The organism is Parageobacillus sp. VR-IP, assembly GCF_013357975.1.
Lineage (GTDB): Bacteria > Bacillota > Bacilli > Bacillales > Anoxybacillaceae > Saccharococcus > Saccharococcus caldoxylosilyticus.
Map to the genome: position 1 here is coordinate 1 of NZ_JABVYQ010000009.1, position 93730 is coordinate 93730.

General features: G+C 45.5%; 81 protein-coding genes, 1 rRNA gene, 4 pseudogenes and 2 riboswitches. Of the genes and pseudogenes, 11 read left to right on the top strand and 75 right to left on the bottom strand.

Features of this window, described 5'->3' with window-relative positions:
• A partial coding sequence (locus HT574_RS17160) for an amino acid permease (protein ID WP_175245540.1) occupies positions 1-542 on the top strand: 542 nt, incomplete at its 5' end.
• Between the two features lie 326 nt (positions 543-868).
• Here the strand turns inward: HT574_RS17160 and thiC are convergent.
• The 17 genes from thiC to HT574_RS17245 form a co-directional block, all read right to left on the bottom strand.
• On the bottom strand, positions 869-2590 hold the full coding sequence (gene thiC, locus HT574_RS17165; protein WP_175245541.1) for a phosphomethylpyrimidine synthase ThiC: 1722 nt from the start codon (positions 2588-2590) through the stop codon (positions 869-871).
• Between the two features lie 151 nt (positions 2591-2741).
• A riboswitch (TPP riboswitch) is annotated at positions 2742-2856 on the bottom strand.
• Between the two features lie 59 nt (positions 2857-2915).
• A complete protein-coding gene (locus HT574_RS17170; RefSeq protein ID WP_175245542.1) occupies positions 2916-4169 on the bottom strand; it encodes a methyl-accepting chemotaxis protein in 1254 nt (417 codons plus the stop codon).
• Positions 4170-4455: 286 nt separating this feature from the next.
• Entirely contained in the window at positions 4456-4881 is a 426-nt protein-coding gene (locus HT574_RS17175) for a DUF2935 domain-containing protein (protein WP_175245543.1), read from the bottom strand.
• A gap of 101 nt (positions 4882-4982) precedes the next feature.
• Positions 4983-6404, bottom strand: coding sequence for an amino acid permease (locus HT574_RS17180; protein ID WP_175245544.1), 1422 nt, complete (start codon positions 6402-6404; stop codon positions 4983-4985).
• A gap of 572 nt (positions 6405-6976) precedes the next feature.
• Positions 6977-7384 (bottom strand): RDD family protein, encoded by a 408-nt coding sequence (locus HT574_RS17185; RefSeq protein WP_017434346.1) that lies wholly within the window; start codon positions 7382-7384, stop codon positions 6977-6979.
• A gap of 123 nt (positions 7385-7507) precedes the next feature.
• Positions 7508-9034, bottom strand: coding sequence for a SpoIIE family protein phosphatase (locus tag HT574_RS17190; RefSeq protein ID WP_175245545.1), 1527 nt, complete (start codon positions 9032-9034; stop codon positions 7508-7510).
• A complete protein-coding gene (locus HT574_RS17195; RefSeq protein WP_175245595.1) occupies positions 9031-9372 on the bottom strand; it encodes an STAS domain-containing protein in 342 nt (113 codons plus the stop codon). The genes HT574_RS17190 and HT574_RS17195 overlap by 4 nt, the downstream gene beginning before the upstream one ends.
• A 4-nt stretch (positions 9373-9376) precedes the next feature.
• Complete coding sequence (locus HT574_RS17200; RefSeq protein WP_175245546.1) at positions 9377-9796, bottom strand: ATP-binding protein; 420 nt, start codon at positions 9794-9796, stop codon at positions 9377-9379.
• A 225-nt stretch (positions 9797-10021) separates the two neighbouring features.
• Entirely contained in the window at positions 10022-11719 is a 1698-nt protein-coding gene (locus HT574_RS20295) for a LuxR C-terminal-related transcriptional regulator (RefSeq protein ID WP_309138310.1), read from the bottom strand.
• 529 nt (positions 11720-12248) lie between these two features.
• Positions 12249-13775, bottom strand: a complete 1527-nt coding sequence (locus HT574_RS17210; RefSeq protein WP_175245547.1) for an NCS1 family nucleobase:cation symporter-1 — start codon at positions 13773-13775, stop codon at positions 12249-12251.
• Between the two features lie 844 nt (positions 13776-14619).
• Positions 14620-14979 (bottom strand): hypothetical protein, encoded by a 360-nt coding sequence (locus tag HT574_RS17215; RefSeq protein ID WP_175245548.1) that lies wholly within the window; start codon positions 14977-14979, stop codon positions 14620-14622.
• A gap of 535 nt (positions 14980-15514) precedes the next feature.
• Entirely contained in the window at positions 15515-15883 is a 369-nt protein-coding gene (locus tag HT574_RS17220) for a DUF3147 family protein (protein WP_175245549.1), read from the bottom strand.
• A gap of 18 nt (positions 15884-15901) precedes the next feature.
• The gene (locus tag HT574_RS17225) at positions 15902-16264 is read right to left on the bottom strand and encodes a DUF3147 family protein (protein ID WP_042408813.1); all 363 of its coding nucleotides are present in this window, start codon (positions 16262-16264) and stop codon (positions 15902-15904) included.
• A 433-nt stretch (positions 16265-16697) separates the two neighbouring features.
• Complete coding sequence (locus HT574_RS17230; protein ID WP_175245550.1) at positions 16698-18122, bottom strand: phosphomannomutase/phosphoglucomutase; 1425 nt, start codon at positions 18120-18122, stop codon at positions 16698-16700.
• The gene (locus HT574_RS17235; RefSeq protein WP_175245551.1) at positions 18073-19209 is read right to left on the bottom strand and encodes a glycoside hydrolase family protein; all 1137 of its coding nucleotides are present in this window, start codon (positions 19207-19209) and stop codon (positions 18073-18075) included. The genes HT574_RS17230 and HT574_RS17235 overlap by 50 nt, the downstream gene beginning before the upstream one ends.
• Positions 19190-20407: a glycosyltransferase family 4 protein gene (locus tag HT574_RS17240; RefSeq protein ID WP_175245552.1), complete on the bottom strand. Its 1218-nt coding sequence runs from the start codon at positions 20405-20407 to the stop codon at positions 19190-19192. The genes HT574_RS17235 and HT574_RS17240 overlap by 20 nt, the downstream gene beginning before the upstream one ends.
• Positions 20404-21447, bottom strand: a complete 1044-nt coding sequence (locus tag HT574_RS17245) for a nucleotidyltransferase family protein (protein WP_175245553.1) — start codon at positions 21445-21447, stop codon at positions 20404-20406. The genes HT574_RS17240 and HT574_RS17245 overlap by 4 nt, the downstream gene beginning before the upstream one ends.
• Before the next feature lie 421 nt (positions 21448-21868).
• On the opposite strand from HT574_RS17245, the gene HT574_RS17250 reads away from it, so the two are divergent.
• Positions 21869-23158 (top strand): Gfo/Idh/MocA family protein, encoded by a 1290-nt coding sequence (locus tag HT574_RS17250; protein WP_175245554.1) that lies wholly within the window; start codon positions 21869-21871, stop codon positions 23156-23158.
• A gap of 492 nt (positions 23159-23650) precedes the next feature.
• On the opposite strand, the gene HT574_RS17255 is transcribed toward HT574_RS17250, so the two are convergent.
• The 11 genes from HT574_RS17255 to HT574_RS17305 form a co-directional block, all read right to left on the bottom strand.
• Positions 23651-25231, bottom strand: coding sequence for a SagB family peptide dehydrogenase (locus tag HT574_RS17255; protein ID WP_175245555.1), 1581 nt, complete (start codon positions 25229-25231; stop codon positions 23651-23653).
• A gap of 11 nt (positions 25232-25242) precedes the next feature.
• Positions 25243-27186, bottom strand: coding sequence for a TOMM precursor leader peptide-binding protein (locus HT574_RS17260; protein WP_175245556.1), 1944 nt, complete (start codon positions 27184-27186; stop codon positions 25243-25245).
• Positions 27186-29150, bottom strand: coding sequence for a putative thiazole-containing bacteriocin maturation protein (locus HT574_RS17265; RefSeq protein WP_175245557.1), 1965 nt, complete (start codon positions 29148-29150; stop codon positions 27186-27188). Before HT574_RS17265 ends, HT574_RS17260 begins: the two co-directional genes overlap by 1 nt.
• Before the next feature lie 158 nt (positions 29151-29308).
• Positions 29309-29590, bottom strand: a complete 282-nt coding sequence (locus HT574_RS17270; protein ID WP_175245558.1) for a heterocycloanthracin/sonorensin family bacteriocin — start codon at positions 29588-29590, stop codon at positions 29309-29311.
• A gap of 322 nt (positions 29591-29912) precedes the next feature.
• Positions 29913-30062, bottom strand: coding sequence for a hypothetical protein (locus tag HT574_RS17275; RefSeq protein WP_175245559.1), 150 nt, complete (start codon positions 30060-30062; stop codon positions 29913-29915).
• A 143-nt stretch (positions 30063-30205) separates the two neighbouring features.
• Positions 30206-31588 (bottom strand): 23S rRNA (uracil(1939)-C(5))-methyltransferase RlmD, encoded by a 1383-nt coding sequence (gene rlmD, locus HT574_RS17280; RefSeq protein WP_175245597.1) that lies wholly within the window; start codon positions 31586-31588, stop codon positions 30206-30208.
• 76 nt (positions 31589-31664) lie between these two features.
• A complete protein-coding gene (locus HT574_RS17285; protein WP_017434367.1) occupies positions 31665-32585 on the bottom strand; it encodes a diacylglycerol kinase in 921 nt (306 codons plus the stop codon).
• Positions 32586-32707: 122 nt separating this feature from the next.
• Positions 32708-34231, bottom strand: coding sequence for a flotillin lipid rafts scaffold protein FloT (locus HT574_RS17290; RefSeq protein WP_175245560.1), 1524 nt, complete (start codon positions 34229-34231; stop codon positions 32708-32710).
• Entirely contained in the window at positions 34228-34788 is a 561-nt protein-coding gene (locus HT574_RS17295) for an NfeD family protein (protein ID WP_175245561.1), read from the bottom strand. Before HT574_RS17295 ends, HT574_RS17290 begins: the two co-directional genes overlap by 4 nt.
• A 588-nt stretch (positions 34789-35376) precedes the next feature.
• Positions 35377-36591 carry a S1C family serine protease gene (locus HT574_RS17300; RefSeq protein WP_175245598.1) on the bottom strand — a complete coding sequence of 405 codons (1215 nt, stop codon included), beginning with the start codon at positions 36589-36591 and terminating at the stop codon, positions 35377-35379.
• 36 nt (positions 36592-36627) lie between these two features.
• Positions 36628-36969, bottom strand: coding sequence for a PepSY-associated TM helix domain-containing protein (locus HT574_RS17305; RefSeq protein ID WP_375154131.1), 342 nt, complete (start codon positions 36967-36969; stop codon positions 36628-36630).
• Between the two features lie 212 nt (positions 36970-37181).
• Here HT574_RS17305 and HT574_RS17310 point away from each other — a divergent pair, with 212 nt between their 5' ends.
• From HT574_RS17310 to HT574_RS17325, 4 genes are all read left to right on the top strand, one after another.
• Positions 37182-37844: a response regulator transcription factor gene (locus tag HT574_RS17310; protein ID WP_175245600.1), complete on the top strand. Its 663-nt coding sequence runs from the start codon at positions 37182-37184 to the stop codon at positions 37842-37844.
• Entirely contained in the window at positions 37834-39210 is a 1377-nt protein-coding gene (locus HT574_RS17315; RefSeq protein WP_175245562.1) for a sensor histidine kinase, read from the top strand. The genes HT574_RS17310 and HT574_RS17315 overlap by 11 nt, the downstream gene beginning before the upstream one ends.
• A gap of 230 nt (positions 39211-39440) precedes the next feature.
• Positions 39441-39932 carry a hypothetical protein gene (locus tag HT574_RS17320; RefSeq protein WP_175245563.1) on the top strand — a complete coding sequence of 164 codons (492 nt, stop codon included), beginning with the start codon at positions 39441-39443 and terminating at the stop codon, positions 39930-39932.
• A 1-nt stretch (position 39933) separates the two neighbouring features.
• A complete protein-coding gene (locus HT574_RS17325) occupies positions 39934-40590 on the top strand; it encodes a PspA/IM30 family protein (RefSeq protein WP_175245564.1) in 657 nt (218 codons plus the stop codon).
• Positions 40591-40739: 149 nt separating this feature from the next.
• On the opposite strand, the gene HT574_RS17330 is transcribed toward HT574_RS17325, so the two are convergent.
• The 25 genes and pseudogenes from HT574_RS17330 to gatC form a co-directional block, all read right to left on the bottom strand.
• Positions 40740-41246 carry a PTS sugar transporter subunit IIA gene (locus tag HT574_RS17330; protein WP_175245565.1) on the bottom strand — a complete coding sequence of 169 codons (507 nt, stop codon included), beginning with the start codon at positions 41244-41246 and terminating at the stop codon, positions 40740-40742.
• A 25-nt stretch (positions 41247-41271) separates the two neighbouring features.
• Positions 41272-41787 (bottom strand): hypothetical protein, encoded by a 516-nt coding sequence (locus tag HT574_RS17335; protein WP_175245566.1) that lies wholly within the window; start codon positions 41785-41787, stop codon positions 41272-41274.
• Positions 41784-42566, bottom strand: a complete 783-nt coding sequence (locus tag HT574_RS17340; RefSeq protein WP_175245567.1) for a MurR/RpiR family transcriptional regulator — start codon at positions 42564-42566, stop codon at positions 41784-41786. The genes HT574_RS17335 and HT574_RS17340 overlap by 4 nt, the downstream gene beginning before the upstream one ends.
• Positions 42567-42679: 113 nt before the next feature.
• Positions 42680-44008: a 6-phospho-alpha-glucosidase gene (locus HT574_RS17345; protein ID WP_175245568.1), complete on the bottom strand. Its 1329-nt coding sequence runs from the start codon at positions 44006-44008 to the stop codon at positions 42680-42682.
• Positions 44009-44166: 158 nt separating this feature from the next.
• Positions 44167-45768, bottom strand: a complete 1602-nt coding sequence (locus HT574_RS17350; RefSeq protein ID WP_175245569.1) for an alpha-glucoside-specific PTS transporter subunit IIBC — start codon at positions 45766-45768, stop codon at positions 44167-44169.
• A gap of 272 nt (positions 45769-46040) precedes the next feature.
• Complete coding sequence (locus tag HT574_RS17355; protein WP_175245570.1) at positions 46041-47114, bottom strand: ABC transporter substrate-binding protein; 1074 nt, start codon at positions 47112-47114, stop codon at positions 46041-46043.
• Positions 47111-47914 (bottom strand): ABC transporter permease, encoded by an 804-nt coding sequence (locus HT574_RS17360; RefSeq protein WP_175245571.1) that lies wholly within the window; start codon positions 47912-47914, stop codon positions 47111-47113. Before HT574_RS17360 ends, HT574_RS17355 begins: the two co-directional genes overlap by 4 nt.
• 4 nt (positions 47915-47918) lie before the next feature.
• Positions 47919-48716, bottom strand: coding sequence for an ABC transporter permease (locus HT574_RS17365; protein ID WP_175245572.1), 798 nt, complete (start codon positions 48714-48716; stop codon positions 47919-47921).
• On the bottom strand, positions 48706-49779 hold the full coding sequence (locus HT574_RS17370) for an ABC transporter ATP-binding protein (protein WP_042408869.1): 1074 nt from the start codon (positions 49777-49779) through the stop codon (positions 48706-48708). The genes HT574_RS17365 and HT574_RS17370 overlap by 11 nt, the downstream gene beginning before the upstream one ends.
• Positions 49780-50075: 296 nt before the next feature.
• Positions 50076-50204: a hypothetical protein gene (locus tag HT574_RS20280; RefSeq protein WP_256411344.1), complete on the bottom strand. Its 129-nt coding sequence runs from the start codon at positions 50202-50204 to the stop codon at positions 50076-50078.
• A 222-nt stretch (positions 50205-50426) separates the two neighbouring features.
• Positions 50427-51176, bottom strand: coding sequence for a CRISPR-associated endoribonuclease Cas6 (gene cas6, locus HT574_RS17375; RefSeq protein ID WP_175245573.1), 750 nt, complete (start codon positions 51174-51176; stop codon positions 50427-50429).
• A gap of 14 nt (positions 51177-51190) precedes the next feature.
• Positions 51191-51391: pseudogene (locus HT574_RS20590) on the bottom strand (CRISPR-associated endonuclease Cas2); the annotation flags it as partial.
• A gap of 172 nt (positions 51392-51563) precedes the next feature.
• On the bottom strand, positions 51564-52301 hold the full coding sequence (gene cas5b / locus HT574_RS17385) for a type I-B CRISPR-associated protein Cas5b (RefSeq protein WP_175245574.1): 738 nt from the start codon (positions 52299-52301) through the stop codon (positions 51564-51566).
• 15 nt (positions 52302-52316) lie between these two features.
• A complete protein-coding gene (gene cas7b, locus HT574_RS17390) occupies positions 52317-53273 on the bottom strand; it encodes a type I-B CRISPR-associated protein Cas7/Csh2 (RefSeq protein WP_175245575.1) in 957 nt (318 codons plus the stop codon).
• 1 nt (position 53274) lies between these two features.
• Positions 53275-54990 (bottom strand): TIGR02556 family CRISPR-associated protein, encoded by a 1716-nt coding sequence (locus tag HT574_RS17395; RefSeq protein ID WP_175245576.1) that lies wholly within the window; start codon positions 54988-54990, stop codon positions 53275-53277.
• A gap of 929 nt (positions 54991-55919) precedes the next feature.
• On the bottom strand, positions 55920-56555 hold the full coding sequence (locus tag HT574_RS17400) for an ABC transporter permease (RefSeq protein WP_175245577.1): 636 nt from the start codon (positions 56553-56555) through the stop codon (positions 55920-55922).
• A gap of 14 nt (positions 56556-56569) precedes the next feature.
• Positions 56570-57697, bottom strand: a complete 1128-nt coding sequence (locus HT574_RS17405) for an ABC transporter ATP-binding protein (RefSeq protein ID WP_042408873.1) — start codon at positions 57695-57697, stop codon at positions 56570-56572.
• 30 nt (positions 57698-57727) lie between these two features.
• Positions 57728-58594: a glycine betaine ABC transporter substrate-binding protein gene (locus HT574_RS17410; protein ID WP_175245601.1), complete on the bottom strand. Its 867-nt coding sequence runs from the start codon at positions 58592-58594 to the stop codon at positions 57728-57730.
• 489 nt (positions 58595-59083) lie between these two features.
• A complete protein-coding gene (locus tag HT574_RS17415) occupies positions 59084-59569 on the bottom strand; it encodes a DUF6803 family protein (RefSeq protein ID WP_175245578.1) in 486 nt (161 codons plus the stop codon).
• Positions 59570-60154: 585 nt separating this feature from the next.
• A pseudogene (locus HT574_RS17420) lies at positions 60155-60349 on the bottom strand (pre-toxin TG domain-containing protein); the annotation flags it as partial.
• Positions 60346-60651 (bottom strand): annotated as a pseudogene (locus tag HT574_RS20095) (DUF5082 domain-containing protein). The pseudogenes HT574_RS17420 and HT574_RS20095, both read right to left, overlap by 4 nt.
• 28 nt (positions 60652-60679) lie before the next feature.
• Positions 60680-61039 (bottom strand): hypothetical protein, encoded by a 360-nt coding sequence (locus HT574_RS17425; protein ID WP_175245579.1) that lies wholly within the window; start codon positions 61037-61039, stop codon positions 60680-60682.
• 81 nt (positions 61040-61120) lie between these two features.
• Positions 61121-62551 carry an Asp-tRNA(Asn)/Glu-tRNA(Gln) amidotransferase subunit GatB gene (gene gatB, locus HT574_RS17430; protein ID WP_175245602.1) on the bottom strand — a complete coding sequence of 477 codons (1431 nt, stop codon included), beginning with the start codon at positions 62549-62551 and terminating at the stop codon, positions 61121-61123.
• Between the two features lie 13 nt (positions 62552-62564).
• Positions 62565-64025 (bottom strand): Asp-tRNA(Asn)/Glu-tRNA(Gln) amidotransferase subunit GatA, encoded by a 1461-nt coding sequence (gene gatA / locus HT574_RS17435; protein ID WP_042408885.1) that lies wholly within the window; start codon positions 64023-64025, stop codon positions 62565-62567.
• A 13-nt stretch (positions 64026-64038) separates the two neighbouring features.
• Positions 64039-64329, bottom strand: a complete 291-nt coding sequence (gatC, locus tag HT574_RS17440) for an Asp-tRNA(Asn)/Glu-tRNA(Gln) amidotransferase subunit GatC (RefSeq protein WP_003253258.1) — start codon at positions 64327-64329, stop codon at positions 64039-64041.
• 214 nt (positions 64330-64543) lie between these two features.
• Between gatC and HT574_RS17445 the strand changes: the two genes are divergently transcribed.
• A complete protein-coding gene (locus HT574_RS17445; protein ID WP_175245580.1) occupies positions 64544-65089 on the top strand; it encodes a hypothetical protein in 546 nt (181 codons plus the stop codon).
• Between the two features lie 76 nt (positions 65090-65165).
• The gene (locus HT574_RS17450) at positions 65166-65963 is read left to right on the top strand and encodes a VOC family protein (RefSeq protein ID WP_175245581.1); all 798 of its coding nucleotides are present in this window, start codon (positions 65166-65168) and stop codon (positions 65961-65963) included.
• A 225-nt stretch (positions 65964-66188) separates the two neighbouring features.
• On the opposite strand, the pseudogene HT574_RS17455 reads toward HT574_RS17450, so the two are convergent.
• The 9 genes and pseudogenes from HT574_RS17455 to HT574_RS17495 form a co-directional block, all read right to left on the bottom strand.
• Positions 66189-67940: pseudogene (locus HT574_RS17455) on the bottom strand (ABC transporter ATP-binding protein).
• Positions 67941-68275: 335 nt separating this feature from the next.
• On the bottom strand, positions 68276-69823 hold the full coding sequence (gene pruA / locus HT574_RS17460) for an L-glutamate gamma-semialdehyde dehydrogenase (RefSeq protein WP_175245582.1): 1548 nt from the start codon (positions 69821-69823) through the stop codon (positions 68276-68278).
• Between the two features lie 106 nt (positions 69824-69929).
• Complete coding sequence (locus HT574_RS17465; protein ID WP_175245583.1) at positions 69930-71093, bottom strand: CamS family sex pheromone protein; 1164 nt, start codon at positions 71091-71093, stop codon at positions 69930-69932.
• Positions 71094-71102: 9 nt separating this feature from the next.
• Positions 71103-73115 carry an NAD-dependent DNA ligase LigA gene (ligA, locus tag HT574_RS17470; protein ID WP_175245584.1) on the bottom strand — a complete coding sequence of 671 codons (2013 nt, stop codon included), beginning with the start codon at positions 73113-73115 and terminating at the stop codon, positions 71103-71105.
• A gap of 16 nt (positions 73116-73131) precedes the next feature.
• Positions 73132-75330 carry a DNA helicase PcrA gene (gene pcrA / locus HT574_RS17475; RefSeq protein WP_175245585.1) on the bottom strand — a complete coding sequence of 733 codons (2199 nt, stop codon included), beginning with the start codon at positions 75328-75330 and terminating at the stop codon, positions 73132-73134.
• A gap of 60 nt (positions 75331-75390) precedes the next feature.
• Positions 75391-76077: a heptaprenylglyceryl phosphate synthase gene (pcrB, locus tag HT574_RS17480; protein WP_175245586.1), complete on the bottom strand. Its 687-nt coding sequence runs from the start codon at positions 76075-76077 to the stop codon at positions 75391-75393.
• A gap of 99 nt (positions 76078-76176) precedes the next feature.
• Positions 76177-76503 (bottom strand): YerC/YecD family TrpR-related protein, encoded by a 327-nt coding sequence (locus HT574_RS17485; RefSeq protein ID WP_017434408.1) that lies wholly within the window; start codon positions 76501-76503, stop codon positions 76177-76179.
• A gap of 16 nt (positions 76504-76519) precedes the next feature.
• A complete protein-coding gene (locus tag HT574_RS17490; protein ID WP_483874552.1) occupies positions 76520-77485 on the bottom strand; it encodes a DUF3048 domain-containing protein in 966 nt (321 codons plus the stop codon).
• A 73-nt stretch (positions 77486-77558) separates the two neighbouring features.
• Positions 77559-79304 carry an adenine deaminase C-terminal domain-containing protein gene (locus tag HT574_RS17495; RefSeq protein WP_175245587.1) on the bottom strand — a complete coding sequence of 582 codons (1746 nt, stop codon included), beginning with the start codon at positions 79302-79304 and terminating at the stop codon, positions 77559-77561.
• Between the two features lie 93 nt (positions 79305-79397).
• On the opposite strand from HT574_RS17495, the gene HT574_RS17500 reads away from it, so the two are divergent.
• Positions 79398-79643 (top strand): YgaP family membrane protein, encoded by a 246-nt coding sequence (locus tag HT574_RS17500; protein WP_026078391.1) that lies wholly within the window; start codon positions 79398-79400, stop codon positions 79641-79643.
• A gap of 51 nt (positions 79644-79694) precedes the next feature.
• Positions 79695-79799 (top strand): EYxxD motif small membrane protein, encoded by a 105-nt coding sequence (locus HT574_RS20595; protein ID WP_375154132.1) that lies wholly within the window; start codon positions 79695-79697, stop codon positions 79797-79799.
• Here HT574_RS20595 and purD read toward each other — a convergent pair.
• The 12 genes from purD to purE all read right to left on the bottom strand — a co-directional run bounded on the left by purD (position 79753) and on the right by purE (position 92485).
• Positions 79753-81045 carry a phosphoribosylamine--glycine ligase gene (purD, locus tag HT574_RS17505; RefSeq protein WP_175245588.1) on the bottom strand — a complete coding sequence of 431 codons (1293 nt, stop codon included), beginning with the start codon at positions 81043-81045 and terminating at the stop codon, positions 79753-79755. The two genes, HT574_RS20595 and purD, sit on opposite strands and share 47 nt — an antisense overlap.
• Before the next feature lie 15 nt (positions 81046-81060).
• Positions 81061-82599, bottom strand: coding sequence for a bifunctional phosphoribosylaminoimidazolecarboxamide formyltransferase/IMP cyclohydrolase (gene purH / locus HT574_RS17510; protein ID WP_175245589.1), 1539 nt, complete (start codon positions 82597-82599; stop codon positions 81061-81063).
• Between the two features lie 15 nt (positions 82600-82614).
• Positions 82615-83184, bottom strand: a complete 570-nt coding sequence (gene purN, locus HT574_RS17515) for a phosphoribosylglycinamide formyltransferase (RefSeq protein WP_175245590.1) — start codon at positions 83182-83184, stop codon at positions 82615-82617.
• Positions 83181-84221, bottom strand: coding sequence for a phosphoribosylformylglycinamidine cyclo-ligase (purM, locus tag HT574_RS17520; RefSeq protein ID WP_175245591.1), 1041 nt, complete (start codon positions 84219-84221; stop codon positions 83181-83183). The genes purN and purM overlap by 4 nt, the downstream gene beginning before the upstream one ends.
• A 15-nt stretch (positions 84222-84236) precedes the next feature.
• Positions 84237-85649 carry an amidophosphoribosyltransferase gene (gene purF / locus HT574_RS17525; RefSeq protein WP_175245592.1) on the bottom strand — a complete coding sequence of 471 codons (1413 nt, stop codon included), beginning with the start codon at positions 85647-85649 and terminating at the stop codon, positions 84237-84239.
• Positions 85625-87853 carry a phosphoribosylformylglycinamidine synthase subunit PurL gene (gene purL, locus HT574_RS17530; protein WP_175245593.1) on the bottom strand — a complete coding sequence of 743 codons (2229 nt, stop codon included), beginning with the start codon at positions 87851-87853 and terminating at the stop codon, positions 85625-85627. The genes purF and purL overlap by 25 nt, the downstream gene beginning before the upstream one ends.
• Positions 87837-88523 (bottom strand): phosphoribosylformylglycinamidine synthase subunit PurQ, encoded by a 687-nt coding sequence (gene purQ, locus HT574_RS17535; protein ID WP_017434418.1) that lies wholly within the window; start codon positions 88521-88523, stop codon positions 87837-87839. The genes purL and purQ overlap by 17 nt, the downstream gene beginning before the upstream one ends.
• Entirely contained in the window at positions 88520-88774 is a 255-nt protein-coding gene (gene purS / locus HT574_RS17540) for a phosphoribosylformylglycinamidine synthase subunit PurS (protein ID WP_017434419.1), read from the bottom strand. The genes purQ and purS overlap by 4 nt, the downstream gene beginning before the upstream one ends.
• Complete coding sequence (purC, locus tag HT574_RS17545) at positions 88762-89490, bottom strand: phosphoribosylaminoimidazolesuccinocarboxamide synthase (protein ID WP_217499597.1); 729 nt, start codon at positions 89488-89490, stop codon at positions 88762-88764. Before purC ends, purS begins: the two co-directional genes overlap by 13 nt.
• A 76-nt stretch (positions 89491-89566) precedes the next feature.
• Positions 89567-90862, bottom strand: a complete 1296-nt coding sequence (gene purB / locus HT574_RS17550; RefSeq protein ID WP_081160962.1) for an adenylosuccinate lyase — start codon at positions 90860-90862, stop codon at positions 89567-89569.
• Positions 90859-92013: a 5-(carboxyamino)imidazole ribonucleotide synthase gene (gene purK / locus HT574_RS17555; protein WP_017434422.1), complete on the bottom strand. Its 1155-nt coding sequence runs from the start codon at positions 92011-92013 to the stop codon at positions 90859-90861. The genes purB and purK overlap by 4 nt, the downstream gene beginning before the upstream one ends.
• Complete coding sequence (gene purE / locus HT574_RS17560; protein ID WP_175245594.1) at positions 91997-92485, bottom strand: 5-(carboxyamino)imidazole ribonucleotide mutase; 489 nt, start codon at positions 92483-92485, stop codon at positions 91997-91999. The genes purK and purE overlap by 17 nt, the downstream gene beginning before the upstream one ends.
• Before the next feature lie 111 nt (positions 92486-92596).
• Positions 92597-92698: riboswitch (purine riboswitch) on the bottom strand.
• A 140-nt stretch (positions 92699-92838) separates the two neighbouring features.
• On the opposite strand from purE, the gene HT574_RS17565 reads away from it, so the two are divergent.
• Positions 92839-93279 (top strand): Hsp20/alpha crystallin family protein, encoded by a 441-nt coding sequence (locus tag HT574_RS17565; protein WP_100225059.1) that lies wholly within the window; start codon positions 92839-92841, stop codon positions 93277-93279.
• Between the two features lie 207 nt (positions 93280-93486).
• Here HT574_RS17565 and rrf read toward each other — a convergent pair.
• A 5S ribosomal RNA gene (gene rrf, locus HT574_RS17570) occupies positions 93487-93603 on the bottom strand.
• Positions 93604-93730: the final 127 nt, after the last annotated feature.

Here is a 93730-nt window from a genome sequence, read left to right on the forward strand (position 1 = left end):
CCGTATTATCCGCAGGCAACTCCGGCATGTACGCATCGACCCGCATGCTTTGGGACTTGGCCCGCGAAGGAAAGGCGCCGAGATTTTTAGCGAAATTGGATAAGCGCGGCGTGCCCGTCAATGCACTCATCGTTACTTCTTCTTTAGGAACGCTTGCATTTTTAGCTTCATTCTTTGGCGACGGGGTTGTGTATACGTGGCTGCTTAATGCCTCGGGAATGGGGGGATTTATCGCCTGGCTTGGCATCGCCATCAGCCATTACCGCTTCCGCAAAGCGTATGTGGCACAAGGAAAAAGTCTTGATGATTTACCGTATAAAGCGAAATGGTTTCCGTTTGGTCCGATCTTTGCCTTTGTTCTTTGCTCCATCGTCATTTTAGGGCAAAACTACCCAGCGTTCATAGGCGGGACGATCGACTGGTATGGAGCGCTTGTTTCTTATATCGGCTTGCCTCTTTTCATCATCGTCTGGCTCGGCTATAAGTTCGTGAAAAAAACAAAAGTTATTTCATTACAAGAATGCAATTTAGAGATGAAATAGAAGAAGTGGCATTATGTTAAGAAAACAGAAACCTCCGTATGTAATTTTACTTCTAATCGATTGTATGAAAATAACCAAGTTTGGTTAATGGCCATTTTTGTTAAACACGTTTTGCTTTCTGACCTTGTCAGAGAATGGAAGTGTTAGCACCTTTCATTCCCTGACAAGGAAACAGATGATCATTTACACCGTTTTCACACATTACTCTAAAACGACTTAATTTCAAAACATTTTCTAAATCCTTTTATCAAAACACGGTAATCCGTTGAACCAGAGCCAAAGTTTTCTCTTTCAACTCGGAAATGTTCTTTTGCAACACCTATCCCTTATTGGTAAAGGGAGGAACCATGTTCGACAAACTCCTTCGCTTTTTGTTTCATCCCTTCTTCTTTTACCGCTCGTTGCAAATCATGCGAAATTTTCATCGAGCAAAATTTCGGTCCGCACATGGAACAAAAGTGGGCGATTTTCGCTCCTTCCGCCGGCAATGTTTCATCATGATATTCTCGAGCGCGATCTGGATCAAGCGAAAGGTTGAACTGGTCATTCCAGCGAAACTCAAAACGCGCCTTGGATAGCGCATCATCCCGCTGCTGCGCGCCTGGATGTCCTTTTGCCAAATCAGCGGCATGGGCAGCGATTTTATAAGCGATGACTCCTTCGCGCACATCTTCTTTATTTGGCAGGCCTAAATGTTCTTTCGGCGTGACATAACAAAGCATGGCCGTTCCATACGCGCCGATGATCGCCGCGCCAATCGCCGATGTAATATGGTCATATCCCGGAGCGATGTCGGTCGTGAGTGGGCCTAGCGTATAAAACGGCGCTCCTTTGCAAATTTCCACTTGCTTGTCAACGTTTTCCTTAATTTTATGCATCGGCACATGCCCCGGACCTTCAATCATCACTTGCACATCATGCTTCCACGCGATTTCCGTCAATTCTCCAAGCGTTTCTAATTCGGCAAACTGCGCTTCGTCATTGGCATCGGCAATCGAGCCTGGCCGCAGCCCGTCCCCAAGCGATACAGCGATATCATACGTTTTTAAAATCTCGCATATTTCTTCAAAATGCGTGTATAAGAAGTTTTCTTCATGATGGGCTAAACACCATTGCGCCATAATCGAGCCGCCGCGTGAAACAATGCCGGTTGTCCGGTTGACCGTCATCGGTATGTAACGAAGCAGCACCCCCGCGTGAATCGTAAAATAGTCTACCCCTTGTTCCGCCTGCTCGATCAACGTATCACGGTAAATTTCCCACGTTAAGTCTTCGACGACGCCATTCACTTTTTCGAGCGCTTGATAAATCGGAACCGTCCCAACAGGCACTGGGGAGTTGCGAATAATATATTCTCGCGTCGCATGAATATGTTTTCCCGTCGATAAGTCCATAATCGTGTCTGCTCCCCAGCGCACCGCCCAAAGCATTTTTTCTACTTCTTCTTCAATGGATGATGTTACTGCGGAGTTGCCGATATTCGCGTTAATTTTTACATGAAAACGACTCCCGATAATCATCGGCTCACTTTCCGGATGGTTAATATTCGAAGGAATGATCGCTCTGCCTGCGGCAACTTCTTGGCGCACGATTTCCGGATCTATATTTTCGCGAATCGCAACAAATTCCATCTCCGGCGTAATAATCCCTCGTTTTGCGTAATGCATTTGCGTAACGGTTTTTCCTTTTTTTGCGCGCAGCGGTTTTCTCTCGAAAGGCAGAATAATCTCTGATTGTTTCCCATTACGGAATCCGTTATCTTCCGGTTTTACTGGACGACCCTCGTATTCTTCAACGTCCCCCCTTTCTAAAATCCAGCGTTTTCTTAGCGGCGGCAATCCTTTTTGAATGTCCGGCTGAAAATCAGGATCGGTGTAAGGACCAGTTGTGTCATAAACACGAATGGGTTCATTTTCGATGATTCCTGTTTCTGTCTTCGTCGGACTTAACGTAATTTCCCTCATTGGAACACGAATATCTGGACGTGAACCTTCGACATACACCTTTTTACTAGCGGGAAACTGCATAAAAGACGGAATGTTTTGCATGTAACTTTTCTCCTCCTTCAAAATAGTGGTGAGGACCTGAAGTTACACCAAAACGCAGGGCGAGGTAGGAGACCTATACGGAAATAAAAATCGGGTTCTCTAAGAGAACCCGATGGAATGCAAATAGCGAAACGTACGCAACAAACACATACACTTCCGCTATCTACTTCCCTACGCTGGCATAACCCAGATCAGGTTCAAAGGGTCAAAGAACTTAAGCGCGTTCTTTTCTCAGTCCAAGCTATTGGACTCCCCTAGTAGATAAGCGACAAAGCCATTTAATTTTTCTTAATATTAACACGTTTATCAAGTAATGTAAATAGTTTTATACCGTAAACCGCTTTAACATCGTTTGCATATCTTCCGCCATTTTGCTTAACGATGAGGCGGAGGCAGCAATTTCTTCCATAGATGCCATTTGTTCTTGTGTCGCCGCCGAAATATTCGCTGCTCCGTAAGAAGATTGTTCCACAATCTCTGTCATGTCCTCAATGGATGTGGCTACCCGTTGCGCGTTTTCCGTCATTTGCTCGATCGCTGTGGATACTTGTTCGATTTGGGCATTGACTTCGCTGATGGATTGGCGGATTTGTTCAAACGATTGTCCAGCCGTTTGCGCAACATCGAGCCCTTGTGATACTTCGCTAACTACTGTTCCCATCGATTCGATCGCTTTTTCTGTTTCTTCTTGGATATAGCCGATCAGCTGCGAAATTTGCTGTGCGGACTGAGCAGACTGTTCCGCCAATTTGCGGACTTCATCCGCCACAACGGCGAACCCTTTTCCTTGCTCCCCGGCTCTTGCCGCCTCAATCGCCGCATTTAAAGCAAGTAAATTCGTTTGCGAAGCGATGCCTGTAATCACTTGCGTAATTTGACCGATTTCATTCGAACGCTCTCCAAGACCTTTGATAACTTGTCCAAGCGATTGGACATGCTCATAAATAAACTGCATTTGCTCTTGCATTTGCGAAATCGACTGTTTTCCGGATTGCGCTTTTGCCGATGTTTCATTTACGTTCGTTGATACGTGCTTCGTATTCGCCGCCACTTGCATAAGCGTATCGGAGATATCGTTCATCGCTAACGACGTTTCTTGCACCGTCTTCACCTGCTGTTCTGAATTTAAGGAAATAGTTTCCATTGTTGACGCAATTTGCTCCGTTGCTTTCGTCGTCTGATCTACGATGGCTGTTAACTGTCCGGAAAATTGCGCCATCTCGTCGGAATGGCGCTGAATGATGGTGATGACTTCCTGCCACGCTTTGGCCATGTTATTAAGCGAGAGCGCAATCGGCTTTAATTGTCTTACTTCATTCATAGGAACACGTGTGGACAAATCTCCATTTGTCATTTTGTCTAAATGATAATTGATAATAGCAATGGGGGCGATAAATCGCCGATAATTCAACATAGCGGAAATGACCCCAACAATGGCTCCAAGTAATACCGTAATCGAAAATGTCCGCCAAAACGCCGCGCCATGGAGGCCATTTCCTAAACATACACCAATGATTATTAAAGCGGTACCAGGAATGACAATGAACATCGTGCGTAAAATATAACTATGTAACGACAACCCTCTCCCCCCTTTTTTTTCTGTATATAAACAAATTTCCTATTAATTATATCATTTCCTTTTATTCTATTGAAATAAATTTTATGAAGAATTTCCCAATAATAAAACTCATATAAAAGGCATATTCACTTCTTTTTTTGTTTTTTAGTATAATAATCACAAGCCATAAAATATTAACCTTTATGTCCGGGAATTATTTTTTCATTGCTGCTCTCGCCTTGAGCACTTATTTTCTCTACTCGTTTCCAAACACGCAAAATGCCTATCCGAAGCGAATAGGCATTCCTTATTTTCCGTATAATAACAATTGCGCAATGCCAATAAAATATTCTGACTCACGAATAATATGGTTCAGCACCACTTTTGCCGTTGGATTTTTGCTTACAACTTTGCTTTCTGTTTTTATTTGTTGACATAGCTTAATAAAATCAAGGCTTTGCCGCAAACAATGAGATACTAACTGCAGCACTTGTTGGTAAAGCTGATAAGGAACGTAATATCCCGTGCGAATGACCGACTCAATGTACCTTACTACTTGTTGATGTGTCGCAGAAAGCGCTTCTTCCCATTTTTTCAGCGCCTCGACATAAGATGGCTCTAAGCCGCTAACAAGCTCGCGAATAACAACCGTATGCTCCTCCTCTTGATGCTTCCAAAATTCCGCTTCGTCTAAAATACGCAGCGGCATTTGCTGACCATAATAAAATTGCATATCTTCCCCCTCCCCCATTTTCATCTTTTTCGTTTTATGTGTATGGGAAAAAGAGGAAAGATATGCTTATCCTCCGCTAGTATACTTCGTTTACCTTTGTGTCATGCTCTTACGCCTTCTCTAGCGTTTATTGTTTGATCCCTATGTATTTCCTTCATTCGTCTTTTTGCCACAAGATGATAATAAACATAGCAAGCAACGATAAATGGGATGCCGCAATATAGAGCCATGCGCTGGTTTGGAATAAACGCAAGACTGATAATAATGACTAGATTGGATGCAAAAGCAAGAAGCGGAACAAATGGATAAAGCGGTGTTTTATACTTTAGTTCACGAACGTCTCCACCTTGGCGAAGAAATGCTTTTCTTCCTAAATAATTGGATAAAGCGATCGACGCCCACACCGCCACAGCGCCAAATCCTGCAATCGACGTTAACCAAACATACACCGTATCTTCCGCGTAAATGCTGCATAATAAGGAAAGACATCCAATTACCATACTTGCGATAAGCGCGTTAATCGGAACACCGTTTTTCGATAGTTTGCTAAAAAACGGGCTAACCATCCCTTGGCGTGACATCGACCATAATACACGCGATGTGGCATATAGGCCAGAATTGGCAACCGATAACACTGCCGTAATAATAACAAAATTGATAATGTCCGCCGCATACGGGATTCCGATACTATCAAACACAACAACGAACGGGCTTTCAACTAAACCTGCCTTTTCCCACGGGAACAGCCCGGCAAGCACAAAAATAGCTAGAACAAAGAAAAGCAAAATGCGCCATACCGTGTTGCGAATCGCTTTTGGCACCGTTTTTTCCGGCTCTTTGCTTTCTCCCGCCGCAACACCAACCAATTCCGTTCCTTGGAACGAAAAATTAACAACGATCATTGTCACAAGAATAGCACCAAGCCCCTTTGGAAATAGCCCACCATGGTCCGTAAAATTGGAAAGCATTGGCGCTGGTTGGCCGTTTTTCATGCTAATAATGCCAAACATCGCAGCTAATCCCAAAATAATAAACAATATCACTGTTACTACTTTAATACTTGAAAACCAAAATTCAACTTCCGCAAAACTGCGTGTCGATAAGGCGTTAATCAAAAACAACAGCACCGCAAAAATAACGCACCAAACCCAAGATGGAACGTCTGGAAACCAACGTTTCATCAAAATACTTACCGTGAGCAACTCAATCCCTACCGTAACCGACCAGTTTAGCCAAGACAGCCAACCGATGCAATATCCTGTTGCTGGCGAAATAAACTTTGTCGCGTACGTTTGATAAGACCCCGCGTCCGGCAATGCCACGGCTAATTCCCCGAGACATAGCATCGTTAAATACATAACAAGCCCGCCGAATAAATAGGCGACAATTGCTCCTCCTGGTCCTGCTTCATGTATCGTGTAACCCGAACCTAAAAATAACCCTGTACCAATCACTCCCCCAAGCGCAATCATAAATAAATGCCTGCTTTTTAATTCTCTCCGTAATTCTTGTGGTTGCTGCATAGCCAATCTCCCCTTGTCGTCCATCTATTTGTAAGCGCTTCACAAAAATTAGAAAGAATATTTATATTTATTTTAATATTAACATCAAAAAAAGAAGAAATGCAAAAACTTTTTTGTTAGAATATTAAAAATATAAACTAAATATTTATTCTATCGCTCATAAAAGTATATTTACAATATTTATTAACTTATGTATATAATTTTCAAAACATAAAAATAGACATAAGCAACTTATTTGAAAAACTTGTTGCCTATGTCTGATTCGATCATGCTCATTGACCTTCCTTAATTATTTGCGCAAGCAATTGGTGGAATTTTCCCCAGCGCTCTCGGAAAAAGGACGATATCGCTCATCTCTCGATAAATATAACCACCCTTCAATCTGGGATAAGATTTGCTGTTTGACATCCTCTGTAAGCTAACTAACCAAGAATCGATCGATCAGATCTGTCAATTTTTTCTCCGCTGTTATGAAAAATAACCAGTCATTTTTTTACAATTATATCCTGTGTAATAAAAAATGAGTGTCTATTGTCTTAGACACCCTTTTTTATGTTCATTACAATATCCAATTATGCCGGCTTCTCCGTTGTCACATACGTTCCAGCAATAAAGTCATGGATCGAGCGTTTGTCTTCGCGCGCCGCCACCATAATTGCGCTAATAATCACCCCGATGCCAAGTGTGATGACATAAACGAGCCCACCGACAACGGACCGTAAAAACATCGTTCCGATTCCGACTTTTCCACCATTGACTTTGGCGATGCGAATGCCTAACAGCCTTTTTCCTACCGTATATCCAGACCAAACCGCTGGCACTACTAAAGCATAAACAATGTTCGCCAATGAAGTAAACCAGTTTTCCTCCCAACTGTTCGTAATCAAATATCCGATCAACGAAATAGGAATACCGACAATGATGCCATCTAATAAATTAGCCGCTAACCGCTTCCAAAATCCCGCCGGGTTTTTCACCATTAATATGCCATCCCCCTATCTTTTCCTTCATTACTAATAATGTATTCACTCCTAATGGATCCGATTCATGGAAGTGAGATTTTCTTCAGGATACTTGATCACCTTCTCATTGGCAACAGTAATTTACCATAATTTTGCCACCACCACCGAAAGATCATCCGGAAACTCCCTTTTTTCTTCAAACTGGTTATGAATAAATTTTATCATGGTTTTGCTGTCTAAATGAATATGCGGCTTTAATTGTTCACGAAACCTTTCGATATTTGTGCAAACTGAACGGCTGGCTCCTTCGATCGCACCGTCCGAATACAACACCAGTGTTGCTCCCGGCTCGTAATGCAGCTTACCGGTTTCTACGTAAAGATGCGGCAGTAACCCAATCGGCGCACACCCCTGATCCAGCTCCTCCACCAAACCGTTTCTCTGGAATAAAAATCCAGGAGGGTGCCCTGCCGAAGCGTACTCAATAAATCTTTCCTTCGTATTTACCAGCACATAAATAGCTGTAAAATAATACATCATTCGTCCATTTTCATGATACAGCTGCCGCATATGTTTATTTAACTCTCCAAATACTTCTTGCGGATCAATACCTTTGCGAATCACTCCGTTGAGTAAAGAGCGGACCGACATACAAATGAGCGATGCGGCCGTTCCTTGTCCCATGACATCCATCAAAAAAATTCCATATCGTTCTTCATCGATTCGGTACCAGGCATACATATCGCCCCCTAATTCCCGTGAAGGAATATACATTCCGTAAATATTAATACGGTTGGCCGTCAACGGTTTGCTTAGCACACGTTTTTGCACTTCCCTCGCCAGCTTTAAATCTGCCTTTACAGTGACTGCCGCTTTTTTGTTTTGCCGCATGTCGGCAAGCAAAAAAAGATAAAAAATAATCTTCCCCTCGCGGTTGTGAATGGCCGTAACGGTCGTTTGCTGAACATAGGCTTTCCCGTTTTTCCGCCGCCACCGCATCTTTCCGGCCCATTTTCCTTTTTCGATCGTCGTTTTCTTCACAGTGCTGTAAAACCGCTCATCATAATAGCCGGCACACAACACATGAAACGACTTACCGATGATATCCGCTCCATATCCTGTTATGTTCGTAAAAGCGGGATTAACCAATTGAATCACTAACTGTGCATCAGTAATCAATAGCGCCTGCTGCGTATGTTCATATACTTTTTCTGCCATCAGCAACTGCTCATCCATTTTTTTTATTTTAGTAATATCGGTAATAATTCCACTTATCATCGCTACATTCCCGGCTTCACCGAAAACAGGAAACGCTTGCTCCAGAACCCAGCGGACCATCCCGTTTTGCTGATGGACAATGCGGTATTCCTGCTCAACACTCTCCCCATTCCAAAGAACGGACCTCGTTTTTTCCAGCTTTTCCTTATCTTCCAAGTAAACGACTTTTTTCCATAGCTCTGCATCTTGATAGAAAGCTTCAGGCGGCAGCCCGTACATCTTTTCACAGGATGCGGAAATAAAAATAAACCGCCTCTCCGCCAAAGTTGCGATCCAATACACTTGATCCGCTTTATTGCAGAGCACGTTTCGCTCTTCGAAAAGCTGCAGTAATTCCTTTAATGTAAAACCTTTTTCTTTCTCTATTTTTTCTAAAAACTTGCCAATCATATGTTGTCATTCTCCACGAAATAATGTATTGCCTCTTTTTCTGTTTTAAACAGTTTAATAAAAGAAGAAAACTTAACGATACGAAAAATTTCCTGAAGGGAACCTTGAACACCGGCAACGACCAGCTCTTTTTGCTGTTTTCTCGCCGTCATCACTCCATCGGCAATAATGCCGAGGCCCGCGCTATTAATGTATTTCACTTGCTCCATATTTAATATAAGATGGTCGGCTGGCTCTTCAATCAGCTTTGCCATCGCTTTGCGAAACTGTTCCGTATTGTTTAATGTAATGTCTTCGTTCCAAGTGAAAACATGAATAGCTCCATGTTTCGTTCTCATCATTCTATTCCCCCAACCATCGCTCATTTTTCTTGCATTTGCACATATAAAACAAAACATAATTTCCTCTTTGTTTGACATAAACGTGGTCAACAATATGAGCAATTAGCTGCAATCCTCTGCCGCGCGAGCCTCTATTGACCCCATCCTCTCTTTTGATGGCAAATTTCTTTCCGCGTTGTTTCACGACAATAATTAAATGTTGCCTTTCCCCTTTCCAAAATACTTTAAAAGGCAGTTGATTGGTTTTTTGGCAATATTCATACGCGTTTGTGCATGCTTCCTCCGTCGCCAATCGGAGAAACAGGCAATCACGCGATGAAAACCCCATGCCACTTGCTATCCGTTCCGTAATCTCCATGGCTTTCACAATGTCCGCATCTTTCGTGACCGAAATGTTTTTGATCATTGTTCCATTTTTCATCTGTATTCCTCTTATTTCCATGTGTTACATGACACCTTTGCCTGCAAAAGTGACAACCTCCAAACATATAGCTCGTTTCCTTCGCAAGGAAAAACATCTTGAAATATTATTTCATCGTATTATTGACGCCTTATATGACTAAAGATATAGTTCTTATTTACTATAAATATTATAATATAAACTTTATTCAATTCCAATTCCTGTATAAAAAATAAAAAAGGAACATCATTTCATCGATCTTGTACCGAATGATGTTCCCAATTGATTTTCTTTCCGATGGTTTAGCTGATAAACAAGAGCAATAAGCTGTGAGCGGTCGTTCACCCCAATTTTTTGGAAAATATTTGTGATATGATTTTTCACGGTATGAATGCTAATAAACAGCTGATCCGCGATTTCACGGTTGCTGCATCCTTGAACCAATAAATGGAGTACATCCATCTCCCGGGCGGTTAGATGTTCCGCAAGCATGTCGATATTCAATTCCTGCTTTGGCATATAATCATAGTTTTGTTTCATCATCATCGTACCGACGCCTATAAGGGCGGTTACATACGCTTCTGCCTCTTTCGTATCTTCTAAATGTTTCATATGTACAGACATTACTCCATGCAGCTGTTCGTGAACAAAAAACGGAATTTCCATTATTGTTCCCAGCTTTGTTGCCTGCAATGTCGGTATATTGTTGGACCACTTACCCTCTGCCTCGAAATAACGATGACAAACATCTTCGTAATATTCTGCAAATTCCCTTTCAGGAGCCGCACCGCCATACACTTTAATGTTTCTGTTCCGGTCCTTTAGCACTGTAAATACAAAATTACCATAGGCCAACTCTGCCACAAAATCAGTCATCATCCGCAAAATTTTCTCATTGTTTTTCACTACGTTCATCGCCCGGCCTATTTCGATGAGCATCGATAGCCTCATGAAATGGCGGTCCATTTTGACGTAAGCAGACTCGCATTTTGTATATAAACTCCAATACTTGATCATAATGGAACCAATCGGAGCTGCGGCTTTTGGCAACGAACTGGTTGTTTCGCTGCCCATCACAATCCATCCTTCTATTGCCTCACCCCGTAAAATCGGGTAGGCCAAAACAACTTTAGGTCTAATTCCGTGTGTGACAAAAAACGAAAAGCGCGGATCTAATGCCGCATTTTCAAAACAAGAGACACTAGGTGGATATGGGGAGTCTGACAGCGGAGGAAAAGCGGTTTTGAACGGTTTTCCACACATCCGTTCTGCTTTCTCGCCAACAGCGTTGGCAACCATCCACTCGCGGTCCCGTTGCTGTATGTACAGCAAAAAGTCAATATGATCATCTATTCTTTGCAATAGATGTAGAAAATCATCTACGTTTAGCGAAATCTGCTGCACGCGGTCAGCTGCCGAATCCAGCAAACGAAAATAACGTTCGTATTGTTGTTTTTGTCTGTCGCTGTGAATTAGCTCGCTACATACTAATGACATTTTTTCAATATCATGAAGCTTTTGTTCCACCGCCGATATCGGTTGCTCTATTGCTTGTTCAATTGCCGGAATCCATGCTTCAGAATTAGGAACATGGGCACATTGCTCTCCGATGACCAGCTTCGTCTTCTCCTCAATAAACGCTCCCGCCCAGATCCAATACTCTACTCTCTGTTCCACAAACACCGGAGCAACAATCGCTTTAACTCCCCAATATCCTGTCTGAACAATCATTGGCCGCCGCCACTGCGTACCGTTCTCCGAAATGCAGATGGAAGGACACAGTTTTTCCACTCCATCCGGGGAAAACAACACAAGCTCTGCCAACTCTGTAACATTGGAAACTTTCGTGACTGGCTGATGCTGCAAATCAAACATAATAATGCTTAACCCTGTCAATGCCGCGTATGCATCTTGAACGCATTGCAAAAGACTGTTTATGTTCAATTCCCCCTCAACTCGCTTACGTTTTTATCTTTATGTCCCTATTTATTATTGACAAACGAGTATAAATAAGTCAAGTTTAGGAAATAGAAGAGAAGTTTTACATACGACGGATCCAAAAAACGGAAAGATCAAATTTTAGAAACCCTTCCCCTTCGCTCATTGGAACAAGAAAGCAAACTGCGTGTGCTTAAGCGGATTAAGTAGCACATTGATACAGCTCTCTAAAGGCTACCATGAAATAAGGAAGCAGGCACCACACAAGGTGCCTGCTTCCTCTTTTTGCACGAGCTTTGCTACACACTCGCACTCAGCATGCGTAGACCGCTGACTATATAAAAAACCATCTTTAAAAGGATGCAGCCTTGTTCATCCTCATTGTTTTATGCTGTAACGGCAGATCGAATAACTCAAACAGAAGACAGGCAAAAAACCGGCAACGTTCTTGCTACCATTTTTTATTTTTTATGACATTTGTAAATTGATTTTTTCGTCTTGCTCAATTAACGCATCCGTTCGTATTATGCTTCTGCTATTTTGTAAGTTCTGTTTCTATCAGATTTCTTTTTACATCATAAGTAGTATTTTCTATAATCGTAATTTTCTCGTATTCACCTTCTCTTAGAACGCTTTTGTCCCCTTTCATTAAATAGGTATAGACACCAATAGCAATAAATAATCCGAACGTCCAAGCATTATCCCAGAGAAAGCGAAGGCCTGGAATTAGTAAGCCTAGTACAGGGATGACTACGCCGATCACAAGAGCATAAATTCCGTTTTTATTAAAACCGGTAGCGTAATTGTAACGACCATTAGGTTCATATAACTCTTTAAGATCCAATTGTTTCCGGCGAACAAGCCAGTAGTCTGCAATAGCAATGCCATCAATCGGACCAAGTAAAGCAGCATATGTTCCGAGCCAACCAAATATATAGTTTCCAAAGTTTGACATGATATACCATGGCTGCAACAAAATAGCAAACAGCCCGGTAATAAGAACACCTATTCCAAACGTAATTCGTTTCGGGTATAAATTCTCAACAGCGCGGGCGGGAGCTACAATGTTAGCCCCAATGTTAATGGTTAGGGAAGAAATAACAATCACAATGGCTCCCAAAAGAATAACAAATGGCGGGAACTTAGCAAGCAGTTGTACAGGATCCCAAATCGCTTGGCCGAAAATGACGACAGTTGCTGATGTAACTGCTATTCCAATGAAAGAAAAGACAGTCATCGTAATTGGAAGAGAGAAACTTTGAGCAACCATTTGTGATTTCTGACTTTTAGCGTAACGACAAAAGTCAGGAATATTCAAAGCAAGTGTAGCCCAGAAACCAATAACGCCTGTTAGGGCTGGAAAAAATACTTTTAAAAACTCCCCAGTGGTTTTGAATTTCGATGGCTGCTCTAAAATAGGTCCCCAACCTCCCGAATGAGTGAACGCCCAGACGAGGAGAATGATTGAAGAGATGCCCACGACAGGAGCAGCTATGGAACTTAGTCTTTTAATGGCCTCGGGGCCTTTATAAGCAACCCCTACATTCAGAGCCCAAAAGAAAACAAATACGATAGCCGTATGACCAGGTAAGTTTCTCCAAGCAGAAAATGAGGCTGCTAACAATGTATCAATCGCACCTGTTCCAATCCACGTATTAATCCCGAACCATCCAGCGGCTACAATCGCGCGGGCCAAGGCTGGAATGTGTGCTCCTTTATCTCCGAACCAAAGCCGTGCAAAAACAGGATACGGAATTCCAAATTTTGTTCCGGCATGTGAATTTAATAAAATGGGGATGAGGACAATCACATTGCCGAGAAAAATAGTTCCAACTGCCTGCCACCAGTTCATGCCTAGAGCAATCATACCACTGGCCATAGTATAGGAAGGAATGCATAAACACATACCGATCCACAAAGTAGCAAAGTTTAGGCCTCTCCATGAATGTTCCTTCAGTGTTGTCGGTCGCAAATCATCATTCCACAACTCACTTCCACTCAATCTTTTAGCCACTTCTTCTGTTAGGGTTACAATACCATTTTGTTCAATCTGCGTTTTCATCAAAACCCCCCTTTTTTTAAATCATTTGAAGTCTCATGTATGTTTCGGGATGACGATCTCGATTAAGTTCCGTGCATCGCATACTTCTTGAATGACTTGCTGATTGATTGCTTCAATGGTAACTTCGTCTTGATCACGGCTCTTAATAGCCATGATGTTACCACGTAGGTCTGTTAAACAGGATTGTCCGTAAAACTTCGCCATGTTTCAAGAAGCTTCTACTCCAACTCGATTCGTAAAAACAATATTAACATCCGTTTGCTTTTTCATGATTGCGAGGCTTGTTCCGCGCAGAAATAAGGGCCAAAAATATTTCTTGCAAACGCACAACTTAGACACCTGATTTTTTTACTTTACGTCAATCCTTTGACTTTATGCACCTCAATCGCTTCATCCCCGCGAACATCGTATGATGAATGAACTTAGTTTTCACTTTGTCGCCCATATTCATTTCACCCCTATTACTTGATTTTTTAAGATCAAGAATATTTCTGGCTTCTTCCATATCCTTCTTGCCCTACAAATGTCTTATTCTGAATAATACAGGTTCCACGCGAAAGGACAGTGATGACTTCTCTCCGTACTTTCATTCCCTCAACTGGATTGTAATCTACACCCATATAAGTGGGGCTCTTACAGAAATCGTTCTTTTTATTGATGGATTAAAAAGAACTAGGACAGCATCTGTGCCAACAGTAGTTTCATTTTTAGTTAGAATATTCTGAATAATTAAGTTGCCTTTGTAGTTATGATATCAACGGGCTGATTTAGGCTCAACCTTCCAGCAACAACCGCTTCCGGAGTATATAAAGTAGGATGGCGATTTTCAATCAATGGCTACCGTTTAGAATTTTAGCAAAATCCCACTCCCAATTTCTTTCTGATCCCTGAAGTGGAAGGAATACATATCTGAACTGCCAGTTTGTAAATTCCCGTTTTTCATACGGTTCCACAGTACATCTTTGTGCCATTCCCTCAAAGCATTGATGGCCATACATACTTTGGCATCTTCAAAAACAGATTTTGCTAATGCGCCCCGATCGGGCATGAGGTATTGGCGGCACATCGCTTCCTTGTTTCCGAGCTTCAGCAATCGGACTTGACAGATACGTGAGAACAATATAGGGAGGGGTGCCCTGCCCGCCAGAGCAGTTAATGCAATGACTCTGCCTGCCGGTTTTTTGGAGAAAGTGCTGGGCGACAAACACTATTCTCACTATTTAAACCAATACAGGCCAATTGCTCGATTCATTCCTGGAACCTCTTTCACTTCATCGATGCCTCAGTTTAGCCATTTTGGTACATTTCCTTTATTAGATCGATTCTTTGGTGTTATGAATACTAAAACTTATATATTATTGTATATAATCAAATAACCCCATTCATTGGACAAAATGTAAAATTATTTATATCGTTTGTTATATGTTTTGTATATTTGCTGGAGAACCGACATGGCATCTCAAATGACAGATCTAGGATGCATTCCGTACAATCAATCAATGAATTTCGGCTTTGATATCTGCACAACTTCTAATGGATACTAAAAATCAGGATGTATACTGAATATATCCTGATTTCTGAATACGACAGTTTTGGAGGAACCCTTATCATTCGATTTTTTGAAAAGAACGTTTTTTGGAAGGCGTTAATTTTTCATGACACAAAAAAAGCCCAGCATGTTCGTATCATGCCAGGCTTCTATCTTCGCTGCTCATGATTTTTGTTCTGCCGCCTCTTTATCATTGTTCCGATTTTGATATATTTTTATGATCTCGCATGTATACAAGGAATGACGAACTTGCAAGCCATGCAATTAGACCAAAAATAAAACTTACCCACCAATTGTGTGTAAGTTGTAAGGAAAATAATACCATTAATACACAAATCAAACAACCGATCATTCCGTAAACAGATCCTTGCGCTGTTTTTGCCGCTTCTTTAGATCCATACTTCATGCCAACCATCATCACGGCAACGACCATAACAGCTGGGAATGCCGCAAAAATTCCTCCAATTACTTCCCATGGCAACAGTTTTGCCGTTACATAACTTAGTACAACTGCAGAGCCACCAAATAAAAAGCGGAAAAATAAATCACGTCCATCCATAACGATCACCTTAATAACTTAGAAATATGTTGAAATAAAAGCATAAACAATAGAAACAAGAAACCATCCAGCTAGCGATTGTGTAAGCCCGCGTTTCCAACCTTTTCTCGTACAAAGATAAACGACCGCTATTGCACACATAATATTTATGAACATCCCAACAATAGCCCCTTGGGATAAAACAATCGACTTTTCCACTAACTCGCTGCCTTTTGCATCTAACCGAAGTGTCAATAACGCCGCGAAAAATACAGCGGGAAATGCCGCGAAAATTCCTCCCATTTTTGATCCTAATTTTCTTGAAACGATGGTAGAAGCAACGACCGCTCCTCCACCTAATAAAAATCGAATAATGATTCCACTAACCGATAATATCCCCAAGATGGATCCTTCCTTTCTGTGATGTACAATCCAACATGATGAATATTATTTTTATATATTTATTCGTGATGATTTTCACGTATATATTGTAAACGATGCTAGCCTAAAAACTTATGAACTTTTATTTAATTTTTTGATTGTAACGCTTACACTTCCAAATCTATGACAAATATTTGAACAAAACTTAATGGTTTCAAAGTCTTTTCTTACTTTCAACCATGACGCTCATTATTTTTATTTTTATATAATTTACAGTAAACCTATTTAGCCATCTTCTGAACAACAAAAGTATAGCAACTTATGATGGAAACATTTTTGGTTTGCCTCCTCAATTATAACTACCAAGAAAACAAAACAGCGCTGACCCGAACAGCATGGACCGTTCAGGTCGGCGCCGATACGAATTGCGATCCGACTTCAATCGCGATCTGCATCACCACGGGATGGTCAAGTTAAGCGGCGGCTCGCCGAGTACGTCAGCCAGCTGCTGCTTGATATCGGCTAATGCCTCCGGTGACGTGGCTTCGGCTCGCAGAACAAGGATAGGCTGCGTATTCGACGGACGCACCAACCCCCAACCGTCTCTGAACTGGATGCGGGCACCGTCCACGTCTACGACCTTGTTAATGCTCGCAAACCGCTGTTTGACCGCGGCGATGGCTTCCGCCTTCTGCTCTTCCGGACAAGGCACACGCGTCTCCGGAGTGGCGTGATATCGAGGCACGTCGGCAAACAACTGCGACAGCTTGCGGTCATCGTTGGAGAGAATGCGCAACAGCCGCCCCGCCGCGTACAGGGCATCATCATAGCCGTAGAACTCGTCATTAAAGAACAGATGTCCGGACATTTCTCCTGCAAACGGAATCTCTGGCCGGCTGCGCAGCGTCGCCTTGATGTGTGAATGGCCAGTGCGATGGAAGAACGGTTTGCCACCAAGCCGTTTGATTTCTTCAACCAACGCCTGAGAACACTTGACCTCAACCGGCGCTTCAGCTCCCGGATAGCGGCGAAGAATCTCGCGCCAGAATAAAATCATCAGTTGGTCGCCCCAAAGAATGTTTCCTTCCTCATCGACAACACCCAGCCGGTCACCGTCGCCATCAAATGCCACACCGAGATCCGCCTTTTCCCGTCGCACCACGTCAATTAAATCCTTCAGATTTTCCGGCACCACCGGATCCGGATGGTGATTAGGGAATGTCGGGTCGGATTCGCAATACAAAGGTATGACCTCGCACCCCCATGCCTCCAAGGCTTTCGGTGCAATCGTCGAAGCGGTCCCATTGCCGCAATCAACCACTACCTTGAGCTTGCGCGCACCCAACTGGATCTTGTCTTGCAGCATTTGCAGATAGGCCGGCTCGATGTCAAGCGCCTCCACATATCCTTCCTTCCACGAGTCGCTGCGGTTGATCCCTTGTGAGCGGAGAATCCGTTCCATCGTCCGCCGCAGTTCCTGGATGCGCTCGCCATAAATAGTAGTTTTATTCATCGCAATCTTAAAACCGTTTTCATCGCCCGGATTATGGCTGGCAGTGACGATGATGCCGCACGGCACATTGGTGTACTCAAGGCTGTAGTAGAACATCGGAGTCGTCACCTGACCGATGTCGATCACCCGGCATGACGCCTGGCTAAGCCCTGCAATCAGTGCACGGTGTAATGCCGGCGAAGAGATGCGGTTGTCATGGCCAACCACCACCTTCTGCTCACCGGCTTGCCGGACCATTTCTGCAAACGCCGCTCCTAACAAGTAGGCAAAATTCTCGTCCAGTTCCTCTCCTGCGCGCCCGCGAATGTCATACTCCTTAAACACGTGCGGCGGCAGAACGGATTGTTTTGCCATCGAAAAGCTCATCGAGAACCACCTCCAATTGCAAGGATTGTGCCATGGCTTCCGTCAATAGATAGGAAAGTGTCGACTCAGCGCCCCGGTTCAGATTCGGCCCGTCCGGGGTAAGGCCGTCACAGCAACTCCCGTCGCTCGGATCGGCGAGGGGGATGCCGAGGTCGTTGTCCCCGTAAAACCAATCGCGACAGCGGCGAACGACTTCTCGGTACGCGTCGTCTTCCAACACCCGATAGGCCTCGCGCGCAGCCAAAGCCAATTTCATCACGTCAATGGGCTGTTGGTCCCAGTCCGCACGCCGATGGCCGTCACACCAACCGTGATTGCCGATGGGACGGATGACACCGTCGCGGCCGCTCATCTTATCCACTAGGAAGTCGAGGCTCTCTTTGGCTACTTTTAGCGTCTTTGCTCGTTCGTGGTACCGATAGGCCACAAACAGCGCCCACGGCAATAGCCCATTGGCGTAGGTGATTTGCGGCTCAAACCACCGCCAGTCATCAGTCCTGTGCATGCGGTAAGCATCGAGCAAGCTCTGCTCGAACACGTCCGCTAGATTTATAAGGTCGGCCTCGGCCACACCGGAAGGCAAATCCGATCCGTCTCTGTGCTTAGACAACAGCAGGCAGCAAGTTGCGAGACCCCAGGCCTGGCCGCGCAAAAACTGCAACTCGCCGCTGGCCGAAAGCGCCCGGCGCAGGATCTCGGCGACCACGCGACGCCGGGCAGCGTCTTCGAGATTCAAGTACGCCGCTGCCGCCGCCCATAGGGAGCGGCCCAGACAGTCATCCGAGCGCGACTCCGATTCCGGCATCCGGTTAAAATAAAAGTTGTTCTGAAACCAGCCGTCCTCCCTTTGCGCCCAAAGCAAGAAGGCCAAGTACCGATCCAGCAGCTGGTATAGTCTTCGTCGTTCCACGGACTCATCGTCTCTAAGCAGATCCAACCACTCCATGCACGCCCAGATGGCGCGCGCGTTGTCATCGGTCGAGTAACCTTCTTGCCTGCGCGGGATGCGCCCGAGGCAATGCTCGAGCAACCCCGTGTCGTCAGTCATGCGTTCCAGATGATCGAACTTAACGACTGACGGGGACAATAGGCTTCACCTCTCCTTCACTCCGCTCTGCAGCCTTTGCATCATCGTCCGTTTCGCTGCAGAGCTTCGCAAACAGTTTCAGGTATTGTTCGCCAACGTGTGGCCAGTGCGTCGCTGCACCGATCTGTCTGACCTTCTCCTCCCATTGCCGCATAGTTGCTTCATCCGCTAACAGCCGCCGCAGTTGCCGTTCCCAAGCGGCAGTGTCGCCATACGGCAACAACAGTTCCTCACATCCGCGCAGCAGGTCACGGGCATGTTCATATGGCGTCGAGAGAACCGGACGACCCACGCCAACCGCATAGGCCAAGGTGCCGCTGGTAATTTGCTGCATTCCCGGATATGGGGTGACGTAAAGATCACACGCTGTCAAGTAGTCGATCAGTTCCTCCTCGCTGAAATAGCGATCAATCATCCGTACGTTCGCCTCCAGCCCAAGGCGACGGATCATCTCCTTTAACTCCTCGCGGTAGGCTTCCCCTTCGCGCTTTTTCACTTCAGGGTGTGTCTGTCCTGCAATGACGTATAGAGTCTCTGGCACTTCGCGGACCACTCCCGGCAAGGCAGTGATCACCGACTCGATGCCTTTGCCGCGACTGAGCAATCCAAAGGTGAACATGACCTTGCGCCCCTCGAATCCCAGGCGGCGGCGGAGGAGATCCCGATCCTCGCCACTCGGCTCCGGTGCACCATGCGGAATGTAGAAGATTTTACGCTCCGGCAAGTTAAACGCTCTGGTCAGATACGAAATCGCCTGACGATTCATAACCACGATAGCGTCGCTCGCATCAGCGATTTGTTGCTGAATACGGCGATAAGGCGGTTGAGGATCGGCAAAGATGGTGTGAAACGTCGTGACGAGCGGCTTCTTCAGGGCATGGACGAAGTCGAGTATGTATTCACCCGCTTCGCCTCCGAAAATGCCAAACTCGTGCTGCAGGACCACCACCGAGACATCGCTGCGGTTGACCTGTTCCGCCATCTGCGTGTAAGCCGCACGGTCCTGCGCCGGTAAAGGCCAGAACTTCGGATCGTTTCGATAGGCCGAATCGCCATCGGTTTCGTTATAGAGTACAATCACCGGATCAACATCGCGCCGTTCGCCCGCGATGCGCACGCTGTTGAGAAGATGCTCGGTGAATGTGGCGATGCCGCAACGACGCGGTGGAAATGTACTGACGTATGCGATCCGCTTCATGCCTGCATCACCTCTTTCGGTTGGTTGATAATGGAATTATTGAATACCTCGCCGGCAGGCGCCACGGTCCGATACCCGAAAATGCTGTTGCTGAGACGGCTGCCCTCACGCACGACTGAACGATCCCAAAGGATAGAGTGCGAACAATGCACTCGAGCACCGATGCGGCAGTTATCACCAATCACCGCGTATGGACCAATCACCGCCTGGTCTCCTATCTTCACATTGTTCCCAATCAACACTGGCGGCACCAAGAGGGAACCGGAACCGAATTCGACGTTTTCCCCTGTCCAAACACCAGGCTGAACCTGACGCCCTTGCATGGAAAGAGGAAAACGTCGGTCGAGCACATCCCAATGAACCTGGCGGTAACGGGCCGGAGTCCCCATGTCGCGCCAATAGCCTTGGCTTACCATACCATATACGCCGGCGCTTTCCTGAATCAGACGCGGGAACGTTTCACGCTCAATAGAGACCTCACGTTGCGCCGGGATATAACGCATGACTTCCGGTTCTAGTATGTACAAACCGGCGTTGATCCGATTTGACGGCGCCTCCTCAGGGCGAGGCTTCTCAATAAAACGCAAGATCCGTCCGGCATCATCCTGTTCGACTACTCCGTATGAAGAAGGGTCTTCTACTTCTGTCAGCGCAATAGAGGCGATTCCACCATGCTGGCGGTGAAACTCAAGAAGAGGAATCAACTGCGGCAAGTGGACAATGTCAGCGTTGACGACCAGGAACCGCTCATCGAGCAATCGCTCCGCATTCTTGATAGCTCCTGCCGTCCCCATCGGAAACGGTTCGAGAGCGTACTCAATCTTCACTCCCCAGCGCCGTCCGTCTCCGAAGTAACGGCGAATCACATCCGAACAGTGGTGCGCGGCTATAACAAACTGATCGACGCCTTGTTCATGTAGATAGGTGATGAGGTGTTCCAACCATGGGCGATTCGCAATGGGTGCCATTGGTTTCGGCAGATTTTCAGTTAATGGACGTAGACGTGTACCTAAACCTCCAGCTAACAACAATGCTTTCATTTTGTCATCCCTCCCATTAGTTTCAAGCTTCATAGGGTTTACTTAATATTATGAAGGCCGAAACAGATGGATGATGAAAAAAATGAAAGAAATGAAAAAATAGATGAGAGATAAGTTGTTAGCACTCAATATATCTGGTTGCTAATAATAGTATACATAATATTCCATCATGATGGCAAGTAAAATGCTTTTTAGTATAATCGCCGCGGCATCGATGTCGTTTGGGTGGATCACACCGAGTTTGCTTAGTAATGCTACTGCAGTTGCGGAACAATTCTACCGTTTCGCGACTTTAAGTGCCGCCCATGCTGAAACGGACGCAAAATGAAGAGCGTCAGAGGCCATCTTTGCGGTATAATACAATTGTCAACATAATATAGATTAATAGGGATTCATTCGTGATAAAGGAGGAGAAGACGCCATGCCTTATCCGCTCCCACCATACCGCGTGGGTATTGCCGGCGCAGGCGCTTTTGCCGCGTTCTTGGCCGGCGCGCTCGCGCCGTTGCCTGAATTTCAATTGATAGCCGTCGCTGGCCGTACTGACGAAAAGCGCCAGCGCGTGCTGGCCTCCTATCGCCACCGTCGATCCAATGTGGCTGCCCCGCGCGAATATCGGGAAGCGGCCGAACTCATCCGTGATCCGGACATCGACGTGGTGATCTTGACGACACCGCCCCATCTCCACGAACCACTCGGCGAACTGGCATTGATGCAAGGTAAGCACCTATTGCTGGAGAAACCTGGGGCACTGACTTCAACGGCGCTGAAAGACAATGTCCGGCTCGCCGCGAAACAACAGCGCGCGCTCGCCGTCAACCTAGTCTTGCGCTACAACCCGTTGGTGGAAGTGGTCGAATGGATGCTCCGTCACCATTTGTTAGGTCGTGTACATCACGCCAGTCTCCACAACGCCGCACACCGTGTCGCAGCCGGGCATTGGTTCTGGAACCGCGAACAGAGCGGAGGCATCTTCATCGAACATGGGGTTCACTTCTTCGAAGTCGGCCGGCACTGGTTTGGCGAACCTGAAGATGCGCGCGGTTTTGCTGTAACCGAAGCGAACGGCGAGCAGTCACGCGTGTGGGCGAGCGTGATTCACCGCAGCTGCACGCGTCAGGACCATGTACAGGAAGCGCAAGCGCCGACCAAAAGGGCAGGCGCCGAACTCCTGCACGAGTACGTACCGGTTCAGTACTACCATGGATTTACAATGGAAGCGGACGCTCCCGAGTCGACGCGGTGGGAAGTCCACTGTGCTCAAGGGCGGATTGTGCTTGAAGGCTGGATTCCTCAACGGCTGTACGTCGAAGGCATGCTCACGGCAGAACAGGCGGAACAGATCGACGCCCTGCTTGACACCGTGCCTACGCAACCAGCGGCGGACGCTGGCGAACGGGTACGGGCATGGGCCGCATCGCGGTTGTCTCCTAGTGCGTCGGTGTCCGATCGTGCATCCTCATCTTTCGTTTCCCGCCTGCCGTATCAGCGGACATTGTCATTGGTTGATCGGCAAGGATGGTATGAGGCGATGGCTCAGGCCCGCTTCCTGGACTTATGTCGGATGATCCAAGATCCGAACTGGAGCGGACTGGTGACGCCCGACGACGCCGTATCCGACCTAGCTCTGGCCGAAGCCTGCATGGCTTCCGAAGTCTGGCAGGAGGACGGAGTGCGGAGCTCTTCATCCAATCAGACGAGACTGCTTTAGCTAGATTCGCATTCGCACCCGACCATCTTCCTCTCCGAACATCACGACTGTTGGGCGTACAAAAAACAGCCAACCAGGGAAACGCCTGGTTGGCTGTTTCGGTTTTTTATGGTTCTGGCATTGGAAATCAAAACCACGCTATCATCAATGAACATCTCCCACCTACATTTCATTGAGAGGCGGAAACTTCTCACCATCTCCATCGAAGAAGCTTCTGCGTAAAAGCCGTTCTTCTTCTAACGCAACATCGGCCCTGCACCGATGGGGCGGTCCAGCCTTTCTACTACTTCTTGCTTATGCAACCCTTATGTTCTTTTTTTGTAAATCAAAAACTTCCCGATTCATACCTCCTTCTTTCTCCGTTTCGAGGCGAGAGATTTCGCGGGACAACGTTAAAAGCAAAGACTGGAGACCTCTCTTATGTTAATAATAGGAAACAACTATAAAACTACCATATGTCTACTTTGCAACAAAACCAAAGTCTTGTTTCTCCTAACTGCGCAAACTCCCTTTTAACCAAGCGCGAGGACGATAAGGTCCGATTGGAATTTGGATTAAGCTTGTTTTTCCTCGCGAATCGATCTTGTAAAGTTGATCGCATAAGTTCACATCAAATCCGAGAAGTGGGTGACCGCCCATCCCTATGGCAGACGCCACCAAGAGCAGTCGTTGCACGAGCATCCCCGCCTCCATTTGTTGAATGCGATATCCTCTATATCCTAATTCCATTTGGAGGTGATCCCTGTCTCCTACCACATGTAGACAGAGCGGTACTTGGAACAGATTAACATTGTCCATTGACATTCCGTATTGCAGGTAGTGCCGATAATCTCCAGAACGTATCCGTCCTAACGCATGAACAGTACTGTCATAGAAGTAAGCACCATTTGGAACATCTTCAACGTTATAAAAACAGCCATACAGGGAGACACGGGACGATGGATTCTCATGTTCTCCATCTAAATCATTTCGATACACGAAAGAAAGCGTCGCCTCTTGCAACAAAATGGCCAATTGTTCTTGACTCACCTTTCCTAAAACAAAATCCATGCCTGGTGAATATCGCTTCTGGCAGACGGATGCCAGATCATACGATAACCGTTTCACACAAGGCAGAACTACCGCTTGCATCCCACAAGTACCTTTCTTTTCTCCTTTAATCTGCCGAAATGATCGCGGTGATTCCAACATCGATGCTTCATTCATTTTCCTCAGCATCGGATAGTCCATGATCCTCCGCGACCGAATATAGTAATGATGCTGAACTGCTGGCAATTCTCGGCATAATTCAGTGGCAGAAACACTTTCTTCTAAGTTATTATTGTTATCAGACCAAGTGATGGAAGACTCCACAGTTAATGCAATAACCGCATATACACTCTCTTCCTGTCCGGATAGCCCAATCAGATGGTTGATCGCCCTATCAAGAAATTGAAAATACACTGCCGATGCGAAGCCAAACTGTTTCGCCACTTCCAACAGCTGCCCGATTAGCACGCCGGCATCCAGCCCTTGCAGCCGATAAGCAAAATTATTGTATTTAAAGAAATTCTTCCAAAACATTGTCGATACAAAAACAATACCGAAACAAGCCGACACGTCACAACGATTGCCCAGAGCCCTAGTTATATAGGAATCAAAATTACCTTCCCGCAACAATACTAAACGATGGTGTGCCACATCGTAATGGTACACTCCATCTGGAACATCCTTTATCTTCAAATACAAGTATAATTCATTTGGATACAACGCCCCTCCCGAAGGAACAAACCGCCGGTGCAATTGCATTAGGTTTGCCGCTTGTTCCGTGAAATCCAAGGCAAAGTCTGCTTGGCAAAATTGAGTAAGGCCGAAAACGTACCAGAGAAAATGCCCTATTTCTTCTAGATTGAGCTTTCCAGATGCTTCTCTTCCCTCAAGCGTTAACGGTACCTCCGGAGAGAGCGGAACCACTGGCAAGTTGCGGTACAGCTTATAGGCAAGCGGCGCATCTCCCCAATCGACCTCCCAATCTGGCGGTACAATCTTTTCGACATCAAAATGAAGATTGTATAAAAATGTATCCAGATTCATCCTCCCACCTCCTATGGAAACGGATGAGGATGTGGATTAAGCTGTTCAAGCGTGAGCGGTTGTTTTGTATACCCAAGTTCCATAGGTACCCGGAGTACCCTCTCCAGACCGGTCACGCGGGTGAGGTGATGCCCAAATGTCATCGGTAACATTCCCGGAATCAGTACTTTCACACAATATAATCCGTTTCGTTTAATTACGGGTGTTGTCTGGTCCACCACAATTACCTCGAGGTTCAATTGTCGAAACTTCTGAAGAATACCCCGCAGGTCATCAGTCAAGTCCGTACTCTTCGTTTGCCGCTCGAATTCCTCTTCAAACGTTCGCAACGGACGATTGTCATCCAACAAAAATTGCAGGCGCTCCTCCGCTTCCGGTAAACCGTACAGCATGCCATGGTCCTCCATCTGCTGCACTAATAACGGATCGTGTAACATTTTCTCATATTTCTTTCGGTTTGCCTCCAATTTCTCGTCAAGCACAAGCATCATGCCAGCTAACTCGTGAATCGCGCTTTTCACCGCCCGTATGGGGTCCGGATGAGCTCCAGCGGCACAAATAAGATTCAACCCCTTTTGTTTTCTGTTTTTCGCCACTGCCCAGACGCTTGGAATCCCGTGCTCCATCGTCGAGTTGAAAAAATACAGATCATATCCCGCCACTGCACGCACACGTTCGACCATCAACTGTAATTCTTTATCGTTAGCGGAATTAGGGTCAAGACGAGGAAGAGGCAGCTGCGCATACCAAGTCATCAAGAATGAATCACGCTCCACCACCTCCAAAATGGCATGGAAAATCGCTTCCTCTAAACTTCCGCCTAATGCACATCCGTTGGAAGTTTCATAGACAAAGCCATCCCCGCCGCCCAAACTGTAATATGCGAGCAGCTCTGGAACCAAAATCGGACGCTCTTGTAAAAACGAATAACCCCATACCCAATTCATTGGACGATCAGGATGAAACGGTTTGAACGGAAAATCGGGCTGCGCATACTGTTCCTTCGCATGCACTCCTACCTTTAATGGGTTGAGTGCTTGATCTGCTAGGTTTCGGTAACTGTCATAAACCACCGTCCGTTTGCCACGAGGTTCGATACCACAATATCTCTCCAACCCCTCCAAAATGGCGGTTAACTCGCTAACCTCATAGGAATGAGTCCGACCTGCTACTCCCTCGTCACCTATAAACAACGGCATATTGACAACGACATCCGCAAACGGCAGCACGAAATGATGCATTTTACCATTCAATAATCCAGTTCGGTAATCTAGATAGTCTTTGACCAGAACTTCTTTTAACTCCTCGATCGGACGACAGCGGTAATTGTCAGCGCTGATCTTCGGACTTGGCTGCAGCGATATGCGGGCTGCTGCCGGTGAATCGTCGGGTAATTGACCGCATACCGTACATAACGGTTCGGGCAGAAAGAAATGGCATGAGTTCTTTAATGTTTTTAGGTTGATTAGGAACAACCTTTCTTCTAAACGGGCACGACTTCCTTCCAACACACTCTGCGTCTCCGTGACGATCAGGTGAGCCATCTGCAAAAGTCCTGTTCGTGATGCCCATGCATCACGCTGTATTCCTCCTTGCATCGCCATCCTCCGTTGCAGCTCCCACATCTCCTTGCGGTCGTACCCCGCTATAAGGCGTCGCATATCCGCGCACTGGGAGCATCCCGGAGTATTAGGACGAACTAGCGGACCGATCACTCCCTCACCAAATGAAACGAAACCCCGAAGCCATGGAATGCCTAATGGCCGTAATACCTCTTCCGCCTTGTGGTGAACCGAGGGATGCCAAGCATCGTGCAACACCAGAGCCAAACCCGTTTCTTCCGGAATTCCTTCCTCGAAGTCGATTTGCCGAACTACCTGATATTGAGCGGACAATTTTTCATACACAAAATCTGCCAATACCCCTTCTCCAACCATCAATACGCAAGTCCCCATCAGAAATCCCCCTTTCTTAACAGCACGCCAAACACCCCTGCCAGCTCTTCTTTCAAAAAAGGTTCTATCGCTAAATCAAAGACGAAGAGCTGCATCCTGTTCTGTTCCAAGACCTGCATGGCGGACTGCAAGAGCTCCAATTGTGCCGTTCCTTCACAAGCAGGGATCTCAAGTCTTAATGGCTCTTCTTCGTTTAGAAGAACGGATGAATCCTCTAGCGCTTGTATTCGAAGTGAAGCCGCTTGATTTTGTGCATCCATAAGCGCCTGCTCTAGCGCTTTCCGCAACGCCATTGTGATATTCAAACCAGCGCTTCCATACCAGCGGCCGCCCGTGCCAACCCATACCACTGGAAAGCCTGACACTTTCTCTCCCAAACCAATCATCGGTGGTCCATGCATCGTCGTCAGTGCCTGCAAATAAAACCTGCAATGTTCGTCTTCTACCGTACCCAACTGGACCTGAAAAATAGGTTCCCTTCGATTAACCTGCCGTTTGCTCAGCTCCTCGTCCAAGCACTTTTGCAATCCTCGGCAAATGCCTTCCGCAATCGTTTCCCCTGCTCCGACACCGATAAATTCCTGTGGTGTGATCACACCAACTTCTTTTTCGCGGTTTAAAGATGACGTAACAAGTAAATCTATCATTGGCGATACATACGATTCAATCCCAGTCAACCCCGCTTCCCGCCGTGCCTCCTCATGTGTGAGACCTGCACAGACAACTTCCGGAAGCAGCTCAGCCGGTCCCTCCGATAGCGGGTTCATAGCTTGAACGCGGCACTGGGCCAACGGAAGCTGCTTCAAGCCGCCTTCCTCCCATATATGGAAAATTCCTGATTCTGCGGATGTCAATTGATTGAAATAATGAAACAATCTACTCGGATCATTGCGGCTCGAATTCTGTTTAAGCCTCCAATCCAGATCTTGAACCAATCCAGCCTCCACACGTCCAATCGTCACCAGTGGATGCTTTATGAACGAATGCCAGCCACCTTCCAATGTCTCCAGATCGAGAAGGAAAAACTGATTTCTCTGTTCCGATTTCGTCACTCCTGTAACTTTTTTGAATAATTCAAATACTATCACATTTGCCAACATCGCTCCCGCTGTGGTAGAAAAAGTTTGTAACGGCCGGTCTTCGCGAAGCGCGGATCGGTGTATGCGTCGCCATGCGGACTCCCAGCATCCCTCAGAGTCCGGATGCACTAATGGACCCGCTAGCCCCACTTGCTGCAAAGATATGGCGGGGAGAAACCCCTTTTTCTCCTCCCTACAAACGGCATGAAGAGCCCGCAGCTCCTCTACATTGCCCTCCTGCGAGACATACAAAATCCACTCAAATGGCTGCACAACTTCTCTCCAGGAACTCCCCTCCGCTCCTTTCTGCAAGGCTATCTCCTCTATTTTTACTTCGGAGTCCGTTTTGCGGGCATTCTCCACCAGTTCCTTCAACCGCACCCGATTAGTAGGCATCGAATTTGTAATCAGAACATGGAACTTAGGCAATCCTGATTCGATCAACGCAGAAACCAATGAGACCAAAAATGGGCCAGAGCCGATTGCCAATATTTTAGATTGACGATATACTTGAAAACGGAACGCACCGGAATCGACGAAACTTTCTATAAATTCGATTTGTGAAGCATACTTTTTGAGGATCTTGCTGTCCAATTGATGCGGACGGTCTTGGCTCACATCCCGAACAAAGCCGTTTTTGTACAGAATTTCTGCAATTTCATACACCCTGTTCCGATATGAGGTCGATAATCCCTTCGTCAATTCTCCCAATGTGTGCTCTCCGTTAAACATGGGCATCAGTTTTTCAATCCACTGATAGATTGTTTTGCCTTTCATACGAAAAGAACTTGAGTTATTCCTAAAATATACGCCACCGTTTGGATCAGGGATAAAAAATGTGTCTTTTTTCACCTTCAGACGCGAGGAAGCGTTTAGATTTTTCATTCTACCCCTCCGTATCCGTGAGTTGTTCCTAAATGCGTAGTATCATTTTATGTACATCTATTTGTCCTTTATGTTCATTTCATAAAGCGGGGCCCCTGCAGAGAATTACGCAGGGGCAGTCCATTCTTCTTAGGTAATCACCTTTTTGTGCTAGGGGACTAGAAAGTTCCGCCAAAACCTCCTCCCCAGCAATGGAAGCAGCTAAAGCAGTTGAAACAACGGCCAAAACACTGGCCAAAACAACGGCCAAAACACTGTCCAAAACAACGGCCAAAACAATGGCCAAAACAACGGCCTCCGCAACGTCCTCCACAGCGTCCACCGAATTGACGAGCATCATCAACCAAATAGGTCTGGGTTTGAGGATCCCAAACCATCACCTCACCCGCTGCGAAATCATCCAACCCTAACATTTGAAGTTCATCTTGGAAATTATACATTTCACACCATCCTTATTAAATTTTTTTGTAGTTTCTGGCGACTTAACCAGAGACAGGGATGAGAGTAGAACGAAAGTAATCAGAAAGATATCTGCAAATTCAGATAAATCCACCGACTACTTCGAGTACTCTCATCAACAAGCTATGTACTCTGTTGGGTAGTTGTTACTGATTGAAGTGCCTATTTTACTGATTGAAGCGCCTATTTCATTGAGGCTTCGTAAAACCGTATGAACCTCTCTCACCCTTATTCCATGAAGAGGTGAGAGTTTCTTGCCATTTCCATCGAAGAAGCTTCTGCGTAGAAGAAGGCGGTCCCCTTTCATCCGATGCCTGCATTGAAAGCTTCCCCGATGGATTCCATAAGCAGCATCGGCATCACACCGATGGGGCGGTTCAGTCCTTCTACTACTTCTTGCTTACGCAATCCGTAGATATGTTCGTTTTTCGGAATCAAAACACTCCTGATCATCTCCCCCTTCACTTCGTTTAGAGAAAGGGGGACTTCTTGGGAAAAATATCAAAAACAAAGGTTTGAGGGAGAAGAGCTTTTCTTTCTCCCTCAAACCTTTATCCTTGTCAAACACACAACTTTATTTCGATTTTAGCACGAGTTTATTTATGCTTTACCATTTCAAGTTTAGCGACACACTCCACATGCGCAGTATGCGGGAACATATCCACCGGCTGCACTTCGATCGTTTGATAGCCGCCGTCTTCGAGGATTCGTAAATCTCTTGCCAATGTCGCCGGATTGCAGGAAACGTACACAACGCGCTTCGGCTTCATGACGATAATCGTTTGCAAAAGCGTTTCGTCACAGCCTTTGCGCGGCGGATCGACAACGATGCAATCGGCGCGGATGCCTTGTTCGTACCATTGCGGAATGACCGCTTCCGCCTCTCCTACGGCAAACTCGACGTTGGTGATGCCGTTTAATTGCGCGTTGCGCTTGGCATCTTCAATCGCCTCCGGCACGACTTCCACCCCGTACACTTTTTTCGCGTTTTTCGCTAAAAACAAGGAAATCGTACCGATGCCGCAGTAAGCGTCGATCACCGTTTCCTTTCCCGTTAATTCCGCATACTCGAGCGCTTTTTCATATAGCACTTTTGTTTGTTCCGGGTTAACTTGATAGAAAGATCGAGCCGAGATCGCGAATTTAATATCACCGATGTAATCGTAAATGCATTCGGCTCCCCACAGTACTTTCGTCTCGTCACCCATAATCACATTCGTCTTTTTTGGGTTAATGTTTTGGATAACCGATTTTACATTTGGCACGGAATCAATAATTTCTTGCACAATTTTCTTTTTATGCGGCAACTCTTCCGTGCGGGTAATGAGAACGACCATGACTTCTTTCGTCGCCGCCCCATAGCGCACCATGATATGGCGGAGCACCCCTTTATGCGATACTTCGTTATAGGCAGGGATGCGGTATTTTTCGCAAATTTTTTTCACCGTCTGTACGACGACATCGTTCATTTCCTGCTGGATGAGACAGGCATCCATATCGATAATTTCATGGCTGCGCTCTTGGTAAAATCCCGCGACCAGCCCGCCTTCGCGCTCGCCGACAGGCACTTGCGCTTTGTTGCGGTAGCGCCATGGGTCTTTCATGCCGATGACAGGATGAACGATGACATTTTCCAATTTGCCGATACGCGCCATTACTTCTTTCACATGTTTCTGTTTTGCTTTGAGCTGTCCTTCGTAGCTTAAGTGCTGCAGCTGGCAGCCGCCGCACTGCTTGTAAATCGGGCACAGGGGCGCGACGCGGTCCGGGCTTTGCTCATGCAGCTCGATAAGGCGTCCGTAGCCATATCCTTTTTTCACTTTGATGACTTTGATTTTCGCCTTCTCGCCCGGCAGCCCGTTTTTGACAAAAACGGGAAATCCGTCAATTTTAGCGACTCCTAAACCGTCATGTGTCAAATCTTCAAATGTCACATCATAATATTCATTTTTAGCTACTGGAGCTTCGACTTTGGTCATCATCCTTCACCTTTCGCGAAAATTGCTGTCATGATTGTAGCACACAATTATGTGCAGCACAAAAAGAGAACAGGGATTAGTACCCTGTCCTCATTTGCTCTGCTTTTTCTTTAGATACCAATACTTCCAAATGCCGGTACAAATTGACGAATTCCCCTGGAAGCATGCCGCCGAACTCTCCGTCTAAATTTAACTGCATCGGCGACATCACTTTAATGCGGTTTGCTTTCGTGTAAATGAGATTTGGGTCGTTAATATGTTCGCCGCGCGCCGCGAGCGTTACAAGCCGGATAAACTCAGCCAAATTCGTTTTCTTTAAAATAATTAAATCAAACATGCCGTCATTCAAAGACGAATCCGGCGCCAGCTTTTCAAAGCCGCCGACCGAGTTCGTCAGCGACACTAAAAAGAGCATAATTTCGCCTTCAAATATTTTGCCGTCATATTCAATGCGCGCTTCTGTCGCCTTGATCGACGGAAGCATCTCGATTCCTTTTAAATAGTAGGCAAGCTGGCCAAGCATGGTTTTTAATTTGCTTGGCACTTCATAGGTTAATTCGGTTAAACGGCCGCCGCCGGCAATATTAATAAAATAGCGGGTTTTCCCTTCATTCATGACGCAGCCGATATCGATCGGAACAGCTTCCCCGTTGGCGATAATGTCGCATGCCCTTTCGATCGAACGCGGCACGCCGATCGCGCGGGCGAAATCATTCGTCGTCCCGACTGGAATAATGCCAAGCTTGGGGCGATAATCTTGATCGGCAATCCCGTTAACGACTTCGTTGATCGTTCCGTCCCCGCCGGCAGCCACCACTAAGTCAAATTCGCGCTCCACTGCTTTGCGGGCCGCTTCCGTCGCATCGCCCGCCCCGGTTGTCGCATGGCATGATGTTTCATATCCCGCTTTTTCCAATTGTACTAATACTTCCGGCAAATGCCGTTTAAATATTTCCCGGCCTGATGTTGGATTGTAAATGATCCTTGCACGCTTCATCGTTTCATCATCCTATTTTATTAATGTCAATTCCACTATTTAACATAATAGCGGAATCGCCCAGCGGTTGCAACGATGACATCTCTCCATCAAGAAAGGGCTGCTCTTCTCAGCCCCTTTGATTATTGCCCTGCTGTTTTCCGTTGTTCCGCCGCTTCTTCATTCACTTGGGCGCCTGACGGTTCCACATTTCCTTTCGCCGCAAAGTTTTCTAACAATTGTTTCACATCGATCCCCGCGGAAGCTTTCAATGTTTCCTGCAGGCTGGCCATTAAGTTGGTCGCATAGCCGGTGATGCGGTTCGCACCGCCGTTTGTGCTATTAGAACCCGTATCGACAATCGTAATTTTATCAATATTGGCAAGCGGGCTCGCCACTTGTTTTGCGTATTCTGGAAGCATTTTGATGATCATGTCGAGAATCGCCGCTTGACCATAACGCTCGAACGCTTCGGCGATTTTTTGTTTTGCTTCCGCTTCCGCCAAACCTTTCAGACGGATAATTTCTGCCTCGGCTTCCCCTTTTGCTTTTTCTGCTTCCGCTTTTGCCAATCCATCGAGGCGGATGCGCTCCGCTTCGGCTTTCGCCATTGCTTCGATCCGGTATTTTTGCGCGTCCGCTTCAGCTATTAGCTTCGCTTTTTCCGCCGCCGCGGCTTGCTCAATCGCATAGCGTTCGGCGTCCGCTTTTTTCTTCACTTCCGAATCATATTGCCGTTCGCGGCGCAAAATTTCTTTTTCTTCCAATTCGATTTGCTTTTGCCGCTCAATAATTTTAATTTGCATTTGCTGCTCGGTGACTTCCTGTTTCGCTTTAGCTTCTTCCAAATGATACGCCTGATCGGCGCGCGCTTTGGCGATATCTTGTTCCCGGCGGAATTCGGCAAGCTTCAATTGATTGATTTTTTCCGCTTCCGCGATTTCCGTCAGGCGCTCGAGCTCCGCTTTGCGCGCTTCTTTATCCGCTTCTGCGCGTTTAATGCGTGTTTCTTTTTCCGCTTCCGCCGTCGCGATATCGGCGTCGCGCTTCACTTGGGCGATGCGCGGTTTTCCAAGCGCGTCTAAATAGCCGTTTTTATCGCGTACATCTTTAATCGTAAACGAAACGATGACAAGCCCCATTTTTGCCAGGTCTTGCGAGGCGACGCGCTGCACTTCTTGCGAAAATTTATCGCGGTTTTTGTAAATTTCCTCCACCGTCATCGAACCGAGAATGGAACGAAGATGGCCCTCTAGCACTTCCTTCGCTTCATTTTCCATATCCTGGCGTGTTTTTCCTAAAAATTGTTCCGCTGCTGTGGCAATCTCGCCGATCGAACTGCCGACTTTAATGATGGCAACGCCGTCCGCCATGACGGGAACGCCTTGTTCCGTATACACTTCCGGCGTTTGCACGTCTAATTTAATAGAAAGCAAGCTGAGCGGTTCGGCCTGCTGGAAAATCGGCAGGACAAACGTGCCGCCGCCGCGGACAATTTTAATTTTATTGCCGGATTCATCGACATGCACATTTTTGCTTCCTAAATAACTGCCTGTCACAATGAGCGCCTCATCTGGGCCGACCGTACGGTAACGGGTGATAAAAATGGCGATTAATCCGACAAGAAGCAGCACAACCACTCCAATGACTACTAACAATGGCGTCATTCCATATATCCCCCTTTATGTAATGATGAAATATCATATGGATCGTGCTTCGCCACCACGGCGACGCCGTTTTCCATTTTCACAACGATCACTTCCGTTCCGGAGGCAATTTCTTCGTTGTTTATGCTTTTGGCCGCTTTCGAAACCGCGCCGCTTTTGCGCGTCAATAAAATTTCGCCAAATCCATCACACGGAACGGTGACGATCACTTTAGCAAGCGAGCCTTCCAAGTCCGTATCGAAATAATTTAATGATGTTTCTGCCGACCGAAGCGGAATAAAGACGAAAAAATGCAAAAGCAATACAATAATGAGTGCAATTCCCCCGCTCATCGCCGCAATCAACCAGGAAGGCAGCTCCGTATATCTTTCTAACAAAAAACCGGATGCGCTGCCAACTGTGAAAAATGATAAAACGAGTTGCGGGCTAAATAACGGATGATCGGGCAGCTCGAAAACGCCATCCACCACATCGCTAAAGAAAATATATAAGAGTGTCAAGCTCCCGCTTACAATCAGGACAGCAAGATACACCGTTTCCAATGGATAGCCGAACACCCCCGTTTCCCCCTTCCCTCGTCATTTACCTTATCATACGAAAGACATCTTGCTTTAGTTTCATCCATTACATTTTTTCGACAACTTTCCTCATATTTCCTCTATCTTTTTCAAAAAATACCGTTTGCACGGTACAAACAAGGTCCGTTTACCACACACATCGAATGTCGCTACATACTAATCGTTGTTTGCTTTAACATGGATAGGCAATTGCAGCGCGCTCTTTGGATGTTGCTTTTTCTTTCTCCATGCGGCAAATAAAGCCATTCCATAAAACGCCATGTAGGCGAAAAAGCGCGGGCGACCCCTATGCCCGCGCTTTCCTAGAGGCGATGCATTTCTTCCTACACAGTGATGACAACCACCAGCGCTTTTTCATTTTCATTTCTATGTCAAAACTTCTTATAATAATCCATTTTTTAATCACTCAAAAAACGGGAAATTAAGCTATTTGCCCTATATTTACATAATATTCGAAAAGTTTAATTATCATTCCTGCAAGCCAAAAGTAGTATGATGCACGGTATAAACGGTTGTTTCAAAAAAAATAGCCTGTCCGTCCATGCGAACAGGCATCAGTGGATATTATTATGATTCGCTGTCTCCTCTCGCCCGCAATGTAATGGAAGTTGTTTTCTTTTCTCCATTGCGATAAAAGACAACCCTCACTTTCTCACCAATTTTCGTTTTCGTATATAAATATCTTCGCAACGCACTGACGCTGTCTACCTTTTGCCCATTCATTTCGACGATGACATCTTTCGATTGAAGTCCCGCATCCGCAGCTGGAGAGAACGGTTCTACCGCTGCCACCGCCGCTCCTGCCGTTACGCTGCCTGGCAATTGCAGCTGTTCTTGTCGCACCTCATCGGAAAGATCGGCGACATCCACAAGCTGCACGCCAAGATACGGACGCTTTATTTTCCCATATTGCATCAGCTGTTCCACAATCGGCTTGACATCTTCGCTTGGAATGGCAAATCCTAATCCTTCCACTCCCGTTTCAGAAATTTTTAAACTGTTAATTCCTATCACTTGCCCCGCACTATTAATAAGCGCGCCGCCGCTGTTACCCGGGTTAATCGCAGCGTCGGTTTGAATCACGTTTAACTCCCATTCGCCAGCAGAAGTAGAAACGGGCATGGTTCGCTTTCCGCTCACAATTCCTTCCGTCACCGTCCTCGATAAATCAAGGCCAAGCGGATTGCCGATCGCCGCAACTGGCTCCCCGATCCGCAACTTGGACGAGTCACCAAAACTTGCTACTTTGGTGACGCGGCTGCCATCAATTTTTAATACCGCTAAATCCGTTAGCGGATCGGCTCCTACAATCTCTGCTTTCACCTTTTTGCCATCAGCCAGCGATACTTCTACTTTGTTCGCCCCTTCAATTACATGGTTGTTCGTGACAATATACGCGGTATTTCCATCTTTTTTAAAAATGACTCCCGAACCGGTTCCCGCTTCCTGGTCTTCTGTGCGATCAGAAAAGAAATCTTCCTGCTTTTGAATGTTCACGACACCGACAACGGCATCCGTGACGTTTTCAATTGCGGTTATCATATTATTGGATACGCTTCTCGTCGGCTGCAGCGGGAGAGCCTCTGTAGATGTAGAAGTGCCGGTCTGTTTCGTTTCTCCTGCAGATGACGAAGGTGACGAAATGCCAACCTTCGGCGCAGCGTATAACGTAATCGCACTGCCAAGCACCGCCCCAGCAAGCGAAGCGGCAAGCCAAGAAAAGAAACGGCCTTTTTTCGGCGGTCGAACGGTTTGTGACTCATATGGTGGCATCATATTCATATCCATCGTTCCTTTCTCCTTTCTTCATCTGTTGTTTTATTCCGTGGCGACAGGCAATGGCCGTTTTCTTTTGCGATGGCGCTGTGCCACAAGCAATCGAAGCGACACATAAATTCCTGATAGCGTTAATAAAATAATTGCCACAGCGGCGATATCAATCGCCCATTTAACATTGAAGGAACCAAGTCTCCCCTCATGCAGTCCGCGAATGATGCCAGCAAGCGATTGTACAGACCCGCCCGCTTCCCGTACCTGTCTGCCCTCTTGGACATTGTTGAAATGCTCTGGTGTCGATGAATTCGGGGAAAGGAATTCGCGATGTTCTTCCCTTTTTTGCTGACCAATCAGCCACGGCTCTGCCAGCAAAAGCCCTGTCACTGCCTCCGTTAACAAGAAAATAGAAGTAATTAATCCTTTTCACTATACGATTCCTCCTTTAATCTCGTCGGAAAACAGTATAAGCAAAAAAAGTGAAAATATGGTGAAAAATTGATTTTTGTCAACCCGTTTCGCGTTTTCATCGATTTTTCACGAACATCTGTTATGATTATTCATAAGGAGAAACGGAAATGAGAAAGGAAGAAAAGACGATGAAAATCTTGCTTGCTGAAGATGACTTGTACCTAGGGGAATTAATCGTTCACCTGCTAAAGAAAAAAGGTGTTGACCATATCGATTGGGTGCAGGAAGGAGAAGAGGCATACGATTACGCGCTTGCCTCATTTTACGATGTATTGGTGCTGGATTGGATGCTGCCAAACGGGGACGGTGTGGAGATTTGCAGACGGCTTCGGGAAAACGGCTACACGGGCGCCATTCTGATACTAACGGCAAAAGATGCGGTACAAGACCGCGTAGAAGGGCTGGAGGCGGGCGCCGATGATTATCTCGTCAAACCTTTTGAAATTGATGAATTAATGGCTCGCCTTAAAGCGCTGGCGCGGCGCACATTCCTGCCGCTTCAGGAAGACATCGTGCATTTCCATGGCTTCGTGTTAAACCGAACGAGCCATACCCTTCACCGCGGCAACGAAGAAATATTATTGACTCCGCGCGAATTTCAAGTATTAGACCTTCTTTTACAAAACCGCGGACACGTCGTACCGCGTGAAACAATCCTTGACCGCGTATGGGGATGGGATGCCGATGTGTCGATGAAAACGATTGACGCCACCATTAAACTATTACGGAAAAAGCTAAAAGGAGAGATCATTCAAACAGTGCGCGGGGTGGGATATAAAATTGATAAATAAATGGAATGATTGGCTGCAGAAAATCAAAAACAGCGACCTGTTTCACCGCACGCAATGGCGCCTGACCGCATTATATAGCGGTATTTTGATGGTGTTTCTCACTTTATTTATCGCAATTGCTGCTTTTCTTTTTTATTTGGTTGCCACCAACGACCAAGAACGGCGGATCATTAACCTGGTCAATCAAGAACAAAAAGCGGTCGAACAGTTTCTGTTGAAACAAAGCGATTTTGATTTTTTTGACGAGGAAAGCGTCGTATTATTAAACGAGGATCAATTCTTTTTTTACGTCGTAGGCACGGATGGACAACTGATTGCGGGAGATGAGGTCAACAAATATATGAGGCCGTTTTTATTAAAAGCCTTGCAAGAATCAAGGATAAATGAACATGTGCCTACTTATGTAACAGTCGATATTCCTAAACAGCTGGCTGCATTTACCCGCCTTCATTCCCATGAATTGCGGCTTTTGACCGCTGCACGTCCCGTTGTTCTGCATGGAAATGTCATTGGCATCTTGTATGTCGGCGTGGATGTCACATCCTTTTTTAACATCTTTCGCTGGCTATTAGTCGTTTTGATCGGTCTAGCTATTTTATTTATCGGCGTTGCCGTTGTATTAAGTTATTTTATGTCCAAACGGGCGCTTATCCCGATTCAAGAAGCGTATGACCGCCAGCGGCAGTTTGTCGCTGATGCATCCCACGAGCTGCGGACGCCGCTTAGCGTCATTTTTTCCTCTGTCGAAGCACTCGCAATGGAAGAAGAAGTAACGAAAAACGAATTTGCGCACAAGCTGTTAACGCGGCTTCGGGAAGAACTCAAACGGATGACAAAGCTTATCAATGACTTATTGACGTTAGCGCGCGCAGATGCAAAACATGCCTCCTTGCAGTTGGTCAAAGAAACATTTGATTTCCGCCCGTACGCTGAACGCACGCTCCAGTTATTATCCGAATTAGCGGCAAAAAAACAAATTCAAATGCATCTTCACGCTCCCGAGTCAATCATCATTACCGCCGATGCGGACAAGCTGACACAGCTTTTATATATATTGCTTGACAACGCGATCAAATATACTCCCGATCACGGCGAAGTCTCTTTATCTCTTCGCCTGGAGCCTTGGAAACAGCAGAAACGGCTGACGATCTCGGTAAAAGACACGGGAATCGGCATTCCTCCTGAAGCAATCCACCGCATTTTTGACCGCTTCTACCGTGTCGACAAAGCGCGCTCGCGCCAACAAGGCGGTCACGGGCTCGGCTTGTCGATCGCCAAATGGATCGTTGATGCGCACGGCGGTACGATTGACGTGCAAAGCGAAGTCGGCAAAGGAAGCGAGTTTATCGTCAAAATCCCGTGCTAAGCGTCTTCCGATCATGGAAGGCGCTTTTTTTATAAAAAATTTTTTGCTTTCGTTTTTTCACCTAATTTTCTCTTTTCTTTTTTACAATGCAAACTGCACGAGGGAAAAACCAAAAAACATTCCCCTTTACGTCCATGTCCGCGATCTTTTTGAAGCGATGGCTTTATTCGCGGACAAGCGAAGCACCGCAACACCGTCCACACCATATGGAAAAGGAGGTGACAGCGTGCATGGAAAAAAGAACAACTGTCCTGCTTGCCGTTTTGTTTCTTGTGGGATACGGGGTGATGCATATGATTCCGTTTTGGTTTGGAAGCCGCTTGATCATTTTCGATATGGACATGCCTCATTACGGCGGACCGTTTGCCGGGCATCGCCATTTTGCCTTCTATCAAGGGCCAGCGGGCATGATGACTCCCCATGTCTGGATGATGTTTGGAATCCTTGTCTTTCTTTTTCACCTATCGTTGCTTGTCATCGGCTGGGTATGGTGGAAAACGGCAGGATCTTTTAAATGGCTGGGATTGGCGTTGATGGCGTGGGGGCTCATTGGCTTGCTGCCGAAATGGGCATTGATCGCGTTGGCGTTTGTCGCTGCTTATCTTCTGAAAAAACGCCAACAGCAACAGACAAACTCCATCGGATCATGGCCAACGCCGTCCATTCAAGCGGCACATATTTTAGATGAATGGGAAAAAAACATAAAAAAGGAGGATTCGTAACATGGGATTATTCCACCGTGTCAAAACGATGATACTTGCTGATTTGCATAAACTGGTCGATCAATGGGAAGACCCGATCGCCATGACAAAACAATACTTACGCGAACTCGAGGAACATATTCAACAAGGCCATCAAGCCCTCACCCAGCAAATACTCGCCGAACAGCGTTATGAAACGTTGATCGCGCAAACGAAAGCGATCATCGAAAAGCGAGCTCGCCAAGCAACATTGGCACTCGAACGGAACGAAGAAGCGATAGCGAAGCTCGCGCTGCGGGAAAAACTATTGTATGAAAAAAAATTATCCGCCTATGAGCAACAATACAAAACGGTGAAAGAAAAAACCGCATACGTGACAGAACAATTAAAACAGCTACAGGAAAAATATGACGAGCTTTCAGCAAAACAATTAGAATTGATCGCACGTGCCAACGCCGCCAAAGCGCTGAAACAGATGGATGCCTCCCTCGCTTCCTTCCATCCCGATCACGCGCTGCGCGGATTCGCGCGCATGGAAGAACGTATCCTTGCTTTAGAAGCGGAAACCACCGCCGCCCGCCACTTCTTGGCGTCTAAACATTATCGCCCTTCCTCTCTGGAAGAAGAGGTAGAAAACGAACTGGCCAAATGGAAAGAAGCGCAAGCAAAAACAAACTAATCAATCCCCCCTTTTTATATAGATGGGTGGCTGATCCCCAAAACTTTCGGGATCAGCCACCTCTTTATTTCTATTCTTATTGCTGGCAACACAACCGGCTCGTACCCTTGTCTGTAGGCCAGCTTGATAAAACAGATCGATGTAGCTGTTCAATTCACTTTTACACTGCATTTCATTATTACATCCCCTCTTGTTACTACGCTATTCTCTGCGATATATTCTAAATCTCCCGCTTTATCAAGCAGATTGGTAATAACAATCGGGGTTACGATTTCTTTATGTTTTTGCTCTAAACAATCGAGGTCTACATTCAGTAAAGGGTCTCCCACTTTCACTGTTTCGCCGGCGCTTACCGCGACTTCAAATCCTTCCCCATTTAGCTCTACAGTCTCTAATCCAATATGAATAAGTATTTCTAATCCTTCCTCTGAAACGAGGCCGACTGCATGCTTCGTAGGGAAAATTTGCACAACCTTTCCGTTAATAGGGGAAACTACTTTTCCGTTTTTCGGAATAATCGCCAAACCGTCTCCCATCATTTTCTGGGCAAATACAGGGTCAGGAACTTCTTCTAGCGGTATTGCTTCCCCATCAAGCGGGGAATGTATTTCCACTACTCTCGTCTCTATTTTTTTACTAAATAATTTTTTCAGCATATCTCAACCCACTTTCTATCCGTTTTTAAAATGTAATTTTAATGAATAAAAATAAACAAACGATAGAGAGAAAAAATACTAATGTACTACCGAAAAGTCTCACACATGCTCCTTTATGTTTGAGCTCTATCTTTCCTTCTTTTAATAACGTTGGTTGTTCTTTTCTTTGTTGATGCAAGCCGAATAAGAGAATGATGCTGATAAAGAGATTGCCAATAAGCAATTGAGATGCGGCTACCATCCACAATATCACATATGATAACTGGACATATTTTTTGTTTTCTAAATCATTTACCGCTACTTTGGTTAATACAGCAAAAAAAGGATTTAGCATCGCTATAACAAACATAATGGTGATGATCGGCTCGCGGATTACCGGAGTGAAAAAGGTTTGGTTCGTATGAAGCGTCACTAAGTACAGGTAAGTGACAAAAATCAATGGTACTGTGTAAAAAAAGCAAATAGCTGCTTTAAAAAATACAGTGCTTTTGGACATGATGGCCTGAGAATTCCAAGCTAAAAAATTTTTCGATTTTCTCATGACGATTCACCAGTTTTTTCATTGATTTGCAGTTGCTTGAGATAATCGACATAGTGACTAAAAAGCATTTCTCCTATAATAAAAAAAGAAGCAAACGTGTTAAGTTTAGTGCCATCGCTTAATTCGCTGCTCGAGCTATTGGCATACAAGTTAAAAGGAGCCATCCTTGCCAACCGATTATTTTTTAAGTTTGTTACTGAAATAAATGGTATTCCTTTCGCGACCAATGACTGTACTGCGGGAAAAATCGTCGGAGTATCTCCAGAAAAAGAAATAATAATGACTAAATCATCTAGCGTCAGGTCTTTAATTACCATTTCAAATTCCGTTTGCGCCTGAATGACATGCAAATATTTTTGTACGGCCAGAAACATTCGTTGTAATTCAAAGGCACAATCTAATTGCGCCGTACCGGTTCCATAAATAAATATTCTTTGCGCGCGATGGATTAATTTGCACATTTCAGAAAAATCTTTTGTCTTGATATATTTTAATGTTTCGAGAATATCGTTGCTTAAAATTTCGACTTGGCTTTTATCGCTATTGTTCCCTTCTTGTTCCTGCCATTTCAGAAACACACGAAACTCACTATATCCGCTAAACCCAAGCTTTTGGGCCAATCTTAAGATGGATGAGCGCGAAACATTGCACTTCTCTGCTAAACTGTTGATTCCTAATTTGTGGCATTCGCTTTTATGATTTAAAATATACTTTAAAATATGGAAATCGGTCTCATTTAGCCGATTATAATGTTTATTAATCAATTCTTCGATTTTCATTGTTTGGCCCTCCTTCCTTTAAAAAAGTTTACTAAATAACTATTTCTTTTTAAAGGAAGGAGGAGGAATGAAACAAAAAGACGAAGTGCTATACTTTTTGTTTCGTATTCTTTTTAATGCAATTCTGGCCAATATCCTTTATTTGCTTCGATTAAATCATCTAATATTTGTTTTGCTACTTTCGCGCTTGGTACTGTTTTAGATAGTGTTATAGCTTGCCATAATTTTTGGTAAGATCTTGTTATCCATGCTTCTACCACTAACTTTTCCACAGATACTTGTTGTTCCATTAATCCTTTCTGAAATTGCGGGATTTCCCCGATCGATAGCGGTTCAGGCCCGTTGCTGCCGACAATGCATGGAATTTCCACCATTGCAGTCGGGTCAAAATTAGAAATAGCCCCTTTGTTCTCTACAATAAGCAACATTCTTTCATGAGTGTTATAGGCAATGGCGCGCGCTAAATCAACAATGTATGAAGCGTGTTCGTCAATATGAAGAGCGCAGCCTTCTGTTGATTGGTTTTCAATGACTTTTTTGCATTCCGTAAATACAAATTTTTCGCGTCCATCCATTACTTCATTTGCTCTTGTATAATTCGGGTTAGAATTTTCCACTACTTCATCTGGGAATAAATAGTATTTTAAATATGTGTTCGGCAACGTATCCGGATCTAATGCATATACGTCTCTCGCTTTCAAGAATGTATCTTGCCAGCTAGCATCAACATGCTGATTGTCCCCGCCGTCGTTTACAAGGTATCCGTACTTTGCAACATGCTCCTTTAACTTAGGCATTAAATCATTTCCTTCTTTGTCGCGAATATCTGTCCACCATCCAAAATGGTTCAATCCATAATATCTTACCGTCATTTCTTTGCGGGATTTTAATCCTAAAATCCGCGCCATACGTTCTTCAATCGAAACAGGCATATCACAAATGTTAAGTATTTTCGAATGAGGACGGAGACGGCGCATTGCTTCAGCTACAATCGCTGCTGGATTGGAATAATTGAGCATCCATGCGTTAGGCGAATATTTTTCCATATAATCAACTAATTCTAATACTCCTCCAATTGAACGCATGCCATATGCAATTCCCCCAGGCCCACATGTTTCTTGGCCTACCACGCCATATTTCAACGGAATTTTTTCATCTAATTCACGCATAGCGTATTTCCCAACCCGAATGTGGGCCATGACGAAGTCAACGTCGGTAAACGCTTCTTCCGGATCAGTAGTAGCGAGAAACTCAATTTCTGGAGCTTTTTCTCTTAAAATAACTTCACATGCTCCGGCAATGATATCTTGGCGTTCTTTATCAATATCGTACAATTTTAACTTACGAATAGGGAATTTGTCCAAGTTATCCAATAACATTAGCACAATCCCCGGAGTAAATGTACTTCCCCCGCCTGCAATCAAAATGGAAAACTTTTTCATTTTTCTTCCTCCTTTTTATAGTGAGCGCTTTCACTATTGTTATAGCAAACCGAAAATATGGGAACAATGGATTCCAGCCATTCTGGACCTAATCACACTTTCCGTTCTTTTTCCCATTAGATAAGAATTTTCCCATCTTCTTCATGATGAGATGATCGTTACGATCCGGTTTTAAATCCTTTTTCTTCCAGGGCTTTCTCGAACTGCTCTCGCACTTGCGGGACGGATAAACCAACGATCACTTGAATTGCTTTGCCATTACGAACGACACCATGGGCCCCTGCAGACTTGAACACACTATCCGGCGCGACTTTTGATTCATCGTGGACACTGACGCGAAGGCGTGTGGCGCAATTGGTAACCGACACGATATTTTCAGGTCCACCGAGCGCATCTAAAAATTGCAATGCTTGAGCTGTATAGCCTTTGTCACTGCCTTTTTGGTTGGCTTGTTTTTTTGCTTTATAATCTGCTTTCGTATATAATCTCGTCTCTGATGAATCATCCGCTTCGCGTCCCGGCGTCGCAACATTAAATTTAAGAATCAAATATCGGAAAACAAAGAAGTAAATAATCATAAATGCAAAACCGATTGCCCATTGGATGAGATAAGTCGTGCTATGATATTTGAATAATGGAATCCAGTTTGCGGTAGCTATTTCTAACAGTCCTCCACCCATATTTCCTACAACACCGAATGCGTACATCACCGCTGCCATCGTGGCTGCTAAAATTGCATGAACGGCAAATAACCAAGGTGCCACAAACAGGAAAGTAAATTCAATCGGTTCTGTAACTCCAGCAATAATAGCCGTTAAAGTAGCAGAGATTAATAACCCTGAAATCTGTTTCTTTTTTTCTGGTTTCGCAGTAACATACATCGCTAATGCAATACCCGGAATACCAAAGATTTTAGACATCCCATGCAATGCAAATCCGCCTTCTGGAAACATTTCTTTTAAAGAATGGGCAGATGTTGCATAATCTTGTAAATGCTCCATCCAATACTTAGCGATTCCTCCCTCAACAACGGCAGGACCAAAAACAAACGGACCGTAAATGAAGTGATGTAACCCTGTCGGAATAAGGATACGCTCTAAAAATGTATACAACCAAACCCCAAACACTCCTGAGCTTGCCAAAAACCCTTGTAAAGATGCGATGCCGTGCTGTACGATTGGCCAAACATATGCTGTAATTAAAGCAATAGGAAGCATCACAAGGAATGCAATAATCACCACAAATGATGAACCTTGAAAAATACCAAGGAAATCAGGAAGTTTCGTATCGAAGAAACGGTTATGGAGCGCTACGACAATGGAAGATATAACAATCGCTCCAATAATGCTCGTATCTAACGTCTTGATTCCCGCAATCATGGTCAAACCGCTGACTCCGCCAACTTCCTGACTGAAATCTACACCAAATTTATCTCCCCAAAGAGTTAATATCGCATTAATAAAATAGTTGAAGGTTAAATAAGCGACAATCGCTTCCATACAAGCTCTCGCATGAGCCTTTTTTGCCAGCCCGATCGGGATACCGATAACAAACAATAGCGGCATTTGCCGAAAGACCGCCCATCCGCCCTCTTCTACTACCGTCCAAAACTTGTACCACATTCCATTCGGATCAGCAATGGACCCCATGATATCAGGATTTTTAAATAAGATGGTTAAGCCAACGACTATACCAGCGAACGGAAAAAGCAATACCGGTACAAACATGGCCGCACCAAACCGCTGAATTTTTTGCATCATGTCCACTCACTCCCCCTTCTTAGGCTTTCATTTGAAAATGCAATGAAGATGCATCTTTTTGATAGCGCTTTCTTTTTTTCTTTATAACATGATTGTTTTTGATAAAACAATAAAGCCGAAGCAAGCTGTTCGTTTTCACTTCTCTTGTTCCTTTTCCCAGAATTCAAGAAAATTCCCGAAATGAGCAGCTATATATGGAATACTAGAGCTATTGCCCACCCCCACTTTTAAGAAAAGAAAACAAAATGGCCTTTTCCGTATTGGAAAAGACCTTATTTCCGATGCATTTTAAACTGCAAAAACAGCTCGTTATAATATGCGAGCATCCGTTTTCCTAAATTCTTGTACACTTCCAAATTCCCGATGGAGTCAAAATCAGGATAAAACCGTTTATCTTCGGTGATCTCCTTTGACATATAATCAAGCGCTTTTTTATTTGGCGTCGAATAACCGACATACTCCGCGTTTTGTGCGGCGTTTTTCGGGTCAAGCATAAAATTGATAAATTTATGCGCCCCTTCAATGTTTTTCGCCGTTTTCGGAATCACCATATTATCAAACCATAAGTTCGATCCTTCTTTCGGCACGACATAATCAAGCTTATCATTTTCCGCAATAATTTCCGCCGCATCTCCTGACCAGACGACACCGATCGCTGCTTCTTCATTCGCCAAAAGCATTTTAATTTCATCACCGACAATCGCTTTGACATTCGGCACGAGGCGATCTAATTTTTCTTTCGCTTCTTTGAGATGCTCCTTGTTCGTATCATTCAGCGAGTAATGCAAGCTGTTTAGCCCCATGCCGATCACTTCGCGCGCGCCATCTACCAATAAAATTTGATTGCGCAAATCCGGATCCCATAAATCATTCCAACTGGTGATTTTTTTGCCGCCAAGCATGCCCGGATTATAGACGATGCCGACCGTCCCCCAAAAATACGGAACGGAATAACGGTTGCCAGGGTCAAACGACAAATTTAAAAAGCGAGGGTTGATATATTTTAAGTTTGGCAATTTGGAATGGTCGAGCGGAATAAGCAGACCGTCCTCTTTCATTTTGCTGATCGCATATTCCGACGGCACGGCGACATCAAACGTCGCGCCGCCTTGAGCGATCTTCGCCATCATTGCCTCGTTCGAGTCAAACGTTTGGTAAATCACTTTTATGCCTGTTTGCTTTTCAAATTTTTTGATGAGTGCGGGATCAATATAGTCTCCCCAGTTATAAACGGTTAACGTATTTTTCCCCACATAGCCTTCCGTCCGATTCAACGCAAGCGAAACATAGTAAAGCAATAGTGCGGCGCCAAATACAGCAGCAAAAAAGATGGTCAGTTTTTTCATCTACGCCGCCCCCCCATTCCGGATACAGCACTTTTTTGGCTGATGAAGTAATAGCCGATGACAAGCGCAATCGTCAATAAAAACAACAACGCCGACAGCGCGTTAATCGACAGCGAAATGCCTTGGCGCGCCCGCGAGTAAATTTCTACTGACAGCGTAGAAAAGCCGTTTCCGGTCACAAAAAAGGTGACGGCGAAATCATCGAGCGAATACGTCAGCGCCATGAAAAAGCCGGCAAAAATCCCAGGAGTAATATACGGCAGGACGACTTTCGTCAGCACATCCCATTGATTCGCTCCTAAATCGCGCGCTGCGTCGATCAACGTCGAACTCATTTCCTGCAGTTTCGGAAGCACCATGAGTACTACAATCGGCACGCTAAACGCAATGTGGGATAATAAGACAGAGGTAAACCCAAGCTGAATGCCGATCATCGTAAACAAAATTAAAAATGAGGCGCCGATGATGACATCGGGACTGACGATCAGCACGTTGTTTAACATCAATAATATTTGCTTCATTCGCCAGCTTTTCACGTAATAAATCGCCAATGCCCCCAGTACCCCAAGAATCGTGGAAATCGCTGATGACAGAAGGGCGATGGTGATCGTATTCAGCACAATAATCCATAGCCTCGTGTCATGGAGGACTTCTTTATACCAGTCTAGCGTCACTCCCTCAAAATCATGCATCGTACCGCCGCTGTTAAATGAATAGTAAATTAAATACACAATTGGCATATACAAAATGACAAAAACCACTGCTAAATATACTTTTCCCCATTTTTGATTGCTTCGCATCGCTTCACCCTCGCTTCCGGTTTCCTGTCACAGCGACAACGGCCGCCATGGCGATAATCAGAAACACCGCAATCGTCGAGCCCATGCCCCAGTTTTGCGTGACAAGAAAATGTTCTTCGATCGCCGTGCCAAGCGTAATCACACGGTTTCCCGCAATAAGCCTTGTGATCATAAACAAGGACAGGGACGGGATAAACACCGCCTGACATCCTGCTTTTACTCCATCAAGCGTCAGCGGGAATACAACACGGCGAAACGTCGTCCACGCCGAAGCGCCAAGGTCGCGCGCCGCATCAACAAGCGATGGATTCAATTCCTCAAGCGCATTAAAAATTGGCAAAAGCATAAACGGAATAAAGATATACACCGATACAAACACAAAACTAAAATCAGTAAACAAAATTTGCTTGGCGCCAATGCCGACCGCCGCCAATATGGCGTTTGCCAATCCGTAAGTACCAAAAATCCCGAGAAACGCATACACTTTTAACAATAAGTTCACCCATGTCGGCAAAATCAGAAAAAGCAGCCAAAGCTGTTTATGCTTCGTTTTCGTCAGAGCGTACGCGGCCGGATAGGCAATCAACAAGGAAAAGAGCGTCACCAACAACGCATACCAAACGGAACTCGCCGCCATTTTTAAATAAATCGGCGTAAAAAACATTTTATAATTGGACAACGTCCACTTTCCTTCAATATCAAAAAAGGAGTAATACACGATCAACAGAATCGGCGCGACGACAAATATCCCTATCCAAACGACATACGGCAATAAATAAACGTTGCGTATGCTAGTTTTCATCGATTTTCTCTCCATCCTCCTCGCTGATGCGCATAACATGAATCGCCTCAGGGTCAAAATAAAGACCGATTTCTTCGCCGACTTCCGCTTTTTTCGTCGAATGGACAAGCCACTCATTGCCATCCTCGTCATAGCAGCACAGCTCGTAGTGCACGCCGCGGAACAACTGCGAATCGACACGCACTTGCAGCTTTCCTTGGGCGCGCGTCGTTATTTGCAAATCTTCCGGACGGATGACGACATCGACCGGTTCATTCGGACGAAATCCTTTATCAACGCACATAAACCGCTTTCCCGCAAATTCAACGAGGTAGTCTTTGAGCATAACTCCGCGCAAAATGTTGGACTCCCCGATAAAATCGGCAACAAAACGGTTAACCGGCTCATCATAAATTTCTTTCGGCGTGCCGCTCTGCTGAATCTTCCCTTTGTTCAGGACAAAAATTTGATCGGACATCGCCAATGCCTCTTCTTGATCGTGCGTGACAAAAATAAACGTAATTCCTAAACGACGCTGCAGTTCGCGAAGCTCATACTGCATTTCCGTGCGCAGCTTCAAATCAAGCGCTGACAGCGGTTCATCGAGCAGAAGCACCTCTGGCTCGTTGACGATCGCGCGCGCAATCGCCACCCGCTGCCGCTGTCCGCCAGACATTTCTTGCACACTTCGATTCTCGTATCCTTCCAAATTGACAAACCGGAGTGCTTCCATCACTTTTTCACGAATCTCCGCTTGTTTTTTCTTTTTGATCCGCAACCCGAACGCCACGTTTTCGAACACGTTCAAATGCGGAAACAAGGCATAATCTTGAAATACCGTATTGACCTGCCGCTTATTAGCCGGAATATGATTGACCGGTTTTCCATGAAAATAAATCGTCCCTTCCGTCGGCTCCGTAAACCCCGCGATCAAACGAAGAATCGTCGTCTTCCCGCATCCCGACGGCCCCAGCAGCGTATAAAATTTGCCTCGTTCGATATCAAAGCTGATGTCATCCAACACTACTTGGCCGTCATATATTTTCGTCACCCGCTCAAAGCGAATGATCGCCTCTTTTTCCATCAGCCCTCACCCCTTGTTTCGAAAATAAAATTTTGTATATCATTCCCTGCAAGAAAGACCAAGCTCTTCCTACATATTTTCTTATCAATCACTATTAGAACATGCGCACCATAAAGGTGCAATAAAAAACTCGTTTCTCCTTAGCATCGTGCTAGAGAGAAACGAGAATGCACAAATAGGTCATAACGTGATATTGACATTATGAAGGAAAGACTGCCAGAACCACTATCACAATTGCTCGCAGGTATGATAAAAATGAACAGTTACCATTTATCATATCACGCTAGAACGATGGCTCAATTTCTTACGATATTAGCACGTTTTCCATTTTTCGTACTTAAGATAAAAACAGAGGTTGGCCAGATGATGCCGATTTCTTTTAATTCCCCATAGGTAAGATAAAACTCACCTGCTTTCGCTTCCATCGTATCCCAATTTCGGTTTTCAATTCCTTATAGTTAAGATAAAAACCTAAAAAACGTTGATGTATCAACGTTTTTCCAATGTCGTTATGTTCAGTATACGTCATTTCGAAAATTCCGTCAATATACGAAAACGCCGATGGCTGTAGGGAGATAAGGAAAAAATGTCGTCAATCCCCCACGCTTTTTGCACGATTGGAGGTCGACGACAAACAAAGGAAGTGCTCAGCGTTCGAAAAGAAGGCGAAACATGCCGAAACCTTGGGAGTTTCGTCCGCCAATACCTACGCGATACAAAAAGGTTAAGTTGTCTGGGGACGAACGAAGGCGATAATATCCGAGCCAAGCGGTAATATAAAATCCTTTAAAAACCGTTACGACTTTATGCTTTTCGGTTACGCGAATCGGTTCGATAAATAACCGTTCTTTTGGCGGAACGCCGTAATACGCTTCATATTTATTGCGGAAATTTAATTCGACTAAATGAGAAAATACTTCATCATATGGACTAAAAAATTGCGTTTTTTTGCTTCCGTCGACGGTTTCGTACGTGCTGTAAACCGTTAGCGGCGAAAGCATCTCTATTTCAATTTCTTCGCTTTTAATCTCTCGCTTTTCTACGTCAATTCGCTTTACTTCCACAGGCTGTCCACCTATTTGCACATCTGAACGCAATAACAAATATTCCCCAAGCTCTTGCGTTACTTCCGGCAATACGGTGCCGACATGCCAATGGAACTCATCGTAAAACGTAATCGTCTTTCGCTCTAAGTTTAGTTGATGAGAACCGAAAAGACGGCTAAACGTAAACAGTTTGAACGACCGCTTCCCCTTGCGAAATCCGACTTCATGTAAAAAATGAGCGAATGTTGGATTTTGCAAAGAATGATATAGCAATCCTTGCAGTTGTTGTTGATAATGAAGCGGGAGAGTAACCGGCTTCTCTCGCCCGCTCATCGTGATCGTCAATCGCATCGTTTCCCTACTTTCTAAAGGATGAATTCATCTCCACCTTTTTCAATCCCATTTCTTCCCGCATGGAATATTTTTGTGTACGAAAGATGTAAAAAATGACAGAATCTTCATCTGGGGCCATGACGTTTTTGTAGCTCCATTTTCAATTTTTGATAATTGGCGACAGTTATTTCACCCTCGAACACAAAATTTTGTACCCAATGAAGATACTGTTGAAAAAACCATTCACTTTGCCGATGTCATCAAAAACGGCAATCCATTTGTTCCATTGAGAAAACCATGATTGCTTTGTGATTGAAATTTTTCGCCGATAAAAACAAGAAGGAGAGATGCTCTACTCCCTCTAAATGTTTAGACAAGTGATAATGAAGATGAGAATACATCTCATCACTCCTTTCCGTGATCGTACAAAAATACAATACGCTCTCCCGTCTTGTTTTCCCAATAATGGGACACAACCGCACGGATGGCTTCTCCGCTCGCTTCAAACAAAATTTCTTCGTAATCGGACACAATTCGTTCCTCGTTGATCTGAAAAGCGAACCGTTCCTTTCTATATTCTTTTCCCGATTCGATACAAAGGGATGTCACATATTTTTCGGGAATCACCGAAACAATCGAAACAGCCTCTGCATGATTGTTAACTAAGCGAAATTCCTCCAAAGAAACGTATTGGACATCAGCGATGCACTCACTAAGCCCCATGCAGACAGTATATACACTTCGGTGTTGCTGTATATAATCGATTAACTGTTGAAACAAAGACTGCTCTTTTACATGGACATAGCAGCGAAAATGCGGAAACCGCAAAAATTCGGTACGGATTTGCGTCCGCGCCCCTTCGCGTCGTTGCTTTGGAACCCATATATTTCCCTTCGTATTGACATGGTTCAATCCCATCCGTATTTTCCGAACTGGGCTCATAATGCGAATCGCCATGTTGACCGTTTCATGATTCACATAGCGCAAATATGCGTTTTCCTCTTTTCCCAAACCAATAATGGCCCCCAATATGCCAAAAAAAGATGTGGGCGGAATGATCGAATAAGTCAAAGGTGATGACGTAGAATAGATTTTGCGAAAATGTCCGAAATCCGCACGAATATCAAATACAAGCACATTCATGTTCTTCATTCCTTGCTATTTGACCTCTACTGGAATTCCCGCAGTTTTCAAACTTTCGATAATATCTTCACTGCACACAAGACGATCATTTTTTTTGATCTCCACTCTTTCAATTTTCTCTTTTTGTTTTTCCATAACACGGATCAATGGTGCAGTATCGAGGATATAATCGGAGACATCGCGGATTTCCTCATCGACTTTTTCTGAGTGCAAAGAAATATATTTATCTAGCTCGCCGATATGAAAATGTTTTTCCTTATAGACAATACGAAGCAATAAGCGGGGAATTTGCCCTGCTTTAGAGCGCGAAATCAAATTTTTCGTGCCATTCCACATCGCATCGAACAACAATTGCACATCTTCTTCCGTCAGTTTCGTATACGCGGCAGCCGTTTCATTGATAACCCCGTAAAAGGCAATAAGGGAATAAGGGAGAACATATTCTTCCCGGAATGTTTTTTGCATCATCCCGCTTCCCGATGCAAAAGCGCCTGTTCCTTTAATATATTCCAATTTGACTGCGTGAAGCGACTGTCCCATTTTGAATTGAACCGGTCCTGTATGGGTAATAGAGCTTTTTTCTTTTGCGTTTTTTTCAATAGGCAGCGTCACGCCAAACAAACGGACATCAATGCACTGACGCAATATCTCTTCATTAATAATCCGTTTCATCTCAGCAAGCGACAGTTTGGATTTATCCAATTTTTCGCCGTCTTTGACTAAAAAATCTTCCGCCCGCATTTTCGCATCTTGGATGTACTCATTTTCTCCCGCAATTTCGCGAACAAAAATTTCTTGATGACAATAATCATATAAATAGTCTCGAATGGTGCGCTTTAGCCGAACATCTGTTACAATGTTTCTTCCCGTTTCTTCATCAATCCTTGGTTTATTCTCATCAACTGGATCCCCGTTTGGATTGGCCCATTGTACATCATATAAAAACAATAGTTCAGAGCGATTTTGCAGCATATTATGCCTCCTCCTTTGCCATTAATGATTCTCTAACCTTCGAAACTAGATTCATGCCGCAAGCAAAATAAAAATTCAATTCATCTACTGACATTTTCCACCTTGAGGATGAAAACAAAAATAAAGTGGAAATTTCCTCAGCTAACTGCTTATGGATAAAATGATAGGATTCATACTCTTCCAACTTATTGATTACTTTCGGAAGCAGCCCTTTTACGGCCCGCTCGTCCATTTTCAGCCCCATTAATTGCTTTAGAAAAGGCTTGCTGCCGTACTTGTTTTGTTGAATGTCGAGAAGCATTTGCGTCAATGAACCAAGCAGAAAAACAGCTTTCTTTTCCGGAGTATCTAGCTGCTTTCCGTACTTTTCAAACAGCACACCAAATTTTTCGCTCATGGCAGTTCCTCCTTTAACCGGCAACACACCAGCCTGCTCTAAAAATACAATTATGGCAATAGCCTGCCTCGTTTTATAAAAAAAAGACGGTCCCCCTGATTGGTAAGCAGGCAATTCTTTGCGCAACTGTTCCATAATGAATTTGGCCAAAAAAGAAATAGAAAGCGACCGCTTTTTGAATACCGACTCGACGATGTGCAAAAAATATTTGTCGTACGAATTATGGAAGAAAGTCCGGATAAATCCAAAATGGAATGAATGATTTCCTTCCGCATATAGATGTTGTTCGACATAGGACTTGGCTTTGAACAGTTCACTGATTCTTGAAGGCAACACATCTTCGATCAAAAGCAGAATTCGTTCCGCACTTTGAATTTTTTGCAAAAATAATAGCTGGATAGAAACGACATTTTTCATATCCTTCAACATGTCCATGACATCTTCTTCCGTGGTCATAAACGATTCGATCTGCTTCTGATGCATCCGTACTCCTTTTTTATGGGAAGATAAATATTCCAACACCTCTGCAAAGCCATTATCCTCTGCAACAGGAACGATCGGCTTGGGGATAAGCAAATAGGAAAATCCATAAAATTGAAAACGAAGATTCTCTTCAATAAATCTTCTTCCTTCTTCAATATATGACTTACAAGAAAGACAAACAGGATAATTTCTCCACGCCTTTTCTTCATCCAATCCTCCGGTGATAAATCCCGGCTTATCAAGCGTATAAAAACGAAACACCGACATTTTGCCAATAACGGTATCTTTCCGCTGCCCGCAAATGGAACAAACTTGATTAGACGCGGATAATTCCAAATCCTTTTCATTGATCAAAAACAGAAACGCATCACGAAACTCGGGAATATCATAGAGATACGACCCGTCCACCTTTAAAGAAAGAATCGTCCTTTTACTAGAAAACGACAACTTGCTTTGTAATTCTTGCAAAATACGGTTTTTTTCTTTTTCCAATACTTCTTGAATGCCACGGAAGAAGCCATTTCTATTGACTTTGCACATTTTCTTAAACCATCCTAACACTTTTTGCTGGTACGTATTCTCTACTGTTGTGATTTTGGCTGTAGGCGAGTAGTTTACCCCGCGGGAAGAGCCGCTGCGAAATAAATATTTACGAAAATCAGATTTTTGTTCCTCTACTTCACAGCCTTTCCAAACAAATGCACCGTCGCTCCCTCTTTGAAGAAGAATATGTATACAATGGGGATAGCCTGGGTTTTCAATAAACTGATCAATAGCTTCTCGGTACTTTCCTCCCAATTCTATACACCCTATTTGCGCTATTGTCTCTATCAACATACCACCCCATCATCATACTTTTTTACTACATTGTACCAAAATAACACAAAAAAAGAGAATTGAATTTTTAAATTTTGCATTTTTCGAAATGAATGGTTATATCAATGAAAAACAAAAAAGAAGAGGCCGCATTCAACTGCCTCTTCTTGCTTTCACTATTAGTAAAATTTACCCATCATAGCTATTTTCCGGCCTACATCTTTTGGCAAACAGGATACTAGCTCGATCGGGGAAGAAATTTAATCATTCATTTAGTTCCTATCCTTATAGGTAAGATAACCGTTTGGATTGGTTAGCTTGCCATCATATTTCTTTCAATTCCTTATAGTTAAGATACAAACTCCTACTTTCAGAATAGTTTCAATTCCTCATAGTTAAGATGCAAACGATATTTTCAATATCATTATATTACTTTTCATTTAGGCTGCAATTCTCCGTCGTTACGATCATCCCAAAAACGGTGATGTATTAACGTTTAAATATACGCCATTTCCAAAACTTCGTCAATAGATGAAAATGCTGATGGCTGCAGAGAGGAAAGGAAAAAAGAAGTCCCGTCGATCCTCTGCGCTTTTTGCACGATTGGAAGTCGACGACATTTTTTCACCATGGATAATATTATTATATGACAGAACGATCATCCGATTTGGAAGAAGACATGACGAGCATGAAAGAACGTTAACCATGTAGAAACATCTATTTGTGTTTCTGTCAATGAAACAAAAGCAATCAGCGAAGCCGTCCACCATGGTCAAGAAGTCCTCACCGCGAAATATGGCGCACTCTTCTCTTGATGTCCACGAACGGAAAGGAAAGGCTACCCAAAGCATGTGTTAAAGACTAGCTACTTGCCCTCTAGTTGGGCGAACAGCGGCAGGCACTGTTTACGATGAAAAAGAGGAAGAAATACGGTCCTTCCTCTTTTTTTGCTATGATTTTAAGCCTTTTGGTGTTACTTTATTTTCTAGCTTCCGTAATAAAAGATCAAATAAAATCGCTAAAATCGCTGCTGGGATGGCACCGGCCAAAATCAAATTTTTATCGGCGATCCGCAGTCCGCGGTCAATGAGATCGCCTAAGCCGCCGGCGCCGATAAAGGTTGCGAGCGCCGCCACGCCGATCGTCAAAACAGTAGACGTTCGTACGCCTGCCATAATCACTGGCAAGGAAAGGGGAAGCTCGACCATCCATAAAATTTGCCGCGATGTCATTCCCATTCCTCGGCCGGCATCGACAAGCGCGGGATCGACGCCAAGGATGCCTGTATACGTATTGCGCAAAATCGGAAGCAGTGCATATAACGTTAACGCAATAATAGCCGGCAATTTCCCGATTCCAAAGATCGGAAGCATAAATCCTAACAAAGCAAGGCTTGGAATCGTTTGAATAATAGCAGCGATGCCGATGATTGGTTCAGCCAGCTTTTTATGTCTTGTCAAGACAATGCCAAGCGGAACGGCGAGTAAAATCGCAATGATCATCGCGATTCCGGAAAGCAAAATATGTTCTTGGAAAGCGATCCAAATCTCTTGTTTTCGTTCTATCAGCGTGTTTAGCAAATCCATTTCTCATCCCACCTTCACGGTTGCTTTTGAAACTCCCATTCCGCCAGCCCGCGCATCATGCTCGATCTCGTGATGACGCCGACAAGGCGATCCCCGTCCAATACGGGGATGGCGCTGACGTCCCGTTGATGGAAAATTTCCGCGACGTCCGTCACATCAGCATCCTTTGTTAGTGTCGTCACATCGAAATCAGCAATGTCCGCCACAAGAAGATGTTCCTGATGATAATGTTTTTCTAGTTCTTTTAATGTCACGACACCAAGAAAGGATTGCTTTTTATCCGTAACGATTAAGCTGTCTACTTTTTTCTCTTTCATAAACCGGAAGGCCTCTGCCAATCCGCGCTTCGGCGATACCGTGGCGATGGAATGGGACATTAAATCTTCCGCTGTCGGCACGGCTGTCTGTCTTTGTGCCAGACGGTTCTCTCCAATAAAGCCGCGTACGAATGAGTTGGCAGGACGGCGCAAAATTTGATCCGGCGTAGCAAATTGTACGATTTCTCCGTCTTTCATAATCGCAATACGGTTGGCAATTTTAATGGCTTCATCCATATCATGGGTGACAAACACAATTGTCTTTTGAATTTCTTCCTGCAATTTCACAATATCCTCTTGCAGCTGTTCACGGCTGATCGGATCGAGCGCGCTAAACGGCTCATCCATCAAAATGATGTCAGGCTCTGCGGCAAGGGCACGAATGACGCCGACCCGCTGCTGCTGGCCACCGCTAAGCTCCGACGGGTAGCGATGTTTAAACGTTGCCGGATCTAACCCGACAAGATCAAGCAGTTCGTCAACCCGTTTTTGATAAGCGGACGGCTCCCATTTTTTCAGTTTCGGTACTAAAGCGATATTTTCCGCAATCGTCATATGTGGGAACAGCCCGATTTGCTGGATGACATAGCCAATGTTGCGTCGAAGTTCCACTGGATTCATTTTTGCAATGTCCTGCCCGTCAATATATATCGTTCCAGACGTCGGTTCAATCAGGCGGTTAATCATCCGCATCGTCGTCGTTTTTCCGCATCCGCTTGGCCCGATTAAAGTGACCAATTCTCCTTTTTGAATTTCGAGATTAATATTTTTCAATGCGACAAAACCGTCGTCATATTGTTTCCATACATTTTCAAAGCGAATCATCCGCATCCCACCCTTTGTTATGAGAAAACATTAATCTATCAATCCTTCTGCTTTCAAAAAGTCAATGGCCGCTTGTTTTGGACTTTTTCCTTCCATATTTACTTGCGCGTTGAGTTCCATCATTTTTTCATCCGTTAAAACACCTTCGAGCTTATTCAAAACTTTCTCCAATCCAGGGTTGGCATCAAGTGCTTCTTGACGGATAATCGGCACAGCGTGATAAGGCGGGAAGTAGTGTTTGTCATCTTTAAGCACAACGAGATGGTATTTTTTAATGCGTGCATCGGTCGTATAGGCGGTAATGACATCGATATCGCCGTTTTTTGCCGCTTCATACTGCAAGTCAGGATCAATGTTGGTAGTTTTCTTAAACTTAAAGCCGTATGTCTCAACTAACCCGTCATACCCGTCGCTCCGCTCAAAAAATTCCGGATCGGAGCCGAATACAAGCTGATCAGATTTCTTGGCGAGGTCGGAGTACGTTTTTACACCCAGTTTGTCGGCAAGTTCTTTGCGCATTGCGAGGGCGTAAGTGTTGTTAAAGCCGAGCGGCTTCAGCCATGCGATGTTAAACTTTTCTTTATACTGCTTTTTCGTTTCTTCATAAATTTCTTCCGGTGTTTTCGATGGATCATATTTGTTTTTTAAAATGTTTAAGTAACCAGTACCCGTATATTCCACGTATAAATCGACATCTCCCTTTTCCATGGCTTGCTGCAGCATAAACGCGCCGCCCAAACTATCTTCTACTTCTACGTCTAAATCGGTGTTCGCCTTCAAATATTCGGCAAGCAAGTGGGTTAAAATCACCTGTTCAGTAAACTTTTTACCCGCGACAACAATTTTCCCTTTCTCCGCTTTTTCGCCAGCTCCGCAGGCGCTTAAAGTGAAGAACATGGCAGCGGATAAAAATAGAAGCAAGCATTTTCGCAATGAAATTCCTCCTTTATGTGATTATGCATGCGTTATTGATATAGATTGCGCTGAAGTGATGTGCAGTGGCAAGGAGAGGCCATAAAATGGGAATAACGGGTGAAAACAGTCACAATAATAGTATATCGTCAATTGGATGTTGTTTACAAGTTTTGTATAGAGCTATATCTTTGCATATTTACCAATTTGCCATGTTGACTCAGGAGCAGATTCCGTATTCTTAGAAATGCTCTGATATACTCCCATATCCTCAAAATTCAGTAGGAATTATGGGAAAGAAAACAAAATAGAGATGCATGAAATAAGGGACGGCAACACAAAATGTGAAAATGCCATCCCGAGTTTGTTGGCAATTTTTATCATTCTTGATGCATCAATCGTCAGCCATTCTTCGCCCGTGTATGTAAAAAATAAAGCGGTATGATGCTTCTAAGCGCCATACCGCTTTATTTTTTACATATGCATATGATGAGAATGGCCGCCGATCGATGGATCGAGCATTCCAAAAATCATGGCAATATGGGCTACTACTAAAAATATACCAACGAAAGTGGAATGATATTTCAACTTTTGTTCCTCGCTCCATCTCCGCCCGATTATGCCTAAATCGATTAGACTTAATCCCAATAACGGAAGGACTCCCATTAAATAGAATCCTACCGCAATGATATCAATCCATCCGCGCCATTCCCCATTCAATGTAAACGGAATGACAGCATTAACAAATAAGTAAATAAAAATTACTAAAAAGTAAACACCAACAATGATGCTGCATATTTTGTTGACTTTACGCATCATTCCATCGAAACGGTGAGTAAAAAGAATGGCTAGCTCCGTTATTGCAATGGTCTCCGCAAGGGCAACGGGAATAGCCATAAATAAAATCAAATTCCAAGGTTGATTCACCGCTAACAGTTCCATGTAATGCGTCATGTTCATCTAATCACCCCCGGCATTTTGTTGACACATCTACATCTATTAACTTTAATCCCAATTTGTGCATTTTCTTTGGAAAATTTAAGAATAATTTATGGCAAAATTCATTGAATCCTCTATGTTGCAAGCGCCAGGTGGAGGAATATAGGAAGCACCGAAAAACGGTGATATGGATGTGATTGCCTCCTATACAACAGATGCATCCATATTAAACCATTTGGATATTGGACGATGACCGGCCTGTTGGCGTCATCATGCGTTCAAGCATGATACATGGGCCAGTGGAATGAGAATTTCGCAGATAAGTGAAAGAGGCTGACTCAAAGGTGAATTCAGCGACCTTTTGAGCCAGCCTCATATAATATGCTTATTTGATTACTGTTACGTTTCTCATGTACTTTACCGCTTCTTTCTCTGCTTCGCTCCATCCATACGCGGGGCACTGGGCCGATTCCCGCCAAGTCCGGCTGCCACGGACAAATGGAATGCTGGCGAGAAGGTCGTTCCATTGCTTTTTGAACGAACAGATTGTGTTGGTAATCGGCCTTTTACCACGTAGAGATACGCCGCTTGAAGGGCAGGCATAACTTTATAGCAGTGGAGCCAATGAATCAGCTCGTCTTTGAGCTCAAGATCATCAGAACCGATGCCGGTAATCTCTATCACTAAAGAGGGAAGTTCCCAGGAAAGCGAGGTCCGCGCACGACAGCAAGCTTCTTCCGCATTTGGGATATGCTTTGCTACCGTTTCCAACTCTTCTGGTTTGACTCGAATCGTCGTCATTGCCGTTCCTCTATCTTTTGGCGAATCTGGGCGATTTCCCTGCTTATTTCATGAAGAAGACCGTCTGCCGTTGCATCCATCATTTTCCGCAAGCTCCCGGATATCGGCTCATGCGCTTTCCCCGTTTTTTTCTGCCAATGCGGGACATTCTCGGCACTTACGGGATAAAATGCTAGAGTCCCATGCCGAAAATCCCCGATTGTTTCTTCGACCTGCCTCTAATAAGACTTAAGACCATCCATCATCGTCTCGTAGTCCTTGCGTTTCACTTCTTGTTTGATCGATTCTGATAAAGACGCCACCTTGATTTTCTCCCCCCATTTATACCTTCTACTTAAATGGTAACATAGGGAAAATCAGGATAAATAATGATATATTCCTGTTTTGCCAGATGGCAATCAGGACTTTTTCCTTTTTCCTTATTGATGATTCTGTCATGTGAAACATGTCAAAGTTCCTCCGAAAACAACCTGTTTGTGGAACAAACTTTTTCATACATGGAACGATCACGTTGAAGAGGATGATCAGAAAGACCAAAATGAAAAAACCAAACAAGCTATGCAGAAACGATGATGATGTCCGTTCCGCCCCATCCAATGGTTGACGAGACGAAATAGATTGTTCTTCGCCGGAAGAAAACAATCCTAGTTTCTTTGCTTCGGCGTAATAGTATTCCTTTCTTTCACGCATATGGATTATCCAAAACATCAATAGGAAGTTTTTTAAAATAAAGTAAAAGCTGGCTGTATATAACAGCCAGCTTTTGATTGTTTATCGTTTATTCATTTCTTCTATTAGCAACTTATTAACAAGCGGCGGGTTGGCTTGTCCTTTTGTCGCTTTCATCACTTGGCCAACTAAGAAGCCAAGCGCGCGGTCTTTACCGTTTTTATAGTCTTCGATCGATTGCGGATTGGCGTCGAGCACTTCAATGACGATTTTGCGCAATGTCGCTTCGTCGGAAATTTGCACAAGCCCTTTTTCTTTGACGATTTTTTCTGGGTCTCCGCCTTTTTCAACGAGCTCTTTAAATACCTTTTTCGCGATTTTCGATGAAATCGTGCCATTTTGAATGAGCTTAATCATGCCGGCCAAGCTTTCCGGCGTCAACGCGATCTCATGCAGTTCTTTTTGCTCGGCATTTAAGTATCCCGACACTTCGACCATGAGCCAGTTGGAAGCCAGTTTCGGATCCGCTCCGTTTGCCACCGTTGCTTCGAAAAAGTCGGCCATTTCTTTTGTCAGCGTCAGCACTTTCGCATCGTATTCCGGCAGGCCAAGTTCTTCGATGTAGCGTTTTTTGCGCGCATCTGGCAGCTCTGGAATCGATGCGCGGACGCGCTCTTTCCATTCGTCGTCGATATACAGCATGACAAGATCTGGCTCTGGGAAGTAACGATAGTCTTCCGAACCTTCTTTCACGCGCATGAGCACCGTTGTTTTCGTCGCTTCATCAAAGCGCCGCGTTTCTTGCTGGATGACGCCGCCGGAAAGCAAAATTTTCTCTTGCCGTTTCGCTTCGTATTCCAAACCCATACGCACGAAGTTAAACGAGTTTAAGTTTTTCAACTCTGTTTTCGTACCAAATTCGTTCGAGCCAATTGGCCGAAGGGAAATATTCGCGTCGCAGCGAAGCGAACCTTCTTCCATTTTACAATCGGAAACGCCTGTATATTGGATGATTGATTTTAATTTTTCTAAATACGCATACGCTTCTTCTGGGGAGCGGATATCCGGTTCTGACACAATCTCAATTAATGGAGTGCCTTGTCGGTTAAAATCGACAAGCGAATAGCCGTCGCCGGTGTGCGTTAATTTTCCGGCGTCTTCTTCCAAATGAATGCGAGTGATGCCAATTTTTTTCTTTTTGCCGTTCACTTCAATTTCAATCCAGCCGTTTCTGCCAAGCGGCTGATCGTATTGCGAAATTTGATACGCTTTCGGGTTATCCGGATAGAAGTAGTTTTTGCGGTCAAATTTCGTTTCAGTCGCGATTTCGCAGTTTAGCGCCATCGCCGCTTTCATCGCAAATTCGACTGCTTGTTTGTTCAACACTGGGAGAACCCCTGGGTATCCTAAATCAATGACGTTCGTTTGCGTGTTTGGGGGCGCTCCGAACGCATTTGGGCTGCTGGAGAAAATTTTCGATTTTGTCTTTAGCTCGACGTGAACTTCAAGACCAATGACCGTTTCAAAATTCATCATGTTTCCCCCCTTATAACGCTGGTTTTTGTTTATGATAGTCGGTCGCTTGCTCGAACGCATGGGCGACACGGTAAATCGTGCTTTCATCAAAATGTTTGCCGATAATTTGTAATCCGACCGGCAAGCCGTTCACAAAGCCGCACGGTACAGAAATACCAGGAACACCGGCAAGGTTTACTGGAATCGTTAAAATGTCGTTTGCATACATTGTTAACGGATCGTGCGTTTTTTCGCCGATTTTAAACGCTGGCGTCGGCGTCGTCGGCCCGATAATGACGTCGTATTTTTCAAATACCTTTTCGAAATCTTGTTTGATTAATGTCCGCACTTTTTGCGCTTTTTTGTAATATGCGTCATAATATCCGGAACTTAACGCGAACGTACCGAGCATGATGCGGCGTTTCACTTCATTTCCGAATCCTTCGCTGCGCGTTTGTTTGTACATATCAATTAAGTTTTTCGCATTATCCGTGCGGTAGCCGTAACGAACTCCGTCAAAACGGGCAAGGTTCGCGGACGCTTCCGAAGAAGCAAGCAAATAGTAAGTCGCTAGCGCATACTTTGAGTGCGGAAGCGATACTTCTTCCCATGTCGCTCCTAATTTCTCCAACACTTTTAATGCATCAAGTACGGATTGGCGAACTTCTTCTGATACGCCTTCGCCTAAATATTCTTTCGGCACGGCGATTTTTAGGCCTTTAATGTCACCGGTAAGCGCCTCTACATAATTTGGCACTTCTACATTTGCCGATGTTGAATCCATCGGATCTAAACCAGCGATGACTTGCAATAAGTAGGCGTTGTCCTCTACCGTACGCGTAATCGGGCCGATTTGATCAAGTGAAGAGGCAAACGCGACAAGTCCGAAGCGCGATACGCGTCCGTATGTTGGCTTCAAACCAACAACGCCGCAGAACGCTGCTGGTTGGCGAATCGAACCACCCGTGTCAGAACCTAAAGCAAACGGTACTTCGCCTGCCGCTACTGCCGCAGCGGAACCGCCGCTGGAGCCGCCCGGCACACGCTCTAAATCCCACGGGTTGCGCGTCAGTTGAAAGCCGGAGTTTTCTGTGGAAGACCCCATCGCAAACTCGTCCATGTTTAATTTTCCAATCGTAATCGCACCGGCTTCATGCAAGCGCTCCATGACCGTTGCGTCGTAAATCGGGTCAAAGTTATACAAAATTTTGCTTGCACATGTTGTGCGCAATCCTTTTGTCACAATATTATCTTTAATGCCAATCGGCATGCCAAAAAGCGTACCGAAATCGTTTTCTTCTTTCGCCAGCTTGTCATCTAACTCTTTCGCTTTCGCGCGCGCGTTTTCCTCATTTAGTGTTAAAAACGCTTGCACTTTTTCTTCCACTTCGCCAATGCGGCGGAATGATTCATCGACTAAATCAGAAACAGAAATTTCTTTTTTATGTAATAAACGATGTAATTCGGAAATTTTATGGTCAAATAATGACATTGCTTCCCCCTCCTTACTCTAAAATCGCTGGCACGCGAAACTGACCGTCTTGGTGATCCGGCGCGTTTTTCAGCACTTCCTCACGCGGAAGTCCCGGTGTCGGCACATCTTCGCGCATGACGTTTTTCATATCAAGCACGTGTGATGTTGGCGGAACATTTTCTGTATCGAGCTCGTTTAATTGTTCAGCAAACGTAATAATCGCGTCCAACTGCTTCGTAAACATTTCTGCTTCTTCGTCCGTAATCGCCAAACGCGCCAAATGCGCTACATGTTTTACTTGTTCAATAGAAATTCTCGACATCTTTTTCACCTCCAATGAGTTCGACCTATCACAATACTATGATGATACCAAACTTTCATCGAATGAAGCAACATTTGCCGCATCCTGTAAAAGAAAACAAAAATGAGGCTAAAAAATAATCAAGGTAAAACCTACTATTGCTTGATAAAACCGAACGTACGTGCTATATTAAAGGAAAGACATTATTTTTTATTTTTCGAAAAGAGAGAAATCGATGACTGATGTACTTCCCCAACAAATATTAGATCGTCTTGGGAATATGGGAGACACCCTGTATCGTCTAAACGACGGACAACAGCGGCTGGAAACGGAAATAAAAGATTTACGCAACGGACAACAACAGCTAGAAAACGAAATAAAAAATCTAAGTGATGGGCAAAAGCGGTTAAAAAAAAGATGTAAAAGATTTACGCGATGGCCAAAAACGTTGGAAAATGAAGTGAAAAATTTACACGATGGTCAAAAATGTTTGGAAAAAGAACAGGCTTATTTGAAATCCGGACTAAAAGAACTGAACGAACTAATGACGGCACTTCTTTACCGGCAAGATAAAACAGATGCCAAACTCGAAGCCCTCGCAATGGACGTACACAACATCCAAGGTGAAATCGCTTCTCTCAAACAAGGCCTTTATAAACTTGAGAAAAAAGTAGATTCCCATTACCAACAACTGAACGAACAGCTAAACAATATTAAGCTTGATGTCGATTTTGCTGTTCATAAAACGACGGATAATGAGCGAGAGATATATAAAAAATGAAAAGCAGGCTGTTTTAGGCATTTATTACCAAACAGTTCTCGCCCTCTATTTTTTATAAAAAGGAGAAGTAGCCAGCATGGATATTATGTTTGACCATATCGTTCACTTTACGAAAAATCCGGAAGAAGCGAAAACCGCGTTTCAGCTTATCGGATTTCACGCAATAAACGGTGGAAAACATCTTTCTTGGGGCACGTATAACTGCTTGAACTACTTGACAGGACTACGATATATTGAATGGATCGGCTTTACGGACTTTGATAAAGCAAAAACTTCCGACAACGTATTAATCCAGCAAATCGTCGCAGACTCCCATAAAGGAGAAGGCTTTTCGCAATTGGCATTCCGCACGGACGATATCGATGCTGTCATCGCCCACATCCAGGCAAAAGGACTAAAGCCGATTGGCCCGTTTTCCGGAAGCCGAAAACGTGAAGACGGTAAAGTATTAAGCTGGTCGATGCTATTTATTAAAGACGAACAAGATGATACATGCCGCTACCCGTTTTTTATTCAGTGGGGCGAACCCGAAGAGGTCCGCACGAAAGAAATGGCTCCTCTCATGCAACACAGGATCGGAATTCCATCCCTTTCGTATATTGGGATGAATGTAAGTAACCTTGATGAATCATTGCAAAAATATTGCCGTTTATTTGATGTGCCGCGCCAGTCTGTAACGGAAAGCAGCGATGAATTCGGCACCTATTCCGAACTTGTTATCGGAAACATAGCGGTCCGCTTTTATGAGGCAAAAAGCCTCGTTATCTCCATCGACAGCGCTCTCATCAACCGTCCGTTTTTATGCGGAATCACCGGAATGCCAGAAAATAAAGTTATCCATATAAAAAATGGGATCTATCATTTTACTTTGTAGCGTTTCATCAAGCGGAATGGCTTCTACAGGAGCAGGGCAACAGCTAAATTGGAAACTCATACAATCTCATTAAAAACACCCATGAATGGCCAGCGAACACCTCTTTTGCCCATTTTTCAAGAAAAGGAAGCTCCTCTATAGCAAGTATATTACGATATGCTCTTAAAATTTTAACATCGGGTCCGTACCTATGCACTGCGATCGGAAAAGAAATTTATTTTGCGTTTACTCCGATATTGTTTGGAATTGTTGTTCGGCCAGTTCTCTGTAGAGCGGATGAGTTTGCAGCAATTCGCTATGTGTTCCGACTCCGGTGATGGTCCCATTCTCTAATACAACGATTTGGTCTGCGTTGATAACGGTGGAGAGCCGGTGAGCAATGACAAGTGTGGTTCTTCCTTCCATTAGCCGCTGCAAGGCCTTTTGAACAAGAACTTCCGATGAACTGTCTAGGTTTGAGGTTGCCTCATCAAGGAGAAGAATTTTTGGATTGCGTATAAGAGCGCGGGCAATGGCGATTCTCTGTCGTTGTCCACCTGATAATTTGATTCCCCGTTCCCCAACTTCCGTCAAATATCCTTTTGGAAGCCGCTCAATAAATTCCGCTGCATTTGCCAGTTTGGCTGCTCGCTCTATTTCTTCATCGGAAACGTCTCTATTTAGCCCATAACAAATATTGTCGCGTATCGTTCCTGACATCATTGGACTTTCTTGCGAGACATAACCGATTTGACTGCGCCACGAATGTAAGTGAAAATCTTCAATATTGGTTTCTCCAAGCAATATTTCTCCTTCATCAGGTGTGTAAAATCGCTCTAGCAAAGCAAACAATGTCGTTTTTCCACCGCCGCTTGGACCAACAATAGCCGTTGTTTTTCCTGAAGGAATGGTGAGCGTTACTTGTTTGAGTACAGGCTCTCCCTTTTTATAAGAAAAGGAAACATTTCGAAAATATATGTCTTGCTCAGGACTTTGCACCGCAGGTAAGTTGCCTCTTGGCTCTTTCTCTAAGGATAAAATGCTTTGAATTCGTTCTGTTGCCCCCATTGCTTTTTGGAATGAGGTGAAAAATACAGCCATCTGACTAAAAGGAACAACAATTTGAATCATATAAATAATGATGGCGACAAGAGAGCCCGATGAAAGCGTGCCTGAGGCTACACGAACTCCGCCATAACCGATTAAAATGACTAAAACGAGCATCATCACAAAGGTCATAAAAGGGGAAATAACAGCCTGTATTCTCGCTTCTTTTAGACCGAATTGAAATAAATGAAGAATCCCTAGTTCCCCATTTTTTTGTTCCTCTTTCTATGCACAATAAGCTTTTACAAGACGAATATCGGATAACACTCTGCCAAGATTGGCTGAAAAACTGGCCATTTCATCCTGAGTAGCTTTTGAAATTTTGTACATTTTTTGCCCAAGCGGCCAGAGAATGAGGAGCGAAACTGGAATAGCCGTCACCATCATAAGGGTCATTTTCCAGTCGATAATAAGGAGAATACTAACAGCCCCTCCAACCGAAATGAATCCAGTGAGAAATGTAACTAAATGTTGAGTGATCAGTATTTTTACCGTGTTGGTGTCTTGAGTAATTCGGCTCATCGTTTCTCCAGATTGGTGATGGTCAAAAAAAGAAATAGGCAATAATAAAACTTGATTCCAAAGCTTTTTACGAATTGCTGCAACCACATATTCCCCAATATAGGTGAGGAAGTAGTAAGAAAAACCGGAAGTGATCGTTTGCAAAATAAATGAAGCCGCAAGCAAAATAATAATCGATGGTTCTACCGTAGATGCAGCGATCTGGTCAACAAGAGATTTAGTAAACCATGGTACAATGAGTCCAACCCCTGTTTCGATCAAACTAAGAGTAATAGCAGTGACAAAAATCCATTTTGGCGGCTTCGTACTCTTAATTAACTCCCAGAAACTTTTCCAATTGTCTATAGGCATATCACGATTCTTCCCCACTCAAATTCACTCCTTCTTTCGCTAAAAATATTTGAACAGATTTTGCAATCCTTTCCTCTTCTTCTTTGGAAAAAGGAGATGAAAACAGCATTGGCTCTTCAGCAAGTTCATTCCTCTTTCAAATGAAATCGTGATAAATCTTCGCCAAAAACTTCTTTTGCAATTTGACCTGTTTTTCGCAAACTCACCGATTGGATACGTCTTTTTCATCGTTCTCCCCCTCTGACACTATCATAAAACATCACATAACATTGGAATCAATAAAAATGTTTAAATTCAACGAACCGCGCCAACACATAAAAAACCCTCCCCGCCTAGGCAGAGAGGGTTTTTCATTAAAACATTTCCGATACCGTTTTTGCTTGCATATGCAAAATCAAGTAGTCAGGGCCGCCTGCTTTCGAGTCCGTGCCGGACATGTTGAAGCCGCCGAACGGTTGGTAGCCGACAATCGCGCCCGTGCAGCCGCGGTTGAAGTAAAGGTTTCCGACATGGAACTCTTCCCGCGCTTTTTCGAGATTGGCGCGGTTGCGGGAAATCACGGCGCCTGTTAAACCATATTCCGTGTTGTTGGCAATTTCAAGCGCATGATCGAAATCTTTTGCTTTCGCAAACGCCACAACCGGTCCGAAAATTTCTTCCTGCATGATGCGCGCGTTTGGATCAACATCAGCAAACACGGTTGGCTGAATGAAGAATCCTTTGGAGTCGTCTCCTTCACCGCCAGTCATGAGACGACCTTCTTGTTTGCCGATTCCGATATATTCCATGATTTTGTTATACGCCGATTGATCGATGACCGGTCCCATAAACGTGCTTTGCTCTGCCGGATCGCCGACTTTGAGCTGTTTTGTCAGCTCAACGACGCGGTTTAATACTTGATCATACACATCTTCTACCACAATCGCGCGCGAGCAAGCCGAGCATTTTTGCCCCGAGAAGCCGAACGCTGATGCAACAATCGATTGTGCCGCTAATTCTAAATCGGCTTCTTTGTCGACGACGATCGCGTCTTTCCCGCCCATTTCCGCAATGACACGCTTGAGCCAAATTTGGCCCGGATGCACTTTCGCCGCACGTTCATAAATGCGGATGCCGACATCGCGGGAACCAGTAAAGCTGATAAAGCGGGTGCGTGGATGGTCAACGAGGTAGTCCCCTACTTCCGAACCACTTCCCGGAATGTAGTTTAATACTCCTGCTGGAAGGCCAGCTTCTTCCAACACTTCCGCGAATTTATATGCAACCACTGGCGTTGCGCTCGCAGGCTTCAGCAGCACCGTATTGCCGGTAACAAGCGATGCGACGGTCGTACCAGCCATAATCGCAAATGGGAAGTTCCACGGCGAAATGACGACGCCGACGCCAAGCGGAATGTAGAAAAATCGGTTCGTTTCGCCTGGACGGCTTTCAACTGGAATGCCGTCTTTTAATTTCAGCATTTGCCGCGCGTAATATTCCATAAAGTCAATCGCTTCTGCCGTATCGGCATCCGCCTCTTTCCACGGTTTTCCCGCTTCTTTTACCATCAATGCGGAAAATTCATGTTTGCGGCGGCGCACAATCGCAGCGGCACGGAACAAAATATCCGCACGCGCTTCCGGCTTTGTTTTGCTCCACCATTTAAATGCTTCATCAGCAACTTTCATTGCCTTTTCGGCAAGTTCTTTATTCGCTTTCGACACGCGGCCGATTACTTCCGTCTTATTCGCGGGGTTAATCGAAACGATTTTCTCGTCGGTTGTGACCCGTTCACCGCCAATAATTAAAGGATAATCTTTGCCAAGCTCCGCTTCGACTTTTGTCAGCGCCTCTTCAAACGCTTTTCGATTTGCTTCAACCGTAAAATCTGTGAGCAGTTCATGCTTATAAGGTTGTACCATCCGTGATTCCCCCTTTACAGAATTTGCAAAAAAAGCGTTTACAACCTCTACCTACCATTCTAACGAATAAATCGGCATGATTCAATTTTTTAGAAAAGCGAAAAAACTATTGATAAATATGGACAAACGGCTGATCTGCCTTCGCTTGCCGAACAATAACGCTTTCCGGGCCAACCGTGGAGTTGATATAAATGCTTACATTAATATAATCTGGAAACTTTTCCATCGCTAATCCGGTCACGTATTGCGTAAATCCGATCACTTCCGCTTTTCCATAAAACGGCATGGTAATGTTAATCGTTAATTGCTGCAGCTGGTCATTTACATATAATCCCTTTCCAACAACCCCGGTATAATTTGGAAAGAATTCTTCAATATCGGATTTAAAGTTATTAAATTTTAACCAGTCGTCGCGGTGATTTTCCTCCGCTTCATCTGACGGGAATAAATAATATTCCTCTTTAATCGCTTCCCAATCATCAATTGTACTGCTTCCTTCATCAACATGGGTAACGGCAAAAAAGTGCCCTGGAATCACGGAAGCTCTCGGTGCCTGTTTATATAAAGCAATCGTAATCGGAACTTCTTTCAAACTTTTCATGTCGCGAAGCCGGGAGAGCACTTCCGCGGCGATGCGTTTTCCTTCCCGTTCGATGACATCGTCTTTTATTTTTTCTTCGCGCGGGTAGCCTTCTTCCGTTTCATAGTAATGAACCGAATTCAGCGCCAGCCCGATGACAACTCCTCCTAACTTCACTTTATCGTCGCTTATTTTCATTAAATAATCATGTTCTAAAATGCTTGCCAAATAAATCGGGCTTTTTTTGTTTTTCTCTTCATTCGTTCCCTTGTCGCTAATAGGCGGATTTAAACCGACGTTTTCTGATGGTTTCACTTTTTTCTTTTTCATTTGCTCCGCCGTGAGTTTTCGTTGCAGCCAGCGCTGCACTGTTTCTTTATCTAAATATTGGCCTTCTTGAAATAAATAATCTTCCGGCGAAAAACGTTTTTGTGCGATGCGCATCAGTCCAGTTTCAAACTCATCGACGTCTAGGCGCGTATTTAAATCTTCGACTACTTCGCCGCGCGCTCCCGATGGTTGAAACGGCAACACAACACGGTAATAGGAGTCGGAAATATTGTATTTCGGAATGACAGCCTTTTGCTCTTTATCATTTTTTTTCTGTACTACCTCTTCCTCGCCGAATTTTGGCGCACAGGCGGAAAGAAGCAGAAGCAGAGTCATCCATATCATAAACTTTTTTTTCATGTTTCACACCTACTTATTTTGCTCAATTTCTTGCAGAAATCTCGTTTCATCCCAAATTTCGATATTTAGCTGCTTGGCTTTTGTCAGTTTCGAACCGGCATCAGCACCAGCGATGACTAAATCAGTATTTTTACTGACGCTGCCGGTGACTTTGCCGCCAAGCTGCTCAATTTTTTCTTTTGCTTCGTTGCGCGACAACGATTCCAGCTTCCCGGTCAGCACGACTGTTTTGCCGGCAAAGTAAGAATCAACATCGCCAGCCTTTGGCGTTTTTGGACCTTTATATTCCATGTTGACGCCATAAGCGCGCAGTTCATTTAACAGCTCTTTTACTTCCGGTTTCGCAAAATACGCGACAATCGAATCAGCCATTTTCTCGCCGATTTCGTGAATCGCCATCAATTCTTCTTTTGTCGCATTTTGCAGACGGTCCATCGTTTCAAAATGTTCCGCCAGCACTTTCGCCGCTTTGGCGCCAACATAGCGGATGCCTAACCCAAATAGAAGGCGCTCTAACGAATTTTGCTTCGATGATTCAATGGCGGCGAGCAAATTGGTTGCCGACTTTTCCCCCATCCGTTCCAAGTTAATTAACTGTTCTTTTGTCAACCGATAAATATCGGCAACATCATGGACAAGCCCTTCGCGGAACAGCTGGGAGATGACCTTTTCGCCAAGCCCCTCAATGTTCATCGCCTGACGCGAAACAAAATGAATGAGCCCCTCGCGGATTTGCGCCGGACATTTCGGATTAATGCAGCGGAGCGCTACTTCACCTTCGAGCCGGACCAACTCACTGCCGCACTCAGGGCAATGCGTCGGCATGGCAAACGGCACCTCTTCTCCTGTCCTCCGGTCAAACACGACGTTGACCACTTCCGGAATAATATCGCCCGCCTTTTTAATCACGACGGAGTCGCCGATGCGGATGTCTTTTTCACGAATGAAATCTTCATTATGAAGAGTGGCGCGCTGCACCGTTGTTCCCGCGACACGGACCGGCTCTAAAATCGCCGTCGGCGTCACAACCCCCGTGCGCCCGACATTTAATTCAATGCCAATCAGTTTTGTAACGACTTCCTCGGCCGGAAATTTATACGCGATTGCCCAGCGCGGGCTTTTTGCGGTTGCGCCTAGCTGTTCCTGCTGTTCAAATGAATCTACTTTGATGACAATGCCATCGATGTCATAAGGAAGTTGCGAGCGTTTTTCATGCCATTCGCTGACAAAGCGAATGACTTCATCGATATTGGCGCATCTCCGCCGTTCTGGATTGACTTTAAATCCGAGCGTTTGTAAATAATCAAGGGCGGCGCTGTGCGAATCGATCCCTAGTTCTTCGGCATTGGCAAGACTGTAGACGAATAAATCGAGATGGCGGGACGCCGCGATTTTTGGATCGAGCTGGCGCAGCGAGCCGGCTGCGGCGTTGCGCGGATTGGCAAACAGCTCTTCGCCGCGCTGCTTTCGCTGTTCATTCAGCCGCTCAAATGACGCTTTCGGCATATACGCTTCACCGCGCGCTTCGAGTGTCACGGCTTCCTTCAGGCGAAGCGGCAAAGAGCGGATCGTTTTTAAGTTTTCCGTAATATCCTCTCCGGTTACTCCGTCGCCGCGCGTCGCCCCTTGGACAAAATAGCCGTTTTCATAACGGACGGAAACAGCCAACCCATCGATTTTCAGCTCGCATACATAGGCGACATCATCGCCGACTTCCTGGCGCACGCGGCGGTCGAAGTCGCGCAAATCGCCTTCATGAAACGCATTGGCTAGGCTTAACATCGGAATGCGGTGCTCCACTTTTTGAAACGCATCTAACGGTTGGCCGCCGACCCGCTGCGAAGGGGAGTCTTTCGTTTTGAATTCTGGATATTGTTCTTCTAACGCAATCAGCTCTTGCATGAGCCGGTCGTATTCCGCGTCAGGCACGGACGGACGGTCAAGGACATAGTATTCATAATTGTATTTATTTAACAGTTCGCGCAGCTCTTCAATGCGTGTTTGCGCAGCTTGTCGGTCCATATCCGTTCTCCTTTCTTTACACTTTTGTAATCGGAGCGAACTTGGCAAGCAGCCGTTTAATGCCAATCGGGCTTGGGAAAGCAATGTCCAATTCCTGGTCTTCTCCTTCCCCGCGTACGCTAACTACCGTGCCAATTCCCCATTTTTTATGATCTGCTTTATCTCCCACTTTCCACACCGTCGTCCCGCCGTCAGCCGACCCTGACGCCATCGTCGTGCGGAAACCGGTCTTTTTTGCCTGGAAGGCAGCGGCATGCAATGTCCGGCGGTTGATCATTTCCATTAATTCTTCCGGAATTTCGCGAATAAAACGGGATACTGGATTGACATGGATATTTCCAAACAACGTGCGCATTTGCGCGCTTGTTAAAAACAACTCTTCTTCCGCGCGGGTGATGCCGACATACGCGAGACGGCGCTCCTCTTCCATCTCGTCCTCATCGTCAAGCGAACGGTTATGCGGAAAAATTCCTTCTTCCATTCCGATGAGAAAGACCACTGGAAACTCCAAGCCTTTTGCGGAATGAAGCGTCATTAGCACAACGGAATCTTCGCTATTGCCATTCGCCTCATTCAGCTGGTCAATATCAGAAATTAACGCCAAATCCGTTAAAAATGCAATAAGCGACTTGTCTTCACTCACATTTTCAAAATGCTTGGTGACCGATAAAAACTCGTCAATGTTTTCCAAGCGGCTTTGCGCCTCCAGCGTATTTTCCGCCTTCAGCATCTCGCGGTAACCGGACTTGTCCAGCACTTCTTCAACCAGCTCGGTGACGGAAATGTATTCTTGCAGCTGTGCCCATTGTTCGAGCTGGCGGCGAAATTCCAGCAAGGAAGCGGCTATGCGGGCAGAGAGTCCGATGTGCTCGAGCTCAGCGAGCGCTTCAAATATCGATAATTCATTCTCGGAAGCATAGCGGACAATTTTATCGAGCGAAGACGCACCAACGCCGCGTTTTGGCACATTAATGATGCGAAGCAGGCTAATGTCGTCATTCGGATTGGCAATAACGCGCAAATAAGCCAAAATATCCTTAATTTCTTTGCGGTCATAGAACTTTAAACCGCCGACAATTTGATACGGGATATTGGACTTGAGGAATACCTCTTCAATGATCCGTGACTGCGCATTCGTGCGGTACAAAATAGCAAAATCGGAATAGCGTCGTTTTCCGCCATCGACATATTCTTTAATTTTGCCGGCGACAAATTGTGCTTCATCTGCTTCATTCATCGCTTCATAATAAACGATTTTCTTTCCTTCCGGATTTTCCGTCCACAGCCTTTTCGGCTTCCGGTTGATATTGTTTTCAATGACTTTGTTTGCCGCTTGCAAGATCCGCTTGGTGGAGCGATAGTTTTGCTCGAGCAAAATCACTTTTGCGTTCGGATAGTCCCGTTCGAACGATAAGATGTTTTGAATGTCCGCGCCGCGCCAGCGGTAAATCGATTGATCCGCATCGCCGACAACGCATATATTTTGAAAGCGCGCCGCCAGCATTTTGACCAGCATATACTGCGCATGGTTGGTGTCTTGGTACTCATCAATGTGGATATATTGAAATTTATATTGGTAGTATTGCAATACTTCCGGCACGCGTTCAAACAGCTGAATCGTCGTCATAATTAAGTCGTCAAAATCGAGCGAATGGTTGCGCAAAAGGCGCTGTTGGTATTCTTCATACACATCGCTGACAATTTTTTCATAATAGCTGCTTGCCCGTTTGGCAAATTTCTCTGGAGTCAGCAACTCGTTTTTCGCGCTGCTGATCGTGCCGAGTATCGTGCGCGGCTCAAACTTTTTCGGATCGATATTTTTTTCTTTTAAAATATTTTTAATCACCGAAAGCTGATCGGTCGTATCGAGAATGGAAAAATTGCGGTTGATGCCGATGCGGTCAATATCGCGGCGCAAAATGCGAACGCACATTGAATGGAACGTGGAAATCCACACTTCTTCCGCCGCGCCGCCTAACAGCGCCTGCACGCGTTCTTTCATTTCCCGCGCCGCTTTGTTCGTAAATGTAATCGCTAAAATATTCCACGGAGCCACATGCTTTTCCGCCATTAAATAGGCAATGCGATGTGTTAATACGCGTGTTTTGCCGCTTCCCGCCCCTGCCATAATGAGAAGCGGTCCTTCCGTCGTTTTCACAGCGGCTTGCTGCTCCTTATTTAAATTAGCCAGTAATTTTTCCGACAAAAAATTCACTTTTATCACCACCAGGAAACATATGTTCTATTTTACATCACTTTTTACGCCTTGACCAGCTTATTGCTTCACCGCTTTGACCGTAGCCAGCGCTTGCTCGATGTCTTCGTAAACGATGTTGCCCACGACGACCGTATCAGCGTATTTCGCCATTTCTTTCGCCTGTTTTACCGTTTTAATCCCCCCGCCGTAAAACAGCTGTGTTTTCATTAATACTTGTTTGACGCGCTGAACGAGCCCGGGGTCCCCATAGGAACCGCTATATTCCAAATAAAAAATCGGCAGGTGATACATATGTTCCGCCATGCGCGCATACGCGACGACATCCTCTTCCTCAAGCTCCGTGTCCGCCGCGGTAAGCATAGCTGCTTTGCAATGTTTATGTAAAATGCAATACCCTTCCATCCATATTTCATCCCAATTCATGACATCGCCAAACTGTTTCACCGCGTCGTGATGCAGATCGGTGATCCACTTTGTTTCGCGGCTGTTCAGTACCATTGGGATAAAATAAAAATCAAAACCAGGGGTGATGGACTCTAGATTGGAGATTTCCAACACACATGGAACGGAAAAACGGCGGACGCGCCCTAACAACTCCAGTACATTTTCTAATGTAACGCCGTCCGTTCCACCGACAATAATGGCGTCAGTCCCTGATTCACAAACACGTTCGAGATGTTCATCGCTAATTTCTTTGTTCGGGTCTAGCTTAAATACATGGCGCCACTCGCGAATATCATACATATAATAAAACCCTCCATTGATTTATCCATTTTTTCATTATAACAAATCGGCAAAAAGAAAAGGAGTTCCTTTTCATTGGAAGGAATCTCCTTGCTTTCATTAGGCGTTATGCGCTTCTTCGGAAGTTTGGCTTGTTTTTTCTTTAATGCGGTCTAATGCCATCGCGTACGCATCGTTTCCATAGTTTAAGCAGCGTTTGACGCGCGAAATCGTTGCGGTGCTTGCTCCTGTTTCCGTTTCGATTTTATGATACGTATAGCCTTCGCGAAGCATGCGTGCTACTTCGAGGCGCTGCGCTAACGATTGAATTTCGTTGACCGTGCATAAGTCATCAAAAAAACGATAGCACTCCTCTAAATCGCGCAAAGAAAGAATCGCTTTAAACAGCTGATCTACTTCTCTGCCGCGTAATTTATCAATTTGCATAAATAGAGATCCTCCTTTACCACTTTACTATATTTAAGTCAGGAACAACGTTGATCCATGTTTTCCCCGGCACAAAGCCGACCGGATTTCCATTTATAAACGGCAAAATGCGACCGCTGACATTTTTCCATTGTATTTTTTGTACCACACCATGTTGGAATAAGTACCCGTCTCCTCCAGAATTCAGGTCAATGCTGCGCCGCCCTGCCGCATCAATCACCCGGTGTTTGGCGGCAATGACCATGATATTTTGCATGACGATCGGATCATGCGTATCATAATCGACCGTTTGTTCTCCTGCACTATAGCGATAATAGCTTTTTTGACTCGGGACATACTTGTACTGTACTTGCGCATAGCTGCGATGCGAATACGCAATGGTAACGGTTTCCGCCTTCTCCCCTGTTGCGGCATCTTGGCGAAATGGAAGCGGTTTGACATCGTCTTGCAGCGTATAGCCGTTTTGGGCTGCCCCTTTTTCAATATTGGCAAATGTAATATAAGAATTATGCGGTGCTTTGCGGAACGAAGCCCGCTGAAACAACGTCCCATCATAAAACAAGCCGTTTAAATAATCCGTCGTTCCGTCTTCCAGTAAGGCTTTTGCCTCCGGGCTCCAGCCATGGCAAACATAGAGCGCATGATAGCCATTGCTCAAATCAATATAGTAGTCGCGCGCACTGCGTACTGGACCTACTTTTTCTGGAAATTCGCTCTGATATAATGCTAAAAAGCGTGTAATATCCCCTTCTGCCAGTATCTCATAAACGATATCTGCTTTTTGCAGCCCCGACTGCGGCCGTGCTTTGGGATGATTGTTTACCATTACCGCAATAACGCGATGGTTCACCGTCCCCTCCGCTGGCAGCCCAGTTAGTGGAAACACTTGCTGTTTGGAAATGTCCTGCTGTTTTGGCGTTTCGAGGGGTGCCGGTTTCGGCGCAGGGGCTTGCTGTTTATCTTCATGCATACAACCGTTCATGAAAAGGTACAGCACACTAAACGCAACAAACCAATATTTTTTCAACAGTCACACAACCTCTTTCTTTTTTATTTTAACGCATTATCGGCGGAAAGAGTACTGTTTTATTCATTACATCATAAATTCCTCGTTGTGTAATACGCACATAAGGTAAATGGGTCGATTGTAAAAAGAATAGAGAATAAACTGGGTCAACAAAACGATATCCGCGCTGTTTTAATAGTTCCACAAGCTTTTTCTCTTCATCAATCAGCTGTTCTACGCTTTGTTCCGATGCCATGCCATTAAGAGGCAGCGGAATTTCGTGAATGACTTCACCATTTTCCGCCAGCACTATTCCGCCGCCGATTTCGCACATTCGCTGGAAAGCAAGAAACATGTCCTGCTTGCTCTTTCCAATGAAAATAATATCGCCTGTATTGGAATACGAACTGACAAGCCCGCGGACATTCGTAGCAAAACCTTTCAAAATTGTATTTACGCGCCATTTTCCATGACGGTCCATCAGCACCAAAAAGCTTTCATCGTGATCAGTAGACAGTTCATCGCGAGAGGTGTCAATCGAAATAGAATATGGTTTCATAATCACCGCGTTTTTCATATGCATTCCCATTGGCATCGAAAATTGCAAATCATCCATCGATAAATTCCAGGATAGACGAAGCGGTTCAATTCCGTAGTCGTCCCACGATATCGATGGCCATGCAATCGAGTCATCTCCCTCCCGCTTTACCCATTTTCCTTTTGCAAGCACTTGCACAGGAGTCGGATCTTCTTTTGCACGTAAAAAGTTAATGTTTGCTATTCTCCCTGTCGCAATGCTGCCGTGAAGGTGCTCAATTCCGTAATGGCGCGCAACGTTCACCGTAGCCATATTGTAAGCGTCGATGACCGGGACGCCATGTTCCAATGCAATGCGAATCAATCGGTCTATTACTCCTTCTTCATAAAAAGATGGCGGCGAACCGTCTGTCGTGAGAATAAACTTATCATATTGATGAATGCCAAGTTCCTTTATTTCTTGGAGAAGCGTCGGTAAATCCGGGCGAATGGACGAATAACGTAATGACACGGTATATCCGTGCAGGAGCCGCGTATATACTTCTGTGCCCGTCATCGCTTCATGATCGCAATCAGCACCAAGAAGCACCATTTTTGTAAGCGTTTTCTCGGAGGCTCCAGGAAAATGGCCTTCAATTTTTCGTTTCATCCGCTTTGCTTCTTGAATCCAATGGAGCATAAGATTGTCTTCGGCAAGAAGCTTCGGCCATCCCGTTAGCTCTCCACCTTGCAATACCGTTTCTTGTTCCAGCCACCGTTTTACTCTGGCGTTGGATAACTGTTCTTCTTCTCTCTCCAGCTCCGTCTGTCCATCAAATCGGCACCACCAGTACATCGATGATGGAAGCGTATTCATTTTCTGCATCAATAAAAACGCCTGGTCATCTGACAATTGCAAAATAAGGAATAAATTATCGTTAATCAATGTTGTCGTTCCATATTTCGATGCATAGTGTGCAAACGTATGGGGATTATATAACTGAAATGAATGAGCATGCGGTTCCATATAGCCAGGAACTAACACATAACCGCTGCAATCAATGATTTCACATTGATCATCAACGTGATCGGGAAACCGCTCCCCGACGTACACAATTCGATCATGGTATATCCAAATATTCCCTTTTAACCATTCGCGAAGATATGAATGTAAATAAGTCGCATTCGTTAACAATTTTGTCGGTGATTTTTTTCCGTCAATAATCGCAACATGTTCACGTAATTCGTGACTTTTCCAACGATAACGTTGTTCGCTCATATACACCCCGTCCCTTTTTTCCTAATCATTCCATATAATCATTTTACCGCATTAAAGTCATTTTCACAATGAAAAAAGGAGGGAAAAATGGCCATGGCCAATATTGGTATCGTCAATGCACTCATTCGTATTACTTTCGGTCTGACCATGCTTGCATGGGCAACGGCAAAAATGACAAGACGTCCTTGGTGTACTTCTTACCTCATTATAGCGATGCTAGCCGCTATGAAAGTAGGCGAAGGAATCACCCGTTTCTGTCCAATGACTGCTTTATTGGAAAATTATCGCCGCGAGCAGGCGACTCGCATAAAAGAGGATGCTACAATCAATCCTACGTAAATAAAGACTGGCGTTTACATAACGCCAGTCCATTCAAAGGAGTGAATAAACATGTTGCTTGAATACATGACAGATATGTCGTTTGTGCTCGCTTCTCTTATTGGCGGTATTATCGCCCTTGTGTTTGTCTATGTGCGCCGGAAGCGCGTTCGATAGCCTTATTTCCAATATCACGGCGATAAAACAGCTGATCGCATGTAATATAGGAAATTTGCTTATATACAGTTTGTTGTGCTTGCTTTAGCGTCTCCCCTTTCGCCGCTACAAGCAGCACGCGGCCGCCGTTTGTATATAAAGTGTTATTTTCCTTCTTCGTTCCTGCGTGAAATAATAATGTTTTTTCCCCTAACTGATCCCAGCCGCGAATAACCGCTCCGCGTTCATAGGCACCTGGATATCCTTTGGCTGCCAATACCACGCCAATGACGGCCTCCTCCGACCAACACAGTTCCATGTTCCGCCCTTCCATTACGGCTGTGATCACTTCAATAAGGTCATTTTCCAATCGCGGCAGCACCACCTGCGCTTCCGGATCGCCAAAGCGGGCGTTAAACTCGATCACTTTCGGACCTTGACTTGTTTCCATTAATCCCGCGTACAATACTCCGGTAAACGGTCGTCCTTCTGCCGCCAATGCTTTTGCCATCGGCCGAAGGATCGTGGACAGCGCAATTTCCACCGTTTGCTTGGAAATTTGCGGCACTGGGGAGTATGCCCCCATTCCGCCCGTATTTGGCCCTTCATCATTGTCATATGCTCGCTTATGATCCTGGGAGATTGCAAGTGGATAAACATGTTCGCCATGGACAAACGCCATGAACGAAAACTCTTCGCCTTCTAAGTATTCTTCCACGACCACTTTTTTGCTCGCATCGCCAAACTGGTTTTCGATCATCATCGCCTCTAGTGCCTGGAGGGCCTCCGAAAGCGTCGCAGCGACAATCACGCCTTTTCCTGCTGCCAATCCGTCCGCTTTAATGACAATCGGCGCACCTTTTTTCTCGATATACGCTTTTGCTTCCTCATACGAAGTGAACACCGCATGTTCGGCCGTCGGAATGCCGTATTTTTTCATCAACTCTTTGGCAAAGGCTTTACTTCCTTCAATTAACGCTGCATTTTTACGTGGACCGAAAATGCGCAATCCTTCCGACTCGAAACGGTCGACGATACCGGCAAGCAGCGGCGCTTCCGGGCCGACAATGGTAAGATCGATGCCTTCCTGTTTGGCAAAACGAACAAGCGCGTCGATCTGGTGTTCCTCAATCGGAACAAGCTCCGCAACTTGCGCGATGCCCGGATTGCCCGGGGCGGCGTATAGCTTAGTAACAAGCGGGCTTTGCGCGGCCTTCCAGGCAATCGCATGCTCCCTACCGCCGCGGCCGACAATCAATACTTTCATGACGTTCCCCCCAACTTAATGTTTAAAATGGCGGATTCCCGTAAAGACCATGGCAATTCCGTATTCATCCGCTTTGCGAATCGAATCAGCGTCGCGAATCGAGCCGCCCGGCTGGATGATGGCGGTAATGCCGGCTTTGGCCGCCGCTTCGACGGTATCGTCCATCGGGAAAAACGCATCGGAAGCAAGCACCGCTCCGTTTGCTTTCTCTCCCGCCTGTTCAATCGCGATTTTCGCCGCGCCAACCCGGTTCATTTGTCCGGCGCCAACGCCGATCGTCATTCCGTCTTTCGCCAGCACGATTGCGTTCGATTTGACGTGTTTGACCACCTTCCAGGCAAACTGCAACTGCTTCCATTCCTCTTCTGTCGGTTCACGCTTCGTCACAACTTTCAGCTCAACATCCTCAAGCGTGTGCGTATCCGCTTCTTGCACAAGCAGTCCGCCTTGCACGGAAACAAGCATTTTTTCTTTTGTCTTTGGAGCCGCGAAATCCACTGTCAAGAGGCGAATGTTTTTCTTTTGCGTCAAAATCGCAAGCGCCTCATCGCTAAAAGATGGAGCGATGACGATTTCTAAAAAGATTTCATGCATTTTTTCGGCCGTTGCTTTATCCACTTCGCGGTTTAAAGCGATAATGCCGCCAAAAATCGAAACCGGATCGGCCTCGTACGCTTTTAGGAACGCTTCATAAATCGTCGCACCCGTGCCGACGCCGCACGGATTCATATGCTTCACCGCCACTGCCACCGGCTCGGTAAATTCTTTGACTAATTGTAGTGCGGCGTTCGCATCATTAATATTGTTGTACGATAATGCTTTTCCGTGCAGCTGTGTTGCTTGCGCAATCGAGAAAGAGGAACCGAGCGGTTTTTTATAAAACGCCGCTGTTTGATGCGGATTTTCCCCATAGCGCAATGCTTGTTTTTTCTCAAAAGTGACCGTTAGCGTTTCCGGATATTCTTCCCCTGTCTTGTTGGTTAAATATTCGGCAATCAGCGCATCGTATGCGGCCGTATGGCGGAATACTTTCGCCGCCAGTTTCCGTTTCGTTTCCGCGGATATATCGCCATGTTCTTTTAGCTCTTGTATGACCATATCATAGTCGGCCGGGTCCACGACGACCGTTACATAGGAATGATTTTTCGCCGCCGCTCTAAGCATCGTCGGACCACCGATATCAATATTTTCGATCGCTTCCGCAAACGTCACATCGCTTTTGGCAATCGTTTGTTGAAACGGATATAAATTGACGACCACTAAATCAATCGGAGTAATATGATGCTCATGAAGTTCAGCTTGATGGCGCTCATTGTCGCGGATCGCCAGCAATCCGCCATGAATCGCCGGATGCAATGTTTTGACGCGCCCGTCTAAAATTTCCGGAAACCCTGTCACTTCGGAAATGCCAATGACGGGAATTCCCGCTTCTTCCAGCGTTTTTTTCGTTCCGCCTGTGGAGATAATTTCCACACCTAATTCCGCCAATTGTTTCGCCAGCGGTACAATTCCTTCCTTGTTCGATACACTTAGCAATGCCCGTTTCACTGCCATGATCCTCGATCCTTTCTATTGATGTTCCAGTAATGTTTTTAATACAGCGGGATATAGCTCATGCTCCACTTCGTGAATCCGCGCCTCGAGCCGTTCTAGCGGCTCTCCGTCGTAAATCGGGACAGCGCGCTGTGCGATGATCGGTCCGGTATCCATTCCTTCATCAACATAATGAATGGTTACGCCGGTTACTTTTACCCCCGCCCGGTACGCCTGCCCAATCGCATCTTTGCCCGGAAACGCCGGCAATAGCGATGGATGGATATTGACGATTTTTCCTTCATAAGCAGCAAGCAGCGTCGGACCAATGAGACGCATATAGCCGGCAAGAGCGATGAAATCAATATGATGTTTTCGCAACTGGGCTAAAATCGCCTGTTCAAATTCTGCTTTAGCAACATAATCTTTCGGCGAAAAAACGAACGCAGGAATATGCTCTCGCGCCGCCCGCTCAATGACTTTCGCTCCCGGTTTGTCGCATACTAATAATGCGACGCGTGCTGGCAATATCCCCTTTTTGGCCGCATCAACAATCGCCTGAAAATTCGTGCCGCTGCCGGAGGCAAAAACAGCAAGTTGTTTCATGCCATCGCCCCTCCGACAAATGAAACTCCTTTTCCTCGCTTCACACGGCCGATGACATACGCTTTTTCTCCCAGCTCTGTGAAAAGAGCAGACATACGATCCGCCACTTCACGGTCTACTGCCAGCACCATGCCAATTCCCATATTGAAAATAGAAAACATTTCGCCGCGCTCTAGGTTTCCTTTCTCCCGCAGCAGATCAAAAATCGGTGGCACCGGCCATGAACCATCGTCAATTTCCGCGCCCAGTCCTTCCGGAAGCATGCGCGGGATGTTTTCGATAAAGCCTCCGCCCGTAATATGCGCCATTCCTTTTATGTCAAATTGTTTCATCACTTGAAGAAGCGGCTTGACATAAATGCGCGTCGGCTTTAATAGCTCTTCACCGAGCGGAACCGTCAGCGGCTCATAGATGCGGTCCAATTCCAGTTTCGCCTGTTCTATCATGATGCGACGCACGAGCGAATAGCCGTTGCTGTGAAGGCCGTTGGAGGCAAGCCCGATCAGCACGTCCCCTTCTTGAATATTGCTCCCCGTCACAAGCTTTGACTTTTCCGCAATTCCAACGGCAAACCCAGCGACATCATATTCCTGTTCTTCATACATTCCCGGCATTTCCGCCGTTTCTCCGCCGATCAGCGCACAACCTGCTTCAGCGCAGCCATCGGCAATTCCTTTGACAATGTGTGCGATTTTTTCCGGCACCGCTTTGCCGCACGCAATATAGTCAAGAAAAAAGAGCGGTTCTGCTCCTTGGACGACAATATCATTGACGCACATCGCCACACAATCTATTCCAATTGTATCATGCCGGTCCATCATAAACGCAATCTTAAGCTTGGTCCCCACGCCGTCCGTCCCCGAAATGAGCACCGGCTCCTTATATCCAAGCATCGATAAATCAAACATGCCGCCAAATCCACCTAACCCGCCAAGCACTTCCGGACGCATCGTTTTTTGTACGTGGGGTTTCATCAAAGAGACAGCCCGATATCCTGCTTCAATGTCCACGCCCGCTTGTTTATATGCTTTTGCCACGTCAAGTCCCCCTTTTTATTTAACCGCCGTAAACGGCAAACGCGCTCGGCTGACATTGGTCGGGTAGTTTCCGGTAAAACAGGCCAGGCATTGCCCGCGTAATGGCAGATGATCCGGCCGACCAATCGCCTCTAACAGCCCTTCTTGACTTAAAAATGCTAACGAATCGGCGCCTATGATTTGGCGGATTTCCTCGACCGTATACTTGGACGCAATCAACTCTTCGCGCGTCGATGTATCAATTCCGTAAAAACATGGATGCATAATCGGCGGCGCGCTAATTCGGACGTGCACTTCCGTCGCCCCCGCCTCGCGAAGCATCGCCACAATCCGTCTGCTTGTCGTACCACGCACAATCGAATCATCGACCATTACTACGCGTTTTCCGGCGACCACGCCGCGCACCGGCGACAGTTTCATTTTCACCCCTTGCTCCCGCAATGACTGGGACGGCTGAATAAACGTACGTCCGACGTAACGGTTTTTAATCAGCCCAAGCTCATACGGAATGCCGGTCGCCTCCGCGTAGCCGATTGCAGCAGAAATGCTTGAATCAGGCACGCCGGTGACAATATCCGCTTCTGCCGGCGCCTCTAGCGCCAGGCGTTTCCCTAAATTTTTTCTTGCCGTATGAATGTTAATGCCATCCACATTGCTGTCCGGACGGGCGAAATAAATGTATTCCATGCTGCAAATCGAACGTGGCCGCATCGGGGCGAACCGCTCTGAACGCATTCCTTCGCCACTAATGATAATTAACTCTCCCGGCTCGACTTCTCTTTCGTACGTGGCGCCGATCACATCAAAGGCGCACGTCTCGGAAGCAACGACATAGGCATCGCCAAGCCTTCCGATCGAAAGCGGACGAAATCCGTGTGGATCAAGGGCGATGTATAGCTCCTTTTCCGTCAATAACAGGAACGCAAACGCTCCTTCCACATAAGAGAGCGCCTCTTTTACCTGCTCTTTGAACGTCGGCGCCTGGCTGCGGCGAATGAGATGGGCCAACACTTCCGTATCGGAAGTCGTTTGGAAAATGCTCCCCTGCGCCTCAAGCTGCAGTTTTAAATCGATCGCATTCGTAAGATTGCCGTTATGGGCAAGGGCAATGCTTCCCGTTTGCGAGCGGAACAGAAGCGGCTGAACGTTTTCATAGCCGCCTCCCCCTGCCGTTGAGTAACGGACGTGGCCGATCGCTGCCGCTCCGTTTAGCGCTTGAAGCGTATCATTGTGAAACACTTCGGTGACAAGCCCCAACCCTTTATGGCCTTGCAGCGTTCCTTGATCAGCAACGATGATCCCCGCTCCTTCCTGGCCGCGGTGTTGAAGGCTATGCAAGCCGTAATATGTGAGCTGCGCCGCGTTTTCATGTCCCCAAATGCCAAAAATGCCGCACTCTTCATTTAATCCTTTGATTTCAGCAAGCATGGAATAGCCCCTTTCCACACGCTTCTCATTTCCGCGACGGAAAGTTGAATGACCGTTTCTCCGTTTGCGCCTTCAATAAGAAGCGTATCGTCGTCGGTTACCTCACCGATTTGCTTTGCTTCCACCAATTGTTCAAACGTTTCGCGATGTTCTTTTTTCACGGAAACGATAAAACGTGATTGTGTTTCACTAAATAGCTCGCTAGTCACATCCCCAGCGATCGTGACTTTCGCGCCAAGTCCATCCGCGTCCATCAAACATTCAGCCAAGGCAACAGCAAAACCGCCTTCCGCGATATCATGCGCCGATGCGATCACCCCTGCTTGGATCGCTGTTAACAGTTGTTTTTGCCGCTTCGCTTCCACTGTTAAATCAATGGCTGGCGCTGGACCAAAAATGCGGCCTTCAAGCCATTTTTGCAGCTCGCTTCCGCCAAACTCCGGCTGCGCTTCGCCGATGACATAAATGAGATCGCCCGCACGTTTAAATGATTGCGTCGTAATATGACGAATGTCTTCAATAAGACCGACCATTCCGACAATCGGAGTCGGATAAATCGCTTCTCCGTTCGTTTCGTTATATAAGGAAACGTTCCCGCTGATGACCGGTGTTTCCAACGCACGGCAAGCGGCGCTCATTCCATCGACCGCTTTTTCTAGCTGCCAGAAGATTTCCGGTTTTTCCGGGTTCCCGAAATTTAAGCAGTCCGTCAATGCCAGCGGTTTGGCCCCGGAACAAACTACATTTCTCGCCGCCTCGGCTACGGCAATTTTTCCGCCGGTTTCCGGATCTAAATAAAGGTAGCGCGAGTTGCAGTCCGTTGTCATCGCCAACGCCTTATTCGTGCCGCGAATGCGCACGACGGCCGCATCTGATCCCGGCGCAACTACCGTATTGGTTCGCACCATGTAATCGTATTGATCATATACCCATTCTTTGCTGGCGATCGTCGGCTGCGCCAGCAACGCCAGCAGCGTTTTTGCATAGTCGGTGACAACAGGAACATACGGCTCCATCGCTTGGAACTCGCGATAATAGGCTGGCTCTTTTGCTGGTTTATGATAGACCGGCGCATCCTTTGCCAAGGCGTCTACTGGAATTTCAGCGACGACCTCACCGCGGAAATAGAGGCGGAGCATTTTATCATCTGTCACTTTGCCGATCGCTTTTGCTTCCAAGCCGTATTTGGCAAACAAATCGTAAATTTCTTGCTCGCGTCCTTGTTTGACGACAAGCAGCATCCGCTCCTGCGATTCTGAGAGCATCATTTCATACGGCGTCATACCCGCCTCACGCTGCGGCACCAGATCCAAATTCATTTCAATGCCAAACCCGCCTTTGCTCGCCATCTCCGCCGAAGAGCTCGTCAACCCAGCCGCGCCCATATCTTGAATGCCAACAAGCGCATCGGATTTTACTACTTCCAAACAAGCTTCAAGCAATAATTTTTCCATAAACGGATCGCCGACCTGAACGGCTGGACGTTTCGCCTCCGATTGTTCCGTCAACTCCTCCGAAGCAAACGTCGCACCATGGATGCCGTCACGCCCTGTTTTCGCCCCTACATACATAACGGTGTTTCCTACCCCGGTTGCCACGCCGCGTTGAATGTCTTCATGGCGGATAATACCGACGCACATCGCATTGACAAGCGGGTTGCCTTCATACGAAGGATCAAACTGCACTTCACCGCCGACGGTTGGAATGCCGACGCAATTGCCGTAACCAGCGATTCCAGCCACTACATTTTCAAATAAATACTTGACACGCGGGGACGTTAATTCTCCGAAGCGAAGCGAATTTAATAGCGCAATCGGGCGTGCCCCCATCGAAAAGACGTCACGGATGATGCCACCGACACCGGTCGCCGCCCCTTGATACGGCTCAATTGCCGACGGGTGGTTATGGCTTTCGATTTTAAATGCCACCGCCAAGCCGTCGCCGATATCCACGATGCCCGCTCCTTCGCCCGGGCCTTGAAGCACATGCTTTCCTTCCGTTGGAAACTTTTTTAATACCGGCTTCGAATTTTTGTAGCTGCAATGCTCGGACCACATGACAGAAAAAATCCCTGTTTCTGTGTAATTCGGCAGGCGGCCCAAAATCTTTTCGATCATCGCAAATTCTTCGTCCGTCAGTCCCATTTCCCGATATAATTTTTCGTCTTTAATCACTGTTGGACTTGGCTCAAGCAGTAATGACATGTGTTTCCCTCCAGTATTTCACGATCGATTGGAACAGCTTCAACCCGTCAGCGCTGCCAAGCAGCACATCCACCGCCCGCTCCGGATGCGGCATCATGCCAAGTACATTACCTTTTTCATTGACAATTCCGGCAATATCGGATAAGCTTCCATTTGGATTTTCTCCGTAATAGCGAAAAACGATTTGCCGATTTTCGATCAGTCGCTTTAGTGTTGGTTCATCACAATAATAATTGCCTTCGCCATGGGCGATCGGGATCGTAATGATTTCGCCTTGTTCGTACGAAGACGTAAACATTGTTTCATTGTTTTCTACTTTTAACGACACCGGGCGGCAAATAAACTTCAGACTGTTATTGCGGCGCATTGCCCCCGGAAGCAGCCCTGCTTCTAGCAAAATTTGAAACCCGTTGCATACGCCTAATATCGGCTTCCCTTCATCTGCCGCTTTTTGGACCGCCTTCATGACGTTGGAGAAGCGGGCGATCGCTCCGGAGCGAAGGTAGTCGCCGTATGAAAACCCTCCCGGCAGCAAAATCGCGTCAAAACGGTCAAGGTTTTCTTCATCATGCCATACGTATTCGACTTCTTCTTGCAACTCATCAGCAATCGCATGATACATATCAACATCACAATTGGACCCTGGAAACACGATCACAGCAAACTTCACTGCACGACTACCTCCTCAATTTCATAACGGTAGTCTTCAATAACCGTATTGGCTAACAGCTTTTCACACATTTCCCGCACCAGTTTGTCGATATCGCGGTCGCTTTTCTCGATGACAAGCTCCATAAATTTTCCGATCCGCACGTCCTGCACTTCTGTATACGATAAGCTATGCAGCGCGCCTTTGACCGCCGTTCCTTGCGGATCAAGCACACTTTCACGCAACGTCACATATACCTTTACTTTATACATGCTGATTCTCCCCCTAATCGTTGTAAAATCGCTTCGTATGCATCCGTTAAGCTTCCTAAATCGCGGCGGAACACATCTTTATCCAGTTTTTCGTTCGTTTCCATATCCCACAGGCGGCACGTATCCGGCGAAATTTCATCGGCAAGCAATATTTCACCTTTTGCATCGATGCCAAATTCCAGTTTAAAGTCAACCAGTCGCACCCGCCGCGCGGCAAAGTGCTGCGTCAATACGTCATTAACCTTGAAAGCCAGTTCCTTCAAAACGGCAATTTGCTCTGAGGTGGCCAGCTTTAATATGGCGATGTGATCTTCTAATAAGAGAGGATCACCAAGGTTATCATTTTTGTAATAAAATTCGATAAGAGGTTTTTCCAGAGAGGTGCCTTCTGCGATGCCAAGCCGCTTCGCCAGACTCCCGGCCACAACGTTGCGGACAACCACTTCAAGCGGGATGATCGTCACTTTTTTGACAAGTTGCTCGGTAGCAGATACCTTTTGCAAAAAATGATTCGGAATTCCCGCCTCGCAAAGCTTAGAAAATAGCAAACTAGTAATTTCGTTATTTAAGCGTCCTTTGCCGGCAATCGTCGCTTTTTTCTCTCCGTTGAACGCCGTCGCGCTGTCTTTATATTCCACCCACAACGTATTCTCCTCATCCGTCGTATACACTTTTTTTGCCTTTCCTTCATATAGCAATCCTAGTTTTTTCACCATTTTCCGGGCCTCCGATACAGAATATTGGCAATTTTCTTTAGTGCAGATCGGCAAGAAGCTACTTGCCGATCTGCTGTTACGCTAACCCTAACCGTGCAAAAATCGTATCGACATGCTTTAAGTGGTAGCGATAATCAAAGCAATCGTCGAGCTGTTCTTTTGTCAAACGGCTTGTAATCCGCTCGTCCGCTTCAATCAAGGAACGGAACGGCACTTGTTTTTCCCATGCTTCCATCGCTTTCGGCTGCACTAAATCATACGCTTCTTCCCGCGTCATCCCCGTGTCGATAAGGGCGAGCAGGACCCGTTGCGAATAAATCAATCCTAACGTACGGTCCATGTTTTTCTTCATGTTTTCCGGGTAAACTCTCAAGTTCTTGACGATGTTGGCAAAGCGGTTGAGCATATAGTTTAGAGCGATCGTTGCATCCGGCAAAATAATGCGTTCAGCAGAAGAATGGGAAATATCGCGTTCATGCCAAAGCGGAACATTTTCGTACGCCGTCAGCATATACCCGCGGATGACGCGCGCCATTCCCGTCATGTTTTCCGAACCAATCGGATTGCGCTTGTGCGGCATCGCCGATGAACCTTTTTGTCCTTTCGCAAAAAACTCTTCCACTTCCCGCACTTCGCTTTTTTGCAGCCCACGAATTTCAACGGCAAATTTTTCAATCGATGTCGCAATCAGTGCCAGTGTCGCCATATAATACGCATGGCGGTCGCGCTGCAGCGTTTGTGTGGAGATCGGCGCTGGTTTCAATCCTAATTTTTCGCACACATATTGCTCCACAAACGGATCGATGTTCGCATACGTCCCGACCGCGCCAGAAATTTTGCCGACACGCACCGTTTCCGCCGCTTGTTTAAACCGTTCTAAATTGCGCTGCATTTCCGCATACCATAATGCCATTTTCAGGCCAAATGTTGTCGGTTCCGCGTGAACGCCGTGCGTGCGCCCCATCATGACCGTATATTTATGCTCCAACGCTTTCTCTTTCAATACTTGAATAAGATTTTCCAAATCTCTTAATAAAATTTCGTTCGCTTGTTTTAGTAAATAAGACAGGGCGGTGTCCACGACGTCAGTCGATGTCAGCCCATAATGCACCCACTTTCGTTCTTCGCCTAACGTTTCTGAAACAGCGCGCGTAAACGCCACGACATCATGGCGCGTTTCTTCTTCAATTTCTTTAATGCGCGCGATATCAAACGAAGCGTTTTGGCGGATGCGCTCGACATCTTCTTTTGGAATGACGCCAAGCTCTGCCCACGCCTCACAAGCTAAAATTTCCACTTCCAGCCATGCTTTAAAGCGGTTTTCTTCCGTCCAAATCGCTCCCATTTCCGGTCTTGTGTAACGTTCGATCATACGTATTCTTGCCTCCGATCCTTCCAAATTTGCCACGAATCCACCATTTCCAGCGCATCATCCACACGCTCGGCAAGCACCGTGACATGCCCCATTTTTCGCTTCGGTTTTGCCTCTTTTTTGCCGTACAGGTGCAAATGCGCCGCACCAAGCTTTCCAATATTTTGCCGTATCGGCTCGACATGCTCCCCTAAAATATTAACCATGACAGCCGGCTTTAGCAAGGCGGTGCTTCCTAACGGCCAATTGCAGATGGCGCGGATATGCTGCTCGAATTGGGACGTCGCACAAGCATTAATTGTATAATGACCTGAGTTGTGCGGTCTAGGGGCAAGCTCATTAATATAAATATCCCCTTCTTTTGTCAAAAACATTTCGACTGCCAGCGTTCCGACTAAAGAAAAGTAATCGGCGAGCGTTTCCGCATAGCGCATTGCTTTTTTTGCGACATCCGCAGCAATGCGCGCCGGGGCAATGGTCTGATGCAAAATATTATCGATATGAATGTTTTCTGCAACCGGAAATGCCGCCATCTCACCGAACCCATTTCTTGCGACGATCACGGAAATTTCTTTGTCAAATGAAATCCAGCTCTCCAATACGCAAGGACCAATTTCTAACAAAGAAAGCGCCGGTTCCATATCTTCTTGGCAGCGAATCACGTGTTGTCCTTTCCCATCATAGCCGCCGCGGCGCGTTTTCAACACACACGGAATACCGATTTTTTCAACTGCAAAAGCAAGCTCTTCTTTCGTCTGTACTTCCGCATATGGAGCGACGGGAAGACCTGCAGCGATGATCTCCCGTTTCTCGGCCGCGCGATCTTGCGTGACGGCGAGCAACTGGCTTCCTTGCGGCACATAGGCGTGTTCAACGAGCCAATGTAAAGCATTAGCATCAATATTTTCAAATTCATACGTAATCACATCGCTTACTTTCGCCAGCTCTGCAATCGCCCCGCGGTCGCTATATTCGGCAGTAATTTCGATATCAGCCACCTGGCCACATGGGGAATCAGGTGTTGGGTCGAGCACGGCGATACGAAACCCCATTGCTTTTGCCGAAAGCGCCATCATCCGTCCAAGCTGTCCGCCGCCGATAATTCCGATCGTCTGTCCGGGAAGGACTTGCCGCTTATCCAAGTTGATCACTACTTTCCATCACCTGTTTTTTTATTTGCTCTCTTCGCTCCTTTAACGCCTCCATGTATTGCGGATTATGAATGCCTAATATGGCAGCTGCTAAAAGCCCCGCGTTTGTCGCTCCCGCCTTTCCGATGGCAACGGTGGCGACTGGGACCCCGCCAGGCATTTGCACAATCGATAGAAGGGAATCTAACCCGTTCAACGCTTTTGACTGCACCGGCACGCCAATAACAGGGATGGTTGTTTTCGCTGCTACCATTCCCGGCAAGTGGGCTGCTCCGCCCGCTCCTGCGATAATCACCTTAATACCTCTTTCCTCTGCTGTTTCGGCATACTCAAACATATAATCAGGCGTTCGATGGGCAGAAACGACCTTTTTCTCAAATGGAATTTGCAACTCCTCTAATATATCACAAGCATATTTCATCGTTTCCCAGTCTGAATGGCTGCCCATAATTACTCCAACAAGCGGCGGCATAAAATATTCACTCCTTTATCATTCATAACAAAGCCCAGAGCGTACGTTCTCCTCCTTGATAAGGGAAAGTATCGCTCTGGGCATACTCCGACCATCTTGTCGAAAAAAAACCAAACCGATCCTTTCCCTCATAGTCCAATAATTTACGGTTATTGGGTAGAGACTTTTGGGCCATATTCCCAAAATTATATGAGGGATCATCGACACTATGAAGTTACTATTATCTTAACAATATTTTTCATGAACTGTCAACAAAAATCGAACATTTAATTTATATATAATATAAATGTTCGTGTTTTCTGTCTCACCAAACGGTAGAGAAAACATATGATGAAATAGCGGAGGAGGGGAAAATTGTGAAAGGGAACCCATTTGATCCGTTTTCCGATTGGACAAAACATTGGCAGCAATTTTTCCAAGGAGACTTTTGGGGAAATTTTCAATCATTTTTGCCAACGACAAATAAACAATCAGGCATTAATATATATAAAAAAGACAACGAACTGCTGATCGTTGTCAGTTTGCCCGGATTAGAAAAAGTGGAAGACGCAGAACTTTATATATACTACAAAACATTAGAAATCAAGGCTAATATTAACTTAAACTTTAAAGGATTTGAATTAGTGGAGGAAGGAATCTTTCAAGGCACATGGGAAAAAACGATTCCCCTTCCATTTGCGGTAAAGGAAGATCGCATTGAAGCAACGTATCATAATGGTTTGCTATTCATTCATCTTCACCGTCTGATTCCGGATGAGCAAAAAAAGAAAATCGAAATTAAAAAAGGGGAATAAGCGAAAAAAGAGGATGTCCCGACATTTTGGGACACCCTGTTCCGATGTTCCGTTTCCTATACTAAATCAAAAAGGGGGTCTAGGAAACGATGATAACGCTTCTAGTTTTGGGGGAGAGGATTTAAATGGCGTCATTAAAACTTCAATGACCTGACCAGAGATAGGCAAAAAAATTAGAGAACTCATACAGCTCTCTAATTTTTGCCTGCCTAGCGACGACCTACTCTTGCAGGGGCGCTGGCCCCAACTACCATCGGCGCTGGAGAGCTTAACTTCCGTGTTCGGGATGGGAACGGGTGTTTCCTCTCCGCTATAGTCACTAGGCAAGTAATGGACAAGTTTTATTATAATGGAACTATACTCATTGTCAAGAGGTTTTCATTCCTTCAAAACTAGATAACCGTCTGCTTGGAAGAAGCCAAGCGCCTCCGCTTTTCGCGCTGTCTAGCTC

What these genes read in the sequence shown, in the direction of transcription:
- thiC (WP_175245541.1), bottom strand. Translation starts at nt 2,590, where the DNA reads ATGCAAAACATTCCGTCTTTTATGCAGTTTCCCGCTAGTAAAAAGGTG.
- HT574_RS17175 (WP_175245543.1), bottom strand. Translation starts at nt 4,881, where the DNA reads ATGCAATTTTATTATGGTCAGCAAATGCCGCTGCGTATTTTAGACGAA.
- HT574_RS17180 (WP_175245544.1), bottom strand. Translation starts at nt 6,404, where the DNA reads ATGCAGCAACCACAAGAATTACGGAGAGAATTAAAAAGCAGGCATTTA.
- HT574_RS17185 (WP_017434346.1), bottom strand. Translation starts at nt 7,384, where the DNA reads ATGGTGAAAAACCCGGCGGGATTTTGGAAGCGGTTAGCGGCTAATTTA.
- HT574_RS17190 (WP_175245545.1), bottom strand. Translation starts at nt 9,034, where the DNA reads ATGATTGGCAAGTTTTTAGAAAAAATAGAGAAAGAAAAAGGTTTTACA.
- HT574_RS17195 (WP_175245595.1), bottom strand. Translation starts at nt 9,372, where the DNA reads ATGAGAACGAAACATGGAGCTATTCATGTTTTCACTTGGAACGAAGAC.
- HT574_RS17200 (WP_175245546.1), bottom strand. Translation starts at nt 9,796, where the DNA reads ATGAAAAATGGAACAATGATCAAAAACATTTCGGTCACGAAAGATGCG.
- HT574_RS17210 (WP_175245547.1), bottom strand. Translation starts at nt 13,775, where the DNA reads ATGAAAACGCAGATTGAACAAAATGGTATTGTAACCCTAACAGAAGAA.
- HT574_RS17220 (WP_175245549.1), bottom strand. Translation starts at nt 15,883, where the DNA reads ATGGATGGACGTGATTTATTTTTCCGCTTTTTATTTGGTGGCTCTGCA.
- HT574_RS17230 (WP_175245550.1), bottom strand. Translation starts at nt 18,122, where the DNA reads ATGAGCTTTTCGATGGCAAAACAATCCGTTCTGCCGCCGCACGTGTTT.
- HT574_RS17240 (WP_175245552.1), bottom strand. Translation starts at nt 20,407, where the DNA reads ATGAAGCGGATCGCATACGTCAGTACATTTCCACCGCGTCGTTGCGGC.
- HT574_RS17245 (WP_175245553.1), bottom strand. Translation starts at nt 21,447, where the DNA reads ATGAAAGCATTGTTGTTAGCTGGAGGTTTAGGTACACGTCTACGTCCA.
- HT574_RS17250 (WP_175245554.1), top strand. Translation starts at nt 21,869, where the DNA reads ATGCCTTATCCGCTCCCACCATACCGCGTGGGTATTGCCGGCGCAGGC.
- HT574_RS17255 (WP_175245555.1), bottom strand. Translation starts at nt 25,231, where the DNA reads ATGAATCTGGATACATTTTTATACAATCTTCATTTTGATGTCGAAAAG.
- HT574_RS17260 (WP_175245556.1), bottom strand. Translation starts at nt 27,186, where the DNA reads ATGGGGACTTGCGTATTGATGGTTGGAGAAGGGGTATTGGCAGATTTT.
- HT574_RS17265 (WP_175245557.1), bottom strand. Translation starts at nt 29,150, where the DNA reads ATGAAAAATCTAAACGCTTCCTCGCGTCTGAAGGTGAAAAAAGACACA.
- HT574_RS17270 (WP_175245558.1), bottom strand. Translation starts at nt 29,590, where the DNA reads ATGTATAATTTCCAAGATGAACTTCAAATGTTAGGGTTGGATGATTTC.
- HT574_RS17275 (WP_175245559.1), bottom strand. Translation starts at nt 30,062, where the DNA reads ATGATCAGGAGTGTTTTGATTCCGAAAAACGAACATATCTACGGATTG.
- rlmD (WP_175245597.1), bottom strand. Translation starts at nt 31,588, where the DNA reads ATGACCAAAGTCGAAGCTCCAGTAGCTAAAAATGAATATTATGATGTG.
- HT574_RS17285 (WP_017434367.1), bottom strand. Translation starts at nt 32,585, where the DNA reads ATGAAGCGTGCAAGGATCATTTACAATCCAACATCAGGCCGGGAAATA.
- HT574_RS17290 (WP_175245560.1), bottom strand. Translation starts at nt 34,231, where the DNA reads ATGACGCCATTGTTAGTAGTCATTGGAGTGGTTGTGCTGCTTCTTGTC.
- HT574_RS17300 (WP_175245598.1), bottom strand. Translation starts at nt 36,591, where the DNA reads ATGAATATGATGCCACCATATGAGTCACAAACCGTTCGACCGCCGAAA.
- HT574_RS17310 (WP_175245600.1), top strand. Translation starts at nt 37,182, where the DNA reads ATGAAAATCTTGCTTGCTGAAGATGACTTGTACCTAGGGGAATTAATC.
- HT574_RS17320 (WP_175245563.1), top strand. Translation starts at nt 39,441, where the DNA reads ATGGAAAAAAGAACAACTGTCCTGCTTGCCGTTTTGTTTCTTGTGGGA.
- HT574_RS17325 (WP_175245564.1), top strand. Translation starts at nt 39,934, where the DNA reads ATGGGATTATTCCACCGTGTCAAAACGATGATACTTGCTGATTTGCAT.
- HT574_RS17330 (WP_175245565.1), bottom strand. Translation starts at nt 41,246, where the DNA reads ATGCTGAAAAAATTATTTAGTAAAAAAATAGAGACGAGAGTAGTGGAA.
- HT574_RS17335 (WP_175245566.1), bottom strand. Translation starts at nt 41,787, where the DNA reads ATGAGAAAATCGAAAAATTTTTTAGCTTGGAATTCTCAGGCCATCATG.
- HT574_RS17340 (WP_175245567.1), bottom strand. Translation starts at nt 42,566, where the DNA reads ATGAAAATCGAAGAATTGATTAATAAACATTATAATCGGCTAAATGAG.
- HT574_RS17345 (WP_175245568.1), bottom strand. Translation starts at nt 44,008, where the DNA reads ATGAAAAAGTTTTCCATTTTGATTGCAGGCGGGGGAAGTACATTTACT.
- HT574_RS17350 (WP_175245569.1), bottom strand. Translation starts at nt 45,768, where the DNA reads ATGATGCAAAAAATTCAGCGGTTTGGTGCGGCCATGTTTGTACCGGTA.
- HT574_RS17355 (WP_175245570.1), bottom strand. Translation starts at nt 47,114, where the DNA reads ATGAAAAAACTGACCATCTTTTTTGCTGCTGTATTTGGCGCCGCACTA.
- HT574_RS17360 (WP_175245571.1), bottom strand. Translation starts at nt 47,914, where the DNA reads ATGCGAAGCAATCAAAAATGGGGAAAAGTATATTTAGCAGTGGTTTTT.
- HT574_RS17365 (WP_175245572.1), bottom strand. Translation starts at nt 48,716, where the DNA reads ATGAAAACTAGCATACGCAACGTTTATTTATTGCCGTATGTCGTTTGG.
- HT574_RS17370 (WP_042408869.1), bottom strand. Translation starts at nt 49,779, where the DNA reads ATGGAAAAAGAGGCGATCATTCGCTTTGAGCGGGTGACGAAAATATAT.
- HT574_RS20280 (WP_256411344.1), bottom strand. Translation starts at nt 50,204, where the DNA reads ATGGAAGCGAAAGCAGGTGAGTTTTATCTTACCTATGGGGAATTAAAA.
- cas6 (WP_175245573.1), bottom strand. Translation starts at nt 51,176, where the DNA reads ATGCGATTGACGATCACGATGAGCGGGCGAGAGAAGCCGGTTACTCTC.
- cas5b (WP_175245574.1), bottom strand. Translation starts at nt 52,301, where the DNA reads ATGAATGTGCTTGTATTTGATATTCGTGCGGATTTCGGACATTTTCGC.
- cas7b (WP_175245575.1), bottom strand. Translation starts at nt 53,273, where the DNA reads ATGCTGCAAAATCGCTCTGAACTATTGTTTTTATATGATGTACAATGG.
- HT574_RS17395 (WP_175245576.1), bottom strand. Translation starts at nt 54,990, where the DNA reads ATGTTGATAGAGACAATAGCGCAAATAGGGTGTATAGAATTGGGAGGA.
- HT574_RS17400 (WP_175245577.1), bottom strand. Translation starts at nt 56,555, where the DNA reads ATGGATTTGCTAAACACGCTGATAGAACGAAAACAAGAGATTTGGATC.
- HT574_RS17405 (WP_042408873.1), bottom strand. Translation starts at nt 57,697, where the DNA reads ATGATTCGCTTTGAAAATGTATGGAAACAATATGACGACGGTTTTGTC.
- HT574_RS17410 (WP_175245601.1), bottom strand. Translation starts at nt 58,594, where the DNA reads ATGTTCTTCACTTTAAGCGCCTGCGGAGCTGGCGAAAAAGCGGAGAAA.
- HT574_RS17415 (WP_175245578.1), bottom strand. Translation starts at nt 59,569, where the DNA reads ATGAACATGACGCATTACATGGAACTGTTAGCGGTGAATCAACCTTGG.
- HT574_RS17425 (WP_175245579.1), bottom strand. Translation starts at nt 61,039, where the DNA reads ATGCGTGAAAGAAAGGAATACTATTACGCCGAAGCAAAGAAACTAGGA.
- gatB (WP_175245602.1), bottom strand. Translation starts at nt 62,551, where the DNA reads ATGAATTTTGAAACGGTCATTGGTCTTGAAGTTCACGTCGAGCTAAAG.
- gatA (WP_042408885.1), bottom strand. Translation starts at nt 64,025, where the DNA reads ATGTCATTATTTGACCATAAAATTTCCGAATTACATCGTTTATTACAT.
- gatC (WP_003253258.1), bottom strand. Translation starts at nt 64,329, where the DNA reads ATGTCGAGAATTTCTATTGAACAAGTAAAACATGTAGCGCATTTGGCG.
- HT574_RS17445 (WP_175245580.1), top strand. Translation starts at nt 64,544, where the DNA reads ATGACTGATGTACTTCCCCAACAAATATTAGATCGTCTTGGGAATATG.
- HT574_RS17450 (WP_175245581.1), top strand. Translation starts at nt 65,166, where the DNA reads ATGGATATTATGTTTGACCATATCGTTCACTTTACGAAAAATCCGGAA.
- pruA (WP_175245582.1), bottom strand. Translation starts at nt 69,823, where the DNA reads ATGGTACAACCTTATAAGCATGAACTGCTCACAGATTTTACGGTTGAA.
- HT574_RS17465 (WP_175245583.1), bottom strand. Translation starts at nt 71,093, where the DNA reads ATGAAAAAAAAGTTTATGATATGGATGACTCTGCTTCTGCTTCTTTCC.
- ligA (WP_175245584.1), bottom strand. Translation starts at nt 73,115, where the DNA reads ATGGACCGACAAGCTGCGCAAACACGCATTGAAGAGCTGCGCGAACTG.
- pcrB (WP_175245586.1), bottom strand. Translation starts at nt 76,077, where the DNA reads ATGTATGATATTCGCGAGTGGCGCCATGTATTTAAGCTAGACCCGAAC.
- HT574_RS17485 (WP_017434408.1), bottom strand. Translation starts at nt 76,503, where the DNA reads ATGCAAATTGATAAATTACGCGGCAGAGAAGTAGATCAGCTGTTTAAA.
- HT574_RS17490 (WP_483874552.1), bottom strand. Translation starts at nt 77,485, where the DNA reads ATGAACGGTTGTATGCATGAAGATAAACAGCAAGCCCCTGCGCCGAAA.
- HT574_RS17495 (WP_175245587.1), bottom strand. Translation starts at nt 79,304, where the DNA reads ATGAGCGAACAACGTTATCGTTGGAAAAGTCACGAATTACGTGAACAT.
- HT574_RS17500 (WP_026078391.1), top strand. Translation starts at nt 79,398, where the DNA reads ATGGCCAATATTGGTATCGTCAATGCACTCATTCGTATTACTTTCGGT.
- HT574_RS20595 (WP_375154132.1), top strand. Translation starts at nt 79,695, where the DNA reads ATGTTGCTTGAATACATGACAGATATGTCGTTTGTGCTCGCTTCTCTT.
- purD (WP_175245588.1), bottom strand. Translation starts at nt 81,045, where the DNA reads ATGAAAGTATTGATTGTCGGCCGCGGCGGTAGGGAGCATGCGATTGCC.
- purH (WP_175245589.1), bottom strand. Translation starts at nt 82,599, where the DNA reads ATGGCAGTGAAACGGGCATTGCTAAGTGTATCGAACAAGGAAGGAATT.
- purN (WP_175245590.1), bottom strand. Translation starts at nt 83,184, where the DNA reads ATGAAACAACTTGCTGTTTTTGCCTCCGGCAGCGGCACGAATTTTCAG.
- purF (WP_175245592.1), bottom strand. Translation starts at nt 85,649, where the DNA reads ATGCTTGCTGAAATCAAAGGATTAAATGAAGAGTGCGGCATTTTTGGC.
- purL (WP_175245593.1), bottom strand. Translation starts at nt 87,853, where the DNA reads ATGTCATTACTGCTTGAGCCAAGTCCAACAGTGATTAAAGACGAAAAA.
- purS (WP_017434419.1), bottom strand. Translation starts at nt 88,774, where the DNA reads ATGTATAAAGTAAAGGTATATGTGACGTTGCGTGAAAGTGTGCTTGAT.
- purC (WP_217499597.1), bottom strand. Translation starts at nt 89,490, where the DNA reads ATGGTGAAAAAACTAGGATTGCTATATGAAGGAAAGGCAAAAAAAGTG.
- purB (WP_081160962.1), bottom strand. Translation starts at nt 90,862, where the DNA reads ATGATCGAACGTTACACAAGACCGGAAATGGGAGCGATTTGGACGGAA.
- purE (WP_175245594.1), bottom strand. Translation starts at nt 92,485, where the DNA reads ATGCCGCCGCTTGTTGGAGTAATTATGGGCAGCCATTCAGACTGGGAA.